We start from the raw sequence: 115,343 nt of genomic DNA, 5'->3' as shown, positions 1-115,343 counted from the left end.
CATTTCCATAATATTTTTTGATTTTATTTTCAAAAAACCAGGTAGTTTGAGCTTGATTTACATTTTCAGTTGAAGTTATTATTTTTGATTCAATTTCAAAACTTTCGAACTGTTTTGCAAGCGCTTTTACATCTTTTGGAAAGCATGAACCGCCATATCCAATTCCGGCATTTAAAAATTTTGCGCCGATTCTTTCATCCATTCCCATAGCTTCACTAATTGTTTTGATATCTGCACCCACTTTATCAGATAATTTTGAAATTTCATTAATAAATGATATTTTGGCAGCTAAAAATGCGTTTGAAGCGTATTTTATTAATTCTGAAGTTTCCCATGAAGAAATTACAAACGGTACATTGTTTTTTTCAAAATGGCCATAAACTTTTTTTAATAAATTAATAGACCTGTTATTTTCAGGATTTTCAAAACCTAAAACAATTCTTTCGGGTTCAAAAAAATCCTTGAAGGCAATGCCCTCTCTTAAGAATTCTGGGTTGGAAACAACTTCAACAGGATAATCTTTTAAAATCTCTTGTATTTTTCTACAGGTTCCAACGGGAACTGTTGATTTAATCACCACAGTTTTTGGTTTATTATCGATATATTTTTTTATCGACTCAACTGCAGAATATAAAAATTTTAGATCCGCATTTCCAAAATCATCTTGGGGGGTCCCAACACATAAAAAAATAACGTCTGAATTAGAAATGGGCTCGTAAGAAGAAGTAAATTTTAAATTTTCATTAATGAATTTTTTTAGTTCTTCTTCTAGATTATCCTCGTAGAGTGTACTAATACCACTATTTAATTTTTTTACTTTTCTTTCATCGATATCAATTCCGGTAACTTCAAAACCCAATTTCGAAAGTCCAACTGACTGAATTAAACCAACGTAGCCTGTGCCTATAACTGATATTTTCATTGTATCTCCTGATTTTCATTTAAAAACGAATATATTGAATATAATACTGCCCCTAGTCCAGTTAAAACCAATATTTTGTAAACAAGATTTTGATTTACTATATCCGTATATTTTATAGCAATTAACAAAGAAATAATTATCGGAATTAATATTATTACTATTTTTTTATTCAAATAATTATTAAATCTTTTAATTAACAACAATGCAATTCCAAATATATATATTTCATAATAAAAAAGTCCCGAAATTAAACAAATTATTACAAAAATATCTAATTTACCGGATTTATATTTTGTTTCAATTAGTAAATCAAATAAAACGAGCAAATGCGGAATTATTATCAAGAATATGATTAAAAATATTGAAAAATCCAATGGATTGAAAAAATATCCAAATATAAACAAGTATGCCGAGAAAAAATATAAAAAACTGTTTTTAAATCTATTATCTAATAAATAAAATGTTATTAATAAAGCTGGAAAAAAGGTTTCAAAATATATTCCTCCAACAATTGCTGCAATCAGTGACGTTATTGTAGTTTTTTTCATTTAAATTCACCAATTATCTGATCTGCTAGGTCGTTTGGACTAACATCTACGGTAGGACATATTTTATTTAATTTTAATATATTTTTTTCCCTCTGTACGTACTTTTGATAAATCTTAGGAATTTCTTCTTCAGTTATTTTATCAAGCCCAAATAAAAATGGATTTGGAGAAACTACGTATAATTTTGAATTTTTTTTATTAAGTTTATTATTTAGAATTATAAGTTCCTTATATCTTGAAATATCCGTTATGATAATTGCAGTACTCTTTGAATTTATAAGATTTACGAGCGACAAACATTTTTCCGGAGAATTTTTTAAAAAAGGTTTTAATAATTCAAAAAACGCAGATTTTTCAAAAAATCTCCCATTTAAATTGGATGTAGGGGGGGTTCCTTTTTTAGGGATTAATTTATCTTTAATACATTTTTTCAATGATTCTTTAGTTTTAATGTTATTTTTAATATCAACAAGCCCCGAATCATCAAAAAACAAAATGTTTACTGAGTTATGATTTTTTATGATGTAAAAGATAATTTGAAATGTTAAAATACTGACATAATCAGTCTTTAATGCACCCCCACTAAAATCCTTTAAAAAATTGCTACTGACATCGACTAGAACATTAATTTCTCCTTCAATTTCTTTTAAAAATTCTTTTGAAATTAAGCGCCCTGATTTTAATGAAGATTTCCAATCGATATGTTTAAATTGGTCGCCTATATTATAATCTCGCAGATGATCAAATTCAGATGTTCTCTGCCCGGTTTTACTTGCTGAAAGTGCTTCTTTACCGAGTTTTGTATTTCTATTTGTTCTGATTCCTTTAACAATACTTTCATTTGATGGATAAACGTTGATATTTAGTGAATTTCCAACATCAAAAGTTTTTTCGAAAATTTCAAATACGTCAGAAACTATTAGTGATATATTTTCGATTAAAAAGCTTCCTTTTGAGTTAGCTTTTAAAAATATGGAAATTTTTCCAGTATCATTGGGTGAAATGATATTGCTATTAAATTTCCACGAAAAATTATCATTATTTGGTTTAATTTTAAAAGTTAATGGATATCTGGAATTATTTTTAATTTTTAATATTATTTCAAAAGTTTCGTTTTCGACAAATTCTAAACTGGAGGTTTGCATCTCAATTTCAAAATCTGGATTAAAAGAAAGCTTTAAAATCAAAAGATATGATAAAATGGCAACCCCAAACAATGTCGGAAGTATGTTTACAAATAAATATCCTTCCAAAAAAAGTAAAATTGAAACATATGCTAAAAAATCCTGTTTTTCCATTAAATATCCCCATTTATTTAAGAACAACTGCTTTATCGAGTATTTCTTTAACAACGTCTTTATTTAATATTCCTTCAATTTCATAGTCGATTTTTAATTTAATTTTGTGCACAAGAACATATTTTGAAACTTCTTTAACATCATCAGGTATTACGTATTTTCTGTCATTTAAATAAGCAAGAGCTCTGGATGCATATAATATCTGTTCAGACGCCCTTGGGGAAACCCCGTATAACAATCTATCATCAGTACGGGTTAATTTTACAATTTCATAAATATATTCCAGTATTTCATCGCTAACTTTAATTTCAAAAATCTTTTTAAAAGCTTCATTTAAATCTTCTGGAGAAATAACTGAATTAACTGTTTCAAAAGATCCTTCATACTTCTTTTTTAACATTGTAATTTCTTCATCTTTTTTAGGATATTCTAAATTAATTTTAAACATAAACCTGTCCATCTGGGCTTCTGGAAGGGAATAAACTCCTTCGGCTTCCAGTGGGTTCATGGTTGCCATCAATATAAATGGTTCCGGAAGTTTTATGGATGTTCCTTCAATAGTTGCTTGCCCTTCCTGCATTGATTCAAGCACTGCAGACTGTGTTTTTGGGGGCGTCCGGTTTATTTCATCGGCAAGTAAGATGTTTGTAAAAATTGGCCCTTTTTTAATTGCAAAGTCTTTTGTTTTTTCGCTGTAATAATAAACACCAATAATGTCACTGGGCATGGTATCTGGAGTCAACTGTATTCTTGAAAAAGAAAGGCCAAACGTTTTTGCAAAATTTTTAATAATTGTGGTTTTTGCTAATCCAGGAATTCCTTCTAATAATACATGGCCCTTTGAAAGCATTGAAATTAAAAGAAGTTTAATCACTTCTTCTTTTCCAACTACACATTTTTCCATTTCTTTTTCAATTTTACTTAGTAATTCTTTTCCTTCCATTGTTACCATCTTTTATATTTTTAATTACTCTTTTTAAATCATTTAAATCAATGCCGTGATTTTCTGAAATATCTTCCAATATTCCTTCTTCATTTTCCTTTCTTTTTTTCGCAAATTTTGAAATTAGTTTTTTGGTTTTACCATTAAATAACTTTTTATTACTAATATGAAATAAACTAATCAATATTAACATTAAAACTAGAGTAAATTCTTTTGGAACTGATTTTTGAATGTATAAAACATTTATTTCATATCCAAAGTCTTTATGGTGTATTTCATCAATATAAATATGGTTTGAATTTAATTTAGCAATGAAATTTTCGAGGAAATTCTGGTTGTATTCATATAATCCATTTGTAAATATATCTGGATCCGCTATCAATATTATTTTTCCATTTCCATAATTTATTTCGGAAATTAGCGATAAGGAGCCTATTTTTGAACCTGATTTTGAAAAATTACTTGTAGTAACAACGCCTTCTTTAGCAGTATATGTCGGAATATTCGTAACTACAACTCCTCCACCATAATATTCTGAAACGTTGTATTCTATTAAATTTTCATTTGAAATGTAAAAAATGTCATTTAGCTTATTTTTAGTAAATTTATTTGGTAAATCTAATTTTTCAAGAATCAGGTTTGAAGTTCCAAAATCATCTGCAATTATAATGGTATTTCCATCTTTAACAAAATTTCCAATCTTTTCAATTTCAAAATCTGAAAAACCAATTTCGGGGCCAATTATAAACAAAATACCATTTTTATCAAATTTATAATCTTCATAGGGAGAATATATTGGAGTTATTCTAATTTCTGAATCATAAATGTGTTTGGTAAATTTCGAGCAACCATCCCAATCTGTATTAAAACTACTGTATTCGCTATATGATTTTATCATTGGAATTCCAGCTGGAAGGGACAAAAATACTGTGCCAATAACTGCAAGTAATAAATATTTAATGTATTTTTCCATTATAGCTTCTCCATAACATTTTCTATGAGATTATAGAAATTTTTGATGGCATTTTCGTCTAAAACTTCTTTACCATAAATTGTTTTTTCGTGGATATTTGTAATCTTTTTTAAATCATAATATATACTTAAATTCTGCTGCCTAATAAATTTCAAAAGCTCATTTGGTGTCAATTCATGCGTTATATTATATTTTTTTATGAGTTTGGAATATAATTTTGAATATTCAGAAATAACGGTTTTTTCTAAAACCATCTGTTTTTCAAGATTTTCTGGGATCTCAGTATTTTTGGCGATTTCCATAGTATTTTCAGTAGATTCAACGGCTTTTTTAATAGTTTTATTTTTAATATTGTTTATTAAATTTGGAATTTTACTGGCAAAAACTATCAAAACAGCTGCTAATAACAGTATTTTCCAATTAAATTTAATTTTTTTGAAAGCACCGCCTATTGGATGTGAATCCGTTTCATCAACTACATTTACAGTTAATATATTCGATTTTGAAAATCTGTAAAATTCATTTCCTTCATAAGTAACGTAAATTTCATAAATGCCAGATTTTTCAAAAAATAGTTCTTTTTTAAAAGTGTTTTTTGAATCAAAAGTCTCAACTATTTCGCCGTTTACCCATAGATTCAAATTTAAATTATTTTCACTTTCATCAAAAGTTCCTGTTACAATACAGGGATCGTTTAAATTAATTTTTCCCATTTCAGTGCTGATTTTGATATCTAAAATGCGTTTTGAAAAATTTAATGAAATATTTTTTTCAGAGGGTAGATATTCTTCAGTTCCATAAAATTTCAGCGAATAATTTTCTATTCTTTCGCTGTTTGAATAAATTATCTTTTCAAAAATGCCGTTTTTTATGTTTAAAGTTTCATTTCCAAAATCAATAGTTTCAGAATTTACAAAATTTCCATAGATATCAACTACTTTTCCAGAAAGTTTATTCTCTTTTAAAATTGGAAATTGGAAATTATCCCCCATAACTATTTCAGTAGGAATTTTTGAAACATTTATTTCAATAGTTTCCGATTCTTTACCGTACTGGGTTAATTTTAAATTGTAAGTTCCGGCTTTTTCAAAAGAATAGCTTTTAAAATAATAATTATTCGTTACAACAATATTCTCGGTTTTATTTTGAGGGCCACTAATTATAATTTTTCCTTTTCCATTTAAACCCGTTCCATAAATTGAAACATTTTCATAGATTATAGGATTTTCTGGTGAAACAAATATTGTTAAATTTGAAGAAAGAGTTATATTTCCAATTTTTTCAACATTATTTGTTATTTTAAGTTCTAAATATTTTAAACTTTTTTCTACGGCATCTGTATCAAATTCTAGTATTTCATCGTCTTTTTTAAGTTCTGAAATATTTGAAATATCGTCTAAATTATCATACATAACGTCTATTTTATCTAAAATTTTTAAACCGGTTATTTTTGCAAAATATTTGCTATTTGTAGTATTTAATTCAAGATTTTTATTCATTTCAAGACATAATTTACTCAATTCGTTTAAATTTTCTGAAAAGCTGTAGAATGGAGCTATTGCAGATTTTGCAGAAGTATTAATTCCATATTCTTCATGAAGTTGAATTTCCAAATCAAGTTTGGCGATTTGTTTAAATTTGGATTCAGAATCTTTTGCATATGTAATATTATTTTGAATCATTTTATTGATTGTATTTTCGTAACTATCTAAAAATTCATCGAAGTAATTGTAAACATAAGTATCGTCAGAGTTTAAATTTTCCAGATTTATGTTTTCAGCAACCGCTGTTGAAAAAGATAAAAAAGATATTATAAATATGATGAACAGTATTTTTGATTTAAAAGGATTCATAGTTTCATCTTTGTAAATTTGGGTGAAAATATCATAATTTCGAAAAACACAATTTTAGGATTATTTACGCTTTTATTGAGCATGGGCATTTTGTATCATGGTATCTCTAACTCAATTATAGCTTTTATAAATTTGGGTATTGCAGGATTGTTTATTTTTATTATTTTAAACACGCTAATTCCTCCAAAAGTAATGGATTACTCAATTCACGAGGCATTAACATTTTCAAATACTGAATTTTTGAAGAAAATTTTTGAAAATCTGAAGTTAAATGGAAATCCAGTATATGTTCCCCCATACGAAAATTTGGAAAATGGCGGGATTTTTATTCCTTCAAATGAAAAATTTAGCTTAAATTTATCTGCGTTCGATGAAAATCTAATTTTTATAACAAATCAGAATGCATCAAAGGAAATGGGTGTATTAATCAGCCCTCCAATCGGGTCGGGCATTTTAAAAAAATTTGAAGAAAATTTTGGTAGCAGTATTTCGAACTTGGATTTAAACAGTATTTTTTCACTTATTCAATCTACGCTAAGTTCCATGGATTTAATCGAGGAACTTGATTTTGACGAAAAAAATGGAAAAATATCCGTAAAAATTTATAAAAATGAAGAGACTTCAAATTTTGGAAAATTATATTATTTATCACCCGTTATCTCTTCAATATTTTTAGCAATATCGAAATCAAAAGACGTTCCAATTTTTATCAAAGAATTTATTGAATTTGAAGATTATTTGGAATTTGTGCTGGTTGAACTTAAAAGTGAATAAGTCGGGAAAATTATGAAAAAAATCAATTTAATGGTTATTGCAATATCCCTTTGGACAATTATAGCGGCTATTCTTTCTCCGTCATTTGATCTTTATATAACGTTGTTACTGATCGGAACTTTGATATTTCTTGAAATCGGGGATTTTTTCATTTCAAAGAAAAACAAGGGTAGTTTAAAAATCATAATTTACATCCTTGCAGGGATTTTTGCAACAGTTGTATTGAATAAAGTATATACTATAATTAAATAGGTTGATTTTATGGATAAAGAACTTCTAAATAAGGTTTTAACCGGTTTTTTACTTATTGTATTAATCGTATCTATAATGGGCGTTGTATATATCATAAAAAATCCAAAACAGTCAGAATATTTTTCTGAATTCTACATTCTTGGAAAAAGTGGCATGGCATACGACTACCCAACTGAACTTTATTCTGGAGAAACTGGTTATTTAACAATTGGAATTGTAAACCACGAAGGAAGAAATGTTACGTATTATGGCGAAACGTGGATTATAAAGTCTGATTCTAGCAATATTTCAGAGATTGATATTAAAAATGCAGTAATTTTGGATAGTTATATTGCTACACTTGAACCAAAACCCTTGATTGTTGAAGGTGACTGGGAAGCCCAATTTGAAAAAAATTACAGCTTTTCAATAGATGAATCTGGAAACTATCAGATGTGGTTTTTCCTGTTTAAAGACAATGTTTCAAATGATAACATTTCAAAAAAACTACAAAATGCAAAGAACAATACGATACTCAGTTTAAAATTAAACATTGATGTTTCAAACTGGACTTAAATATAAATAATATAAGCGTATAAAATGATTATATCTATACACTGTATTCATGATTAGTAAGATAACAATAAAGGAGGGATTATATTGAAAATTATTAATTTTTTCATCCCCGTTTTGCTTTTACTTTCAGCAATTCCAATGGGTTTTGCTGCAAGTGGTGAAACAGTTGTTATTGCATCAACCCCCGCAGATGCAATTTTAGCTGCACAATATGCAAAAGAAATGGGATACAAATTTGTATACACGCCTTCAGGTAGTTTATCTGATGAAGCAATAGCAGCTATTGGATCTGCTAGTAATGCAATAATGATTGGTGGACCTGATGCGATAAGCGCAGATGTGGAAAGCCAGTTAAAAGCAAAAGTTTCAAATGTTGAACGAGTATTTGGTGAGACTAGAGTCGAAACCTCATTAGCATTATTGGAAAGAATGGTTCAGGAAAACCCTGAAGCTTTGAATAATATTGTTCTTGCAGAAGGTTTTAATGAAGGTATAACTCCTGCAGCACTAAACTTCGGTGCGCCAATATTATACTTTTCACCTGATAACTATGAAAAAGTTTCAGCATTTATGAATAGCCATAAAGTTACAAATGCTGTAGTAATGGGAAGTTCAGTTCCAGATACCCTTAGAACTGCGGTATCTAATGCTGCAGACACAACTAACGTGGTAACAGGTGCTGCTGAAACTATCATTAAAACTGCACTGTCCGTAGCTTCAAACTTAAATCCGAGCATTGGAGACGCAGCAGCTGCAATTGTTTCTTCAACATTATCAAATGATCCATTAATGAGTGCAATATCTGCTTTTGCAAGTGGAGATGTTGGATCAGTAGTTTCTTTAACAAGTAGCGATTCAGATTCAATTACTGAGATCGTTGAAGCAGTGGCTTCAATTACTAAAGAAGTTTCAGTTTTAAGTGACAATGATGCTGTTTCAGACATTATTTCTGAATCTGCCCCTGATGGAACAAGTGTAACTAAAACTACAACTTCATCAGATATCATCCCAAGTACTGGTGGAGGATCATCAAGTTCATCTACAACTACAACATCAGCTCAAAAATATACAATAGTTTCAATTGACGGAACAGAAAAAGTTAAATTTGCAGATTTCTCTGTTTCAGGAACTGATGGAAATAATGTAAAAATAACTGGTGAAGAAAATATAGTTCTTCCAGACGTTACAATAAATACAAATTTGGCTGCAAAATCATACACCGGTTCATCAGGAAGTGTAGCTATTACCTATGAAGGAACTGGAAGTGGTTTAGCTGTGGCTTATCCTATAGAAACCGGCGCCATTACATACGGTTCCGATGTAACTGCAACATTCTACGGTGCAACTACTCTGGCAAGCCAGCAAGTTACTGCACACGTAATTTCTGATAGACAGGCATTCAGGGATTCTATAAATGACCTTTTAGAAGGTAATGCAGATGCATTCATTACAATGCTTAACAATGCAGATACAACAACCGCTACAACAGATGCTAGTGGTGACGCAACCTTTACCTTATCTCCTGCAGGTTACGGAGAAAATATTGTACTTGTAACACTTGGTGATGGTACAATTACAACAACTGCAACCGTTTTAGGATTCAGCGGATTTGAATATTTGAAATATGAATTAAACATGACTCAAGAATGGTTTTATTCAGATGGCAATGATACTGAAATATGGATGGAATTAAATGACACTCCAGTCAGTGACATTAGATATGGTGTAATTGGAATTACAAAAGACGGTTACTCATTTACCTTAAATATCGTAGGCACATCAACAGCTGACAAAAACTTTGATGTTTCACTGGTTGGAAATGGTGGAACCTCAAAAATAATTGACGATTCAGAATTAGTTTCAATAACTGCATCATCAGTACAAGGCATATTAAATGCTGCATTTACTGATACTACTGCAGGAATGGCATATTCTAATGCGGTTAATGAGTCAGCACTCCCTCTTGTGATAATGGGATTCAATGCACCTGCTGAAGATTGTTATTACATAGGTATTGTATATGACGTTGCTGACAAAAATATAGTCGCAATGGCTCAGATTGAAGAAGACAATACAGTTACAGTGCTTTAATTCATACATTTTCTTTTTTTACTTTTTGGTGATATGAATGTTTAAAAAAATAGTTATCTTTTTTACGCTGATTTTAATGACAATTTCTTCAATAAATGCAGTTTCTAATGTTGAAATATCTCCTGAAAGTCCCGAAGTGGGTGACATAATAATTTTGACAGGACAGGCAAATCCAAACGAGGAAATATCCTGCAGTGCATGGTTTGAATTAAATCCTACAATCAGTGACTCATATTATAGTTCTAAGTTATACGGAGTAGAAATTCCAGAGCCTCCAAATAATTTTAAAATAACTGCAAAAAATGTGGAAACATTAAATGTGGGTATTAAAATGGGCTTTTGGGTTACTCTTTCTACTATGGGGGATTCATCTGGAAATGGGGCAGTATCGAAATCAAATGTTCCAGAAGGAACTTATGATATAAAGATATTGGGAAAAATAAAGGATACTGCAGAACCTGTTACCTTAAAAGTTTATGCATCGACAAAAATTACCGCTGACGAAAATGGAAATTTTGAATACCATTACAGTACCGATGCAATAGAAGAAGGAACAACGATTTATTTAACCATTGGCGGAGTTTCAAAAGAGGTAACTCTTCAAGGGTCGACCCCTGCACCAGTAGTTACTCCAGTTACAAATACTACGACAACTGAAGACACAACACCCCCTACAATAAAAGTTTTGGCACCTTCAAAATCAGAATATGGTATAAATTCAGTTGATTTTAATGTTGCAGTTACGGACGATTCAGATTATGATTTTAAAATATACTTAAATGACAACGAGCAGACGTATAATCAGGATGGAAACTACTTTACTGGATCATTGTATTTAATTGAAGGTAAAAATGAATTAAAAATCGTTGCTGAAGATGAATACGATAATAAAAATACAAAAATTGTTTATTTAACTTATTCAAAAGAATTGGAAGACGTAACTGAAAATTCAGATAATTTAGAAGATATCGAAGAAACTTCCGAAACTGAAAAGTCAGACGAGAATCTTTCAAACGATAACAATATTGTAGCAGGTACGATGATCTTTAACGTCGGAAGTGCAATGCTTACCGTAAATGATGGAACAGTAGTTAGTACTGCAGGAGATATCAAAATTGAGGAGATGGAAATACCTGAAACTTCAATGGCATATGTAATATATCCGGAAGATTCTGAATTCAGTATTCCCTTAACTTTAGAAATTGATGTTTCTGAATTATCGGGTAATTTGAAATTAATTTATTACGATTCCAAAAAAGGATGGATAAATACAAAATATGTATTGAATGATGATACAATAACATTAAACGTTACAAAATCGGGTTATTATGCAATAAAGGAAACTGAAGTTGTTGAAGAAAACGAATCAATAATCGATACAATAAAAGGATTTTTCAACGCATTTAAAATAATCATAACTGCAATATTCGATAGAATTTAATTTTTTCTTTTTTAAATTTATTTAAAAATCGTCAACAATATAAATGATTATGAGACATGTTTTTTGAAAGTTTATAAAAAAGGTTTTTCAATGGCTATAAAGACTAAATTTAAAAAGTTGGATAAAAATTTAATTTTTTACATGGTATCAAATATCGGGTCTAAATTTTTAATAGGACTAACTGGAATATTACTTGCAAGATATTTGACAAAATACGATTTTGGAAATTATACAACAGTAACTACTTTTTTAGGACTGGTTTTCATATTCCTATCTCCCGGTTTTATAGAATATGGATTATTTGAATTTTCTAAAAACAATAATAAAATTGAGAAACTTACGGGTGAATTGATATATTTATTTTTAGCTTTGTGTATAATTGGGTTTGTAGTTACGATTATAATTTATCCATACCTTTACCCCTACATCACTTATTCTTTAGTAATATTGATTTTTTTAAAGCTGTTTTTAGACTGGTTTATGAATCTGATTACTACAATATTACAATCTAAAAATCTATTTAACAATGTTTCATTACTACAGATATTAAGGTCTTTAACATTAGTTTTACCTTTAATACTCCTTTATCATTACGGTTATGGATTAAATGTGTTTTTAATCAATGTTATTGTGTTGGCATTGATTATGGTTGTTTTAATAACCTTAAAAGAAGTTATTGGTAAAAATATAAATTTAAAAAATGTTAAAAAGGGATTTTCATTTAATAGGTCTGTTATCCCAAGTTCAAAATATTTTTTTATTTCAGCATTAATGTCTTATATATACATGCAAAGCGATATATTAATGCTTTCAGTAATGACTACTCCTTTAGAAGTGGGTAGGTATGCAGTTGTTACAACAATAATAACAGGTGCATATTTAATTCCTGCTTCATTATACAATTATTATTTACCAAAAATGACACAAAATTTTTGTGAAAGAGACTTTAAAAAACTATTAAAAATAAAATTCCAATTTAGAAATATGATTTTAATATTAATGACCAGTATTTCCTTATTATTATTTGGATTTCCAAAAACTGTTCTAAAAATGATATATGGTTTAAAATATATTGATAGTTACATCATATTAATGATTTTGTCGGGGGTGTTGTTTTTACATTCGATATGTTATTTGACTGGAGCAATTCTTACGGCATCAGGAAGTCAAAAATTAAGAAGTAATATACAAATATTTGTTGCAGTTTTGAATATACTACTAAATATATTTGCAATTCCAAAATACGGTGCAGAGGGGGCGGCAATAACAACATTTATTACAGAAATTCTTCTTTATGGATTGTATTATTATTTTTCTAAAAAGAGAATATAAGTAAAAACAGTTCCGCGATTCCACCTAATTTTTACGAATTCAAAGTATTTTTCAAGAAATTCAATGATTTTTCTTTTTCAACATTCAACTTTTCATCAATTTTTCCCCAGTCGATACCTTTCTCAAAATTTACAATGTTTAATTTGGAAGGGTCGTCTAAGATACGATTTTTTAAACCAAGGGTATCAAGGAGATCAGTTAATCTGCTGTTAAATGCATTTCCACCTTTATATCCTGTATCGGGCGTTACTGCATAGAATTCTTTTTCAAAAAGCAATGAAAAAACAGTTCCGTGAAATGAAGAAGTTACAACATACTCTGAATTTTTAAGATACCACAAAAATTCACTAGGCCCATATTCATAAAATGAATCAGAGACGTGAGTATATTTAATTTTTTTGTAAATATTATTTGGAGTATAATTTATAATTTTTAAACCCCGTTTCTTGGCAAATTTGCATAATCCGGATAATATTTCATTGGATCTATATAAATCATATACAAAGATATATTTATAAGTGGGAATGTTTTTAGGTTCTTTTGATATCCTGTTCCACTCATTTTTTGAAAGAAGTAGTGTCGGGTCAAGCACAATTTCTATATTTTTATCCGTCAACTGTTTAATCTGTTCTTTACCGTCCATTTCTCTAACGGATATATAATCAAAATCTTTGAGCAAATCTGAATATGTTTTTTTGTAATTTTCAGGAATTTTTTTTGAAACGCTCGCTGCATAAGATATTTTTTTAGAGTTAGTTACAAATGAAAACAAATAAACTTTAATTTTTTCAATGCCTGCAATAGGATTCCACACTTGGTCTGATCCCACGATGTAATAGTCTGAAGTTTCATAATTATTAATTAATTCTTCTTCATTATTGTAAGTTTTTTTAGATAAATATAATTGTTCCGACCTAAATGTTTCAAATTTCTTGTTTCTTAAAATTTCTTGTTTTTTATGTAGTTTGGAAGATATATTTTTGGAAGATATTCTCAAAACCATATTTAAAAAATTACCTTCATTAATCCTTTGACATATCTTTTTCAAAATCTCATTTTTTGAAGCTTTTGGATTAAAATCTATAATTTCTGTGTTATAATTTAATTTTTTTATAGTTTCCTGCAATGCATAAGCTTGTAGTACTGCACCATAATTATTATTAAAGTTTCTCCCAACCAAGGTTAATATTGATACTTTTTTCATAGATATGCCTCTTTGAGTATATGTTTTGATAATAATTATTGTTAATTGGTAAAATTGAAAGTTTTTAATTTTGGACAATAATCTTAAACTATTTCAAATTTATTTGTAGGGACTTTTAAAAACAAATTTTTCAAGAAATAAAAATTTGACTGCCCGAGTTGTCATATATTTTAATATCATTATCCAACGGCTCAGATACTTCAGAAATTTTAAATGGAAGAATTTTATGTAATTCATTGTAGCTAAGCCACCCTAAATCATATACTACATTTGCATATGTTAATTGGATATAAACATCATCAAAAGATAATATAACATTTCTTACATACTTAGTTACATTTTTAGGGATATTTGGAACAATGGCAGGTTCATCTAATATTTTATTATCAATATTTCCATAGAGTATCAAGCTAGGGGATCCTTGTACGACATCCAGTCTACTTATATTTTTAGATGGATCTCTATTTTTAGATAACCACTTTCCGCTAAGTATGTTTTGGGTGAAAATCATGCTCCGAACACAGGACACCTTATCTTCAATAGTTCCATATTCCATTGCCGTTTGATAATTAATATATTTAAAAAAAGTAGGTTCTTTTATAACCTCACTTACAAATCCTGTATTTAGCAACATCATCATTACCAAAAATGAGGTTATAAATTTAACCGAGTTTTCAATGATATATTTAATTTGAAATACTTTTCCAATATTTTTGAATAAGGTATTGCTACCGGTAATCGCAAAAGGGGCTAAAAATACTAAGGATAGACAAAATAATCGGGTAGGCCCCATTACTGCAAAAGAAGGTATTGCAAAAGAAGCTCCTAGTATCACAAACCAGTATGACGAAAAAGCCAAGTAAACAACGTCGTATTTTGAGTTATTTCTAATTTTTAGGACTATTTCTCTTAAATAACCAATAGTTATTAGTCCAATGGTACCCAAATACGAATATTTTATTAATGTCCCTACCAATGGCAAAGATTTAGTTAATAATTCTGCCCCTCTAGTATTTGGATTTAAAAAATTATAAATTAGATTCCTGCAAACATTACCTCCAATACGAACAAAGGAGTTAAATACTTCAGAATTTGCGATATAGATATACCATCCAATTAATATTAATACGTAAAATGATACCAATGCCCAATTTATATGTTGCTTAATCAACTCTTTACAATATATTTTTTTGAGAAGTTTGGATATAAAAACTCCAAAAATTAGCATAACCATTACTAAATATGCGGTCCCATAATGGGATACGATTAATGAGATCATATATATGCTAACCAATATTACTTTTTTATTTTCACTTACTTTCGAGGCAGATATATTGAGTAATAAACTCAAAAATAACAATGAAATACTTTGTTTAGGAATTAAAATTGTTTGCATAAAAAAGGGTTGAACACTTAAAAAAAGATATGCTGCTAAGAAAGAATATCTCTTGCAACTATATTTGGAGTATATTGAATATATTGTTAAGGGAATAATACTTTCTACCAATGGGATTATTATTTTATAGGCGTTCATTAAGTCTATTCCACAAATGATACTCAAAAATGGCGTAAATAATGAAACACTTAGAACTGAACCATAATTTGCAACACCTCTATTATTAATGTCCCATATCGAAGAATTTAATGTAGTATTTGCTACAATGTATTCATTAACAATGTCATTAACTGGGAGGTAATCAGTAAATAATATTACATGAAGTATCAATGAAATAGAGGTTATCCATAGTATAAATGGGTAATATTTATTATGAAAAAAAGTACTAACTCCAGTATTTAAAATAACAATTGAAAGTAACATTATCATAACCATTAGTAAAATATTATTGGAATAATTATTAACTAAATAAGTTCCGAATATTGCCATAAATGGGATTAAACTTAAACCCAAAACTTGAGGATTCAAGATATCTTTTAGATCAATGTATTCATCATCATTACTTTTCGAATTTACAAAATAAGATAAAATTAATAATAAAAGTGATGATACTGAAGTTGATAAAATAACGGGAATTTCGGAAATTGGCCTATTTGTTATTCCCATAATTGGAAATAGGGCATTTATTAAAAAGCCTACAACCATTACAAAAAATACACTTAATCCAACAGAATATAGAAAACTTTCTAAACTATTTATTTTATTTAATTTTAGAATTCTTAAAATTAAATATCCTGGAACAACAAAGATGTATATACATCCAACAAATGCTCTTAAGATTTGGGTTTCAATTCCTAATTTTTCAATACCGAAAAGACCAAGTAATGAAAGTTGAATCCCCAGAATTACAATTAAAAATTTTTTGTAGTCCCAATTTTGCAATTTAAATGGATTTAGTATTTTCATTAAATTCACACTAGTTTTATAAGTTTAGTACTTCATAGAATTTTTTGGTATTATTATGTTAGTTTATTTAAACAATCGAAGAAACTACAATTGCAAGAGTTTAATCTCAGAGTAAATATTTGTAGTATACTAATAATACAAAATATGTTCATTCATAAATCATAAGGCATTGTAATATTGACATTTCTAAATAGTTTATAAACACAATACAACAATGGCTATTAAACTTTTAAGATTTATTTTTTCAAAACTTTTATATACGGTTCCGTTACTGTTCAAAATCATAATAATTTCAATTACAACTTAAATTTTCTTTAATGTGCCCACCTGCCGGCGTAATTATCTGTTTATAATGATATATCCACTTCCAACAGTGTCTGTCGATATCTCTATATTATACTTTATCGATATTTTAGGATATATAACGATATTTTTACCTGGAGTGCAACTAAAACATTATTTTTAGTTATATATATTTATAGTGTTATAGTGGTAAATGGCTTTAAAAGTCCATGTATATATAATTCGGCCATACAATTATATATGTATCTATTTTAGGTCGTTGAATAATTTTATTATATGTTTATAACAAAGGCTTAACTTTACGTTATACTTTTAATTTTTATATTGCCGATAAAAGAAGGGATATGATGGATGAAAATACCACTATTAGTATAATAATTCCTGCATACAATGTTGAAAATTATATATGTAACACATTACAGTCCCTCGAAAATCAAACTCATAAAAATTTTGAAGTGATACTAATAAATGACGGTTCAGAGGATAATACATTAAACGTTATTGAAAACTTTATAAAATCTTCAAAACTGGATATTAAATTGATAAATCAGGAGAATGCAGGCGTAAGTGTTGCTAGAAATCGGGGTATTAAAGAAGCAAATGGAACATATATTTATTTTTTAGATGCAGACGATTATGTTGAACACAATATTATCGAAGAATCTTCAAAAATTATTTTAGAAAAAAATCCTGATTTAATTTATTTTAAATTTGATAGGGTAACGTCCAATGGGGCTATTTACCAAACTTATGATGAATATTACAAAATTGGAAATTATGTGGACGGTTTAGATTGCTTAGAGGATATTGTAACGTACAATACATTTGTTGGGATTTGTTCTTCAATTTATAAAAAAGAAGTAATTGATAAATTTAATGTTTATTTTGATTCAAAACATATATGTGGTGAGGATCAAGAGTTTGTAATGAAATATTTGGTTTTTTCAGAGGATGTCACGTCAATAAATCGAGTATTACACCATTATGTGATCAGAAAAAGTTCAGTAACAAATTCTTGTAACTACCGACGACTCGAGCTGTTTAATGTGTTAAATAATATTATTGAATATTTATATACCCATAAACCTGATAATGAGAAAGCTATGAAAATAATAGAGGAAATTCAGAAATATTATTTACCGGATAGGATTATGGATGTTATTATAATTCTTTGTTACAATGCTGGAAAACGTAATGAATATATCCAAATCGAAGAAATAAAAAAATATGTTAAAAATATAAGGGGTTATGCATGTAATTCATTAATTGTTTCATTAAAAAATGGAAAAATATCCAAATGTTTGGCAATTTTAGCTTATTTAATATCTCCGAAATGCATATGCTTTTTTTGGGATCTTTATGACCGTATACGAGGTAAGACTAAAGGCATATAATCGTAGATTTAATGGGATATAGGCGGTTAGCGTTTCTGTATTATATATTATACACATTTAGTTGACATTTTATGTTCTTGATAATAAACCTTTTTGGACTTCTTTATTAATTATATACATGTTTCGACTTAGGTATTCTGTTTAGCCTATCTGAAAGTATCCCTATTTTCATTATATCACTTACTTAAAATTGAATCATGTAGTATTTTTTTGTATTTTTTTGAAACAATTTTCCAATCGAAATTTTCTACAATGTAATTCCTGGCGTTTTTTTGATTTTTTTGTATTTTTTCAGAATTTTTAAATATGTCTAAAACTTTCCTACTTATTTCTTCGGATTTTTTTTGTTTAATTATAAATCCCGTCTTATTTTCAAGTACTATGTCACCAATACCTCCAACGTCTGTAGCAATTGTAATAATTCCACTACTTATCGCTTCTGCGAAAACTAATCCAAAACCTTCCACTTTTCCATCTGAATCTATAATGCTCGGACCAATAAATACATCCGCAGTGCCATAATACTTTGGAAGGTCACAATGAGGTATCGATCCCACAAATATAATATTTTTATCCAATAGTCCTAAATCAGAAGCTTGTTTTTTTAAATTTTTTTCTTCAATGCCCTGACCAACGATTACTAATTTTGTATCTGAAAATTCCTTTAAAATTTGAGGCATTGCATCTATTAAGTATGTAATTCCTTTTTCTTCACTCAATCTACCTACAAAAAGTAAAAATTTTCCAGTTATTCCATACTTTTGGGTTATTACTTTATCGCACGTATCTAGATTGAATAAATCGGTATCTACCCCCATGGGAATTACGTGAATAGGGGGGCAAGTTTCATTAGCTATGTTTTTTATTTTGTATTTTAAATCATTACTTACTGCAGTAATTATTTTACAATTTTTGATTATCCATTTTTTCAAAAAATTAAATTTTTTAAGGCCATTAACGTCACTGCCATGAGAAGTGGAGATCACTACAATATTTTTATTAAGTAATTTTTTATACAAAACCGCTAAAAATCCTGAAGGGATAATCCAGTGGGCGTGAATTATATCTATTTTATATTTTTTTATTACCTCTGCCATCGAAAAAAATTCAAAAATTAAAAAAAAAGGCACCTGTACCCAAAAAAATTTACTTGACTTTAAGTTAGATAATATTGCACCATCTGCTAAATTTTTTTCATTTTCAAACCAGTATTTAAATCTATGGATATTCATTCCATCCAAAGTTTCTTCTATTTTGGAATTTTTAGAATGGGGGGCCAATACATGAACATTGACCGAATCTGTAAGTCTTTTAGATATTTCATATACGAACGGTGGTGTAGCGTCGTCATTTTTCCATCTAGGAAATGTGGATGCCAATACTAAAACATTATTTTTTACTTTCAATCTGCCTTTATCCATAAAATAACCTTTATAAATACCTAATTCCTAATCCACGCCTTTAACATTACTGGAAATGCCGTAAATGGATATTTCATAACTTTTAACCTAGAAACACCATGCATTCTTTTTTCAAAGATTATTGGAACTTCACAGTATTTTAAACCTTTTTTTCCGGCTCTTATGATTAATTCCTGGTGAATTCCCCATCTTTTAGCTTTTAAATCTAATTTTGATGCTGCAATTTTGCTCATAGCGACAAGTCCACTCTGTGAATCTGTTGTAGGAAGTCTTGACATTATTCTTGTAACTGTTGTAGAAATATTGTTACACATTATTCTTGTTTTGTAATTTACATTTGCATTATCTTGATATTTTCCAATAAAACGGGAACCAACAACTAAATCTGCTGAATTTTCTAAAATGGGGTTACAGGTTGGAATAATATCTTCTTTCCTATACTGTCCATCCGCATCAAAAATAATAGAAATATCATAATCTGAATTAACAAAATATTCGTAACCTTTACGCATCGCGTTTCCTTTTCCCTGATTTTCGGTAAAAGTTATAACTTCTGCACCTGCTTCTTTAGCATATTGTGTAGTATTATCGCTACTTCCATCATCAATTACTAAAATGCCTGAAACTGTATCTTTAATATTATCAATAACATGTTTTATTGATTTTTCTTCGTTATATGCCGGAATTATTGCCAAAATTTTATTCATAGTAGATCCCTCATGTAAATTTCTAAAAAATACTGGTCTAAATTGTGTGCCCGAAAACGATCAATATCTTTGTCAAAACGTATGCATTAAAAATATATAATGGTTGTGTTCTGAGAGTACTTACTTATATAAAATACGTGGAAAAAACATGATTACAGAAAACATATTTTTTATAATGAATATAATCGGACTTTTAGCGTTTGCAGTAGTTGGCGCATTAAAAGGAATTAAAAAAGGTTTAGATTTACTTGGAATAATTGTTCTTGGAATAATGACTGCACTTGGCGGGGGAATTACAAGGGATTTACTTGTAAATACAATTCCTTATGCATTAAGGTCCCCTTATGATATGGGTGTTGCATTGATTGGAGTTTGGAGTGCAATAATAATTTTTAAAATTTTCAAGGATGATGTAAGCAACAAATATGTTATACAGATTCCTGATGCAATAGGACTTTCTGCATTTACAACAACAGGCGCAATGATTGCTTATAACTTTGAAGTATCATTTTTTGGAATAATTATACTTGCAACATTAACTGGTGTTGGTGGTGGAATAATAAGCGATATATTGCTACAAAAAACCCCTTCTGTATTAACCGAAGACTTTTACGCAAGCTGTTCGATAATTGGTGCAATTGCATTTTATCTGGCAATTTTATCAAATTTAAGTCTCGAAGCAAGTGCAGTTATTTGCAGTATCGTTGTTTTAATGATTAGAATTGTTGCAATGCTCTGTAAATGGAGTCTTCCAAAATTTTATAACGAAAAATAGCTATTCTTTCCAAAATTAAATTTTTTTAAAAAAATCAAAAAAAGAGAAATGGTTTGGTAAATATTAGTTAATTTGATGCGATTATTCTGGTTTTGCCATTAATTTACATTTGTTTAAGATTTTTCCTTCGCCTGCGTGAGGTTTTCTTGAAACAGCATCAGTTGCTTTTTCTAATTCTCTAGCTTCGTCAACTAATTTTGCAGCGTATCTTATTGCTTCGTGTGCAGATGCAACGATTGGGATGTATTTTTCCATTTCTTTGGTCATGAAGCATCCTTTAACATCGATGTCAGCTACTTTTTCAGCCATTACAAATGCAGCCATAGCTTTTGCTTTTGCGTATGGGTTTGCAAAGTCCATTGCGTCAACTGCTTTTTGTTCGGTGATTACGATTTTTGGTAATGGTATTTCTTTTCCTTCTTCAACTGCAAATACCATGTCATCAATAGCGTTTTGAACAACTCTTAAAGCACCTGTTCCTGCTAAAACTCTGATTACATCAGCGTTGAACATTGCCATTTCAACAGGGTCTAAGAACTGTCTTCTAGCACCGATCATAGGGTCGCATTTGATTAAAACGTATCCGAGTCCTTCTTCTGCCATAGCGTCTTTGTCTTTAATACCTGGTGCATCACCAATGATAACTGTTGGGATTCCGCCTGCGCTTAAGATTTCCCTAGCTTTTTTTGGACCTGGTGCAGCAGGGTTTGGACCAATGTATACAATGAAGTCTGGTTTTACTTCTTCAACCATTTTTTTAGCAACTTCTTCTACTTGTTCAGGGCCCATTTTAGCTCCGCTACCTAAAACTCTAACGTCAATGTCGTTTCTGTCTGCTCTTTCGTCTAAACAAAGATCAACTACAGGGGACATTCCTATGTTTCCACATTTTAAAATACCTATTTTTACAACCATTATATCACCGAAAGATATTATTTCCTTTCCGTATTACCTTTGAAACCAAGGGCATATATTAATTGTTATTTGAAATCTTTATTACCTATATTAATAATTATAATTACATAGTTATGGTGGTAAAAAATAAAGGTATAAATAATGTCAAATACAGATATAAAACCGTGAAAAAGATTTAATTTATTCAAAAAGAGGGGAATTTTATGGACGACTTTGAAAGAATAATCAATTCGTTAAGTGACAAAGAAATAATACTTCGTGTGGACTTGAAACAGAATATAAAAATTATTAACTTTAAAATTGGTTCAATGGACGTAAATGGAGAACTTGGAATCAGTTTCAGAAGCATAAACCCGGAAATAAAAGCAGAAGAAATTCCTGAAAACATTATTGAAGTTTCTGAAGAAGTAAGTGAAGCTGCAGAAAAAGTTGAAGAAAAATTGAAAATTTAAGGTTTATTTTAAATTAAAAACGTAAAAATAATTAAAATAATTTTTCTGGCTTTTTCTTTTTATCATAAAATTTTTTACCTTTTTTAAGTCTATTTTTTACCATTTTTCGATAAAGCGGGCTTCCGCATACTTCGCATTCATCATCAAGGTAATTTATAGGATACATCTTTTTACAGCCTTTACATATTTTTTTCCAGACGAAATCGTCTTTTGAACCTGCTGAAACGATATTTTCGTATTTTATTTTTAATTTTTTTGAAACATTCTGAAGCCCGTAATCGTCAGTATACAAAATTCCGTTGAGGTCGATTGCAAGTGCAAGTATTTCGATATCGTTGTTTGAAATGGTGTCTCCAGTTTCTATTGAAGTTTTGACTACTTTTTCAATAGTTTCGGATTTTGGGTCAAGTATTTTTAATTTTCCGTATTCTATTGCCAGTTTTACAATATCTTCTTTTGAAACGACTTCTGAAACGATTCCGTTTGTGGTGTAATGTTCTCCTTCTTCAATTGATGGGTTGTATCCGTGAATGAATGCTGAAGCGTCGAGTATTTTTATCATAAAATCACTTTTTAACTAATCAAATATAGTTATATTATATGGATACTTACTATTTTTACATATTTAAAAATCTCCGGTGTAAATGTGACGAGAAATGCAAATAAAAATAATTTAGAATACGAAAAATGTTGGATTTTTGATTTAAATCAATTTAAAATGATTACCGATTCAATATTGGATGAAAATACGCTAGTCCTTGAAATAAACAAAAATTACGAAGTAAGCGTTTTGATGGATTACGAGGTATCACTTGAAAACGGAATTTTAATATTCAAGGATTTTGTAAACAACAATTCTGAATCTGCACGGGTGCTTACAGGTTCATTAAAAACAGGAATATTGAATAAAATGTCACAGAGCATTTCAGAAGGACTTCTTAATAAAACTACAAACCGGAGAACTTACTATATCACAGAACCAACGCCTTTAATTGGGCATACTGCATTTGGACTGATTGATAGGGGAACAAATGTAATTCAGGTAAGGGGACTTAGTGGATGCAATATTAACTGTCCATTCTGTTCTGTTGATGAAGGAATTCACTCAAAATCAAGAAAAAACGATTACTATGTGGATATGGATTATTTAGTTTCAGGATACGAAAAAATCGCAGATTTTAAGGGATATACGAAGCTTGAAGCACACCTCGATGGACAGGGGGAGCCTTCACTATACTACCCACTTCCAGATTTAGTTCAAAATTTAGACGAGATAAATTCGAAAAACAAAGGAATAGTTTCAATCCAGACAAACGGGGTTCATTTAACCGAAAAATTAATCGATGATTTGGAAGAGGCAGGACTTCACAGGATTAATCTTTCAATCAATGCAATCGATGAAAAGTTCTCAAAAGGGCTTTCAGGAAGCAAAAATTACGATATTGAAAAAATTTTAGAAATTGCAAAGTACATAAAAAATTCAAAAATTCACTTGTTGATTGCACCACTTTTACTTCCAAATTACAATGACGAGGAATTTAAAAAGGTACTCGACTTTGCAGTGGAGTTAGAACAAAAAAACCCACAAACTACGATAAATCCTATAACAAACAAGAAAAATCCAATTGTGGGCCCCCAATTGTGTTTAACATATCAGTTTGGAAGAAAAATTCCAAAAATGAGAGTTTGGGATTTTCCAAAGTTCTACAATCTTTTGGACTTTTACGAAAAAGAATATTCCAAAGACGGAATAACCGTGAATTTAGAGGTTCCATTACATGGATTTTTCGGAAGCCACAGCAGAAAAAGATTGCCATGCCCATTTAAATTAAATGAAACGATTTCTGTAACTGTTTTAATGGATGGACGGGTCAATGGGGAAGTTATTGGTGCATCAAAAAACAGGGTAATTCAGATAATTGACTGTAAAACCGATGTCAATAAATTGATTGGAAAACGGATAAAAGTAAAAGTTCTGCGTGTAAAAGACAACGTGATTGTTGGTTCAATGGTAAAATAATCTATTATAATATCTATTTTTTAAATTTTTAAAGGAATGCAAAAATAAAGCAACTCTCAGTAACCCTGTATTCATCATTTCTTAAATTTGCAACTAATACCACAAATTAAAATCAGCAGGGATGACAATCATCATCGAGTGTTTTTAACATTTCAATATTCATTTTATTCAATTATATTAAAATGTATTTATTCAAAAGCAATGTTTTAAAATTTTAAAAAAGAGATTATATTTCTTATTTCAATACCTTTTCTGTGAAAAAAATTCCCAAAACCAAAAAAGCCATCGCTATCCCGAAATAAACCTCGATTTGTGGAACCAGTTCACTCCAGTATGGAATTATGCTATACATGGATATATAAGATATTCTAAAAAGAAAAGATAGTGCAAAAAAAGCCAAAAAAGCAATGAATAGTACGTAAGAAATATCTCTTCTGAAATATTTCTTAAGTTCAAGTTTTATATCCATAATACTCCCCCAGAATTATTTTTAAATGAATTTAATAATTATTTTAAGATACATTCTGTATATATGGCCCCCAAAAACAACACTGACATGAGCATTCCAAGCCATGTTTCGATGTTAGGAATCGTATTGATAAAAAATGGGCTCAGGTCGCAAAATGATGAATAATTAATCCTGAGAATTGATGCAATTAAAAACAGGGCTATAACGCCTGAAAATAAAATGCAAGATACATCTTTTTTGAAGTATGCCTTTAAATATTTTTTAAATTTCATAGTCTCCCCCAAGATACTATTGAAATCATTAAAATACTGTAAAAATTTAATTAAAGTTATATTAATGGGTAATTATCTGGAATTTAAAAAATAATATTCGTTGAGTAATCTATAAGATAGATAATCTCTTAAAGTATAATAATTTAATGCCCGACATAACAGGGATTCAAAATTTATCATTTATAGTTAAATGTTTTGTAAAAAATCTCGATTTTTTAAATTTCATAAAAACAGTCTTTAAATTTTTCCAATTCGATTTTAAAAAAGCCAGTCTTTTTATCGGGGGGCATATACCTTTTAGGTTCCCCAACCACAATTAAAGATATGCCCCACACGACCACAATTATTCACATGGAGTGTCCCTAAGGACATGTTTCAATATCGTATCTATGTATTTAACCTTTTCTAATGCTCAAAAAATGAAATTAAATGAGTTAGATTACCATAAATTGCCCTCAAGATGGCTTTTAATCTTATCTGACGTTGAATTGTAGATTCTACAAATTTTGGATTTAAATACATCTTTTTTAATATATTCTTTGCTTTCAATTGCAAAATTTATGTGCATCGTTTTAAGGTAGTTTATAAATTCTTCAAAATCTTTCTCCGAATCAAAACAAAGCTCGAAACATTCTTTTGCAAGGCCCTCTTTTGAAATTTCTGTTATGGTTTCAACCATCGGGATCAAAATAGATTCTCCAAGATCATGTGCACGTTTTTTCATTTCTTCTTCGCTTTCACATTTTTCAAAGGATTGATAGCCTTCTCTTACAAGTCTGCTAAACATAAAATCAATTCCAAGGTCGTAAACATAGCTGAATGCAACTGAAAGGTCTCCGCACTGTGTGTTGTGGGTGGTATATTTTATCGGGTTTTTTAACATTTCAGGATCTTTTAAAACAACCCCTTCTCTATGATTTTCATTTAAACTGTTTAAAATATTCCATAATTCTTCAAAATCTGAACTATCGATGATTTTTATCGGTTTTACATAAGAAATATTATATTCATCCAGGATTCTTTCCTTTTCATAAATTGAAAGGGCAGTATTGGTTTCCTTATCCCTTATATCGAAAATATAAAATCCGAGGTTTTCATGATTTTTATCGGCTTCAGGATAGTAATGGCTAACATAAGGGTTATTTAATCCAACCATTTCACCACAGAGCATTAATTCAGGAAAATCGTCTAAAAATTTTGTATTTATGTATTTTTTCACTTTTTTGGTTGTGAAAGGGCAGATTTTTCCGCCACGGGTAATTGCAATAGTTTCACCGTAAAATTTTACGATTCTAATATTATATCCGTCTAATTTTTCTTCTACTGCAATTTTACCATCAAAATATTTTTCAACAGATGATTCAAGAACCATGGCACGCCTTATTTTTGGATAACCCTGGATAAAATCTAAATTATTATTTAAAAAAAGAATAGTTCCCCGTTCTATATGTTTCAACTTCTTTTTAAAACACAGATATTTTTTTTCGTTATATTCATATTTGGTAATTAATTTTCTACTGAATCCATTTTTTAAGGTATCTTCGTCAATATTTAATCTTTTGGACGCATTTACTATAAATTCTTCAAAATTTAAAATATCATCTGAAAGATACATTTTGTCCATGGCAATCAGATCAGCTTTTTAATTCTTTTTGAAAGTTTACTGCATACAAGCATATTGCTTGGGTGGGATCTTTTACAGTAAAATCCGTTTTTATCGGCTTTTTCAAGAACTTTTAAAAATTCTTTTGGATTATCAAAATCAAAATCTTCAACATTCAAATATGCATTACCTACTTCCCAGGGGAAATGCGCATCGCTTCCAACGCCCATCAAGATGTTGTTGGTTTCTGCAAAAGAGTAAGCTTCTTCGTTTGGTCTTTCTTCGACACATCTGCTGTTATACACTTCGACGATATCGACGTTTTTCATAAATTCTGAACTTTCAAGAACTCCGTATTTACAAAGGGATCTCTTCCTTCTCCAGTCAAATGGATGCGGCAAATAAACAAGTCCGCCCTGTTCTTTTACCTTGTCAACAGCTTCAAAAATGTTTTTTTCATTTATTTCTTCGGTTAAAAAAATTCCGCAAAATTCTCCTTTTTCTGTTGCAATTTCTTCTCCAGGTATTCCCCATTCAACTTTCGTCATAGCATCGTGGTCGGTAATTATCGGCACAATACTTTTTCTAGCGCACGTTTTCCTTAGCATTTCCATAAAATTCATGGAGCATCTGGAAGTGTTGGTATGTACGTGCATATCAATTTTTATCATTAGGTCACCAGAGAGTTTAAATTGATAAATCTATTCGAATTTTTCTGTTATTTTTTGTACGTTTTTGTAGATATTACTTATGAATGTTTCGGATAATTTATATATTTTGTTCTCAAGTAATATATTTCCATCGACAATTACAGTATCAACATCATTTCCAAATGCAGAATACACAATATTTGATTTTATGTTATTAAATGGCCGCAAATGTGCCGAATCAAGGTCAATCAATATAATATCATTATTTTTTATCCCGATACTTTCACTATTAATTCCCATTTTTAAAACTGTATCAATATCGGCAACCGTTGGATCCCACCGATGTGCTTTATGTAATAACGATGTCATTTTCATTTCTTTGATTACATCTAAGTTATTATTGCTCGCAGGACCATCTGTTCCAATTGAAACATCTGCACCGTATTCTAAAAGTTCAAAAAGAGGCATTACTCCTCCACTCGCAAGTTTCATGTTGCTTGTTGGGCAGTGAAGTACTTTAACGTTATTTTTTGCAAGTTTTTTTGCTTCATCCTTTGTAATCCATACGCAGTGTGCAGCATGCAATTTTTCATTTAAAACCCCGATTTTTTCAAGGTATTCTACTGGACGCATTCCAATTTTATTTTCAAGTTCAACTACTTCGTAACGTGTTTCAGAAACGTGTGTGTGCATATTTACATTATAATCGTTTGAAATTTCGCTGCATTTTTGATAAGTTTCTTCCGAACAGGTGTATGGCGCGTGAGGTGCGATTCCAACTTTTATATTTTTTTCACCAACATTATTTTTAACAAAAGATTCCGCAGAATTCAAAAGTTTGTCGATACTTTTTTCATCAGGAGTTCCAAAATCGATAATCGGGTATGAAACTTGCGCATTTAATCCAATTTCTTTTGTAGCTTTCAATATTTCTTCAGAAAAGAAATACATTTCATTAAATGACGTAACTCCAAAGCGAAGCATTTCAAGGCATCCTAAAAGTGAACCATAATAAACATCGTTTTTGTTTAATTTCGCTTCATTTGGCCATATCTTTTGATTTAGCCAGTCTTGAAGTATCATATCGTCTGCAATTCCTCTTAAAAGAGTCATTGGAATGTGGGTGTGTGCATTGTAAAGTCCAGGCATTGCACATTTTTTTTCTCCAGAAATAATTTTTAAGTCATTTGAGTTTAAATTTAATTTTTCAATGAGATTTTTTCCGGCAGTTATTTTTGTTTCAGAATTTTCGACTTTTTCAATTAAAATATCGCAATTTTCATGAACATTTAAATTATTATCAATGTAATACGACGCATTTTTTATCAATATCATAATTTTCACTCCAATCTCACGTAAACGTATGATTCGTAACCCTTTCCATTTAAATCATAGCAAATAGTTTTATTTTTTGAGTAATATGTTCCATCATCTTCATATTCGTCAAAAATTTTCAGTTCTTTTAAAGTAATATTAAATAGAATTATTCCATTAACAAGGGAATTTTCTTTGATTCTAACTCCGTAGTAACCAATTCTTTCATCGAAAAATTTTTCAAAATTAATTATTTTTCCAGAATTTCTTTCAGGGACGCGATTTATTAATTCGAGCAATCTTTCATCTTTCATTAGTTCCCCATATGAAAAAATATTAACGTATTCCATAAAATCACTTTAAAAAATGGTGGAGCGTGTACTGCTTTTTTGAATCTTTTAATTCGTCTTTTGTAATTCCTAAAGCTTCCATTAGCCTTATGACCGGCGGTAAAATCTGGTTTTCAATGTAATAATTTGTGTCATAATCTTTTGCAGTTTCTATCGGTTCAGCCCGTTCACTAATTGATTTATTTCCACTTGTTATAATATAACTTATAACTTCACCAATATTTACCCGGTTTCCAGACTTTATTATTTTTTTTGCAACTTCGACGTGGGGGGAAGTGGTTTTATAGTCTTCAATTCGTTTTGTAAGCTGTGTGTGGATTAATAAATCTTCTTTTTTTACGTTTCCATTTTTTAATTCTTTTATGGTATCTTGAATCACTTTTTTTGCATTTTCAACGCTACCTTCTTTCAATAATGCATTTAATACGCTTTTTTGAGTATTTTTTGAAACGTTTGACCAGTCTCTCCTTACGACTTCAAGTCCTTTTACTGTAATTTTTTCATTTTCATCAATAAGCGCATATTTCTTTTTGGTTACAAAAATTCCCCTTTTAAAGTAACCTTCAAATTCAAGTTCCATTTCTCCAGGCAGTTTATCATTAATATTTTTCAAAAATGTTTTTGTTTTTTCTAAAAGCTCATCTCTGGTGAGTTTTTTCCCGTCCGCCCATTTTGAATAAAATCCATCGGTATCTGCATAAATTACTTTAAATCCAAAGTTTTCCGCTTCTTCTATCGTTTTTTGAATGTACTGTCTTCCAAGATGAGTTGTAATTTCTGCACAATCTCTTGAATACCATCGCGCCATTGGAAATGCGAGGTATCCGTAGTGGGAATTTGCAAGAACTTTGATGGATCTTTGTTCGTAGTCTAAAATCTGGTATTCTTCGTCAAATTCTTTATTTTCAGCTTTTTCTTTTAAAATTTTTTTAACGCTTTTTCTTCTATCTATTAAATCCATTAGGGTTTTTGGAATTATTCCAATAGTTTTTTTGCAGAATTTGTGGCCCAAAATTTCTTCATTTTCTTCATTATCGCAACAAGTACAGTCTATAGTTTCAGGGCTTAAGTTATGGCTCATTATAATTGATGGATAAAGGCTTAAAAAGTCCATTGAAACGATATCTTCATGAATTCCTTTTAATGGTTCTTTCACGTAGCCCCCTTCATATGAACTTCTAATTCTTTTTTGATATTCTTTTCCTGAGGGCCGGTTTGGTGCGATAACCCCTTTATTGTAAGAATTTTTTAAAAGCAGATATTCTACCATCTGGCTGCTACTCATACGGTTGATATCGTAGAGGGACTGATTTACTACTCTTGAAAACATTATTTCAAGCGGTAAAAACTGTTCTCCGATCTTTTGAGTATAATATGCATCTTGGTATGAATATTCTACAAGTGTTTCATCCAGATTATCCCACATTTTTGGAATATTTTCGTGGCCAACATCGACCTTTTTCACGTCAAAAAGAGCTTCAGTTACATTTTCAAGACGGTATTTTGTTAAATTTAACAGCCGCCTTGCAATTGGGTACAAATCGATGTGGACTCTTCCCGGAATGTAACTTTTAGAATTTATCCCGCCTTTAGTGATTTTTATTTTTTCATCGTTTTTCCCAAGCTTTAATTCAAGTCCGAAAACTTCAGCTCTTTTTTTAAGGTATGGAAAATCAAAATTATCCCCATTATATGTGTAAATTATATCGTAATCTTTCAAAATTTCTATAATTCGTTTTATGAGTTCTTTTTCGTCTTTTACATATTCTAGTTTATCATGATCGAATTTTTTGGTGGAAACTACAACATTATGGTCTTTGGAACTGAAACTTGCCATTATGATTGGATCTTTTTTTGGGTCGGGCTCTTTATTGCAGTAAACTTCAATATCAAAAGAAACCGTTTTAAATTCCGGAATTTTATTATCAATTAAACTATTGTTTTCAAAATCCCAGTTTGATGTTGGAATAACGCTATTATCTATTAAATAACGTTTTATAAATGGAATATCGTATTCATAGAGTTTTTCAAATTCCATTAATATTTCACGAACTGTTTTGATGTTATTTGGGTATTTCACTGTAATTTTTGAGAGTTCTTTTTCTTGATAATTTTCATCAAAAACTATTTTTTTAACAGTTTCGATTTTTTCAATCATTTTGGTGATTTCGCTGTCCAAGTTATGCTTTTTTTCGTAATCTTTTAAAAATTCGAGGATCCGTTCTTTATCCGTTGAATTTATGTAAAAATATGGTTTGAAATCCTTTTCTTTTATGATTTCATTTAATAAGTAGAGGTAAATGCATAAATCTTCAGAATTGTAGTCCAAATCAATCAGGCTTTCCATCAAAACACCGCAGAAATATAGGTTTATTTTTTACGATCAATCATCTTTAAAATATTAGTTAAATTTATATGTTTATTAAAGTAATATTTGAGAGTTACAGTTTTTAGCATATTTTAAAATTTAAATTCGGAAAAATTCGGTTTTATTTTAGTTATTGATGGTGACATGATGAAAATAACTGGTAAGGTGCACTTATTCGGGGATGACGTCGACACAGATGCGATAATTCCTGGAGCTTATTTAAAAACAACTGATGAATATGAGCTTGCATCACACTGTATGGCAGGAATCGATGAAGATTTTCCAGAAATGGTCGAAGAAGGCGACTTTTTGGTAGCAGGTGAAAATTTCGGGTGCGGAAGTTCAAGAGAACAGGCTCCAATTGCAATAAAATACTGCGGAATTAAAGCAATAATTGTTGAGAGTTTTGCAAGGATATTTTATAGAAATTGCATAAATCTTGGAGTATTTCCAATTGAATGCAAAGGGATCTCAAAACACGTGAAAGATGGGGATTCAATAGAATTAGATCTTGAAAACAAAAAAGTAATTTTAAAAGATACGGTTTTAAACTGTCATCTTCCAACAGGAACTGCAAAAGAAATAATGGATGAAGGCGGGCTTATAAATTACGCAAAGAAACACAAAAATTAATAGCTAAAATTATAATAAAATGGATATTTGGTGATTTTATGTCACGACTGGCGATTTTAGATTATGATAGATGTCAACCAAGAAGATGTTCGATGGAATGCATGAAATACTGTCCTGGAGTCAGGATGGAAGAAGAAACAATCGTAATGGATGAAAATTTAGGAAAACCAATAATTTCAGAGGAACTTTGTAGCGGATGTGGTATATGTACCAAAAGATGCCCATTTCAGGCGATAAAAATTATCGGGCTTCCTGAAGAATTGACTGATGACAGAATTGTTCATTCATACGGCCAAAATAGATTTAGATTGTATGGATTAATTACTCCAAGAGACGGAGTAACTGGACTTTTAGGGCCAAACGGTGTTGGTAAATCAACGATAATTAAGGCACTTAGTGGAGAGATGGTTTTAAATTTAAATAATTTAACGGAAACTCCGGATATGGATAAAGTTTTGGATTACTTTTCAGGAACTGAACTTCAAAATTATTTTGAGAAGTTGAAAAACAGCGGAATAAAACCAATCCACAAACCCCAGTATGTCGATGTTTTACCAAAAGTTGTGAAAGGAAAAGTTGGGGAACTCCTCAAAAAAGTAGATGAAAAAGGAGAATTTGAAAAAATTGTAAATGCTCTTGAAATTTCAAATATTTTAGACCGGACTTTTGATCAGCTTTCAGGTGGGGAACTTCAAAGAGTTGCAATTGCAGCGGCATGCCTTAGGGATGGGGATATCTATTATTTCGATGAACCTACATCATGGCTTGACGTAAAACAGAGATTCAGTGCTGCAAAAGTAATAAGGGAAGTTGCGGAAGGAAAAAAAGTTGTTGCAGTAGAGCACGATTTGATTGTTTTAGACTACCTTTCAGATTATATTCATATAATGTATGGTATTCCTTCAGCTTACGGGGTTGTAACTCACCCGAGAGGAACAAGAGTTGGTATAAACACGTATCTTGATGGATTCTTAAAAGAAGAGAATATAAGATTTAGAAAAAGCCCGATAGTATTTGAAAAAAGACCCCCTCAAGACAGCACAAATAGACCTTTACTTTTAGATTATACTGATATTTCAAAGAAACTTGGGGATTTCAGTTTAGATGTTAAAGGCGGTCAAATCTACCAGGGTGAAGTTGTAGGAATTTTGGGGCCAAACGGTATTGGAAAGACCACCTTTGTAAAAGCTCTTGCAGGAGTAATTTCGCCCGATTCCGGAGAAGTTACTGGAGATGTTAAAGTTTCATATAAACCTCAATACATTTCATCAGATTTTGAAGGAACGGTCGAAGACTTATTAATGTCAATTACTGCAATTCACACTTCATATTATAAATCAGAGATAATAAAGCCATTGTCTCTTGAAAATATACTTGATTCATCTGTAAAAGACCTTTCAGGCGGGGAACTTCAAAGAGTTTCAATTGCTGCATGTTTAAGTCAGGACGCTGATTTATATTTAATAGATGAACCTTCCGCATTTTTGGATGTTGAACAGCGATTGAGTACATCAAGAGTAATTCGAAGAATGGCGGATGAAAAAGAAGCAGCAATGTTTGTAGTTGACCACGATATCTTGTTCCAGGACTACATTTCTGATAGATTTATTGTATTTTCAGGTAATGCGGGGTCAAACGGAACTGGTTCAGAACCATTACAAAAAAGAGCCGGTGCAAACAAATTTTTAAAAGAAATGGGGATTACATTTAGAAGAGATCCAGACACCGGAAGACCGAGAGTTAACAAGGAAGGAAGTCAAAGAGACACCTACCAAAAAGAAATCGGGGAATATTATTACCTTGATGAGTAAATATTGAACTTAAACAATACTTTTATTTTTTTATTTTTTTATACTATACAAAGTGGAATTATTACAATATTTTAACATAAAGTGAAGTAGATTATGTCAATAGTACTATACATTCGTAGATATTTGGATGTATGAATATTTTTTAAAACAGGTCTAAAAAACGTTTAATAAATTTAATTTTGTTATATTTTAAAATGCTAAATTATGCGAATTTTTAAAATTTTTTATTATTAAAAAGTTCTTTAAAAAAGTTGCAAATATTTGCAACAGTTTATTTTTTAAAATAATTACGTTTTTAGATTTATTTTTTTGATTTAACGTGTAAATGCAAGTTTATTTCCCTGAAACTATTATTGCAACCGTTTCAAATGGTAAGGTATATATAGTCATGACGACAAGGCTATTCTTGTTAAAAAAAGTAACACACAAAAGGTGAATTACTATGGCTATGAGCATGAAAAAAATTGGTGCTATTGCTGTAGGCGGTGCAATGGTTGCATCCGCTTTAGCAACAGGCGCTTTCGCTGCTGAAAAAGTTGGAGATGTAGACGCTTTCGCTGCTGATGTAGTAGCAGATGGTGAAGCAAACGTAGATATTGTAGTAGGTTCAAACGCTGCTGCTTTAGACGTTGTTTCAGCTGCTAACATCGCTGCAAAAATTGGATCATTAATGTTCAAAGAAGGAACAGTTGAAGATGGAACTGCAACAGTTACTGTAAGTGCTGAAGCAGAATCCGACGAAGTTAAAGATGTATACACTGATGCTGCTGTATCAGTTGTTAAAAAAGCACTCGTAATAACCGCTGCAGACGACGATTACACCGGCGTTACAACAGGTATTTTAGGATTAGCAGATGGTACTGCTGCTACAAAAGAATTATTTGGAATTACAACTGCAGGTGCTGCAGCTGATTTAGAAGACTTACAAACCTTAGCATTTGTATCAGATGCTGACCCTTCAGGATGGGATTTCAATAAGGCAAGTGCAGATTTCGAAGCTACAGAAGTACTCGTAGCTACAATTAACTCAGATTTAGCTACACTCGGTACTGCTGGTGCAGATATAGAAATTTTAGAAGATGAAGTAATCTACGCATCATTAGCATTCGAAGAAGACAAATACGGTATATTGGGAACTGACTACGCTGCATTATTCCCAGGTATGAGAATTCCATTACTCGGTGAAGAAAAAGTAATTGTTAAACTCGACACAGACGATGACTTAGTTATCGTAGGTGACGAAGTATACGATGGAGTTATTAAACAAGGTGAATCATACGACCTTGGAAATGGATACACCGTAGAAGTAAACAACGTTTTAATGTCAGGTACAAACTACAAAGTAGATGTTTCAATCTTAAAAGATGGAAAAACTGTTGCTTCAAAATTCGACACAGTAAAAAAACAGACAACCCAGCTTAAATTGGTTTACAAAGATGTTGGTATAGTTGTAAACGATGCATGGACCGATGTTGGTGAAAACTACGGTTTCGCAGAACTTGTAATCGTAGATAATGTACAATCATTAGAACTTGGAGAAGAATTCATCCCTGACTACGAAGCATACACAGTTGACTACGTAGCAGGTACTGGTCTTACATTATCAGACAAAGCTACTGCAACAGGAACAATTGTTGGTGTTGCTTTAAAATACGTTGGAGACGACGTTGACAAAATTTCAAAAGACAAAACATTCACAATTGCAGACTACGCAAAATTAGACCTCGATGAAGACAGCGGTAAAATGGCTGCTAAATTCCTCATGGACGAATCAAAAGACGTAACTGTAAGCATTGGCGAAAAAATTGCAGTATTAAACGCCGAAATCAAATTAGATGACATTGAAGCTGAAGCTAAAGAAGCTGTTGTAATGACTGCACCAATCGCAGTATTAGACACAGAAGCTTCATTAGATGATGCTGACAAAGCATTAATCTTAGTTGGTGGACCAGTTGTAAACGCATTAACCGCTGAACTTGCTGACGCTGGATTAATCGCAATCGACAACGAATCACCTGCAACCTTAGCAGTAGCTGCTGGCGCTGCAAACGGTAACGATGTATTAGTTGTAGCTGGTGGCGACAGAGCTGCTACAGAAGCTGCTGCTGATGCATTAATCGCTATGTTATAATTAAACTTCAAAAAAGTTTAGTCAAGCATACTTAAGGTGGGTCTTTGACCCACTTTTTCTTTTTTAGATAATAATATTATTATATTTAAATTTATAGATTATTTTGAAGATTTAAAAAAATAAGTTTTAATGAGTTAGTTTAAATTTCTAAAATACTAACATTAATTTTAATTGAATTTGAAAAAATGGTAGCGAGGAGAACGTTTCAAACCAACCTTTTATACAAAAGGTTGATCAAAACTTTTTTGATGAATTAATAAAAAAATAGCGAGGAGAAGATTTGAACTTCTGATCTCCGGGTTATGAGCCCGGCGGGATAGGCCTGGCTACCCTACCTCGCTTCAATTACAAATGTTTTCCGAATTAATAACAATTCAGAATTTAGTAAACAATTTTAAAAACGCGAATTTTTATTTTCACAATCGAATTAAAAAATGGTAGCGAGGAGAAGATTTGAACTTCTGATCTCCGGGTTATGAGCCCGGCGGGATAGGCCTGGCTACCCTACCTCGCTTCAATTACACATTAGCTTTTGACTAACACTTTGCTAACACATAAACATATTGACCGTAGTATTTAAACTTATGGGTTAAATATTTAAAAAATTTTTAAAGAATGCCTTTTTATTAGAAAAATGTGGTGTATGCGTAAACTGCTAAGATAACGAGCATCGCAACAAAGAATATTTGCTGACTTCTCATCATTTTTTTTCTTTTTTGAACAAATTCTTCTTTACATTTTTGTGAACAGAATGATTCTTCTGGAGGGATTGATAATCCACAATTTACACAGTGTTTGTGTTTTTCCATTTTATATCACCAATTTAAAATTCTGATTTTTTGAAAGTTTTAAATAAATACTTAAAAATCTTTCTTTTCCCATCATAGGCAGAAAGCAAAGCTTTCTGATATTTTGCAAAAAGGCTTTTTTCTATTTTCAGAATGTTTTTTAAAATATTAGTTATTTCTTCTTTTTTCCCATCATAGACAGAAAGCAGAGCTTTCTGATATTTTGCAAAATTTAATTTTGCAAAAAAGGCTTTTTTCTTTTCAAGAAAAAAGGGTTTAGGGCGTAATGGTAGTTCCGTTATGATTTCCAGAAATTGATGCTAAAATTTCTTCAGGGATTCCTTTTATAACAATTGTTTTTAATTTTGCCCTATCAATAATTTTTGATGCTAATGGATCAACTACTCCTGATGATCCTGCACTCATTGAATTTGAACCAGTAATTTCTAAAAGTTCTTTTGTATTTATTTTATCAAGTTTTACTGCATCTTCATTGCATCTTGGATCCTTTGTATATACTCCATCAACATTTGTTGCAATAACGAGTAAATCCGCATCGATAAATTCTGCGAGAGTTGCTGAAACTGCATCTGTTGTGTGTGCAGGATGAGTTCCGCCCATTACAAGTATTTTATCCATATTTAATATAAGTTCAGCATCTTTGAAATTTTCAGGAACCTGTTTTACTGCATCTTTTCCAAGTGCTGAAATTAATAACATGCTGTTCATTCGTGTTGCAAGGATTCCGATTTCATCACAAAAAGATTCATTTGTAAATTCTCGCGCAACTGATATGTATTGCCTTGCAGTATTTCCACCACCAACAACAACAGAAACCCTATGGCCCATTTCTTTTAATTTTTTGAATGCTTGTGCATAATTTTGAATGTTTTCAGTTGACGCCCCTTCTTTGGGCATCAATACTGACCCTCCAAGTGCAAAAACTACGTCCATGAAGTAACCTCAGTTATATTTTGTAAGTTTTCAAAAAATAATAACTCTAAATTATCCTAAATAGTATAATCCTTTATTATATAAAATTTTAGTTAAAACTTAATTCAAAAAAAAGAAATAAAAAAGTAACAATAAAGATAATTGATAACTGTAAGATTGAATCACAAAATCAAAGATTTTGATTGATATCGAGTAATTACATTATCAGTAGCATTTTAAACTTGCAATTTTCCCTTAAAGGGTAATTACATTTTTAAAGCCATTTTAATGTCTTCAACTTTAACAGTTTTTCTTCCAGCATGTTTGGATAAATCTGCTGCTTCTTTAGCGATGTCCATTGCGATTTCTTCTAATGCCTCAACAAACATTTTTGCTGCATCTTCACTTACTCTTTCAGCACCTGCTTTTTTTAATATTCTTACTACTGGTGCAACTGGTAGTTCTGCCATAAAATCACCTCAATCTTTTACAGTTTTAATTTTGGAAAACTAAATATATAAATCTTTCGGAAAAAACCACAGATGACAAGCCTATACCAATATGAAATCATGACTCAACCCAAAACCACAATGTAATTTATATTAGCTTACGTATAATATTATTAAGAATTTAAAAATCTTAAAATGAAATTACAGTTTGGGTGGTACCATCAATAATAAAAATATTCTTGAATGGACGGTATTTTTATTCGTCTTTCTTATTGTGTGGACACATGTCAATGTTGTGGTCTCAGACAGCATGGTTCCAGTGATGACGAGGGGCGATTTTGTAGTTGTGGAAAACGCATTATTCGAGTTTGAACCCGAAAATGTATCTGTTGGCGATATAATTGTTTACAGCGCCCACTGGACAAATGCGGGTGAAAATAAAATACTAAATCAAGACTTATCAATAAATGGACGAACACTAGATTACTATGAAGTAAATTCTAGGGAAAGTATGATCTATAATTTCCCGATACTTTCAGGATTCTCACCAACAACTCCTGTAATTCACAGGGTAATTGATACGTGGACGGATTCTGATGGAAACAAGTATTATATTACAAAAGGGGACAATAACCCGACTTACGATCCAGAACTGATTCGTGCAGAACAAGTTAAGCAGCGAGTAATTAATTTAGATAGGGAACCATTTATAATTCCGTACCTTGGAAACATTTCAATACTCCTAAAAGAACATCTGATTATTTTTGTAATATTATTTGTAATCTGGATGTATTATGACTACAGAAATGAGAAAAACGCGAAAAATCAACTAAAACAAAAAAGATATTAATTTAAAGTAATTCTTTAAAATACCTTAGTAATGATGGAGCTTTTGCAACTATTTTTACCGCAAGCTTTCCAACATCAACTTCTTCTAAATTTTCAGGGATTGAATCAGCAATCGCATTCAATTCATCATCACTTAATTTTTGAAGTATATTTTTGTATTTTAAATCCTTCATCAATGGTTTGTAGTATTTTTCTTTCCATCTTTTTTCGTAAAGACTCAAGAACTCTTCTGAATAGTTTTCTGCTTTGATACTTTGTGCAGCAACTTCTCCTGCCATCAAACCACAATCCATTGAAAGGCCTATTCCACCACCTGTAAGTGGGCTAACGTGTCCTGCAGCGTCCCCTACAACTATGATGTTATCATCAACTGTTTTTTCAATTGGGCCACCTACGGGGTCACCGCCAACTTTAAATTCAACAGGAACTGCATTATCGAGCCTTCCTTCAACTAAGGGGTTGCTTAAAAATTCATCTAAATAATCAATTGCTCTTTTTTTACTATCGATAACCCCGATACCCACGTTTACAGTATCTCCTTTTGGGAATAACCAGATGTATCCTTTAGGACATATATCTCCAAAGTAGAATTCCATCATTTCATTGTCTAATAATTGTACATTGGTCATTTCGTATTCTGCACATGAACAGATTTCTTTAGGATTTTTCTTTGATTTTAATCCTGCATATTCTGCAATGTTGCTTTCAACACCATCTGCAGCAATTACAATTTTTGATTTAACGACGTATTCATCTCCAAGGTAGTTTACAAATACGTTGTATCCATCATCTGTTTTTTCAATTCCTGTAACTCTACTTTTAACTGCAATCTGTGTTCCAGCCTGTCCACTTCTTATTGCAAGGTATTTGTCAAATACTTTTCTTTCAACAACGTAGCCGTCCGTTTTTCCGCCTTTTACGACTACTTTTTTACCGTTTGGAGCTATTAAGTATCCTCCTTTAATATATGATTTAATAAATGAGGGATCAGGATTAATTCCAAATTCTTCAATTCTAGGAACTGCTTCAGCGCACCTTACTGGCGTTCCGATTTCCTGAGATTTTTCAATTAATAGTGTTTTTGCCCCATTTTTCGATGCGTTATAAGAAGCCATACTTCCCGCAGGCCCTGCACCAACTACAACTACATCATAGCTATCGTTTAAAGCCCTCATAATTATTCCTCCAACGCATTTAAGGGACATACAATCATACACAATGTACATTTATTGCATTTTTTATCATCAATGTATAATTTGTTTTCAATTAATTCTATTGCCATACTTTTACATACTCCAACGCATGCACCACAGTAGCCACATTTACTGTAATTCACTTTCATCGTATCACTTTTACCATTAGAATTATTATACAAATTAAAATCATCCTATAAAAATTATCCTCATTAGATTGTAGCAGTAATCCTATTTAAAACCTTATTTCTGAATTTCTTCTATACTTTGGAATCATAGCCATTACAACTGAATTTATACACAACTCTTCTCTTAAAATGTTATCATCCGTGAGAACCCCGATAAGCCCATTCTTTTTTCCAATATCTTTTATTCCATAAGTCGCTTCTGCAACTTTACCGCATTCAAAACCTTCATTTAGTTTTTCAGAAATTTCTTTTGGAATTTGAAAAGCTTGAGAAGTTCCAACACTGTAATCAATCCCATTATAAACAACACAAATATGTATATCTAGTTTTTTTTCTCCGATTTCAACCATTCCTGCTTCAATTCCAATTCCATAAACTGAATTTACTTTTTCAAAAGCACTTTTTGCCCGATTGTATGCGCCCTCAAAAGTTTCTTCAAATCCGATTGGTTGATTTGATACTCCACTTTCAGTATCCACTGGAGTTACAAGCATATTTCCAACCGTTTTTTCAAGAGCTTTTTCTACCGCAGAAACTTTGACTGGATTTATGCTTCCAATAGAAACAACTCTTAATTTATGCCCTGCAGGTCCTCCACGAAGTTTTTGTGCCCTTCCTAAGCATTCTGGATTATCGCAGAGTAAACTTCCAAATCGATATGTTTTTGCAGGTTTACCGCAAATATCGCAAAATTTCGATTCAAACATTAACTCACCAAAAATAAATTACTTTGATATTTAAAAAATGAAAATAATGGTTAAAAAAGATTATGATTTAGTTTGAAAGGACTTTTTTTGCAGCAGCAACTCCGCCTTCTGCATTGTAGCCCAATTCTTTAAATGCAAGTTCGATAGCAGCTAATGTTCCTAAAACCTGGTATTCTTTAGCTGAACCCATATGTCCAACTCTGAATATTTTTCCAGTTAGGTGTGACTGTCCGCCAGCAACTCTGATGTTGTATTTCTCTGCAAGGAGCCCTCTGAATTTTTTGTCATCAATTCCTTCAGGGTAGTATGCTGAAGTAACAGTTACTGACTGAGCTCTTTCTTTTGCGAATAATTTAAGTCCCATAGCTTCTAAACCAGCTCTTGTAGCTCTAGCAAGTAATTCATGTCTTTTAACTCTGTTTTCAAGTCCTTCTTCAAGTACCATTTCAAGAGCTTCGTTCATTGCGTAAGTTAATGAAACAGATGGTGTGTACGGTGTTTCTTTTTTACCGTCCCATGATTTTTTGTATGCGTTTAAATCAAGGTAGAATGATTTGGTTTCCGTTTTTGAGACAACATCCCATGCTTTTTCACCTACTGTAATGGCAGCAAGTCCTGGCGGTGCAGCAATACATTTTTGTGAACCTGTAACACAGATATCGATGTTGAACTTATCTACATCTACGTAATCTCCACCAAGTGATGATATTGTATCTACAATGTAAATTGCGTCAAAGTCTTTTACAACGTTTCCAAGATCTTCTATTGGGTTTTTAGCACCAGTCGAAGTTTCGTTGTGAACTACAGTTACTGCTTTTACATCTTCGTTTTCTTCGAGTAATTCTTTTAATTTTTTAGGGTCCGCTAAATCTCCCCATTCAGGTTCGTATTTTATAGCATCTGCTTTATAAACTGATGCAATTTTGTAGAATCTTTCTCCAAAGTTTCCGTTTGTAATGTTTATTACTTTGTCGCCTTTATCAAGGGTATTTGAAATAGCCATGTCCATTACAGCAGTACCTGAACCGGTAATGATGTATGTATCGTTTTTAGTTTGGAAGACTTCTTTCATTTTGTCGACTGTATCTTCAGTCAAATCTCCAAAGTCTTTTGTCCTGTGGCCGATAATTGGCAATGCCATGGTGTTCAAAACCCGGCTTGGAACCATTGTAGGGCCCGGAATCATTAACAGTTTTTCAGTATCCATCTGTTTCATTAAATCCCTCTATTTAACTTGTTTTTACTAAATTCAATAATATTGATGAAATCTGATATATATTTCTATTATTTATATATTATCATGATTTTTAATATTATTTAGCAAGCTTTTTTACTCTTTCTATCCTTTTTTTGATTAAATCAAGAGTTCCAATGTCGCTTCTGTAGTATACTTCGCCTTTAAAGTTTTCAATTGCTTTTTGAGCGATTTTTTCAGCTTCTTCGATATTTTCTGAAATTCCAACAACGGCAGCACTCCTTGAGCCCGTAATGTATAATTTTCCGTTTTCTTCGTTAATTGAAGCATAGAACAATATTGCGCCAGCATCTTCAATTGCTTTTTCAGCAACTGCCAATTCTTTGTTTTTTACTGGGTCTATTGGGTAACCATTTGGAACAACGTATTTACAAACTGTTGCTTTGTTTTCAAATTCAATATTCATTTTGTCAAGTTTTCCTTCTGCAATTGCAAAACAAACATCTAAAAAGTCTGTTTTTAATATTGGTAGCAAGTTCATTGCTTCTGGATCTCCAAATCTTGCGTTATATTCAATAATTTTTGGGCCGTCTGCAGTTAACATGAATTGGCCGTATAAAAATCCTTTGTATGGGCCAACTTCTAAATTAATTGAATTGACAGTTTTTTCCATTATTTTTTCTGCTCTATCGAGCATGTCTTCAGATATAAATGGTAATCCGTGGTTTGGACAGGAGTATGAACCCATTCCTCCCGTGATCGGCCCTTCATCATTATTGTATGCATGAGGGTGATCCTGAACTGCAGGCATAAATGTAATATTTTCGCCATCTACAAAGCCGTGAAGTGTAAATTCAACACCAACAAGTTTTTCTTCGATAATTATTTTTCCGCCACCAATACTTTTATCGAATACTTCTTTAGCGTAGATTTTTGCTTCATCATTATCTTTTAACTGTTCGCCAACGACTTTTACTCCTTTACCGCCAGTAAGTCCCGCTGGTTTTACAACAACATCTTTTCCTAACGAAGTCATTTCATCGATAAATGATTCAATTTCATTTCCATATTCGTTAAATGCAGCGTATTTCAAAGAACCATCGATTTCATATTTTTTAAATAAGTTTCTCATGAATTCTTTGCTTGTTTCAATCTGTGCAGGAAGTTTTTTTGGGCCCACTGTTGGAATACCCATTTCTTCAAGTAAATCAGCAGCTCCAACTCCAAGCGGTGATTCTGGACCAATTACTGCAATTTCAGGTTTAATTTTTTCCGCAAACTCTTTTATTGCAGGAACATCGGTTTCACTGTTAAATGACACTTCTTCAGAGAGTGCATATATCCCGGGATTTTTATTTTTCATCAAAGTATAGAGTTCCACGAGTTCGTTTTTTTTAAGGGCCATTGCAATTGCGTGCTCTCTAGCCCCTCCACCAATAAGTAAAACTTTCATACAAACCACCATTTCGATTATATTAGTTAAAAAAACATTTTAAAGATATATATTGCTGTTAGTATTTTTAATTTTTGAAAATGGAAATGATTTATTCAGTTTTTTCTTTGCACTATTACAATAAATAAATTATCCATGATTAAAATGAAAAATGGGAAAAATAAATATTAAAAATGTATTTAAAAATAGTTTAAATCTCAGAAACTTCGTCTAAATCGATTTCCTGATATTCTTTGTCTTTTGTATTCAATATTGCAACTGTCGGTTTTCCTGTTAGGTATCCACAGCATTCTCCAGGGTTGATAACCAAAACACCATCGATTTCTTCAAACTGTCTTTCGTGAGTGTGCCCATGAATTACTACATCGTACTCTTTTGACTTTATCACTGATTCGAGAATTGGCGCATGCGTTCCATGAAGAACGAAAAATTTATGCCCGTCAGTTTCAAAACTTACATACTGTTCAAGTTCATTATCTGAATCGATTTCCTTCAACCATTCTTTTAACAGGGTTTTTTCACCGTCGTTGTTTCCTAAAACTCCAACGATTTTCGAGTTTAAGTTTTCAAACTCTTTTACTACAAACAATGATACGAAATCACCACAGTGAATAACCATATCGACTTTTTCGTCGTTAAAAACAGCGATAGCCTTTCTAATGTTTGCTAAATGGTCGTGTGTATCAGACATTATTCCAATTTTCATATAACTCACCAGTATCAACAAGATAGTTAAACAATAAAACAAAATATAAAATAGAAAATCAGATATTTAAAGCTTTAATTATGGAAAGCATTCCCTCAACAGTATAATTTTTTTCAGGCATCAAAGAATCAAATCCAAACGAATCAACGTTTTTCTTGGTTATCGGGCCAATTGATATTATATACTGTTCTTTTAAAACTTCTAAAAATTCTGGAGTGCAGTGCTTAAAGAAGTTTTTTGCAGTAAGTCCACTTGTAAATGTCAAAATTACTTTTTTATTATTTTTATTTTCAGAAACAACCTGTTTTTCAAGTTCTTCTAATTTTTCAGATATATTTTCTGGTTCTTCAGAGCTGTAAACAAAGATTAAGTCTGCATTTAACCCTTCTTTTAAGACATCTCTAGTTGAGGGTGTTGTTGGAACAAGTACTTTTTCACCAGTTTTAACTTCTTTTTTAAGTGCTTCAAGCAAATGTTCTGCAGTATATAATTCTGGAATAACATCAACAGGTTTTTCAAAGATTTTTTCAAATTCTTTTGCAGTTTCAATTCCTATTGCACCTATTTTTTTAGTTAAAACTTTTTCAATATCTTTTGAAATTAAATTCTTAAAAAAACCTTCAATTCCCCTCGGACTTGTAAAAACTATCCAGGAATACTTTTCAAGGTTTATTTCAGCTTTTTTAAAAACCAGTTCAAGTGTGGGAATAACTACAGTTTCAAAACCTGCATCTTCAAGCATTCTGGAAAAATCTTTACCCTTTTCAAGTGGTCTTGTAATTACAACTTTCATACGACACCAAAATCGATTAAATCTTTTTCATATTCAAATCTCTTAAGTATGCCCTTAATTTTTCAATATTTTCTTCAAAATATTCCATGTCTTCTAAATCCCTTAAAATTTCTTCACCCATGTAGATACCTGCAGAAACTTTATCCGCAAGTAGTTTGCTATTTTTCACTTCATATTTTTCATACAATAGTTTCAAATCTCTTTCCATATCCTCAAGTTCTTCTTTAAAGACTCTTTCCATGGAATTTACGATAGTTTTGTCGTCAACGGTAATTAGATTGCCAGTTCCTTTCATAATATCATCTTTTTACTTTTAAGAATCATTCTAATTTTATTTTTTTAATTATAAATAACTTTTTTTATTGATTTTTCGAATGGGGAATGCTAGCGGATTTTTTAAACTTAATCTTGGCTTTTTACAATAGGATTACTCATGGGAAAACTATATATTTCTTAAAACAATATCATTATTGTAGTTTTTAACGGCATTTATCTTTTTTAAACTTTAATAATGTGGAAATTTACCAGAGGTGAGATTTTGCTAAGAAACATGGACGATTCGTTTGATATATACGAAATAAAAGCAAGACAGGTACTCGATTCAAGGGGAAACCCTACTGTAGAAGCTGAAGTTTTAACTGCGGGTGGCGGATACGGACATACAATAGTTCCAAGCGGTGCTTCAACAGGAACTTTTGAAGCAGTTGAATTAAGGGACGCGACTGAAAAATACGGTGGAAAAAGCGTATTAAATGCAGTTTCAAATGTAAATGACATTATTGCACAGGAATTAATTGGTGAAGATGCAAGAAACCAGAGATTAATTGACCAAATAATGTTAAATTTGGATGGAACTGAAAATAAAGGAAATTTGGGTGCAAATGCAATTTTAGCAGTTTCACTTGCAGTTGCAAAAGCAGCTGCTGACACTGCATCACTTCCTCTTTACAAATACATTGGCGGTTGCAACGCATATGTAATGCCTGCTCCAATGATGAACGTATTAAATGGTGGCCAGCATGCGGGAAACGCGCTAGACTTCCAAGAATTCATGATAATGCCTGTTGGCGCAGATTCCTTTGCAGAAGCTGTAAGAATGTGTGCTGAAACATACCAATCTTTGAAAAAAGTGGTTGCTGAAAAATATGGAAAAGATGCTGTAAACATCGGTGATGAAGGTGGATTTGCACCTCCTGTAAAAACAATCGATGAAGCTCTCGCATTACTTTTAGAAGGAGTTAAACGAGCAGGATATGAGGATGAAATTGTATTCACACTCGACTCTGCAGCAAGTGAGTTTTACGATGAAAAATCCGGTTCATATATCGTTGCAGGAGAAAAAGTTTCAACGGATAAATTAATCGATATTTACAAAGAAATGGTTGCACAGTACCCAATCGTTTCAATAGAAGATCCATTGTTTGAAGAAGATTTCGAAGGATTTAAGATAGCTACTCAAGAGTTGAAAGGAATTCAGATTGTTGGTGACGATTTGTTTGTTACAAACACGAAAAGACTCAAAAAAGGAATTGAAATGGGTGCTGCAAATTCACTTCTTTTGAAAGTAAATCAGATTGGAACACTTTCAGAATCAATTGACGCTGCAAACATGGCATTTAGAAATGGTTACAGTCTGGTTGTTTCACACAGAAGTGGGGAATCAGAAGACTCAACAATTGCAGATCTCGCAGTTGCACTAAACGCAGGCCAAATTAAAACTGGCGCTCCTGCAAGAGGAGAAAGAACTGCAAAATACAACCAGTTAATCAGAATCGAAGAAGAACTCCAGATTTCAAAATATGCTGGAAAAGACTTCAAAGTTCCATTTTAATTCTATTTTTTAATATTTTCATTTTAAATTCGTAATTTTTCTCAATAGATTTATCAAATTTTAATTTAATTTTATATTTTTATATATCTTAATTTATGAATATCACTGGGCAAAGAATAAAAACAAAAAATACATATTATTTTAAAATCATTATCAATAATGTCAATTATTGCCGGATTGGTGGTTTGTAATGGAGATTAATCACGATTATAGAGTAAAACTTTTTGATGAATTAGGTTTTGAAAGAAAGCAGTGTACAGAATGTAACCAGTGGTTCTGGACACTCGATAAAGATAGAACTACCTGTGGGGACAGTCCTTGTGACGAATATTCCTTCATAGGAAGTCCAATAACCCGTAAAAAATATACTTACAACGAAATGGTAAGGGAATTTACAAACTTTTTTGCTGAAAAGGGACACAGCCCTGTAAAAAGATCTCCTGTAGTTGCAAAAAGATGGAGAGATGATATTCTTTTAACTATTGCATCAATTGCAGTATTTCAGCCATGGGTTACAAATGGGCTCGTAAAACCTGTAAAAAATCCGTTAGTAATTGCACAGCCATGCATCAGGCTTAACGATATTGATAATGTTGGACGGACAGGAAGACACTTAACATGCTTTACAATGGGTGCACACCACGCATTCAACTCAAAAGACGATTACAAGTACTGGACGGATAAAACTGTTGAATACTGTTTTGAATTAATGAATAGACTCGGAATCGACGGAAAAACAATTACATTCATCGAGAGCTGGTGGGAAGGCGGTGGAAACGCAGGACCTTGCTACGAAGTTATAACACACGGTGTTGAACTCGCAACACTTGTTTTCATGCAGTACAAGAAAGTTGGAAGCGAATACGAAGAAATCCCCCTAAAAATCGTTGATACAGGATACGGAATCGAAAGATTTGCTTGGGCTTCTCAGGGGACTCCAACAGTTTACGAATCTTTATTTTCAGAAGTAATTGAAAAGTTAAAAGAAGATGCCGGAATTCCTGGAGTAGATGAAAAAATAATGGCTGAGAGTGCAACTCTCGCTGGACTTATGGATATTGAAAATGTCGGTGATTTAAGAGTTCTAAGGCAAAAAGTTGCTGAAAAAATCGGAATGGATGTAGATGAACTTGATAAATTAATAAGCCCGCTTGAATACATCTATGCTATTGCAGACCACACTAGATGTCTTTCATTCATGTTTGGGGATGGAATTGTACCTTCAAACGTAAAAGAAGGATATCTTGCAAGATTGGTACTTAGAAAGACATTGAGATACATGGAAAAAATCGGAATCTCGATGTCTATAAAAGATATAATATCAATGCAGCTTGAAAACATGAAGGAAATTTATCCTGAATTAAGCGAAATGAAAGAATATATCATGGATGTTTTGGATTCCGAAGAGAAAAAGTACATACAAACCGTAAACCGTGGTAGGGGGATTGTTGAGAGAATGGCTGCTTCAAAGTCAGAAATCACGCTTGACGATTTAATCGAATTATATGATAGTAACGGGCTTCCTCCAGAAATTGTAAAAGATGTAGTTGATGAATTAAATAAAAAAGGAAAGAAAACTATCGCAATTACAGTTCCAGACAATTTCTACACGATTGTTGCAGAAAGACACGAGGAAGAAAAACCTGAAGAAGTAGTTTCAACGAAAAAAGAACTTCCCGAAGTTGAAGTTTCAGAAACCGAACTTTTATTCTTCAAACATCCAACTCAAGTAGAATTTGAAGCTAAAGTCTTGAAAACAGTTGAAAAATACGTTGTACTTGATAAAACTCTATTCTACGCTGAAGGCGGGGGTCAAAAGTACGATATTGGTCAAATAAATGGAATCGAAGTTATCGACGTTCAGAAAAAGAACGGAATAGTATTCCACAAAGTTTCCGACATTTCGAAATTCAAAGAAGGCGACATTGTAAAAGGTACTGTAAACTGGGAAAACAGGCTTAAATTAATGAGAAACCACACTGCAACGCACGTAATAAATGCTGCAGCAACAAGAGTTCTTGGAAAACACATATGGCAGACTGGTTCAAACGTTGATACTGAAAAAGGAAGATTGGATATAACTCACTACGAGAGAATTTCAAGAGAACAGGTAAAAGAAATCGAAAGAATTGCAAACGAAATTGTTCTTTCAAAAATGCCTGTAAACTCCACTTTTATGGATAGAAACGATGCAGAACAAAAATACGGCTTCACGATCTACCAGGGCGGTGTAGTTCCGGGAGATACTTTAAGAATTATCGAAATTGAAGGAACTGACGTTGAAGCATGTGGTGGAACTCACTGCAGCAACACTTCAGAAATTGGTTACATCAAAGTTTTGAAAACCGAAAGAATACAGGATGGTGTCGAAAGACTCGAATATTCGACAGGAATGGGTTCAGTTTCAGAAATTGCAGTTCTGGAAGATACTTTAATAGATTCTGCTGAAATTTTGGGAATTCCTAATGACCAGCTTCCAAAAACTGTTAAAAGATTCTTTGAAGAATGGAAAGAACAGAAAAAAACAATTGAAGAACTCCAGAAAAAAGTTGGTGAACTTGTTAAATACGAGCTTGCCGATAAATTCGAAAAATACGGAAATTACGAAGTTTTAGTTGAACAGGTCAGCGGAACTCCAAACGAATTGATGTCAATTGCAGACAACCTTGCAGTTGGAAATAAACTCATAGTTTTAATGAATGAAAACGACTACCTCTTATGTAAAAGGGGAGAAAACGTTGAATTAAGCATGAAAGAATTAATTAGAAATATTGGAAAAGGCGGGGGTAAAGATAACCTCGCTCAAGGAAAATATTCTGAAAACAAGGAACAAATCACGGAAAAAATAATCCAGATTTTAAATAAATAATTTTATTTCTTTTCTGTTTTTGATAAATATTAGGTGCTAAAATGTTCATACCCTCTCATATTACAGGTTTTTTCAAAATAACTAGACACGAAAATTTACTAAAGACCGGATCAACTGGCGCAGGAATTACTCTAAACCGGGGCGTATCCACAAAACTGGTTGAAGGTTCTGGAAAAGTTTATTTTAACGACGAAAAAATAGATTTATGCCCATCAAACGATGTCATAAAATATTTGGGACTAAAAAACGAATTAAATCACGATATAATTTATACTTCCGATTTTCCGCTTGGATGCGGTATGGGGACGTCAGGATGCTGTGCGCTTGGTGCGGCATACGAACTGAGTTCAACATACAACTTTAAGAACCTGCAAAACGATATTGATAGAAGTAATTTAAATAATAATTATGAATTGGATGTGCCCGAAATCGTAGAAATTGCTCACAAAGCAGAAGTTCGTTGTAATACTGGCCTTGGTGATGTTATTGCACAGCACACAAAAGGTTTTGTTATTCGAAAGAGCCCAGGATTTCCAATCGGTGTCGAAAGTGTTGATATTAAAAATATGGACGAATACAATATTTTGGTAGATATATTTGGCAAAAAGGAAACCGATACAGTAATTAATGATCCATCATGGATTGAAAAAATAAACAATACTTCAGATGAATTACTTGGAAAATTGTTGGAAAAACCAACTCTTGAAAATTTCATGGAATTGTCCTACTACTTTGCAAAAAACACAGGCCTTGCATCTGATGAAATAATCGAAATATGTGACGATTTAAGATTTACTGCGGGAGCTTCTCAAGCAATGCTTGGAAATGCGATATTTTGCATATGTAAAGAAGAAGAATTAAACGATGCAGTTTCAATTTTATCCAATCCAATAGTTTGTAAAATTTACAAATAAAGGTGTAAACATGATGTCTACAGTAAAAGTTCTTTTATTGATGGCACTTTTAACAGGAATGATTTACGGAATTTGCTTTATGCTTGGATTCCCCCCAATATTTGCGATACTTTTAGCACTAATTCCAAATTTAATAAGCTATTTTTATAGCGACAAAATAGTTTTGGCAAGTTACGGTGCAAAAATGGTGGAAGAAAGCGAAGCACCAAATTTACACAGAATTGTTGAATCAATAGCAAACAGGGCAAATATTCAAAAACCAAAAGTTGCAATAATTAATACTGATACTCCAAATGCGTTTGCAACAGGAAGAAGTCCTAAAAATGGTGTAGTTGCAGTTACTACTGGAATACTACAACTTTTAAATGAGCAGGAACTCGAAGGAGTTTTAGCACATGAAATTGGACACATAAAGCACAGAGATATTTTGATTGGAACGATAGTTGCAACAATGGCTGGAGCAATAATGTATATTGCAAATTTCTTGCAATGGGGAATGTTATTTGGATACGGAAGGGATGACGATGGAAATCCAATGCAGATTGTTGCATCATTGCTTTTCGTAATTTTGGCGCCAATTGCAGCAATGGTTATTCAATTTGCAGTTTCAAGGCAGAATGAATTTACTGCTGATGAGAGTGGTGCAAAGTATTCAAACCCGATTTACCTTGCAAATGCACTCACAAAACTTGAAAAAGGGGTTAAATACCATCCTTTAAAAAATGGAAGCCCTGCAACCGCGCACATGTTTATTATAAATCCTTTTAAAGCAGGAAACGTTGCAAGGTTATTTTCAACACACCCTTCAACAGAAGAACGTGTAAAAAGACTGATGGAAATGGCAAGCAATCCTAAATATTTAAGATAAGGCGATTCAATGCAGCTTGGACTTACTGTAATTGCGGAAGACCGTGTAGGTATACTTTACAGGTTAACAGGAATAATTTCGGAATTAAATGCAAACATAGTGTACACTCAGCAGTTTATTATTGGAGATAATACTGGTTTAATATACATGGAACTTGATGGAGTCGAAGACGAGGAAAATCTGGTCGAAAAACTTGAAAAATTAGAATTTGTAAAAAAGGTTGAAATTCACAAAACCATGAAAAAGATATTTGGTAAGAGAGTTTTGATATTTGGTGGCGGAGCACAAGTATCGCAAGTTGCGTTAGGTGCAATAAGCGAAGCTGACAGGCACAATATTCGTGGGGAGCGAATAAGTGTTGATACAATGGCAGTTGTTGGGGAAGAAAATCTTGCAGATGCTATTTTAGCAATAAAAACACTTCCAAGAGCCGGAGTTTTGGTTTTGGCAGGTTCTTTAATGGGTGGAGAAATTACAAAAGCTGTTGAAGAAGTAAAAAAAGATACAAACATCCCGGTAATCTGTTTGAACATGTTTGGGAGCCTTCCAACGATTGCAGATTTGATTGTAACCGATCCATTACAGGCAGGAGTTATTGCAGTAATGACTGTTGCAGATACTGCTAAGTTTGACATAAATAAGGTTCGCGGAAGAATACTTTAATTTTATATTATTTTTTTATTCTTTTTAGGTGATTTTATGATAAAAACTGTTGTTGGTAGTTATCCCGTAGTTAAGGGGCAGCCTGATTCTATATCTGATAAACTTAAGAAATTTTTTGGAAAGTATGACGAATACGAAAATTCAATAAAACGGGCTTTAGACGATCAATTAAATGCAGGAATTGACATTTTAAGTGACGGCCAGGTCAGGGGCGATATGGTTGAAATATTTGTGTCAAACATGTATGGTTTTGAAGGCAGACGAGTTGTAAATCGGGTTGAATTTGTAAAACCAATCACTTTAAACGACATAAGATATTCTCTAAAATATATTTCAAAGAAAGACTCTGAAAAAGGAGTAAAAGGAATAATAACAGGAGCATGTACGTTAGCTTCATCTATTCGTGTTGAAAATTATTATGCTGACAACAAGGATGAAAATTTAATTTACGATTTAGCAAAGGCTTTAAACAAGGAAGCACTCTCGATTCAAAATCATGTAAAAATGATTCAGTTTGACGAGCCAATTCTTTCAACTGGATTATACGATCTTGAAGTTGCAAAAAAAGCAATGGATATCCTTACTTTTGGAATAAATGTTCCTGTTGCAATGCATGTTTGTGGGGACGTTTCAAAAATATTTTACAAATTAAATGAATTTAATGTTGATATTTTGGACCACGAATTTGCATCGTGCAAAAAAAATCTTGAAATATTAAATGAAATCACGAAAAAAGTTGGTTTTGGGTGCATAAACACCAAACTTAAATCTATAGATTCTGTCGACGAAGTAAAAGCATTAATAAGTGAAGGAATAGAAATATTAAAGAATAATTCTAAATTTGGGAATTCACTAAATGATTCTGTCATAATTGACCCAGACTGCGGTATGAGGTTACTTCCACTAGATGTTGCATACTCAAAATTAAATAATATGGTAATTGCAGCAAATGAGATTGAAAGAGATTTAATTTAAGCTTTTAGGGTAAGATACGATGTCAAAGCCGATTTCAACTAATTACAGAATATATCTAATAATTGCATTAATTTTTTGTTCGATAAGTACGGTTGATTCATACAGGTTTGATGAGTATTCCGTCCAATACACGATAGATCAAAACGATAATTTTTACGAAATAATAGATTTGAAAATTTACAACAATAATTCAGACGATTTATACGATATCAGCTACAGTATTCCCCAAGAAACTTCAGATTTAACGTTTAATTCTTCAAAAGGAATTGATTCTTATTCGATAACTACAAATGATGCAGGTGTGACTGAAGTTAATGTAAAATTGGATGAACCAATAGGTGCTTGGCAGAGCGGTGATTTATCGATCAGTTTTAACGGCCAGGTTTCCGATCTTAGTGGAAAAAAACAGGTATATATCATAGTTCCAGCGTATGATTCAAATTTCAAAGTTTCAGTGCAGCTTCCCGAGGGAGCGGCAATAGTTTCTCCAGTAAAAGATGTTTTGAGTATAAATCCAAGGGATTACACGGTTGGAACGAACGGTAAGAGTATATTTGTAGAATGGGAAAAGGAATTAACTTCCGATGAGAAATATTTTGAAGTTACTATAAATTATGTAATGACTGCAATAACTCCAGTAATTACAGAAGATAATAACGAAAATTTATATCGTGCGATAAGCATTGTTTTGGGTGTGCTCGTAGTTGCATTAATATTTTTTATATACCGAAATTATAACAAGGTAAAAATGATAAATGAACTACAAAACGAGATAATTGGATTAAATAAAGGGCTTGAAATATCACAACTCAATTTACAGAATAAAAATAAAGAAATTCGAAGATTGGAAGAATTAAACGACCACGTTTTAAAAGAATTGGATTTATCAAAGAACACGTTAACTGAATATGAATCAAAAATATCTGAATTAAAAGAGAAAATCATGGAGTTCAAAGCTCAACTTGAAAATTTTGCAAAATTAAAGGAAGAAGTAATTTCAAAAGATTCAGAAATTAAAAATCTAAGTTCTTACAAAAAATTATCTGAAGAACTCAAAATAAAAATTACGGAATTGAATGAAATTTTGGAAGAAAAAGAAGATTATATTTTGGAATTGATGGGTAGAATCGGGGATTACGAGTCCCATAAAAGTGAAACATTGATGAATATTCTAACCGACGATGAAAAAGGATTAATTGAATTAATTAGAGAACATGGATCCATTTCTCAAAAAGAAATTGTTGACATAACGGGACTTACTAAACCTAAAGTTTCAAGGATGATTTCAGATCTTGAACAGAGAGGAATGGTTAGAAAAGTAAAAATAGGAAGAATCAACAAAATTGCTATTTCAGAAGATTTAGATGGATCAATTTAATGATTCCTCTTGTATATCGTTTTTAACATGGAAAACTATATGTGGCATAGAACACTATTTTAAATTATAAATTTTAATGTTTGGATGAAGGATTTCTTAATATACTATAATTGTTAAATTGAAATCGAACAATCAAGGAATGAATATTGGAGTTTAAATTAGTAAAATACCAAAAAATCCAATTTTTCAATTTTTATCATTTTTAAGAAATTAAGACGTTAAATTAGGCTATTTAGGGACATAATGATACGATAATAACTATTTGGACGTATTTAGGTGAAATATTATGAAAATACTTATTTCCATATGTGGTGAGGGATTTGGGCACACCACTCGTTGCATTGCTATTGGAAATGAATTATCAAAGAAACATGAAGTTAAATATGCAGCATACGGCAAAAGCAAGGACTTTGTAGAAATGTCTGGTGGAAATGTCTTTGAAACTTATCCTGAAATTAGACTTTCCGGAAAAGACGGTAAGTTTGATGTTAAAAAGAGCATATTTAACAACGATTACCACCCTGCAAGAGCAATAAAAAAAGAAGTCGAAATAATAAAGGATTATGATCCGGATCTAGTTATTTCGGACTGCAAATACAGTTCAGTTGTAGCATCAAAGGTTTTTAAAAAGCCATATTATATTATAACCAATCAAAACTGTACTAAAACGGATAAAAAGGAAAAATATATTGTTTATCCGGTAATGGAAATATTAAATGTAATCAACAAATCTGCAGAAAAGGTCATAATTCCCGATTTTCCACTTCCCTACACGGTATGCGAATATAACTTAAAACTCTTAGAAAACCTTTCATTTATCGGCCCTCTTATTAGATATGATGTAGTTCCTGAAGAAATTCATGATGAAGGGTATATTTTATGTATCATAGGTGGCTTTGAATATCGATACAAAATATTGGAGCTTTTAAACAAGATTTCCGCTAAAAAAGGATTAAAAGTAAAGATGGTTTGCGGAAGCTATGATGTTGCAGAAAAACTCGAAAAAATAAAATCTAAAAATGTTGAAGTAATTCCAATAACAACGAATATGGATGAATTGATAAAAAAATGTTCTTTTGTTGTATGCCACGGGGGACATTCAACTTTGATGGAAGCGACATGTTTTGGAAAACCAATAATAACAATTCCTGATCTCGATCATCCAGAACAGGAAAATAACGCGAAAAAAATAGCTGACATGGGTTGTGGAATTGCACTTTCTTACAGGGATGTTGACAATAATTTAGAAGAAGCAATTGAAAAAATGGCCTCAAATACAAAATACCTTGAAAATTCTAAAAAATTAATGAATATTTACCTTAAAAATAGTGGAACCGACAAGGTTATGGATATTGTAGAAAATGGACTTTAATTCAAGTGAAAATATGAAGATAACGATTCTTTCCGGTGGAACTGGCACACCAAAACTGATACAGGGTTTTAAAGAAATTCTTCCAAATGAGGATATATCTGTTATTGTAAATACTGGCGAAGATACGTATATTGGAGACATTTACTTGTCCCCAGACATAGATACTGTTTTATACACATTTTCTGATTTGATAAATGACGAAACATGGTATGGTTTAAAAGGGGATACTTTTTTCTGTCACGAACAGCTTAAAAATTTTGGATTTGACGAAGTTTTGAAGATAGGGGATAAAGATAGGGCATTAAAGATGCACAAAGCTTCTTCTTTAAAAAACGGAGTTAAAATGTCTGAAATTGTGGATATTGAGCGAAAATCACTTTTGATAAACTCAAAAATTTATCCAATGTCAAACGAGAAAGTCGAATCCAAAGTTTTAATCGAAGAAAACAATGAAAAAATTCTTTTGAAGTTTCACGATTTTTGGATTTTTAGAAAAGGCAATGCAAAGGTTCTGGATATATTTTATGAAAATTCAAATTATGCAAAAGCTGCGAACGGCGTTTTAAAAGCAATTCATGAAAGTGATTTTGTTTTAATCGGCCCATCAAACCCGATAACCTCAATTGGCCCAATTTTGAGTATTTCTGAAATAAAAAATGCGTTGAAAGAAAAACTGGTTTTTGCAGTTTCGCCAATCGTTGGTGAAAATCCAGTAAGCGGGCCTGCAGGAACACTTATGAATGCAAAAGGATATCCTGTAAGTGCAGTTGGAGTTTATGAATATTATAAAGATATTGTAGACGTTCTAGTTCTAGACAATAGTGATATCAATAAAAAGAAAGATATAAATTGTGAAGTTTTATATGCTAATACGATAATGAAGACTATTGATGATAAAATAAATCTCGCGAGAAATATTCTTGACTATTACAAATCCCGATAATGGTATTAATAATATTATTGAGTAATATTTTTATTAAGCGTCAGATTAAAGTCAAGTTATTGCTTCGTAAACTGAAAAGTTAGCGGATTAATAAAGGAGATAATAATGATTCAAATAACCGTTGTACAAATTGATAATTACGGCCCATGGACAGTTACCCCCAATCCAAGAAGAGAAAGTGACCTACAGGCACTTCAATCGAGACTTTACTGCGACATGAATTTGCAGTTTGGAGCACACAGAGGTCTTGCGTTTTACACAAGATTTGATAATATAATAGCAATTACAAACGGAATTGATTTAGAAACCCACAAAAGAATTCAAAATAGCGTAAAAAACAGATACCCATTTACAGTTAGCATGGCAGTAGCTTCTGCAGAAACAGCATATGAAGCTCAAAAACTTGCAACAGAAACGATTCAAGAATACGGTAGTGCACAAGACGATGTTAGAAAAGAAGTTTTGGACGTAGCTAATGAATTTGTATCAAATGGTTATGTGCAGCTTGCACACGTTGACATAAACGACATAACTGGAAAATTAACTGATTTAGAAACCGCATACGATACATATCTTTCAGTACAAATGACAAAGCTTAAATTAATGGAAGAACTTAAAAAATACGATTCAATGGGCTTTTTCATTGGTGGGGACAACTTCATGTGCCCATGCAACGGAATGAGCGAAAAAGATTTCCTCTGCATGTTCGAAGATATACGAGATTCCTGTGGAATCGACTTGAAAGCAGGTATTGGTATTGGAAAAACTGCTGAAGATGCATCAAACCTTGCAGATATCGGTTTAGAAGTTATTCGAGAAGGAAAAACTGATTTCCAAGTTTACACTTTGAAACAGAGCATCGAAGAGAGAAAAGATATAACTTACAACTACATGTGCCCAATTTAAACTAATTCTTTTTTTATTTGGGATTTTATGAAAAAATTAGATAAACTTTACAACTTATCCAAAAAAATAGTCCTTGCTCCAATGGCGGGGATTACTGATGGCGATTTTTGTTTAAATTATAAGGATACTTTCGGAATTGTATGTCTTGGTGCATTTAATTTAGATTCTGAAACTGATATTGTGAGCAAAAAAATTGAAAATCGCGGAAGAAAAGAATTTATTTATGATTTAAATGAACTCGACGAAAAAATAAATTCTGAAATTGAAAAAGCGAAAAAAAGTAACTCTTTAGTTTCTGTAAATATCAGATTTAACGATTTTTCCAAAGCAAAATCCCCTATCCTCGAAATTTCAAAAAATGCAGATATTTTGGAATTAAACTGCCACTGTAGACAACCCGAAATAACTGATCTTGAACTTGGACAGAATTTACTTAAAAATGAATCCAAATTAATAGATTTTTTAAAAAATATTCGAAAATTAAACTTAGAAATTCCTATTTTTTTAAAATTACGGGCTAATTTTTTAACAGCCGAAGAATTAATAGAATTACTTGATAAAGTTCGAGAATATTTTGATGGAATACACATCGACTGTTTTAATCCTGGAAAAAATTACGCAGATCTAGAATATTTGAAAAAAATTAGGGAGAGTTTCCCTGAAAAAATAATAATTGGTAACAATTCAGTTAATTCGATTGAAACCGCAAAAGAAATGCTCGAATATGCAGATTTTGCATCCGTAGCACGATGTGTGTTATCAAACAAGATAGACTGGATTAAAAAGTTATAATTTTTAAAAATAGAAATTAGCAGAGTTTTGAGATAGCTCTAAGAATATCTCCATCTGAAAGTATCCCAACCAATTTATTTTCGCTGTTAACTACAGGTAACTGGTTTATAATTTCTCTTCCATCTCCGTGAAGATCCATTTTTTTCAAAGCGTCAACCGCAGATTCGTCCTGTCCAATTGTTACAACGTTTTTGGTCATAACATCTGCTATTGTGGTTTCTAAAGTGTATTTATCGACTATTAAATTGTATCCTATGTCTGTAGTCGTTACAATACCTATTGTTTCGTTGTTTTGGTTTACAACAGGCAGACAGCTTATTTTATTTTTTAAAAGGGCTTCAAATGATTCAATTACTCCGGATTCAGGTGCAACTGAAACTACGTCACTGCTCATAATGTCTTTAATTACTATTTCTTTGATTTTTTTCATTTTATTCTCCTGTTGTCTTTAATAATCCCAAAAGGTATTTAAATTAAATACTCAATTGTATATTAGATTTTAAATTTATTAAATAAACTATCGATTTCAAATCGAAAGCTTTAAATACTAATATTTTTTTAGACAAAAAATCAGCGGTTGAATAATCTATGAAACGGGTAAATCTATCTCATCAGGATAAGGTGGCCAACGGCATCCGGCTTTTTGGAAATATCTTGATAGATACCTTAAATTACGATACATTCATATGGACTAAAGAAATACTTGGCCCAGATGATATAGAAGTTTGGAAAAAGACGATCGAAGAAGAAATTAGGAAAGGAAAAAATATCTACAACATGGCAAGGCTTTGTAGGGTCGGAAAAATTGATTATTTAAAAGAATTAGCTTCAAAATATAACATTGAATACTATGATTCATCAAATCCTAAAAAATACGATGAATTACAAGCTTATGCAAAAAGTGGACTTGAGGGTATTAATACAAAAGTAATGACCATCATGGGAACCAGCAGGCAGTCTGGAAAATTCACAACTTGTATGATTTTAAAAAAGGAACTCGAAAAAAGAATTAAACTTGGAATTGTTGGAACAGAACCGCAATCTTTAATCTGCGGTATCGATGAGATGGTAATTCCACAAACTATAGAAACATGCCACTGCGCATCCACCGTATTTGGGGCAGTAAAAAAACTTGATACAAAAGATAGGGATTTAATTATCGTATCAAGCCAAACAGGAATATTTGCAGATACATTAGAAGTTGGAACTGGTAGGGGTGGCGGTATAATTAGTATCGCAGTTTTATTTGGTTCAAAACCGGATTTTACAATTTTAGCATCTGATACTTTAGATTTAGACGTTATAAAAAAGAATATTTCTACAATAGAACTTTTGAGTGGAAAGCCTGTAATTGCAGTTACGTTAAACTCAAAGTGTATGGATGAAGAAAAATTGGAAGAATCAATCGAAAAACTATCAAAAGAGCTGGATTTACCTGTAGTCGACGTTTTAAAAGGAATAAATCTTGATACATTGGTAGATGAAATTCTTTTGAAATTAAAAAATTAAATAAAATTAAAATTTAAGACTATTTTTTTAAGTTTTCGACAAATTTCTTTGAAATTGCCATAATTCCTAAAATTGGTGGAGCACCCGGTGCTTTTGGAATTACTGATGCATCACACACATATAATCCTTCAATTTCGGTTTCTAAGTTTTCATCAACAACTTTTCCAACTGCACACGTTCCTCCAGAGTGCGATCCTCTTGGAACTGTTGAATATATATTTTCAATACCTAGATTATAGAGATATTTTGAAGCTTTAGAAACGCCTTCACACAAAGTCCTCGTATCTTTCATTGACATTTCTTTTTTTACACTATATTCAAGTACTTCTCCGGTATTTTCGTCTTTAATTTTTACCATGAGGCTGAATATATCGTTTTTATTTACCTCTTCAACTTCTGAAATTCTTTTGTGTAGTAAGTCTGAATAATGGGTTGCAACTAAAAACTCGTCGTATTTTTTATTAACTGCCATTGAAACTTCTGATTTTAGTTTTGAATCTTTTAAAATTCCTCCGACAGTCACAAAAGTATCAAGATATAAATTTTTACCAATTTCTTCATTATTTACTATGGTTTTTAAAATTCTGGGTGAATTTATGGCTCCAGCAGATACAATCACTTGTTTTGATTTGTAAATTTTAAGTTCACCGCTTTTTTTATCAAGTGCAAGAATAGAAAAAGCTCCGTCCTGCTTTGCAAGTTTCATTACAACCGTATCGGTTACTATATCGTCTTTATATTCCCTTAAAAAATCACACGGTATCCATTTGGCATCACAGGGTTCGTGTGCACAGAGCCCGCAGCTTTTACATAATTCAAAGTTAATAAATTTCGGAGTTTTTGAAAATCCCATTTCTAGAAGTTTTTTTGAATTTTCTCCTAAGTAATCATTAGGAACGTCTGAAACCGATAACTCTTTTTCAATATCTTCATATATTGAATCATTTTTTGAAATTCCAAGTTCTTTCACATCAATTCGAACTGCATTTGCAACAGAATAAACGCCTGTCCCACCAAATGAACTCGCATAGATTATTTCAATATTTTCTCCTTCAGAAACATAAGATGGATTACTTCCGCTTTCAAGCAGTCGTATTTTTTGATCGGGAAACGCCCCCTTTAACTCCTTAAATACTGTACTTCCCCCAACTCCTGAACCAATTACAATGATGTCTTCCATACTCTTACCTCAAACTCACCGATAATTATAAATTATAATATAAAATACTCTTTTGTTAGATTTTTTAAGATTCATAAAACACATTAACTTTTCGGTAATAATTTTTTTATAAGAAAAATATGGTGACACTATGATTATTATTCCTGGCCCAACTTCGCAAAATCTGGCCAAAGAAGTTGCAAAACTCACAAATTCGGAACTTGCGAGGGTAGAATCAAAGCAGTTTCCAGATGGCGAAATATATGTTAGGGTCCATAGTGAACTTAAAGGAAAAGATGCAGTCATAATTCAGACCCAAAACACGCAAAACAACGCAATTGTTGAAGCAATTTTAATGTGCGAAGCTTTAAGGGAAGAGGGTGTAAAAAGCATAACTTTAGTTGCACCTTACCTTGCATATGCAAGACAGGATAAAAAATTCAATGCAGGAGAGCCTATCAGCATAAAAGCACTTGCAAAGGTATATTCAAGCATTTGTGACAGAATTATCACAATAAATCCTCACGAAACACATATCGAAGAGTTTTTCGATATACCATTTATTTACGGGGATGCAATACCAAAATTGGCAGAACATGCGGGAGTAAAACTTGTAAAACCGCTTGTACTTTCACCTGACAAAGGAGCAGTTGCACTTGCAAAAAGAGCGGCTGAATTTTTAAACTGTGAATGCGACTATTTAGAAAAAACAAGAATTTCTCCAACAGAAATTAAAATTGCTCCAAAAAATTTGGATGTATCTGGAAAAGATGTTTTGATTGTTGATGATATTATCTCAACTGGCGGAACGATGGCAACAGCAATTTCAATGTTGATTGAACAGGGTGCAAGAACAGTTATTGCTGCATGTGTTCACCCAGTTTTAATTGGTGATGCAATAAACAAACTCCACATTGGGGGGGCTTCTGAAATTGTTGGAACAAACACGTACCCTTCAGAGGTTTCAAAGGTATGCATATCAACAATAATTGCAGACATTTTAAACGGAGAATAATTAAAATAAAATAATTTTAACTATTTTTTAATTAAAATTAGAAAAAAAGAAAATATAATAAATTTCTCGATTATTCATGTTCCCAATAAAGTGCATCGAGAAGTATTGCTACAGGGTATTCCATGTTTATTGAAAGTTCTGACGCATCCTTTATTAATTTATAAGCTTCATCCGGTGTTTTTGGGCTGAAATATGGAATTTCAACTGTTTCAAGCAATTTTTTGGTCCACTGGCCCATTGGAATTTGTGCAGAAATTTTTTCCTTTAAATCGCCCCTGTGACTTATTATAATTAAAATCGGGATTTTATAAACTTTAACTAGGGATCCTATCGCATTTATCGAGTTTCCAAGGCCAGAATTCTGCATCAAAAGTGCAGTTTTTTTGCCTCCAAGATAAGCTCCCGCACAAACACCAATTCCTTCCTCTTCACGAGTTACAGGAATATGCTGAATATCTTTGTCATCGTTTAGATAATTTAAAACAGTTTTTAAATTTGCACAAGGAACACTTGTTACAAAATCAACCCCTGAATCTAGTATTGCTTTATAAACAGCTTCACTTGCATTCATAACTCCACCATCTGGTTTTATTTTGGTGATAAATTGAAAATTTACATTGAAGGATATGGCTGCACTTTAAACACTGCAGACACAGAAATAATAAAAAATTCAGTTAACGAATTTGAAGAATTTGAATTGGCAGATAATGTGGACGATTCCGACATAATTGTCATAAATACCTGTATTGTAAGGCAGGAAACCGAACACAGAATGATTTCACGAATAGAATATTTCAAATCATTGGATAAAAAAGTTGTTGTAGCAGGATGCATGGCAAAAGCACTACCTAAAAAAATCAAAAATCTTGCAGATGTTTTGATAATGCCAAGAGAAGCGCAGTATTCTGGAATTATTTTGAAAGATAATCTTTTAAAGGAATGTTCTGAAAAATATAATGAATATAATCAAAATTTAAATTTTGAAGACAATTTAAACGAAAAAATCAAAAAAGTAAGTTCACAAGGGTTAATTACTGCACTTCCAATATGTGAGGGATGTCTTGGGAGTTGCACCTATTGTATTGTAAAACGTGCAAGGGGAAATTTAGTTTCATACGATCGAGATTTAATTGTTAAAAAGGCAGAAGAACTTGTAAAAACAGGTACAAAGTGTTTACTCGTAACAGCGCAGGATACCGCATGTTACGGCCTCGATAATAAAGATAATCTTTCAAATTTAATCGATGACATTTCAGAAATTCCTGAAAAATTTGCAATGAGAATTGGAATGATGCACGCGAAATTTGCAGAACCGATTCTTGACGAATTGATTGAATCTTTTAAGTCCGAAAAGGTCGTAAAATTCCTTCACCTTCCAATCCAAAGCGGTGACGATCAGGTTTTAAAAGATATGAACAGAAACTACACGGTCGATGAATATATTTCCGTATTGGATGAATTCAAATCAAAAATCAAGAATTTAAACTTTACAACCGATGTAATCGTTGGATTCCCCACTGAAACTGAAGAAGCATTTGAAAACACCCTTGAAATTGTAAAAAAGATAAAGCCTGACTTTACACATGCTGCAAAATATTCTCAGAGAAAATACACAAAAGCAGCCGTTTTAAAACAGGTTGATACAAAAATAAGGAAAGAAAGGTCTGAAATTTTAAATGAACTCCGGCGAGAGTTAAGCTATGAAAATAATAAAAGACATATTGGTGAAACTTTCGAGATACTCGTAACCAAAAATAATTTAGGGGTTACCAACAACTGCAAAAACGTGATTTTTGAAGAACCTGCTCAAATCGGCGAATTTAAACGAGCTAAAATAACTGGTGCAAAGACTTTCGGACTTTCGGGTAAACTACTAAATTAACCTCTCTTTTTATCATTATTCTTTAAATCTACACAAAAACTATAAATATCTTTAAATTTTTATACGGAATGTTAATTCCTTATTATTTTAAAAAACAGGAATTATTTATCCATATTTTATTTAAATATTCGGATATTTAAAGTTATTAGTGTAGAGGGCAAATATGAGATCAGTAAATAATATAAGAACTAAATTAATGTTAACATCCATAATTGGGCTTGCACTCCCGATATTAATACTCACGATCGTTTCAAATTTAACGACCGAAAATTACTCTAACTATGAATCTTTAGAAAAGCTTGATCTTTCGAAAAAGTCTATATCGTATAATTTAGACCAAAAAAATGAAGAAATGGCTAGTTTTTTAAAATACTTATCAGAAAACGAAAATATAAAAAGTTATATCATTGAAAATAATTTTAATTCCCTAAATATCGAATCCGAAAATATCAAATCTAGTTTGGGGGTTGATGAAGTAATTTTTTTAGATGATTATGAAAATGCAATAACTGAAAATGAGTTAAACAATAATTTTGATTTTAAAAACCTAAATTCGGGCTATTTACTTATAAAAAATGGTAATTTGAATCAATTTTCAGTAATACAAGTTCAAAATATCTATAAAAATCAAGAATTAGTTGGATCAGTTGTTATTATTGATTATTTAGATGAAAATGAATTTGTAAATAATTTAAAAGATTTTTCAAATTTTGATGTTTCACTATATATGAATGGAATGTTTGTATCAACAACGCTAGCTGACAAGGCTAAACTATCCCATATTTCTAGCTTTTTTGAAAATTCAGCGTCAGAATCTGAATATGAAAGTTTTTTAGAATCTGGTAACGATTATTTAAAGATAGAAGATGTGCGAGGCAATCTTTTAGGATATTTAGTAATATCTACTCCAAAAAGCACGGCTTTGAGTTATTTAACTGCTGCAAGAAGTCATAATTTAATTGTAGCATTTTTTGGATTTGTAGTTTCTATTGTCGTATCATTAATTTCTTCGAGAAACCTTACAAAACCAATAACCAAACTTAAAAATGGGGCAGAACAGTTTTCAAAAGGAGTTTATGATCATAATATCGATGTAAATACGGGCGATGAATTAGAAGATCTTGCAGATTCATTTAATAAGATGGCAAATAGTATAATGACACTTAATGATCTTATAGATACGGATAGAAAGACAATGGCAAAAACATTACATGAATTATCTGATTTTATGTATGAAATGTCTCGTGGAAACCTTTCAGTTAGATTGGATGAAAATCAGGATAAAAACAGGCTCCAAAAGAATGTGAATCAAGCCATAAATAATTTTTCACAACTTTTGAAATCGGTTCAGTCTGAAGTTTCTGTTCTTGATCAGCAGACAATAAATCTCAATAAAGAACTTACAACAACAATGACAATATCTGAGGGAGTTAAAGATGCAGCAGACCATGTAGCGTCTTCAACTGGCGAACAATGTACGAAACTACAGGAAATTTCTGAAGATATTAAATCAACTGCGAAAGCTGTTGAAAATGTAAATTCTGCAGTTTTGAATACAACGGTCGCTTCAAAAGAAATTAATCAAAATTCAGAAATGGGTGTCAAAAAAGTTGAAAATGCAATCGACACTATGCAAAAAATCACAAACGTAATTGATGAACTTGGAAGATCAATCCAGGAACTCGGGGAAGAATCCAAAAAAATCAACGAAGTTACAGTTTTGATTAAAGACGTTGCAGAACAGACTGGATTACTTGCTTTGAACGCTTCAATTGAAGCAGCTCGCGCTGGAGAAGCTGGAAAAGGATTTGCTGTTGTTGCAAGTGAAATCAAGTCACTCGCAGAAGAAATTAAAAAATCCGTTGAAGATATTAATAAAACAGTACGGGGAGTTCAGGTAAGAATATCAAATACTATAAAACTTGAACAAAACGGTAAAAACGCAGTAAATGATGGATATTATGCGATAAATGATGTAAATGATGCATTTTTAAATATTCGGGGCAGTATTAAAAATACTTCTGATAAAATAGAAGAAATAAAAGGTTACGTTCAAGAAGTTTCTGAAAATACATCAAATGTTTTGAAAAATGTCCAGGAAGTTTCAAAAATCTCCGAAGAGCTTGCATATACCGCAGAAAAATTAAATGCTTCAACAGAAGATCAAAATTCTGCAATTGGGGGCATAGATAAAGTTTCAGAGGCGATTTCAAGAGCTTCCAAATCCATATCTACTAGATTATTGCAGTTTAAAATTTAATCTCTTTTTTGTTTTTATTTATTATATCCTATAATTCACGATTTTTTTATGATTTTAGGGTAGGTCGGTGAACCTACACAAAAACCCACATAAAAACGATATATAGTTTGCAATTGACAGAATAATTGGGAGAGAGTATAACAGGTGTCATTAATGAAATTTGGTACAAAAAAAATTGGGACTAAATTATTATTATTTTCAATAATTAGTGTTATAATTCCAATTGCAGTACTCGGATTTGTTTCAACCAGCACAATAACCTCAAATATGGAAGAACAATCTGCAAGCAAATTGGATTCAGACCTTAACACCGCAGAAATAATAATGAATACAAGATTTGCTGAACTTAAGGCTTTATCAACCTACGCATCAAGTACAGAGGGCGTAAAAACTAGTATTAAAAATACAGATATTGCTGACCTTAAACTACGTACTGAAACTCTCAAAAGTGCTTCGTATGCAGATTTAGTTTTATTTACCGACCCCAATGGTAAAACTATCGCATCATCCTGTGAAAACAGCATTTCACTAGGTTCAGTAGTATTAAAGGTTTCAAACTCGGAATCTAATTCTGGATTTGAAGTTATTTCAAATGATATTTCTTCAAAATTTAGCGATTCTACTATTAAAAACGTCGACAACGCGCTTGCATTAGTCGTAGCCTACCCCATCTACGACAACGGTAATAGCATAATTGGAAATGTAGCGTTTGTAGATGTATTAAATAAAGATTATTACCTTATCGATGAAGTAAAAGCCACAACTGGCGACGAATCAACAATATTTTTAGATAAATACAGAATATCCACGAGTGTAGTCTCTGAAAATGGCAGAGCTATTGGAACAACTGCATCAGATGCAGTATATAACACAGTAGTACTCGAAGGAAAAGATTACAGTGGAACTGCAAATGTAGTTGGTGAGGACTTCCTTACAAAATATGTTCCATTGAAAGACTCTAGCGGAAATACAATCGGAATGTTATTTGTTGGAACTCCTGAAGCCCCATTTGTTGCAATGGTTAATGGTGCAAGAAATAATACTTTACTTATTGCATTAGTTGGGCTCATTATTGCCGTAGGTATTTCTTTAGTTTCTTCAAGAAGTATTACAAAACCTATCAAAGAATTGGAAGATGGAGTACATAGTTTTGGTAGCGGAAACTACGATAAGCTTATAAATGTAAAAACTGGCGATGAATTAGAAGATCTTGCAAATTCATTCAACAAAATGGCCGCAGATATTAAAGAATTACATGCAACATTAGATACTGACAAAGTGGTTCTTGCAAATACTTTAAAAGAAATATTTGATGTTATGGGCTACCTTGCAAAAGGGGACTTTTCAATAAGGGCGGATGAAAACAGGGAAAGAAATAAACTCCAAAAAACAATAAACCACGCTATTGAGAACGTTTCAAAAATGATGGAAGGATTGAAATCAGAAATTGTTGTATTAAATGGTGAACTCGAAGAAGTTACTGATGGCTTAAAAAGAGCTAAAGAAACTTCAGAACAGGTTACCGATGCTGCAAATCAGGTTGCGACTGCCGCAGCGGATCAGTCTGCAAAATTACAGGATACTTCAGACGAACTTGAAAGAACTGCAAACGTTGCAGAAATGATGTATATGGATGCAGAAAAGAGCGTTGATTCAGCAATTGATGTGAAAGATAATTCAGAAATGGGTGTTAAAAAGGTTGAAAATGCAATCGACACTATGCAAAAAATCACAAACGTAATTGATGAACTTGGAAGATCAATCCAGGAACTCGGGGAAGAATCCAAAAAAATCAACGAAGTTACAGTTTTGATTAAAGACGTTGCAGAACAGACTGGATTACTTGCTTTGAACGCTTCAATTGAAGCAGCTCGCGCTGGAGAAGCTGGAAAAGGATTTGCTGTTGTTGCAAGTGAAATCAAGTCACTCGCAGAAGAAATTAAAAAATCCGTTGAAGATATTAACAGGACAATTAGTGGAATTAACAAAAAAGTTGGAGCAACAATTGATTTAGGTCTTGCAGGAAGAGATGAAGTCGATAGGGGAGTTGTTGCAATCGATGAAGTTAACAATGCATTCATGAAAATAAAAGAAAGTGTTGAAACATCTGCAAAAATGATTGCAAAAATCAAAGAAAATGCAAACGACGCATCTAAAAATACGCAGGAAGCACTTAAAAATGTGCAGGATATTGCATCAATCTCTGAAGAGTTTGCAGCAACTGCAGAAGAATTAACTGCATCCTCAGAAGAACAGAATAGGGTTGTTGAGGAAATAGATGCTTCAGCAGAGAAAATGATAGAAATATCAAGAAAATTAGCAAAAGATGCAGAAAGTTTCAAAACTAAATAAAATACTATTTTTTTAATTTATTTCAAAAAAAAGATTTTAAAAAAATTTAATTAAGTTAATTATCTAAAGATTGGCTGTACTGAGCACTTCATTGGGAGTGGAAGTGGTCTTTTTGGAGCATCTTTAACATCGGAAGTTATTTTTTCAATCAATTCTTCAACAGTCAATGCTTCTTTTTTAGCTTTTTTGAGTTCTGATTCTTCTCTAATGGTTACGGTTAATTTACCGGTTTCCATTTCGTTGTCACCAATTACAACAACATAGTTTACCCAGTCAGTTCCAGCGTTTCTAACTTTTTTACCCATGCTGTCTTCTCTATCATCAAAGTCAGCTCTTATTCCCGAAGCTCTTAATTTATTTGCAACTTCAAGGGCAAATTCTTCATGTTTATCTCCAACCGGGATAACTCTTGCTTGAATCGGGGTTAACCATGTTGGGAGTGCAGGAGGTTTGTTTTCTAATGTATTTAAGTAAGCGTTTTCTAAAAGACCACATAAAACTCTTTCAACACTTCCTGTTGGGGAGCAGTGAAGGATGATTGGGTGAACTTTTTTATCGCCATCATGAACAACGATTCCAAATCTTTCAGCGCTTTCAACGTCAATTTGAACAGTTGGGTTTTCAATTGGCCTTCCAAAGCTGTCAACAACTGCCATATCGACTTTTCCAACCCAGTAATGTTTTCTTCCAGGTAAGATTTCGAGAATTGCATCTTTTCCGTATTTTTGTTTGTATTCTTTTGCCATTCCAAAGAACCAGTCTTTGTTTTCTTCAAAGAAGTCTTCTGTGAATCTGAAAATTATTGCGTAAGGAGTTTTAAAGTCATCTCCTGTTTTCAAACCCATCCAAAGCTGGTCTTCAAATGCTTCCATTGCCTGTTTCATGTCAATACAGACTGTATGCATATCTGGCATTGTAAACGCCCTTAATCTTTTCAAACCAACTAATTCTCCTCTCTGTTCGTATCTGAAGCTGTATGTTGAGAGTTCGTATAATTTAAGAGGCATGTGTTTTGGTAAGAGGTACATGTCTTTTTTCATCATGAACTGGCCAAAGCAAGCTGCGAACCGAAGCATTAAATCCTTGTTTCCTTGTTTGAATCTGTACTGTCTTTCTCCAAATTTATCAGCGTGTTCTCTTATCGCATTGTTTTGAAGGTCGTACATTACCGGAGTTTCAACAGGCATTCCGCCCCTTTCTACAACAAGGTTGTACACATAGTCTGAGAGTAAATCTCTTATTAATTTTCCTTTTGGATACCATCTGAAGTGTCCTGCATCTGAACTAGGTTCATAATCGCAGATTTCTTTTTCTTTAATGTATTTAACGTGAGGAGGTTCTCCTTTTTCGGTTCCTTCTTCTTTGATATCGAGTTCGTGTTTTAAAAGAGCTAAAAGTCCTTTATCTTCCATTTTTGAGATAATTTCGTCGTTAACTTCGGTAAGTTCGAGGTTTTCTCCGTTTATTATGTAGAATTTTGAAACAATTTTTTCTTTTTTAACTTCTTCTTTTCTTTCAGTTGTTATTTTTCTTGAAAGTTCACTCAAAGGATGCCCCTTACAGCTGATTTTAAATGCTTTGTACCATCCAAATGGTGCTCTGAGTACTTCATAGTTTCCTGAGAGTTCTTTTTCAATTTCTGCTAAAATTTCTTTTGCAGTAGCAGGGGATCCTAAATCGCTTGATAGGTGTGCGTAAGGGTATACTACAACGTTTTTCACTTTTAAATTGTCAGCAGTTTTTACTATTTCTTCAACCGCGTTTTTAACAACTGCATCTGGATCAGATTCGTCATCTTTTTCAACAGCAATAAAAACGGTTAAACATTCATCCATTTTTCCGCTTAAAACATCAGCATCTTCTGCAATCTTTGTTTTTTCCTTGGCTTCGAATTCCAAATAATCGGAATGTATCAACAGTGTTTTCATTTTTTCCCTCTATATGGTGAGAATAAAATTATACGTTGTAATTTACATAAAATTTATATGTTTAATTAGGATACACAATATAAAAAATTAATTACTTGTTTATTTGTAAGCATCTTTTTTTAATAATTGGTTATTTTATGCTTTATTAATTTGGTGGCTGTTATGGATACTTCTAAAGACTTAATATGTATTGGATTTGAAGGAACTGCGGAAAAAACTGGTGTTGGAATCATTACTTCTAAAGGAGAAGTTTTATTTAACAAAACAATAATTTACACTCCGCCAGTACAGGGAATTCATCCAAGGGAAGCTGCAGATCACCACGCAGAAACTTTTGTAAAACTTTTAAAAGAAGCATTAACAGTAGTTCCTATCGAAAAGATTGATCTAGTTTCGTTTTCATTAGGTCCGGGATTGGGCCCAAGTTTAAGGGTTACTGCAACAACTGCAAGGGCACTTTCTCTTTCAATAAATAAACCGATAATCGGGGTAAACCACTGTATAAGCCACGTTGAAATTGGTAAATTAAAAACAGATGCAGTAGATCCATTAACTTTGTATGTAAGTGGGGGAAACACGCAAGTTTTAGCATACACTGGAAAAAAATACCGCGTAATTGGAGAAACACTCGACATTGCAATAGGAAACTGTTTAGATCAGTTTGCAAGGCACTGCAATATGCCACATCCTGGTGGAGTTTACGTCGAGAAATATGCAAAAGACGGAAACAAATTCATGAAACTTCCGTATACTGTTAAGGGCATGGATATTTCTCTTTCAGGATTGTTAACAGCTGCAATGAAAAAATATGATTCAAAAGAAAGAATTGAGGATGTATGTTACTCATTACAGGAAACTTCATTTTCAATGCTTACAGAAATTACCGAAAGGGCGCTTGCACATACAAATAAAGCAGAAGTAATGCTTGTTGGCGGAGTTGCTGCAAATAACCGTTTGAAAGAAATGTTGGATGTAATGTGCAGTGAACAGAATGTTGATTTTTACGTTCCAGAACGGGAATTTTGTGGAGATAACGGTGCAATGATTGCATGGCTTGGAATTTTGCAGTATTTAAATGGAAAAAGAATGGATTTGGCAGATACAAAACCAATTTCTAACTACCGAAGCGACATGGTTGAAGTTAACTGGATTCACGAAGAAAATAACAATTCTGAAAATGGTAACATCAAATCTAGAATAATTCCAGAACATTTAATTGGAAAAGGAGCCGAAGCAGACATTTCTAAAGGAAGGTACTTAGAATTTGAATCGATTACAAAAGAACGAGTTAAAAAGGGTTACCGTACATCTGAACTGGATGAATTAATAAGAATGAGAAGAACGGTAAAAGAAGCCAGATTTTTAGCAGCGATTAAGGAACTTGGAATTTATGCACCGAGTATTTTTGACATCGATAAAGAAAACAAAAAAATCGCAATGAGCTATATTCACGGAAAAATTGCAAAAGAAAAAATTGAAGAAGGAAGTATTGATTTTTGTGAAGATTTGGGAAAAATTATTGGAAAAATGCATGTCGGTGGAATCGTACACAATGATTTGACGACTTCAAACTTTATAGTTTCAGATAATACTTTTGTTATCGATTTTGGGCTTGGAAAATACAGTGATTTAGTTGAAGATAAAGCAATTGATCTGATTGTTTTAAAAAAATCTATAATGAGTATTCACTACGATAAATTCGATAGAGTATGGAATAAAATAGTTGAAGGCTATAAAACTTATAATCTGGCCGAATCTGTTTTGGAATGCATGAAAGAAGTTGAAAAACGAGCAAGATATCTTTAACTCTTTTATTTTAATATTTACTGGATTTTCCTGCCATTTTAAATTTGTAAAAATAACCTCCATTTTTAAATTTTTCTGTTTTTCTATATTGGGATATTCATATATAGCTTGAAATTTAATGTAAAATAGATTTCAGGCTAAGTTGATTTCCTATTTTTACGACGTATTTACACGAAAGGTGGATATTGTGCTAGTTATTCCTGCAGTGGATATGAAAAATAAAAAATGTGTACAGCTTATTCAGGGAAACCCTGATAAAAAACACGTTGAATTAGATAATCCTCCAGAAATTGCAAAAAAATGGGTAAGCGAGGGTGCAGAAATGCTTCACCTCGTGGATCTCGATGGTGCACTTGACGGAAAACGGGTAAACGATGAATTTATCGAAGATATAATTAAAACATCTGGAGTTCCGGTTCAAATCGGCGGTGGAATTCGATCTATCGAGGATGCAGTATATTTGATTGAAAAAGGGGCAGAAAAAGTAATAATCGGGACTGTTGCTGTAGAAAACCCTGAAATAATCAGGGAACTCTCGAAAAAAATTGGCAGTGAAAAAATAATGGTTTCACTCGATGCAAAAGATGGTAAAGTTGTAATAAAAGGCTGGAAAGAAAAAACGAAGTATACTCCGGTAGAAATTGGAAAAATACTCGAAGAAATGGGTGCAGGAAGTATTCTATTTACAAATGTTGACAGCGAAGGTTTGTTAAATGGAATAAATATTGAACCAACAAAAGAACTCGTTGATAACCTTAAAATACCTATTGTGGCATCAGGCGGAGTTACTACAATAGACGACCTTTTAAAATTTAAGAAAATCGGAGTATACGGTGTAGTTGTCGGTTCTGCAATTTACAAAAACTTGATAAATTTAAAAGATGCGATTGAAGCAGTAAAATAATGGATTAATAATAATTTGGTGGTTTAATGGATAAAATTGGTAAGATAACGGCGGTAGGACATATTGCACTCGATTATATATTTAACGTGGATAAATTTCCGGAATTAAACACTTCAATGCAGATTCCAACTGCTAAAAAATACTATGGCGGTGCTGCATGTAACGTTGCAGCAGAAATTGCAAATTTGGGCGTGAAATCAGAAATACTTTCGTGTGTTGGAACAGACTTTAAAGATTCAGGATACGGAGAATATCTGGAAAAATTGGGAGTTTCAACTGAAAATGTATTTATTTCAACTGAAGAAGAGACTCCAAAGGCATGGATATTTACGGATCCTGAAAACAACCAGATTACGTACTTTTTATGGGGTGCTGCAAAACATTACCTTGATATCGAAGTTCCAGAATTTGATTCGAAAATCGTTCACCTTGCAACAGGGGATCCAAATTACAATTTAAAATGTGCCAAAAAAGCAAATTCAATGGGTATACTTGTATCATTCGATCCAGGGCAGGATTTAACTCTTTATTCAAAAGAAAACATGGAAAACATCATAAAAAATGTTGATTTTTTATTCATGAACAACCACGAATTCCAAAGAACTCTTGATTTATTAAGCATCTCTGAAAAAGAGTTAATGGATAGAGTTAAGGTTTTAATTGTAACTTACGGAAAACAGGGAAGTATTATCTATTCAGAAGGCGAAACAATAAAAGTTCCAGCAATTTTAACTGAAGCAAAAGATCCGACTGGTGCTGGAGACAGCTACAGGGCAGGATTTTTAACTGCATACTTAAAAGGAAACGATTTAAAGAAATGCGGGCTTGTTGGTTCCTGTGTAGCTTCTTTTGTCGTGGAACGGGTGGGATGCCAGACCAATCTTCCTTCATGGGATAGAGTTATTGAAAGACTCAAAGAAAATAATCTTGAATAATCCTTTTTTAATTCTTCAATTGTTTTAATTCCATAAATCTACTTTTTTAATGGCTATTTGTTCGAATCTAAATAACAATTTATATATAAGTCGATTTTGAAAAATTAGTGTTTGTATTAAAAAAAATGGTGGTGATTGTATGGCAAGAGAACAATGGGCCTCTAAGATGGGTTTCATTTTAGCTGCAGTTGGTTCTGCAGTTGGTCTCGGAAATATTTGGCGTTTCCCGTACATGGCATATGAAAATGGTGGTGGGGCTTTTTTAATCCCTTATTTTGTTGCTTTATTGTTTGTAGGTATAATGGTAATGGTGTTGGAGCTTGCATTGGGGCATTCTACAAAAGGTTCAGCACCTTTGGCTTTAAGAAGGCTTGGAAAAAACTTTGAATGGATAGGCTGGTTTGCAGTAGCTACCGCGTTCATTATCACGACATACTATACCGCAATTATTGCATGGGCTTTAGTTTACCTTGCTAAGTTGTTCATGGTAGGATTCCCAACAGACTTTGGTGGATTCTTCTTTGGTGATATTCTGGCACTTTCCTCAGGTCACGGGGACCTTGGAGGATTTAATTTACCAGTACTTGCAGGATTAGTTTTAATTTGGGGCGTAAATTATTTGGTTGTAAATTCGGGTGTTAGAAAAGGTCTTGAAAAAGCAAATGAGATTTTAATGCCTGTATTATTCTTCTTGATACTCGCACTTGTTGCAAGAAGCGTTACATTACCTGGCGGACTTGCAGGTATCGAATACTACTTAACTCCAAACTTTGCATTGTTATTAACTCCTAAAGTTTGGATTGATGCATTTTCACAGATATTCTTTACACTAAGTCTTGGATTTGGTATCATGATAGCATATTCAAGCTATTTACCTAAAAAATCAGATTTAACTGCTAGCGCATTTACAATTTCTTTAATGAATTGTGGATTTTCATTCTTAGCAGGATTTGCAGTATTTGGAACACTCGGATACATGGCAATGACTCAAGGTGTACCTATTTCAGAAGTTGTAACTCAAAGTATTGGTTTAGCATTCGTTGCATTCCCTCAAGCACTTTCATTAATGCCTGGTGGACTTGTACTTGCTGCAATCTTCTTTATCGCGCTATTTGTTGCAGGAATTTCTTCATCAGTTTCGCTTGTCGAGTCAACTGCATCAGCAGTAATTGATAAATTCAATCTTCCAAGACACAAAGCAGCTACTGCAGTTATTGCAACAAGCTTCTTTGCAAGCTTGATATATGCAACAAACGCAGGTCTTTACTGGTTAGATTCAGTAGACCACTACATCAACTGGTTTACAATTCCGCTTGTTGCAGTACTTGAAATGATTGTTGCAATACATATCTTTAAAGGAAGCAAACTCGAAAAATACATCGACAATCTTTCAGAATACAATTTAGGATCATTCTGGAAATTCTTTGCAGGTATTTTCTCGCCTTTGTTTTTGATATACATGCTATTAAACGGTGCATGGACAGAATTGACGATGGGATACGAAGGCTACGCATCAATATTCTTATTATTGAGCTTGGGTCTTCCAGTATTTGGTCTTGTAGTTTCATTAATAATGCCGATGATCCCTTGGATTGGTGGCGGAAAAGAAATTGAAGAATGGGACGAATTTGTTAAAAAAGATGAAGAATAAGGAGGTAATAAAATGAATACCGGTGCCATAATAATGTTCTTATTCGGGGCAATTGTTTTATGGGGGGGTTCAGCATTTTTCCTCCACAAAGCAATAAAAAATAATGACTAAAAACGATCAATACGGAATAATGGTAAATTAAATTTTTTATTTTTTTATTTTTTAAATCAAGTTAACCAAATTAATTAAAAACCAAATTCAAAATTATGGGTTATTGCGTTTAAAAAAGATAATCTCCAGAATGGATTTTCAATAGTGCTTGTTTTTTATATGTTTTATAATATATGAGTTAATAATTTTGATCAATCTTATCTTGTTATTCGTTACGGTGGTTTAATGTTATTTAGGAAGCTTTCAACGATAGAAAGGGTATATAATATTGGAATGGAGCACGATTCAATAAATTATGTATTTAAGTACATAACTAACTTTATAAAGGAATCCGAAAGTGATCTTGTAAGGCTTTACGATTTAAAAGTGCTTGACAAGATTGTTGTAAACGACATAATGACAAAAGACCTCGTTACTCTCAATGAGGATGAATCAATCGATGAACTTGGGACACTCATAAAAAAATACAGGCACATGGGATATCCCGTATTAAATTCAAAAAAAGAACTTGTTGGAATTGCCACATTTGAAGATTTAAGAACTAAAAAGTCAGGAATGTCAAAATTAAAAAAATTAAAAATAAAAGACATAATGACCAAAAAGGACGATCTTATCTCAACTTCACCTTATCTTTCAGCTTCAGAAGCTCAAAAAATAATGGTAAAGAATGATATTGGAAGAATCCTTGTTATCGAAGATGGAAAGCTCAAAGGAATCGTTACTAAAGGGGATATTGTAAGAACTTCTGAAATATACAGCCCTGAGCCAAAAATAAACAAATGCAGTCACATAACAAACATCTACTTTTACGGTGACGATCCTAAAAAAGTTGAAGAACTTGCAGACGAGATAATTGTATTGATGGGTGCGAGAGGCTACATTATAAGTGAAAAAGAAGATTTCATCGAAATTTCGGATAGAGAATGGGAACCAATTGCAAAAATAATGAAAAGAAATGGTAAAGTTGACCACATTTCAATAACCACGAAACTTATAAACATTCTCGAATTAAATATTTTAAAAGAAGTACTGAGATTGATTGAAAAACCTAAATTTGAAGAAGTAATCATAACTGACCATATTACGCTCGTAGATGAGAAATCATCGATTCAAAGGATAATTACCGATGTAACCCTGTTTGAAAAGAGCATGAAGACTTTTGGAACTATTACTGTTAGGATTGATTTCTAATCCTTACAAGGTGGAAAAGATGTATGAGATAATCAGATATGAAGGGGGAGTCTACAAAAACAATATTTTGAAGGAATGGATTGAGGACATTGGTGGATTTATAATTCAGGAGCACGTAATGCAGCTCGATGTTTACATGACAATTGCAATTCCGCATAATGAAATCGAAAACTTCAAGGAAGAGGCAAAACAATACAAGGGAAAAATAGTAGAAACTCCTCTTGCAGGAATTGAAATTGCGATTGTTTCTCCAAGTCTTTCAAGACACCACTTACCCCACATTGCATGCGATGTTTCTGAATATGTTAGGAAATTTGGTGCAAAACCAAACATGATCGGGCTTGCACACGGTGCGGGAAAAAGCATCAGCCAGATTCATGAAAAAGAAAAGAGATTGATTCAAGAGCACGACATCGCAATTTACGTAATGGGAAACTTTGAATCCTGCATTCTAGATAAAACCCACCTCTTTAAAATCGACCTTCCACTCGTTGTAACAGGTGGACCTGAAACTCTCGATATCCCGTACACCTATGTTGGAGACCTTGGAAGGCGAGCGCAAAGGCTTAGAAAAGGAGAAGAAATAAGGGCACTGCGACGAATGATTGACGAAGTTACCAAAAAAATAAACGATAAAAGATTGGAACTTTCATACGACCCTCCGATTATTCCGCCAGTAGTTTTAAAAGATGAAATTGAAAAGAAAATCGATGAGGTTCGTGGACTTCTTGCTCCGATGCCAATAGTAACCCAGCTCGATGGTTTGAGGATCAAAATGGACTACGATAGAAACCACGAAGAGATCGAAAATGTTAAAATTGGTAAGTACCTTTTAAAAGACATCGCATACATCACAAGGTCTGAGATGAAAAACTATATACTTATCAAGTTAAAATCGACGTCAGAAGTTAAATCAAACGAACAAAAAGCTTAATTTAGCGATTATCAAGAAAATAGGGGAAAATATGGAAATCGACAGAACAATTGAAAATGAAAACGAAAATGAAAACTCAGAACAGGTAATCGAAGTACCGCTACCTCCAGGACTTCCACAATCCGTTATCGGAAGGCTTGCATGTGTCTGCAACATCGGATACGAAATAAAAAAAGATGAAATGATGGATAGGGAATATCCTGTAATTACTGGAACACAAGAGCAGTTGGATTACGTAAAAGATTACATATTTTTATTTACTGAGTTAAAACTCACATTAAGGGAAATTTCAAGGCTTGCAAGACGATTCAAAACAGATGTTAAACTCTACACCGATGACGACGAATTGCAGTACGTACTCGGATTTGCAGTTCAGGACGTATCTGGAAGGGACAGGTTTGAAATTATTATGGAACGGCCTGAAGGAGAAGGCGAAAAAATAGTAGTTCTCGAAAGGGAATTTTTCGTATACCTCTAAACTGTTTTAAAATTTTTTTAAAGATATAAAATAAACTTTTTCAAGCGGTTTTTTCTTTTAAAAATTGTTCATTTCATCCACCTTAAATTAAAAACAGATTAGATTTTTTGACAAAATTTATTATTTTTAAATAATTTACGATTAAAACCCTTATTTTTTATAAATATGTTATAAAACAATTTATTTTATGGGTAATAACATTATAAACGAATAATTATATTATTAAACTGTTATAATGGTTTTTTAATTAATTTTAAATAGTTTAACAATAATATATCAAAATGTAAACACGGGGGTGAGTTAAAAATGACTAAGATTGGTTATAAACCACTGATAGCATTGGCTCTCGCATTATGTGTGGGAATATCTATTGCAAGTGCTGCAAAAGAAGGGGTTCCTGGAACAAATACGGTGTACATTAATGAAATTCCATATACTATAACCGACTCCGGAAAATATCTGTTAAATATATCAAAATCAGATATTTCTGGAACTGCAATAATAATAAATGCAGATAATGTCATACTTGATGGAAACGGGAATTATCTTGAAGGGGATTCGACAGGTAGCACCAGTTTTGTCGTTGATATGGGGGTATATGTATATCCAAAATCAAGGGTTACAATCCGAGATATGAACATATCAAAATTCGGTAGTGGAATATACCTTGCAAATTCATCAGAATGCACGATATTCAAAAACGATCTTTCGAAAAACGATGTAGGTATCAGGATGTGCAGGACAAACAATAGCAACATAGAAGATAACGAAATATATGAATGTACAGGGCCTAATGCTATAGGATTGTATTCAAGTTATTATGCAAATGGAAATAATATAGTAAACAACCTCGTAAATAATAACGATATCGGACTAAAATTTGCCGGAGTTGCAATGGATAACAGAATTATTTCAAATGAAATAATAGATAACGAGAATTATGGTATGGTTCTTGGATCCTCTTGTAATAATAACACGGTAAATGCAAATATTGCACTGGGAAATACCCCGGATATATACATGGATTTTGAAACTAATTTAGTAAACGGAAACAAATACGATACAATCGAGTAACTTTAAATCAAATACCTTTTCTTTTTTAAATTTCGAAATTACTCTTTTAAATATGATTTAAAATAACTCCTTTTTTCTTTTCTAAATTTTAAATAGTATATCGACCTATAATTTTTAACAAACTAAATATCGGTGTCAAAAATGGGAATCGAAGGAATATTTATTATCGCTGTAACAATAATTGTTTTACTCGGACTTTTGAAATTTATAACGGGCAAATAATGTCTTTTAAATTCCAATTTTTATAAACATAGATTATTTACATGACTTTTTTTAAAGATTTAATCAAGAACAATTTTTAGGGGAAAAAATGCAAGAAGTTCACAAGTGGCATAGCGACCTTACTGGCAAAAAACTCGTAGAAAATTTAAAGAAAAATCTCTTCGACGCATATTACTTTGAAGATGAAAGCGAAGTTTCTAATTATATTATGAACTACGTTGGAAACGGAACCAAAATTGGTTTTGGCGGTTCAGTTACGGTCCAATCTTTAAATATCGCGGAGCAGGCAAGGGAAAAAGGTGCGGTGATTTTGGACCACAATAATCCAAGCCTTACAATGGAAGAAAAAATGGAGGTAATGAGACAGCAATTGACGTCGGATATATTTATTTCAAGCACGAATGCGATTACAACGGCAGGAGAACTTGTAAATATCGACGGGGTTGGAAACCGGGTTTCTGCAATGGCATTTGGCCCGAAAAAAGTGATAATTGTTGTCGGATTAAATAAACTAGTTAAAGACATCGAAACGGCATTTGAAAGAATTAAAATGGAAGCTGCGCCAAAAAACATGAAGAGATTGGGATTTTTAAACCCTTGCATAAAAACAGGGTACTGTGTAAACTGCGATGCAGAAACCCGGGCTTGCAGGATTTATTCAGTAATTAAAAGAAGACCGATGCTTACAGACGTTACAGTCCTCGTTTTACCAAAAAGCCTCGGATTTTAAAGGGATATTATGAATCAAGTTTTAGAAACAATAAAAAATAGAAGAAGTGTTAGAAAATTTAGAAACGAGCAGATAAAAGACAGCGAAATCGAAGCGATAATTGAAGCTGCAATTTATGCGCCAACTGCGTTAAATGAACAGCCATGGCACTTTACAGTAATTCAGAACACGGAACTGCTCGATGAAATAAATACTGTATCAAAAAAGACTCTCGCAGAAAATCCTACCTCAATGAAAAACATACCTGAAAGTTTGATAAATGCAATGAGCAACCCAAAATACAACATTCTTTACGAAGCTCCAACTTTAATTGTCGTTTCTGGAAATAAAAATGCGCATTCGGCGATTGTTGACTGTTCTGCGGCAATTCAAAACATGCTTTTGGCAGCAGAAAGCATGAATATTGGTTCAGTGTGGCTTGGACTTGTAAGGCCATACTTTTTGACCGAAAATGTTAAAAAATTAAACATCCCGGAAAACTTCGAACCATACTATGGAGTTGCTTTTGGTTATAAATTAATCGAAACTCCAAAAACTGCGCCTGAAAGAAAAAAAAACGTTGTAAATTACGTAAAATAAATTTTCTTTTTTATTTCATCTAAAAAAATTTAAAAAAAAGTTTATTATTCTAAAATTCCCATTTTTGCAAGGAGTGCACTTAACTGTATTCTTTCGTTTGAACCTTCAACGATTCTAAAGTCGCATTCTCCAATTGCTTCGACTAAATGCACTTTTTCTTTTTCAGAAATGTCTAAATTTGGAACTTCCCTAAATATCTGGATGAGTATATCTTCTCCACTCATTCCCCAGTCAATCATCAAGTTGTAGAGCTGTTCTCTTGATTCAACGAACTTTCCATTCAATGCAAGCTGGGTCATTTTTTTGATTTCATCAGGTCTTGCCTTTGAAGCAACTTTGTAAACTATTTCTTCAGTTACGGTATCAGAAACTGCTGCAGCGGTCTGTAAAACATTGATTGCTTTTCTCATGTCTCCTTCTGAAACATAGATTATTGCATCAATTCCCCCCTTTTCAAGGGTTAAATTCTCTTTTTCAGAAATTTCTTTTAGATTTTCAACTAAATCTTCAGTTTTTAACGGTGAAAATCTAAATATCGCACATCTTGACTGAATCGGAGGAATAATTTTACTTGGATAGTTACAGCTTAATACAAATCTACAGATATCAGAATATTTTTCCATGGTTCTTCTAAGTGCGTTTTGAGCATCTGAAGTTAAAGCATCACTCTCATCTAAAAATATTACTTTAAATGGCGCATCTCCAATAGGTTTCGTTCTTGCAAAATCTTTTACTTTGGTTCTGATTACATCGATTCCCCTTTCATCAGAACTGTTTAATTCGAGGAAATTTTCTCTCCAAGTTTCCCCATATAAATCTTTTGCAAGAGCGAGTGCTGCAGTTGTTTTTCCAACCCCTGGGGATCCACTAAATAATAAATGCGGCATTGACTTTTTTTCAACGTAATTTGTAAGTCTTTTGATGATTTCATGATGTCCAACAACTTCAGAAAGTGTTTGTGGCCTGTATTTTTCAACCCATGGTTTCTGCATTATTTTCCCTCGTAAAAATGGTAACAATAAATTCAATTAAAATATTTCCATGATTTTATTAATATTTGACTATTTAAAAAAGAAAATTTTAGAATGTCATGAAACTCAAAATTTCTCCAAATCTGGATTTCACGATATTTTTCTTTCCAAGAACCTTTGCATGAGCATCAAGTTCGATTATTCCATAATTGTAAACTTCTTTTATCGGGTGATATAGCCTTGGGCCATCACTAATTCCAACTGTTATTACATCTGGATTAATTTCTTTTAAATTTTCAATTAATAATGCATGAGGGACTCCTGAAACTACAACAATATCTGGATTAATTTCTTTTAAGTACGATAATGCCTTTTCACCAGTTATTGGATATTCATCAAGTCCTCCAGTAATATAATCAATTTTAAATCCGTTTTCATTAAATTCCTTTAAAATATTTTTAGCATCATTTCTTACTTTATCAAAACCGATATTTTCATCGAGATTTGCAATATTGATGCATTTGAAGTGTCTGTTTATTTCCAAAAGCGGGTCAGAAAATAAATATGCGGTTTCTTTTTTTGCATTTAAAACGCAGGCAATTTTTACTTCATTTCCCTGTTTTATTTTTTCATCAGTTTCTTTTAAAACAGTTATGAAGTTTTCAAGGTCGTCTTCGTATGTCGGTTTTAAATACCTGTTTTTTGCCATTCCTCGTTTCTTTTCAACGTCGGTTGCAGCAACAAGCATTTTTTTCTGCCGTTCATATTCAGAATAATCAATTAATCCAGCATTTAAAGCACCATCCATCGCCCTTATCGCACCAACCGTGTTATCGACAAGGCCGCTGTGAATGTCTACTGGAATTATTATGTCGTCAAAATCATCAATGAGACTTTCGAGATCTTCTCCAATAATCATGCTTGCACAGGTTCCAACAATTCCGATTCTGTATTTTTCGTCCTTTGGAGTTTCCTTTTTTAGATATTCCAAAACTTCGTTTATTACATCTCTTAATTTATCCATTGCACCAAAAATAAAATCGTTTTCACCCATTGCACTAGTAAAAACTCTTATTCCGTCAATTTCGAGAAGTCTGGCAGTTCTAAAACAGCATCCACTTGGCCCATGGAGAATAATCGCATCAACCCCAATATCTCTTAATTGGTACATTGCCGCGGCAATTGGGGAAGGTCGAGGGTGTAAAATCATAATATCACTTAAAATCCTGGTTTTTATTGGGTTAATTTTTTATTTTATTTTTTTGAAAATATTTTGAAATATTCGATGATTTATTGATAAAAAGATATTAATTCGTAATATAAATTTGCAATGCAAATAATATATAGAATATGGGGATACAACTATAAATATAAATAATAGCTCTTTTAAATTAAAAAGAAATAATCAATGGAAATATCTTAAAAATAGCAGTTGTCTTTAGAGGAGGATACTTTTGACCAAGTTACGGAGAATGGTTTTAGATGTTTTAAAAACACACGAACCAAAATTAACCGATTTAGCAGTTAAATTATGTTCTGTAGAAGGTATCGACGGTGTAAATGTAACCGTTTATGAAATAGACAAATCTACCGAAAATATTAAAATTACAATCGAAGGATTCAATCTCGACTATGACGCAATAAAAGCAATTATCGAATCTATGAATGGAGTAATCCACAGTATTGATGAGGTTGCAGCAGGTAAAAAGCTCATCGACGAAGTAAAAACTCCGCAAGATAGATACTAAGTTCTTTTTTAATTTTTTTATTTTATTAACATCCAATTTAAATTCAGGGGATTTAATGCTTGAAGGAATTTTTGATATAAATCATATTTTTGATGAAGACGGGATAAAGACGTTAAAACGATTTGGATGGGACGGTAGCGTTGCAGTTCAAAATCATAACGAATATTCCGAAGAAATAATCAACAGTGCAGTTGAATATGGGGAAAAACACGATTTTAAAGTATTTTCGGGAGTAAAAATTTCAACAAAAAATCAAAATGAAATGGAAAAAGCAGTTAAAAAATACAGAAATAAAGCTGATATTTTACTTGTTGAAGGTGGAGATATTAAAATAAACAGGAGAGTCCTTGAAATGAATGATGTTGATATTTTATCTACTCCTGAATTAAATAGGATGGATAATGGACTTGACCACATCCTTGCAAGACTCGGCAGTACAAATCGTGTTGCAATTGAATTGAATTTTGGAAATCTTTTAAAAAGCAGAAATTACGATAGATCAAAAATTTTATGGGCATTTCAAAGAAATTTAAAACTTGCCAAAAAATACGACACTCCGGTTGTAATTTCAAGCGGTGCAAGCGATATTTATGGAATAAAGGCTCCAGGAGATCTCAGAGGATTTTTAAACACAGTAACTGATCCCTTATATTCAAAAAAAATAATGGAAACGACATCAAAAATAATTGATTACAGACTTTATTTGAAAAAAGATACCGTTTTAACTCTTGGAATTGAAATTGTTGAAGAATAACTTTTTTCTTTATGTTTTAAAAAATTTAAAAAAGCTGTAATTTATTTTAAAACTTCAGTTAAGTTTATTCTATTTCCAACTTTTGGAGCGAATACTTTATTTTCATTAAATCCTTCCGAAACAGCCCAGTCTTTGAATACGTTTACAACCTCTTCCTCACCGTGCTGGATTACGAGGGTTTCAGGATTTGCTTTTTTTACAATATGTCTTAATTCATCCATTTCGCCATGTGCTGAAAACTGATATGATGCAATTTCGAATTTCGGTTCCACATCGAATTCCCCTATCTCAAGTTTTCCAGTTTCAAGCAAGTGCCTTCCAGCGGTTTCTTCAACTTGATATCCGGTAAATATCAGCGAATTTTTAGGTTCTTTCATAAATTCGGTAATGTATGGGATTATTGGGCCCCCTTCAAGCATTCCCGCAGTACTTACAATTATTCCACCGTTCTGCCTGATTTCTTTTATTATTTTTGGCCTATCTTTTGATTCAACTTCTGTAACGTTCAAAAATGCTGCCTTTAAATCGTCAGGATGGTTTAAAAATGCAGGATACTGCAACATTATCCTTGTAATTTTTCTTCCAAGGCCGTCAAAGTATACTGGAACTCCAAAATCGTGCTTGTTTAATATCATCAAGATTTCTTGACTTCTATCAACTGCAAATACCGGAACAAGGGGAATTCCTCCTCGATCAAGTGTTTCTTTTATTTTGTTTATGAAATTTTTTTCAGCTTCTTCTCTATTTTCCTGATTGCTATCCCCGTATGTTGATTCAACAATTAGGCAATCGATATGTTCTTTTGTATATGACAGATCTGCACCTTTTACAAGATCCGTATCGCTTACTTTAGTGTCTCCCGTGTAAACGACTCGTTTTCCACTGTAATTTAGTGATATTGTGGAACTTCCAGGGATGTGGCCTGCATTAAAAAATTCAAACTCGAAATCTTTGAAATTTTTGGGGTGATTGTAGCGAGCTTTTCTAAAGAGATTTAATGATTTATTCACATCCGCTTTATCGTAAGGAATATCCTGTCCTTCTGCACCTGCAATTTTTATAGAATCTCTTAAAAGCTCTTTAGATATTGCTTTTGTAACTTCTGTAGCATAAATTGCAGGAACCATTCCTTTTCTGATGAGTACTGGAATTCCGCCCGTGTGATCGAGGTGTGCATGTGATGCAAAGACACAATCTGCATTTAAATTATCTAGGATTGGATATTCTGATTCTTCAGACGATAATTTTACACCGCAGTCAAATAAAACTGTACTTTTTTCGGTTTTGACCTCTACACAACTTCTTCCAACTTCAGAAGCACCGCCTCTAAAATAAAGTTCCATTTTACCGCCTCTCAAAATGAATACTGTTATTTATGTTTTATAATGTATATAAATGGGTAAAAACAAAGTTAAAATAGAAATGTATTAAAATTATGAATAAATCTATCTGTGCTTTGAAATATATGCTACATTTTAAGTTCAAAACAAATTCAAAATAATAAATATCGATATGGTGGTTTAATGATTGATTCCCACATACATTCTGATACAAGACCTTACGAAGATTTTGAATTGATGGCAACCGTTTTCGACTGTGTTATAACCCATGCACACGATCCTTTAAAAATGAGATCTTTTGACACAGCTCTTGACTATTTCGACAAGATTTTGAAAAGTGAAATAGCAAAAGCACGAAAAAATGGTTTGAATATGAAAGCATGTATTGGAATTCATCCAAGAGCGATTCCGCCAAAAATAGATTATGAAATTTTAAGAGAATATCTAAACAAAGAAAATGTTGTTGGTGTTGGAGAAATCGGGCTTGAAAAATGTAGCAAGGAAGAAATTGAAGTTTTTGAAAACCAGATATCTATTGCAAAAGAAATGAATCTTCCAGCCGTAGTCCACACTCCAAGAACGAATAAAGAAGCTGTAACGAAAAATATTATTGAAGTCCTCGATACAATGGATTTATCGATCGATTTTAAGAAAAAAATAGTAATAGAGCACGTTACAAAAGAAACAGTGCCAATTATATGGGAAAACGACTATAAACTTGGAATAACAGTTCAGCCTCAAAAGTTAACTCCAAATGACGCCGTAGAAATACTTGGGGAATATTGCGAAAAGAGATTTTTACTAAATAGCGACAGTTCTTCAGCTCCGTCCGATATACTTGGGGTTCCAAAAACTGTTTTAAAGCTAAAAATGGCAGGATTTGAAGAAAATGTAATAAAAGCTGTTTCACATAACAATGCAGCAGGATTATTTAACATTAATTAAATAAACGAGGGGATTGAAATGGATGGAAAAAAACTTGTGATATATTACTCACTTTTTGAAAATACTGAATATGTAGCTAAACTTATTTCAGAAAACACAGGTGCAGAATTATTAAAAATTGAAACTGTAACTGAAATTCCAAAAAAAGGATTTACAATGTTTTTAGAACTTGGCAGGTTTTTATTGTTTAGAAAAATGCCTGAAATAAAAGAAATATCTCTAAATTTAGATGATTATGACATTATATATATTGGAACTCCAGTATGGGCTGGAAATATGGCAGCTCCATTAAAGACATTTTTTTCAAAATACAAATTTGCAGGAAAAAAAGTTGCGGTATTCTGCACTGCTGGAAAAACTATTGGAAATACACTTGAAAATATGAAAAAAGAACTAGTTGACAACGAAATTATTGGCGGAACCATATTTTTAGATGTATTAAACCACAAAGAAGAAACTGAAAAATACGTAAAAGAATGGTTAAGTACTATGTACCGATCAAAAGAAGATTAAATCTTAAAAATTAAAAATAAATTATTTTAATATTTTTTTTAAGTTTTTGAAGCATAGTAAATCATGTATATTGCAGATAGTCCGACAAGAATATATAAAATTCTTGCAACTGTTGGGAAACTTCCAAATACCACTTGAATAAGGTCTATATTAAAAGCCCCAACTAATCCCCAGTTAAGTCCCCCGATTATTACCAAAACAATAGATACCCAATCTAGCGCATCTTTTCGTGAGTGGGTCTGTGAGACGATACTGGGCCTTTTTTCAATGTGTTGTTCACCTTCCATAATATCCCCCCAATTTATGTAAGGCTTTTTTGGCCTCAATATATTTTATTTTCAAAAGGGTTAATATATGTTTACATGATTTTACCGTGTTTAAACCGTTAATTCTAAAAAAAACTGTTTTAAATCGATTTTTTTGATTACATAAATTTATATATCGTGATGTTGTAGGAATCATGATACTTCGATTATATTGTGGGGGAGTGTCGGGCCTTTAAAACAGCAATGAAGGTGAGTTTATTCCAAAAAAAGGGTTTTTTTTGAATAAAATGTCTCATACTACAATAAAAGACGGAATAGACTGTTTAATAAGCAAAGATTATTTTTACAAAACTGAAAGTTACTACGAACTGATATTAAAAGAGATATCTGGAAAAAATAAGGTTTTTCCAAGTAGTAATGATGTATTGGATGCATATATTGTTCCAGTAACACTTAAAAGGGCAGAGCTTTCAGGAATACCTATTATGGAATGGGAAATTTCTTCGGGAGATGTTCCAAATCCTGCGATTGTTTACTCAGTAAATTATTTTTCAGATCCTTCAACATATTATATCGTTAAAAATCGGGAAGAATCTAAGCGAATATCAAAACACGTAACAAACTGCGGAAAATATCCGCTATGTTATCAAAAAGTTCCTGAAAATTTTGAAATGGGGAATTTTTCAATATTATTTGGACAGGCATGCACAGAAAATGAACATATAAAACAGCTGGCGAATAAAATCTATCAAACATTTAAAATTCCGCTAATTAATGCTTTATTTGTATTTATCGACGATAAAATATTTCTTTCGTCCTTATCACCTGTAAACGTATCAAAACTTTCAAAAGAAGAAAAAATAATGATCGAAAAGACTTTGTTGGTGGATTAAATGGGAAAATTTGGAGTATTTGTTGATAGACAAACCCTTAGTAGTTCAAATCAACTCCAATCTTTAATCAGATTCCGGGATATTGCAGAATCAATGGGCCACGAGTTTTATTTTCTGTTCCCAAATGAGATACATAAAATAAAAACATTAGACGGTCTTTTTATTCGTTCTAAAACCGATCCAATGAATATAAGCTACGTAGCATCAAGAATTGCAGAATTAAATGGTGTAAGGGTAATTGACGATTCAAAGTCAATTCAAATCTGTGCTGATAAGATAAACATGTATTTGCACATGATGAAAAATGACGTACCGATTCCAAAAACCAAATTTTTAAAGAAATCTGAAAACAACATTGAAAACTTAAAAAGCATTACTGAAGAAATTGGGCTTCCTTTAATCGTAAAAGAGCCATCAACCTCCTTTTCAATGCGAGTTGAAAAAGTAACGTCTTTGGAAGAATTTTCAAAAGTAGCTTCCAGATTTTTGAGACTTTCGGATATTTTAGTTGCACAGGAATTTATAGAAAGTAGATTTGACTGGAGAGTTGGAATTTTAAACGGTGAAGTAATTTATGCTTGCAAATACTTAATTCCAAAAGAAACTTTCAAGATACAGGACTGCGTGGATGGGCACAGGGTATACTGCATGGTTGAAAGCGTGATGTATGATGAAGTTCCAAAAAAAGTTATAAACACAGCGTTAAAAGCTGCAAATGCTGTTGGAACGGGTCTTTATGGTGTTGATTTAAAAGAAAATTCAGGAAAAGTTTATGTAATTGAGGTAAATGATAATCCGTCACTTGAAACAACGGAGGACGAATTTTACCCTGAAGCGTATTCTAAAATTGTATCGTATATTATGGATGATTCAAGACGGAAATTTCCAAGTGCAAGGGCAAATTTTTCAGAAGCAATTGACCTAGATGGTGTAGCAAATGATAGGAACTGAACACGAATATTCCATCAACAATTCGGATCTAAAAGCAATGCCAATTTCAGACTTAATAATCGAAGAAATTTCTGGAAAAATACAAAATGAATTTTCTTTCGAGACAGTTGGTATTTCAAAAGAATTACAAAAACACGTAATTGAATTTAAACCAAATCACCCTTCAGAAAGTATTTCAAATCTCGAAACTCAGATTGTGACTGGTTTAAAAAGTTTTTACGAAAAGACCAATAATCAGTACAAATTATTGGGTCTTGGAATGCACCCCACTTTAAATTTATCGGAAACTTCATTTTGGAACCACGATGAAAGAGAAGTTTTCGATACATATGACAGAGTATTTAACTTAAGACAGCACGGTTGGATGAATATTCAGGCTTTGCAGGTAAATATTGAATATTCAAGTGAAGAAGATCTCGTTAGAAAGCACAACAAACTTAGAACACTCCTCCCGTACCTTGTAGCAATAACTGCATCTTCTCCAATAATTGAAGGGCAGGTAACTGGGTATATGGATAACCGTCTATTATATTACAAAAAAAATCAGAAAGAAATTCCCGAAATCTGCGGAAATTTAATACCTGAAAAACTTAACAAATCGTCTGATTATGAAAAACTCCTTGAAAAAATGTACGTAGAACTTAGAAAAAAAGATGCAGAAGTTTTATGCGAAGAATGGGTAAATTCAAGGGCTTTAATTATACGACGTGAAAGAAAATGTGTTGAAATAAAAATAATGGATGAACAGGAATCGGTTCATGCAGATATGGCTGTTTCAGCATTTATAAACTGTCTTTTAAGAGTTAATGATTTAAAAGTAGCAGAAGACGACGAAACAATTATTGAATTAACAGATATGGCAATAAAATCTGGAACAAAGAAGTTAAAAGCAGAATTGGAATCGCTTTATAAAAAAGCATTTGCTGTTGCAACAGATGAAGAAAAATCTTATTTAATTCACATCCAAAACAGGATCCAAAATGGAAATCTTTCCGAAGTTATTCTTAAAAAATATAATTCTGAAAAAGATATTTTAAAAATATTGGCAGAAGCAGAATCCTGTTTAAGAGAAAATAAAACGATGTTTTAGATCTTTTTATTCTTTATTTTTATCTTTTAATTTATCGTTTAAGTTTTTTGATGGATTTGTAAAAGAACACGGAACTGCACATAAACATTTTCCACAAACATCTGCAACCCCATATTTTTCATAAACTTTTTCATTTGTTAAACATACTTTATAACATTCCTTTCGGTTAAATTCATTTATTTTTAAAGCTTGTTTTTCACATTTTTCAATGCAAAGTTTACAAGAACCATTATACTTATACAAACAGTATTCATAATTTGGTTTTTCACTAGGTTTTAATTTTGCAGATGTAATTAAACTTCCGAATCGACCGTTACATCCTTTTTCTGTAATTAACATGTTGTTTAGTCCAAAAGTACCAAGCCCTGCAATTTTTGCAACGTGCCTGTGTGACCAGTTGCTTATCAGCTTTTCTTTATCGAAATTGTGTGTCGGGGGAATTTTTGAGCAGATATAATTCATTTCACCCAGTTTTTCAGAGAGATAGTCGTTTAGTTTTTCTATCATTTTGTTTGTTTCTACATAAGAAATTGCCCAAGTCTCAGATGCGAGGCCAGGTTTTACATTTCCAAGGTTAATTTCTTTTGAAAAAGGTAAAAAGTAGCATATTACACTTTTTGATTCACTCAATACTTCTTTAGGAGTTAGGTGTTTTTCCGAAATTATTTCTTTTAATTCTAAAAATTCTGGGTCGTTAGAATCTGCAAATCCAACAATTGGGGTCAACCATTTTGTTTTTGTATTCTGTTCTTTTGCATAATTTTTCACAAACTCAATAATAAGATTTTCAATTAAATTTTCCATAATATCTACCGCGATAACATGATTATCTCATTCTTTAGTTTTTTATATGTCTTCTTATAAAATATATTCAAAAATATCGGGAGATTTCAGATGCTAAAAACTAAACTTTGGGATATTGAATTTAAAAATCCAGTATTTCTTGCGGCAGGCGTCATGGGAGAAACTGGAAGTGCATTAAAAAGGATGGCGAAAAACGGTGCAGGGGCAGTATGTACCAAATCAGTTGGAATTGAAAAGAAACCTGGACACAACAATCCAACAATGGTTGAAGTTGAAGGTGGCTTTTTAAATGCAATGGGACTTCCAAATCCTGGTGCAGAGGAATATGTCGAAGAAATTGGGCGAATAAAAGAAGAAATGAAAAGAATGGACGTTAAAATCATCGGTTCAATTTACGGTAAAAACGATGTTGAATTTCAAAAAGCTGCTGAAATAATTGTACCACATGTAGATGTTTTGGAACTAAACATTTCATGTCCCCATGCAGGCGGGGGATACGGCTCATCAATTGGTCAGGATCCCTGCCTTTGTAAAAACGTGGTATCTGCCGTAAAAGATGTTTCAGACATTCCAGTAATTGCAAAATTAACTCCAAATGTAACTGATATAAAAGAAATTGCAAATGCAGTTGTAAATGCCGGGGCTGATGGAATTGTTGCAATAAACACGCTTGGTCCAGGAATGGTAATCGATATCGAATCAGGCGTTCCAATACTTGGAAATAAAGTTGGTGGAATGAGCGGAAAAGCGATAAAACCTATCGCAGTTAAAAATGTTTATGATATTTTTTCAGCAGTAGATGTTCCCGTAATTGGGGTTGGTGGAGTTACGACCGGAGCTGATGCAATAGAATTCATGATGGCAGGAGCTTCTGCAGTTCAGGTTGGAACTGGAGTTTACTACCGAGGATATGATATATTCCAAAAAATAAATGAAGAAATTGAAGAATATCTCCTGAAAAAAGATTTAAAAATGTCAGATATCATCGGAATTGCCCAGAAATAATTTTTATATTTAATTAATTTTTAAGAACTATAAAAATCGTACGTAGAATTTATATATCAAAAACGAGAATATATATAGTGAAACTGTTTTATTATTTTAAAATATTTCGTTATCTCAACTGTTTTAAAAGTTTAATTTGCTACTGAGGTGGTTATTTGTATAAAATTTTAAAAATTTCTGATACCGTAAGAATTCCCCCTAAAATGTTTGGAAACCCTTTAAGCGAAAACGTAAAAAGAGTTTTAATGGAAAAATACGAAGGAATTCTTGATAAGGACGTCGGATTTATCCTTTCGATTGTTGATGTGGATAACGTAAGCGAAGGAAGCATAATTTACGGAGACGGTGCAGCATACCACGAAACAGAATTTAATGTGCTCACATACGTTCCAGAACTTCAAGAAGTAGTTGATGGGGAAATCGTCGATGTTGTTGAGTTCGGTGCTTTTGTAAGACTTGGCCCTCTTGATGGTTTAATCCACATCTCACAAATTATGGATGACTTTGTAAGCTTTGACCCAAAAAGAGAAGCAATTATTGGAAAAGAAACAGGCAAAGTTTTAGAAAAAGGCGATAAAGTAAGAGCTAGAATTGTTGCAGTAAGTTTGAGGGAAGAGAAGAAAAGGGGCAGCAAAATAGCTTTAACAATGAGACAGAACGGTCTTGGAAGACTCGAGTGGCTCGAAGAGGAAAATGAAACAGTAAGTGAAGAAAATTAATTTTTTCGCTTTTTAATTTTATTTGAGGTGAATTTAAATGAATGCATGTTTAAGATGCAAATACATCACAAGAGAAGATACTTGCCCAATTTGTGGATTTGATACTTCGGATAACGTTAGAGGTTTATTGATTGTACTCGATCCTCACAACTCAGAAGTTGCAAAAAAAGCAGGAATTGACATAAAAGGAAAATATGCATTGAGCGTTAAATAACTTAATTTTAATTTTTGTTATAGTGACCTTTATGTATTTATTAACCGACGAAGTAGCGCGCGAATTGAAAAAACCTTTCGGAAAAGTATATAAGGAACTTCCCAGTATAGATGGAAAGGTCGTTTCTATTGGTGATGTTACTACAAAACACCTTTTATCGAATGGTATAATACCAAACTTATCAATTTTGGACTTTAAAACTAAAAGAAATATTCCTGTTAACATTCCTCACAAATTTAAAACAATTTTTGAGGTTGAAAATCCTCAGGGGTGCATTTCTGATGAAGCCATAGAAAGGATTAAATACCTTTCCACCATACATGATAGAGATATGGCTTTAATCATTAAGGGTGAAGAAGACTTACTTACAATACCTGTAATAAAGTACTTCCCCGAGGATACCTCAGTCATTTACGGACAGCCTGACGAAGGCATGGTACTGTTAAAAATCACAGACGAACTGAAACAGAAAATTGAAAAACTTCTAAAAGACATGGAAGAAAGGTGAATGGATATGGATATAAGCATTATCTCAGACAAAAATAACCCATTATTATACAGAAGGGAAATAAAATTCACAGTATCCTTTGATGCAGCTACCCCTTCAATCAAAGACGTAAAAATGAAACTTGTTGCAGTTTTAAACGCAGACAAAAAAGTTCTCGTAGTTGACACATTAGATCAGATTTTTGGTAAATTGGAAGCAGAAGGTTACGCAAAAATCTACAACGATGAAAAAGCAATGGCAACAATCGAAACAAAATCCGTTTTAGAAAAAAACAAAATTGAAGAAGAAGCAGAAGCTGAAGTAGCGGAGGAATAATATGGCAGCTAAAAAAGGTGCAAAAACCACAACAAAAAAATCAGATTACTACAAAGTTGAAGGAAACGCTGTAGAAAGATTGAAAAAAGCATGCCCAAAATGTGGTGCAGGCGTATTCATGGCTGAACACTTAAACAGATTTGCATGTGGAAAATGCGGATACATGGAATACAAAAAGAATGAAAAAACAGAAAGTGAAGAATAATTCTTTTTGACTTAACTTAAACTCTTTTAACGTCATTTAATTCTCTTTTTTAACATTAATTTTAACACTGATGATGTTTTCAAAATATTTTCAGTTTAATCTAAAAGCCCGAAAATATCGATGTTTTGATTTGTATTTTTCAATGGGACGTAAACTTTTGATTCAGGGTATTTTTGAAATTTTCCAAGAATACATAAAAAGTCCATTGAAAATTCCAGATCTTCTTCAGGATAGGTATTGTTGAAATGTTCCAAAATCCAATTTGGTGGTTTTTTAAGGTCAATGGTATCTTCATACATTGCCCAATGGCATATAACGTTAATTAGGTCCATCGTTTCCCCCCTTCTACGTAACGGCACTAATTAGCATTTATTATTTTGGTAGAATATGTATTCATTATTTTTAGACAGTGTAGCCTGGGCTACATGAATAATATTTTTAAAAAGCTATAAATATATTTTACCATCCATCAAAACAACATATTTTGATTAAAAATAAATTAATCGTAAAAGATTTACATTTTTTTATTTGAAAATTAAAAAAGGAGAATTAATTTAAAATTAGTTTAATTTTGCTAAATTTCCATTCAAAAATTCTTTCAATACTGCTTCAACATCTTCCAGAGAGGTTTGGTATAGTTCAACAACGCTGGCTAAAGCATTTACGCTTCTTTGACCCATATTTACGAAAACCACTGCATTAACTCCTTCAGAAAGTAATGTTTGAACTGTAGTTCCCGGACCTTGTCCTCCGTGACCTTCTTCGTGAGCAGCCCCGTGACATGGGGAGTTTCCAACTTTTTTTGAACCGATTATTTCTTTATTTTCGTTTATTTCAAAAATCATAAAAAATGGAGTTTTTCCAAAATGTGAAGAAACTGTTTTTTCATCAAGTGCTGGGATTGCTATTTTCAAATTATCGCCTTATTGTTTAATTAGTTATGTTTAAAATCTCCCTCTGCCCATTCCTCTTCCCATTCTACCGCCTCTGCCCGCACCGTAAAAGGTTCTTCTTCCACGAGCATCGATAACTTCTTCTTCAGAGATTTCTTTTGATAATCTATTTACTTCTTCATCAGATATATCTTTACCTGTTTCTCTTTTAATGACATTTTTAATTTCTTCGTTAGTTAATCCCATTCTAAAGAACCTTCTGATTCCAAGCCCGAGGTATTCAGTTGTGTTAAATAATTTTCTGCATATGCAGTTTCTGTGTAGTCTGTAATCCATATAACTCACCTTATTTTATAATACTTATTTTCGCACATATGTGCATATTTCATTATATTGAAAAACAAGTATATAATACTACCTTTTTTTGAAATTACAGGTTTTTTTAGATTAATATCGGTTAGTTAATAGCTGTAAAAAAAGTAATTATTTGATTTTTTCGTAAAAATCATTCCATATTTTTTTAATTTCGGCCCCTGCAATGCTATCTTCATAATTTACAATTGGAATTCCGTTTTGAATGGATTTATTTACTGTACTATCAAATGGAACTTTTCCCAAGATATCAAAGCCTGCCTTTTTACAGTAATCAATTATTTCGGAAGTTTTTTCTTCATTAATGTCATATTTATTAATTATAACATAGCTTTCGATATCAAAAAATTTGGTAAGTTCTAAAACACGGCTTAAATCATCTAATCCTGATTGTGTTGGTTCAGTTACAACCACTGCATAATCACAGCCTGCAAGTGACGCAATCACAACACAGCCTATTCCAGGGGATCCATCAATCAGTAAATTTTCAAAACCTTGATTTTCAAGGGAATTTTTTCTAACTTCCGTTACAACTTTTCCAGCGCCTTCTGCTCCGATATTCAGTTTTGCGTAAGATAAATACCCATCTTTGATTTTGGAAGAATAAATGTGGCCAGTAATGTTGTCTACCATAGTTACAGCATCAACAGGGCAGACATATTTGCATAAACCACAACCTTCGCATTTTAAGGGGTTTACTTTTATTTCAGAAGTTATTGCACCAAATCGACATTCTAAACATTTTTCACATTTGATACATTTATCGGAGTCAATGATCGCAGTTTGGGATCCGATGTATTCTTTAGTTTTAATAATTTCATTTTCAAACATTAAATGCAAGTTAGGGGCTTCAACATCGCAGTCAGCAATATTTTTTTTATCCAGTAGTTCTGAAAATGAAGAAGATATCGTGGTTTTTCCAGTTCCGCCTTTTCCACTTATTATGACAATCTGTTTCATAATATCAACCTCTTTTCAAGTTCAGAGGCAATATTTTGCAAATTTTCTGTAAATTCAGCATCCGCATGGATTAAAATGTCTCCTTTTGAATATTTATTTGCAATATTTCTTGAAAATGGAATTTTTCCTAAAATATCGATTTTTTCAGCTTTACAGTAGTTTTCGATAATACTATCAAATTCATCAGATTTATTGATCAAAACACCGAATGGTATTTTTAAGTACCTTAAAACTTCTACCGCAATTTTTAAGTCATGAAGGCCAAATTTAGTTGGTTCAGTAACTAATATCGAATAATCGCTATCTTCAACAGTGTGTAATACACTACAAGAGCTTCCCGGTGGCGCATCAAGTATATTTAGTGATTTGTCATCCAAGCATTTTTTTAATTCCGAAATGACTGGAACTCCTGAAGGTTCACCAATCTTTAAAACGCCTCTAGAAACACTTAGATTTGGATTTGTTTCTGATTTTCCAGAATCTATCTTTCCAATTTCTCTTGAAATTTCTGAAATCGCCTGTACTGGACATGCAATGTAGCAAAGTCCGCAGTCATGGCATAATTTTTCAAAAACTGTTGTATTGTTTGGTGTTATTGATAGGGCATTAAATTTACATAATCTGCTGCATTCACCGCAGTTATTGCACAGGTTTTCGTCAATTTTCGGAACTTTTTTAAAAACTTTTTTTTCAGATCCGATCGTTGGTTTTAAAAAAATAAATCCGTTTGGTTCTTCTACATCGAAATCTAAGTATTGAACTTTTTCGTGAGTTTCAGACAGAAGAACGCTTAGATTTGTAGATATGGTGGTTTTTCCAGTTCCACCTTTTCCACTCAATATTGAAATGTTCATAATTTTTCCTTACATGCCTTGGTGTGCTTGTCCAGGCTTTGTTATTTCAGATAATTCATTTTTTTCAAATAACTCGATATTTTCAAGAACCGTGCTTCCTGTTCCTTTGTAAGTTTTAATATTTTCGCCATCTAAAACCTGTTTTGCATTTGGGCCCATATTGCCACTGATTACTGCAGATACATTTTGTGAGATTATTAATTGTGCAGATCCAATACCTGCACCGTGAGCAGATTCACCGTTTTTATTTTCAATTGCATTGAATTCTTTTGATTCAGTATCGTAAATTACGAAGTAAGGACTTCTTCCAAATCTTTGTTCGAATGTACTTTCTAAAGTAGTTCCGGTACTAGTAATACAGATTTTCATTTTTATCTCCTCGTTTTATATTATTGGTAAAATGTGGGGCAGGTTTCTATATATAGTTATCCCCATATGTGCAATATGGTTAAATTCTATTTTTTAATATATTATCAAATGAATATGTATTAAAATTATATAATAAACGAAATATAGGGTAAAAAACGTTAAAAAAGGTAAATTTAGTATTTAAGCAAGATATAAAAGTAAAATGAATAAGATGGCAACTCCGATTATTAAAAGAGTTATTCCAATTAGAAAGTATTTTTTAAAGTCATCATTTTCATGGATTTGTTTATGTAACCCTGCAATTATCAATAAAAATCCCGATGTCGGGAGTACAAGTAACATAGAATCCCAATTTTTTGTTACTTCAAGATATGCAGTTATTGCGATAAACAGCACTCCAAATGAAATGGTTATTTTTTGTAGTTCCCTAAACATCTGTTCATCAGATTTCATAAAAAAATCACCTTCCCCCTCTAAGGTAAATTTTAAATCTGTTATCGGTTATTTTTTAGCCCGAGAATACTTAAAGTTCTTACTATATCTGTTTTAGAGATTATTCCAAGTATATTTCCATTATCTATAACATAAACACGGTCCGTGTTTGTCATACCACGAATTAATTCATTTAGTGCAGCATTCGGCGGAACCATTACTGGTGGAAACATCAAATCTTTTACTTTTGTCGTTTTTGCTGCTGAAGACGATATTTCATTCATTGTAATTGTTCCAACGATTTTTCCATCCTCTAGCACAGGATATCCCAAAAACCGATTTTCAAGCATTAAATTTAAAACATCATCGACAGTGTCTTCCGAATTTACATAAACTATATTTTTAGACATTATTTCTTTTGCAGGCACGTTTTCAAACAATGTATCTGCAACAAGTGCCCTGTATTCTTGAGATGCTCCAAAGTATATGAATATTGCAATTAATACTAAAATTACATTGAAATTTATTAACCCAAATATCAATAAGAGTAATGCAAAATACTGGCCGACTGTTGATGCGAGTTTTGTTGCTTTTAAATAGCTCATTTTAGTTAATTTTGAAAGCAATGATCGAAATACCCTTCCACCATCCATTGGAAATGCGGGAAGTAGATTAAAAATTCCAAGAAGTATATTTAATCCTCCAACGGTTTGAAAAAGAGGATATTCTGCCATAGTGTAATCAGTTACTGTCGAAATGCCAAGTAATACACTCCCAATCACTAAACTTACAAGTGGCCCTGCAATTGCAATTTTAAATTCCCCTTCTCTTGAAATTTCGCTCATCATTGCCATTCCACCAATTGGTAGAAGCAGTATTTTTTCTATTTTTACCCCATATTTTTTTGCAACATATGAATGCCCTAGTTCGTGTAAAACTACGGATGTAAACAAAAACATGTATAAAATTAGCCCTTCAAGGCCCCAAAAATAGAAAACAACTACTAACAATAAAATAAACGTAATATGCAGTTCAATTGGTATCCCCATTACGCGCGCTATTTTAAACGATTGCAAAAATTTCCCCTCCGTGCTGGCTGTAATATATTATGGTTATTTACTTATTAATACTGTTTTGATAAGAAATTTAAAAACCAAAGCTAATTTTAAAAAAGTATTTTAAAAAATTAATCTTTCTTTTTGGAATATTCTATGATTTTTAGAAGTATTTTTTCAGCTTCTTTTAAATCGTCATTTGATATATTCATGTCAAGTTCATAGAAAAGGGTTTCAATATAATCAGAATACTTTCCTTTTTCAATTAAAAGCTCTTTATAGTCATAAATCATTTTTCTAAATTTTTCCTGCTTTATTTTTGCCATATCATCTTTTATATTGTCCCACAGGGTTGATTTTTTTAGATCATATTCTTCGGCAACTTTTCGAATGCTTTTACCGTTTATAATCTCTTCAATTATTTTTTTCTTTAGGTCAGCTTCAACTTTTTTTGGCCTTCCAACCTGATCCGTAATTGATATATCTACTCCAAAAATTAAAAGACGGTTTAATGCGCCTTTATTTTTTTCTTCCATGTATTCATAAACAGATTTTGGCATGGTAACTTCATCAATGCCCTGTTTTATTAGATCATCTACTTCTTTTTTCGATAGATATTTTGAAGTGTGGTAAGTTTTGTATTTTTCAGACATTTTTATCATCTTTAAATTTAGTTTAAATTTGGATTTTAACGTTAAAAAAGTGTTTTGAAATCCTGTTAAGCAATTAATTGGTTTTCATTATAAAAGATATTTAACGAGAGTGTAAATTATTAATTTGGTCAGTTTTATTTTATATTTAGAATACATAATTGAAAAATTGTCCGAAATTGTATCCCGATGTTAATTATAAGTCGTACCAATCTCCAATTTTGACAAGTTCCTTTTTAATATCGTCAACAGTAATTTTCAGATAGTGCATTGTGGTGTTTATGGATTTATGTCTTAGATATTTGCTCACCTTTTCAAGCGGAACCCCGTCATTTAACAGATGTAATGCTCTACTTCTTCTAAATGTATGCGTTGAAAATTCTTTATGGATTTTAGCGTCTTTTGTATACCTTTTGACAAGTTCCCATGCATATGTCCGGTTTTTGAACTTAAATAGTCGGTCATTATCATTTAACTTATTATCTACAATATGTCCGAATACATCTTCGTTTAACCACTCCGGAATAACGCAAATTTGGAATGTTTCGGTTTTAGTGTCTAGTAATTTACAAACGCCTTCGTTTAAATTTATATTTTTTACTTCAATTGTTAAGAGTTCTGAAACCCTGAGAGCCATCCCATAGAGCATTTTAAAGAACAGTTTATGTTCTTTAGAGTCTACTGAATCGATAAATAATTTTAACTCGTCTTTTGTAAGCCAGTCTTTGCAATAGTGCCTTGTCATATTACCAACATAAATTTAAGTTCTTAAATTTTCTTAATTGTTAATTTAATATTTTATTCATTCTTTATATATTTATTTAGCCATTTTTAACCGTTTTTGTTTATGTATATTAGTTTATATGTTCAAATATTTTTATATATAATTTTATTTAGTTATTTATCTAAATATTACAATATTTATTTATATAGTTCAATAGATTCTATAATTCGGTGATTTTGTCCGGATATTTTAAACTAACAATTTAAGTAAATTGTTGGGTTTGAAAAACAGCATATTCAAAATCGAAAAATAGCTTTTTTGGGCCATAATTGCGATAGTAATGGGTAAATTTAACGAAAAAAAGATATATTATAATTTTAAATTCCAAAAAGTAGTTATTAATTTTTTAAAATTTTAAAAAAAGGAATTTTAAGTTGTATTTTTGGTTAAAACAGTTAAAATCGGTTTTATTAATACTAAACTTATCAAAATAATTCAGTATTAATTTATTGATATATTTGTAAGAACTAATTATTATAAATTAGTTCTATTTTTCATAATTGGGCGGAGTTGCGGGCTACAATGCACAATGTATATATTACCCTATGGAGAGATTATATTTTGCAATAGTTATCTGATTAAACGATATATAATAATAGTAAAAACTGACAAATTTGAAACTATTTTTAATTGGGGTTAATATCAAAGGGAATATGATAAACACGGTGTTATAAGTGTATTTCGGGGGAAACTACATTTCAAAACATATAATTTAAGTTAGCCACATTTCGGGGGGCGTGTGGCTGATCAATATTTTTATTTTTGAAATAGCTTTTTTAGGCTTAGCATATTTTTGTTCTTTTAAACTTTATTTTTTAATTTTTTTAGGTACATTAACAGATAACTTGATATAGGAGTATACGCTAGTAGTACTAGTTGGCGATGGATTGAATGTAAATCCTTTTGATCGGAAAGACTAATAGTCAAAGCCCAAATTTCTCCATGTCGTTATGATTTATGAGGGTTTGACTACAACCTCGTGAATTATAAATTTGGGAGTTAATTTACTCTTTTTAAATTTATGATTTTTTCAAAAGATTATTCAGAATTTATATTCGTATTCATTTTTGACGTATAATCAAAAAAGAGGATATACTATGGAAAGTTTTAAAAATTTAGGTTTATCTGACGAGATAATAAAAGCGTTAGAAAAGAAAGGTTTCACAAACCCAACCCCTATTCAAGAACAAGCAATCCCTATTTTAATTGAAGGAAAAAGAGACGTTGTCGGCCAAGCTCAAACAGGTACTGGAAAAACCGCAGCATTTGGTATTCCTATTTTAGAAACAATTGACGAAAGCTCAAGAAACACACAAGCACTTATTTTAGCACCTACAAGAGAACTTGCAATACAGGTTGCAGAAGAAATCGATTCAATCAAAGGTTCAAAAAGATTGAACGTTTTCCCAGTATATGGTGGACAGTCAATTGATAGGCAGATAAGAGAATTAAAAAGAGGAGTTCAGATTGTTGTTGGAACCCCAGGAAGGATTCTCGACCACATTTCAAGAAGAACAATAAAACTCGAAAACGTTTCATACGTAGTTTTAGACGAAGCTGATGAAATGTTAAACATGGGATTCATTGACGATGTAGAAGAAATCTTAAAATCAGTAAGCACTGAAAAAAGAATGCTTTTATTCTCAGCTACATTACCTGACAGCATCATGAAACTTGCTAAAAACTACATGAGAGAATACGACATCATTAAAGTTAAAAGACAACAGCTTACAACAACTTTAACAGACCAGTCCTACTACGAAATCCACTCAAGAGATAAATTTGAATTACTTTCAAGAATTATCGATGTAGAAAAAGAGTTCTACGGTTTAATCTTCTGTAAAACAAAAGCAGACGTTGACGAAATCTCAAGCAGATTAACTGAAAAAGGATACGCTGCAGAAGGTCTTCACGGAGATATGACCCAAGCACAAAGAGAAAAAACACTTGATAAATTTAAAGCAAGAAAAATCAACGTTCTCGTAGCAACCGATGTTGCAGCAAGAGGAATTGATATCAACGACTTAACACACGTTGTAAACTATGATATCCCACAAAACCCTGAATCATACGTTCACAGAATTGGAAGAACAGGAAGAGCTGGAAAACAAGGTTACGCAGTTACATTTGTAGAACCTTCAGAATTCAGAAAATTCAAATACATCCAGAAAATTGCAAACACGGAAATTAGAAAAGAAGAAGTTCCAGACGTTAAAGACATAATCGGAGCTAAGAAAAGAAAAATTGTTTCAGGAATAAAAGAACTTTTAGAATCTGGAAAATACAACGACTGCGAAAAAATGGCTGCTGAATTATTAGAAGATGCAGATCCACAAGAAGTTCTTTCAGCAGTTTTAAAATACGCATTGAAAGATGAATTAAGCGAATCAAACTACAAAAGAATCGGAAAACCTGCAAACAGGGAAGGAAGAGACCGGGGCGAAGGAAGAAGTGAAGGCAGACGAGACCGGGGCGAAGGAAGAAGATCCTTTGTATCTGGCGGAAACGTTAGGTTATTCGTAGCTCTTGGTAAACTCGACAAAATGAACCCTAAAAAGTTAGTTGACCACATCTCAAAAAAATCCGATGTTAAAGGAAGAGACATCGATGATGTAAAAGTATTTGAGAAGTTCTCATTTGTAACCGTATCTTCAGACAATGCGGAAATAATCCTCGATTCATTTAAACATGAAAAAAGAGGAAGAAGATCAATAATTGAAGTTGCAAGCGGCAACTAATTATTCTCTTTTTTACTTTAAAATTATTTTAAATTCTTTTTTTCAATTTTTAAAACAGAAAATCTTTTTCGGAAATTTTATATTTAAATCGGTTAATTTAGAAATTTAATCTAGATTTTAAGTATCAAATAACCATCAAAACGAATGAATTGATAAAAATAAAAAAAAGAGTATTCGGGGTTAAATTTTAATATGTAAACTCTGGGGCCATAGAGTTTAACTTCGGAGGCAGTACATTTAATAAAAGTACCACATATTTAAAACTTTTTTGAGAGTGTAGTTAAGTATCGTAATGGTATATAGTTATTTTTTAAATAAGGTAAGTACAAACTTTACTCTATATCCAATATATCTTTATTATAATTTTCTATTTAGATTTTTTATCGGAACATTAATGATTTTATTTATATATTAAACACTTCTTTTTTATTTTCAACCGATTTAAAAAGAGCAATTTAAAGAGCAATGGTTATTTTTTACATAGCTCAAATTCTTTCAATTTGAATTTATCACATAGTAATACTATAATATAGAACACTATTGCAAATGAAATCAATTTATCTAAGAAATTTGAGAAAAATCCTGTTATATATACGGCAGTAAACAGGTTGAAACCAAGATCTAACAGATGTTTTGTTAAAATATCAACTGATTCACCAGTAATTCCCGAAAATACAATGTAACTTATGGTATTCCCCATCAATGAAGCCACTAATGAAATAACAACTGATGCGGCAAGCACGGTTTTTAAATTAAATGGATATTTATCAAATATATACCCGGTAATCAATCCAATTAATCCATTTACAATTGCAAAATGGAAATAAACCGGACCCAAAATTACCCCTAAACCAAAATGTGTTGCAAGACCCACAACTGCACCAATTATTGGTCCCATCAAAATTGCAGCAAGTATTGTTCCCACACTATCTAAATAAGCGGGTAAGTTTAAAAGAAGAACTAAATGTGCTCCGACAATGTTGATTCCAATCGAAAGGAGTATTAAATACCTGTAAAGCACTTTTTTGTAGTCTTCTCGTTCGATTTTGAGATCACTTAATTTATCTGTCAAAATATCCCTCTTTTAAACTAAATTTCTAACATGGCATGTCAGGTAATACTTTAAATCCCATTTGAGTTCATTAATTAAGTTTCTATTGGTATCAATCTGCAAAAAGAATATAAATAATTTAATTGCTTATTGCAAAAAATATATGTTTTAATTATTTTAAATTATCGCCCTGCTAGGGATAATTTATAAGTTTGATCATAACCTATTTTATTGTAATATACGTTTAATCATATATATTCGATAAATTGGAAAAATAATTTGAAAAAAAAGTTAAGGATACGGAACAATTCATAAATCCCCCGAAAAATTGAACTGTTCCATGGTATGAAACCGTTTTAACGACCTAAGAAACTCCCCGTTTCCCAAGATCTTTCCCACCTCGGGCAATATAAATTTTGAAAATAGCATTACTTAAACCTATGGAATAATCAAAACCAATATATTGGGTTAAAAAAGGAAAAAAGAAATTAAGAACAGTTGATTGATCAAATATTCGAAAATGGAGTAAAGATATATTTATTTTTCGAGAAAAAAATTAAATTTCTAAATCAATAAACTTCCAGAAGGGAATTGATTTAACTAAAATACCATCTTCAGTTATTTCCTGCTCTTGGTCAAACGTTATCAAGTATAATTCATTACATTTTATTTTTTTAGCGATTTTAACGAGTTTTTTAATTTCCCTATCGTAATTTTCAAAATTTAAGTTGTAACAGACGTTTATTAATTTTGAAACATGCTCATTTTGTTTAACTAAGAAGTCAACTTCACCGATATCATCTTCATAGTAAAAGAGTTCCTGATTTTCAAATAACCCTCTTCTTCTCAACTCAATAAAAACTGCATTTTCAAGGTATTTTCCAATATCGCTTGAATTTTTAAAGTCGTACATTTTTATAAATCCATTATCGATCACATATGATTTCATCAAACTTAAACTGCTCTCTTTTAAACTGTAAGCGTATTTTTTTAACGGGAATATTACGTAAGAGTCGTTTAGGTGGCTTAAATATTCATACAATGTATTTTTGCTTACACTAAAGCCCATTGATTTGAAGTTATTTGCAAGTTTATTGATTGAAACTTTTTTTGTGTTTGAATTGATTAAAAATTTTAAAAATAACCTCAATGAATCTGTATTTTTAACATTGTACCTTTCGATAATGTCTTTATAAACTACCATATCAAAATAGTTTTTCAAAATATCTTCACGATTTTCTTCTTCGAGTACAATTTCTGGAAATCCACCATAATTTAGATAATTTTCCAAGTTATTCAATATATTGGCGTGTTCCTGTTCAGTTAATATATCAGTTAACGTTATTTTCTTAAAATCGAGGTATTCCTTGAAAGATAAAGGAAATACTTCAACACTTAAACTTCTTCCTCGAAGTTGTGTTGCAATTTCTTTTGAAAGTAGTTTTGAAGAGGATCCGGTCAAATAAACTTTATAATCTTCTTTTTCAACCAATCTCTTTATAACAAGTTCAAAGTTTTCAATTTCCTGAATTTCGTCAAAAAAGAACGTTATTTTTTCATTAGGGTAAATTTCTTTTGAAACTTTTACTATTTCTTGTAATGTATCGAGAGTTACTGGAAATACTCTATCATCATCAAGCGGAAAGAATATTGCATTTTCAGTTTCTTTAAATAATTTCATCAATATGGATGTTTTTCCAGATCTCCTTATTCCTACTACGGAAATAGCTTTGTTTGTTTCTGGTAGTTTTAAATTTCTTTCATTTAATGATACGCCCCTTTGTTCGTATTCTTTAATTATTGATTTTATGGCATCCCGAAGTTCCATATCTTTCACCCAATTATTTACCCATATGTAGGTAAATAATATACAATTATTTACTTATCTATAAGTAAAGGTATTTAAATGTTTTAAAAACTGGCATATTTAAACTATCAATACACTAAAAAACAAAGTTTTTTGTGTTAATAAATCTTTGATTTATATAATCTATCAAAATGTAATGAATTGATAGAAAATGATATATGTGATAATATCAATATCTATCAAAATGTAATGAATTGATAGAAAATGATAGTTGATAGTTTATGAAACTTCCAAAAATTCCAAAATATTCAAAAGAAAACATTGAAATTGCACTTAAATATGTACCAAATCGGGAAATAATTGATATTGTCCAAAAATACAATGAAAAGTATCTTCATTTTAATGAATTAAAACATAAAACACTTCCGATAGATCCAGTTATAATCTGGACAATAATGAAAATGTTTAGAATGAATAATTTAAAATCAATACATTTTGGAAAATGGACATTTAATTATTCTTTAATCGATGAATTCATTGAAAAGCTGCATACCCTCGATAAATCGGCATCTGGAAACCTTTCAACTGCACTCGAATCTATTCCAAGTGAAAAAGAACGATATATTATAGACTCATTAATGGAAGAAGCAATTGCTTCAAGCCAGATTGAAGGGGCAGTAACTACGAGAAAAGTAGCGAAGGAAATGCTAAAAAAAGGCCAAAAACCAAAAAATAAAGATCAAAAAATGATCCTTAATAATTACAATACGATGAAATACATCCTTGAAATAAAAAATAAAGAATTTTCTATTTCTGAAATATTAAAAATTCATAAAATTATCACTGATGGAACGCTTGAAGATCCCGAATTTGTTGGAAAATTTAGAAAAAATAATGAAATTGCAGTTTATTCTACTGATGGAACACTGCTTCACGAACCTCCAAAATACGAGCTGGTTGAATCATTAATGAATAATTTATGTGAATTTTCAAATTCAAAAGACAAATTCATCCATCCAATAATAAAAGGAATTATAATCCACTTTTTAATTGGATATATTCACCCATTCAACGATGGAAATGGTAGAACTGCAAGATCCCTATTTTACTGGTACCTTTTAAAGAATGATTACTGGTTATTTGAATATATGGCAATTTCAAGAGTAATTAATGGATCAAAAGGACAGTATCGGGACGCTTATTTAAAAACGGAATCAGATACTTTTTATAAAGATGATAAAGGGGATTTAACGTATTTTATAAAATACAACCTGGAATGCATCTGCAGATCCCTTGATGAAATATTGGAATATTTAAGTAAAAAACAGGTTGAACAAAAAGAAGTTCTAAATCTTATAAATAAATCAGAAGATCTTAATCTGCGCCAAGCAGAGATTTTAAAAGAGATTTTAAAGACTCCTGAAAACATAATTACGATTAAAGAAATCGTTACAACATATAACGTAGCTTATGCAACCGGAAGGGCGGATTTAAACCATCTGGTGGATTTAGGATATTTGGAAAAGAAAAAAGCTGGAAAAGAATTTGTGTATGTTTTGAATAAAAAGTGAATTTTACTAGTTGATATTAAATTTTGAAAAGGTTTGGGATTAGATATTTACCTGCCAGCAGGCAAATTAAATGGTTCTATCAGGGAATATTTTAAAAATTACGAAAGTAATAATTTATTTATATACAATTTATCTTAATTTTTCAGATTTTTCAAAAAATTCACCAATGATAATTCATGTCTAACAAATGTTTTGGTAACTTAAGCGAAACTCAAAAAAACGCATTCATGCTCATAATTCTTTTTGGAGTAATAAGTCTTTTAGGGGACATAATCTATGAAGGAGCTAGAAGTGTAAATGGGCCCTATTTAGAGACACTTGGTGCGAGTGCCCTGATTGTTGGTCTTGTTGTGGGTTTTGGTGAATTTTTAGGATATGCTATTCGGTTATTTTCAGGTTACTTTTCGGATAAAACAAAAGCACATTGGTTTTTTACAATTTTTGGATACGGCCTTCTCATTTCTGTTCCTCTTCTCGCACTTTCAGATTACTGGCAGTTTGCTGCGATATTTATCGTGCTTGAAAGGATGGGTAAAGGATTAAGAAGTCCTGCAAGAGATACAATCCTATCATATGCAACAAAACAAGTTGGAACAGGACTAGGATTTGGAATTGCAGAGTTTTTGGACCAAATTGTGCAGTAATTGGCCCACTCGTATTTACTTTCATTTTTATTGGCGCAGGACCCATAAAAACGGTAGCTGACTATCAACAGGGATACTCTTACTTTTGGATGCCGTTTGTAATGCTAATGATAGTACTCTTCTTTGCGTACTTTAAAGTAAGGTCTCCTGAAAAGTTTGAAAGTTTGGATTTGAAAAAAGAGGGGACTAAAAAAATTCCAAAAGTATTCTGGACTTATTCCTTATTTACATTCATTACAACAGTTGGTTTCGTGAGCTTTGCAATTATCGGGTTTCATTTGAAAGTAAATGGTATTATTTCAGATGCAGAAATTCCCTTTTTTTATGCGGTTGCAATGATGGTGGATGCGATATTTGGACTTTTAGTCGGTAAAATGTATGATTCTTTTAAATCAAAACACGATAACGAAAAAGCAGGTCTATTAATCTTAGGAATAGTTCCCCTACTAACCGCAGTGCTTATTCCGCTCGTATTTTCGTATAATTTTGCACTAATATTTGTTGGAATGCTCCTCTGGGGAATTGTTATGGGTTCACACGAAACGGTAATGAAAGCATCCATTGCAGATATTACCTGCATAAATAAAAGGGGAACTGCATACGGTATTTTTAGTGTAATTTACGGATTAACTCTTTTTATTGGGGCCATTTTTGCAGGATATCTCTACGACATTTCCATTTTTTGGATGATTTTAGTATTAGTTGGTATTGAGCTATTGGGGATACCAGTGTATTTCATGATGAAAAAACAGATAATGTAATGTAAAAAGCATTTTCTGATTATTTTAAATTTTGTTTCGGGATCTTTTGAAATCAGATTAAATAGTTTAGATTAATTTATTTAAAAATTAAAAATTAAAGACTTTTGATTAATCGAATATTCGAAAATTGATTAAAAATAGTTGGATTTTTTCTAAATTCGACTGGGTGCCGTGTGTTTTAAATATTGTTTTTTTTAGGTTAAAAATTAAAAAAAGAAATAATTATTTTTTTAAACTGTCTGATTTAATTTACAATTTATCTAAGCCAGTTCATAACGCCCTGCCAGAATTTTCCAAGTACCCCTTGTGGTTCAGTGTCTTGGCTGGTGCCTTGGTATTGGTTACCTTGCCCAGATTGAGTCGATAAACCTCCCTGTGCACCATATCCAGTACCCGTTTCCATATCGCCAGATATAATTTCGAGATACTCTGATTCACTAATGTACTGAGGTTCGTAGGTTCCACCGTTTGTTTCAATTACTTTTGTAAATGATCTCAAATGGTTTCTTGAACCTTTTTCTAAATTATCATATACTGCAGTAATATCCTGATTATCAGATATTTCATTCAATCTTTGCAAATCATAAATATCTAAATCTTCAACGGTTGCACCGACCATTAATGCATCCAATAATGAAGTCGACCCAGTTTCAACTAGACTTGTATATAATTCTGTTAAATCCTGATTTGTAAATACTCCTCTTGTGTCATCAGTAACAGGATCAGTTAAATTATATTTATCCAATAGTAATTTCACTGCATTTGTGTGTGTACTTTCACTATTTGCAATATTTAAGAAAATTTGCTGTCCCCATATATCATATAGCTCCAAGTAAACGTCTCTAGCTAATTTTTCTTCTTCCCTCATCAAGATTAATCCATCAATTTCTTCCTGACTTAATTCTTCAACAGAATACATGCTAATTTCTTGCTGGTGATTTACCTGTGTATCATCATACAATTGATACAATTGTCCACCTTGATTTTGACCATAGCCCCTACCCGGATTACCATATGCAAATGCAGAACTTATGATGACCAAAAACAAGAGTAAACTTGTAGTAATTTTAATCGTTTCCATCCCCTCTACCCCTTAGTTTTTTAATATAAATATATATTTTAAAAAAGAACTTTAAAATATTTTTGAAATAGGCCTGACTCGAAGTATTGACAAAACCGATTAATTATTAATAAAAACGTATGTTTTTCTAAATTATTTAGAAAATTTTAAAGAAAAAGGAAAATATTGTTTTTCAAAATATTGATTATAATATTTACCAGTCAATACAAAATTATCAAACAAAATGTCGGAATTTTGTAAGAAAGGATATTCTGACTCGAGTTCTGTATTTTTTATTACCATTTTGTGTGAAAACCTCCAAATTCGGGTGATTTAATGGTACAGTCTTCAATAGTGATGTCTTCACATTCTCTTAATGCTTTGATACCTCCCAAATAACTTTTTACAATTGTCATGTGTTTGGTATACCATATTGCGGCACGGCAGGTTTCGGTCGTACGACTATTTTCAATTTTGGCGTTTTTTACATGCCAAAAAGGATATTGAAGTCTGAAATCACAATCTGAAACGTATATATCTTCACTTTCTTTTAAAGCAGATTCTCCATCAAGAGGACCATCAAATACACAATTGCTGACTGTTGCGTCATATATGCCATACAAGGCACGCTCTTCATCCAGGGTTAAGTTATTGTATTCTGTTGGTTTCTCTTTTTGATCAAAACTTTCAGAATATATAGCGTTAGTAAAGGGAATTATCCCTTTGCTTTGAATATTTAAATTATCGTTGGTGTTTTGTCCCATATCAAATACTTGTTTTTATTTCAGATTTTCTTTGAAAAATCCTTCTAACTTGTCAAATGGAATGTAATTATTGTCTCCGCCATCGTACAAGTCGATGTGTCTTGCACCTGGCACAATGTAAAGTTCTTTTGGTTCAGCAGCTCTTTCGTATGCTTCTTCACTGTAGTAGTTGGAATGGCCGTTTTCCCCTATGATGAATAAAAGTGGTCGTGGGGAGATACTTTCAATGTAATTCATTAACGGGAAATTCATGAAAGATATTCCACTTGTCGCAGTAAATGAAGCTCCTGCATTTATATGGAATCCTCTTTTCATTGCATAATATTCAAAGAATTCACTTGTAACTGGATCCAATCCTTCTGGAATTGAATCTGCCGGTGTTCTCGGAAATCCTTCAGGCACCAATGGGCTTTCATTTTCAAAGTCAGTCCATCTTTGTTCAGCCATTTGAGATAACATTGCATCACGTTGTTCGTCAGTCAATGTTTTTCCAAATCCATCTCTGAACATGCTACTAATATCATACATACTTGCGGTTGCTACTGCTTTGATTCTCGGATCAACCTGTGCTGCAGTAACTGAAAATCCTCCGCTTCCACAAATTCCAATAGCCCCAATTCTTTCCCGATCTACAAAGTCTCTGGTGCCGATAAAATCAACTGCTGCACTAAAATCTTCAACAAATAAGTCAGGAGATGAAATGTGTCTTGGTTCCCCTTTGCTTTCACCATTGTATGATTCGTCAAATGCAAGGGCAACAAAACCTCTTTGTGCCATATTCTGCCCATATATTCCGGCACCTTGCTCTTTTACGCCACCATAAGGTGTTCCTATAACAATTGCAGGATATTTTTTAGATGTGTCAATATCTTTTGACATGTAAAGGTGTCCTGCAACTTCCACTCCAAATTTATTTTTAAACATTACTTTTTGAACAGTCACATTTTCACTTAATTTGAATGTAAGAGTTTTAGGATCTACAGTTGTTGTTTTTACTGATTCCATATTTTCATCCTCAGATTTTGGTTTTAGATTATATGCTTATTTTAATTTGTTATATTCATCCGCAGATACTGGTTCTAACCATTCTGCAGGGCCTGCTTTTGAATTAGTCTCAACAGAAAGGTGTACAAACCAGCTGTCAGGAGCTGCCCCGTGCCAGTGTTTTACATTTGCTGGAATTTCAACTACATCTCCAGCTTTAAGTTCTTGTGCAGGCTTTCCTTCTTCTTGATAGTAACCACGGCCACCAGTAACGAGCAGAATCTGTCCTCCTGGATGTTTATGCCAGTTATTTATACATCTTGGTTCGAATGTCACATTGCCAATTGGGCAGTTAAATTCGTTATCCCTTCCAACTAACATGTTAACCCATACTTTGCCGGAAAAATACTTGCTCAAAAATTCTGGAAGTTCTTCCCCTTTTGGAAAGATTGTACTATTGCTTAACTCATCGGATAATGTCATGTTGTAACCTCTCTTGGTAAATTTTATAGATTGAGTAATCAGTCATATTCTAACCAAAAAAATTTAGTTTCTGGTAAGCCCATTCCAGATTATCTCAAACCCGTCATCTATAAGTTTATTTTCGTCTTTGGATGAATCATAGCCAGAAATTACCTCCACAACGATCCTGCTGTTTTGATAAAACATTGCCATGACCAGTTCTGAAGGTAATTCTTTAATGTGTCCTTCTTTTAAACCTTCTTCAACAAGCGTATGTAAGAATACGTACTCTTTCATAACTTCTTCACGAGTAAAATTTGATATGTACGGAGAATTGCAAAATTGCCCAACAAAAAGAAACTCATCATGGTTATCTAAGCCCCACCTAACTAGATTATCCCATATTTTCTTCAAACGGTCTTTAAAGCTAACTTGTGATTCGAGGTCTTTTACCATAGCTCGGCTCAAACCACCCTTTACTTCGAAATAAAGATTGTTTATCAGGTCTTCTTTCGTTGGAAAGTAATGGAAGAGCGTACCCGTAGCTACTCCTGCTTCTTTTGAAATTTGGGCTGTAGATGTACCTTGAAATCCACGTTCAGTAAAAAGTTTCAAAGCAGCATCCATAACGGCTTTTCTTTTGTCTTCGATATTTGCTTTCATATCTATCTCATCCACTGACTGATTAGTCAATTAATTATACGATTGTTTTGATATATAAATATTGGGGCGAGTATTTATAAGTCTTTGATCGTGAAACTTGGAAAATCATTATCAAATAGGATTTAAAGAATCAAAAATGATACATAAAAAAGATAATTGTCCAAATTTTAACAGCGAATCTAAACTTAATCGGTATTATTAAATATTCTTTTTTTAATAATTAGGCTATTAATTTTTAGTTATTGAACTAATTTTTCTAGTATTTATTGTGGAAGGGTTAAAATGGGAAAACTATTGTATTATAACAAGAATAACGGTGAATTAAATGGAAAATATAGGAAAAGTTCATAACCATACAACCGAAGATAACCTAAAAATGCCACATTTATGGAGGCAGGCGATAAGCGGTATTGAAATTACGGTTGCAGAAGACGAAATTTTTACCGATAAATACTCACATTATATGGTAATACATGACCCCCTGAAAACAAAGTTTAATAAAAATAGAGAAGAATTAAACAGAAGGTTTTGTAATAATATTGGAGTTTCTGTTGTAAGCTACATTCGAAAAGAAGGAGATATGCATTATGTAAGGGGATTAATGGCTGAAAATGGTGCTAATATCTATGGTATTTTACCATATACCTCTTTTGATCAAATTAACGAAGCAAAGTTTCCACAAACTTCTATGGAACCAAGGAAAATGGAAGCCTTCAGTAGTATCCTTCCATCACTAAACGGAAAGAATATACTTGATGTAGGCTGTGGCATTGGAAGTCTTGCAATAAATATGGCCAAAGTAAAACCGGAATCCACAATATATGGGATAGACATTATTGATGGTTCAATAGAACAGTGCAAATTAAATGCAAGAATTGAAGGCGTAACCAATACAAATTTTGCTGTAGCCAGCGCCTATGAATTACCTTTTGAAGATGAATACTTCGATACAGTGACCTGTTTTTTTATGTTGCATCATCTTAATGACGTAGCAAAAGCATTGCAAGATATTAAACGGGTTTTAAAACCATCCGGTGAAGTATTTGCAGTGGAACCAATTGATCATTTTCATGGTGTGCAAAGAGGTCCTGAAGACTGGAAAGCACTTTTTTTGGAAGCAGGTTATAGTGTAAAATCTTGGGAGAAAAACGCTGTCTCATACATCCACGCAGTTTTGAAATAATAAAAAAGATAAGTATGTTCCACAAAATCGCCAGAATTTATGTTTTACTTTTTTAAATTTTAATTTATTTTAAGTTCAGTATTGAATCTGTTTTGGCGGGTTTACGCTAATTTAAAATATATAACACAGATTCAAACGTCAAAATACTGTTCGAGTAAAACATTTCGTGAGTATGGCCATATTATTTAAATATATTTTTATAGGTATTAAATAATACTTTATATTAAATATGTATGATTTATATAGTTGTTTATACTAAGCATTAACCAGCATTATTTGTAAATTTGGAGGTTAATATCATGCCTAAAATGGTTATTTGCGGCCGTGGTGGTTGCGGAAAAAGTACTTTGATTACATTAATGGCTCAAAAGATTGAAGAACAGGGAAAAAAGGTTTTAATTGTAGATTCTGATGAATCCAACTT

At 32.0% G+C, this 115,343-nt stretch carries 115 protein-coding genes, 2 tRNA genes and 1 pseudogene (1 of these 118 running past the window's edge); 60 read left to right on the top strand and 58 right to left on the bottom strand.

What is annotated here, in order from left to right; translation table 11 throughout:
• The 6 genes in view from HNP90_RS05875 to HNP90_RS05850 are tightly spaced (at most 13 nt apart) and all read right to left on the bottom strand, a layout consistent with a single transcriptional unit that may run on beyond the window.
• Nucleotides 1–922 carry the 5' portion of a UDP-glucose dehydrogenase family protein gene (locus HNP90_RS05875; RefSeq protein ID WP_012067880.1) on the bottom strand. 404 nt of this gene lie to the left of the window's left edge, so 922 of the gene's 1,326 nt are visible here — the first part of the coding sequence; the start codon lies at nt 920–922; its stop codon lies beyond the left edge, outside the window.
• Nucleotides 919–1,470: a hypothetical protein gene (locus tag HNP90_RS05870; protein ID WP_012067881.1), complete on the bottom strand. Its 552-nt coding sequence runs from the start codon at nt 1,468–1,470 to the stop codon at nt 919–921. The genes HNP90_RS05875 and HNP90_RS05870 overlap by 4 nt, the downstream gene beginning before the upstream one ends.
• Nucleotides 1,467–2,768, bottom strand: coding sequence for a DUF58 domain-containing protein (locus HNP90_RS05865; RefSeq protein ID WP_012067882.1), 1,302 nt, complete (start codon nt 2,766–2,768; stop codon nt 1,467–1,469). Before HNP90_RS05865 ends, HNP90_RS05870 begins: the two co-directional genes overlap by 4 nt.
• Before the next feature lie 13 nt (nt 2,769–2,781).
• Nucleotides 2,782–3,711, bottom strand: coding sequence for an AAA family ATPase (locus tag HNP90_RS05860; RefSeq protein WP_012067883.1), 930 nt, complete (start codon nt 3,709–3,711; stop codon nt 2,782–2,784).
• The gene (locus tag HNP90_RS05855; protein ID WP_012067884.1) at nt 3,686–4,684 is read right to left on the bottom strand and encodes a DUF4350 domain-containing protein; all 999 of its coding nucleotides are present in this window, start codon (nt 4,682–4,684) and stop codon (nt 3,686–3,688) included. The genes HNP90_RS05860 and HNP90_RS05855 overlap by 26 nt, the downstream gene beginning before the upstream one ends.
• The gene (locus tag HNP90_RS05850; RefSeq protein ID WP_012067885.1) at nt 4,684–6,537 is read right to left on the bottom strand and encodes a hypothetical protein; all 1,854 of its coding nucleotides are present in this window, start codon (nt 6,535–6,537) and stop codon (nt 4,684–4,686) included. Before HNP90_RS05850 ends, HNP90_RS05855 begins: the two co-directional genes overlap by 1 nt.
• Before the next feature lie 147 nt (nt 6,538–6,684).
• Here HNP90_RS05850 and HNP90_RS05845 point away from each other — a divergent pair, with 147 nt between their 5' ends.
• From HNP90_RS05845 to HNP90_RS05820, 6 genes are all read left to right on the top strand, one after another.
• Nucleotides 6,685–7,311, top strand: coding sequence for a hypothetical protein (locus HNP90_RS05845; RefSeq protein ID WP_258558943.1), 627 nt, complete (start codon nt 6,685–6,687; stop codon nt 7,309–7,311).
• A gap of 12 nt (nt 7,312–7,323) precedes the next feature.
• Complete coding sequence (locus HNP90_RS05840; RefSeq protein ID WP_012067887.1) at nt 7,324–7,563, top strand: hypothetical protein; 240 nt, start codon at nt 7,324–7,326, stop codon at nt 7,561–7,563.
• 9 nt (nt 7,564–7,572) lie between these two features.
• Complete coding sequence (locus HNP90_RS05835; protein ID WP_012067888.1) at nt 7,573–8,118, top strand: DUF1616 domain-containing protein; 546 nt, start codon at nt 7,573–7,575, stop codon at nt 8,116–8,118.
• Between the two features lie 84 nt (nt 8,119–8,202).
• On the top strand, nt 8,203–10,209 hold the full coding sequence (locus HNP90_RS05830; protein ID WP_012067889.1) for a TIGR04279 domain-containing protein: 2,007 nt from the start codon (nt 8,203–8,205) through the stop codon (nt 10,207–10,209).
• A gap of 37 nt (nt 10,210–10,246) precedes the next feature.
• Nucleotides 10,247–11,650 (top strand): hypothetical protein, encoded by a 1,404-nt coding sequence (locus tag HNP90_RS05825; RefSeq protein WP_012067890.1) that lies wholly within the window; start codon nt 10,247–10,249, stop codon nt 11,648–11,650.
• Between the two features lie 90 nt (nt 11,651–11,740).
• Nucleotides 11,741–12,982, top strand: coding sequence for a flippase (locus HNP90_RS05820; RefSeq protein ID WP_012067891.1), 1,242 nt, complete (start codon nt 11,741–11,743; stop codon nt 12,980–12,982).
• Nucleotides 12,983–13,013: 31 nt separating this feature from the next.
• Here the strand turns inward: HNP90_RS05820 and HNP90_RS05815 are convergent, their stop codons facing one another.
• Complete coding sequence (locus tag HNP90_RS05815) at nt 13,014–14,186, bottom strand: polysaccharide pyruvyl transferase family protein (protein ID WP_012067892.1); 1,173 nt, start codon at nt 14,184–14,186, stop codon at nt 13,014–13,016.
• A gap of 130 nt (nt 14,187–14,316) precedes the next feature.
• Nucleotides 14,317–16,548: a DUF2206 domain-containing protein gene (locus HNP90_RS05810; protein WP_012067893.1), complete on the bottom strand. Its 2,232-nt coding sequence runs from the start codon at nt 16,546–16,548 to the stop codon at nt 14,317–14,319.
• Between the two features lie 650 nt (nt 16,549–17,198).
• Between HNP90_RS05810 and HNP90_RS05805 the strand changes: the two genes are divergently transcribed.
• Nucleotides 17,199–18,245: a glycosyltransferase family A protein gene (locus HNP90_RS05805; RefSeq protein WP_012067894.1), complete on the top strand. Its 1,047-nt coding sequence runs from the start codon at nt 17,199–17,201 to the stop codon at nt 18,243–18,245.
• A gap of 176 nt (nt 18,246–18,421) precedes the next feature.
• Here HNP90_RS05805 and HNP90_RS05800 read toward each other — a convergent pair whose 3' ends face one another.
• Both HNP90_RS05800 and HNP90_RS05795 read right to left on the bottom strand, forming a co-directional pair.
• On the bottom strand, nt 18,422–19,666 hold the full coding sequence (locus tag HNP90_RS05800; RefSeq protein WP_012067895.1) for a glycosyltransferase: 1,245 nt from the start codon (nt 19,664–19,666) through the stop codon (nt 18,422–18,424).
• A 20-nt stretch (nt 19,667–19,686) separates the two neighbouring features.
• Nucleotides 19,687–20,373, bottom strand: a complete 687-nt coding sequence (locus tag HNP90_RS05795) for a glycosyltransferase family 2 protein (RefSeq protein WP_012067896.1) — start codon at nt 20,371–20,373, stop codon at nt 19,687–19,689.
• 148 nt (nt 20,374–20,521) lie between these two features.
• Here HNP90_RS05795 and HNP90_RS05790 point away from each other — a divergent pair, with 148 nt between their 5' ends.
• Nucleotides 20,522–21,148 carry a trimeric intracellular cation channel family protein gene (locus HNP90_RS05790; protein WP_048060455.1) on the top strand — a complete coding sequence of 209 codons (627 nt, stop codon included), beginning with the start codon at nt 20,522–20,524 and terminating at the stop codon, nt 21,146–21,148.
• Between the two features lie 81 nt (nt 21,149–21,229).
• Here HNP90_RS05790 and HNP90_RS05785 read toward each other — a convergent pair whose 3' ends face one another.
• Complete coding sequence (locus HNP90_RS05785; protein WP_012067898.1) at nt 21,230–22,063, bottom strand: F420-dependent methylenetetrahydromethanopterin dehydrogenase; 834 nt, start codon at nt 22,061–22,063, stop codon at nt 21,230–21,232.
• 203 nt (nt 22,064–22,266) lie between these two features.
• Between HNP90_RS05785 and HNP90_RS05780 the strand changes: the two genes are divergently transcribed.
• A complete protein-coding gene (locus HNP90_RS05780; RefSeq protein ID WP_012067899.1) occupies nt 22,267–22,515 on the top strand; it encodes a hypothetical protein in 249 nt (82 codons plus the stop codon).
• Nucleotides 22,516–22,546: 31 nt separating this feature from the next.
• Here the strand turns inward: HNP90_RS05780 and HNP90_RS05775 are convergent, their stop codons facing one another.
• Entirely contained in the window at nt 22,547–23,077 is a 531-nt protein-coding gene (locus tag HNP90_RS05775) for a type II toxin-antitoxin system VapC family toxin (protein ID WP_012067900.1), read from the bottom strand.
• 84 nt (nt 23,078–23,161) lie between these two features.
• Between HNP90_RS05775 and HNP90_RS05770 the strand changes: the two genes are divergently transcribed.
• Nucleotides 23,162–24,535 (top strand): radical SAM protein, encoded by a 1,374-nt coding sequence (locus tag HNP90_RS05770; RefSeq protein WP_012067901.1) that lies wholly within the window; start codon nt 23,162–23,164, stop codon nt 24,533–24,535.
• Between the two features lie 235 nt (nt 24,536–24,770).
• Here the strand turns inward: HNP90_RS05770 and HNP90_RS05765 are convergent, their stop codons facing one another.
• From HNP90_RS05765 to HNP90_RS05735, 7 genes are all read right to left on the bottom strand, one after another.
• Nucleotides 24,771–25,004 (bottom strand): hypothetical protein, encoded by a 234-nt coding sequence (locus HNP90_RS05765; RefSeq protein ID WP_012067902.1) that lies wholly within the window; start codon nt 25,002–25,004, stop codon nt 24,771–24,773.
• A 38-nt stretch (nt 25,005–25,042) separates the two neighbouring features.
• Nucleotides 25,043–25,276 carry a hypothetical protein gene (locus HNP90_RS05760; RefSeq protein ID WP_048060456.1) on the bottom strand — a complete coding sequence of 78 codons (234 nt, stop codon included), beginning with the start codon at nt 25,274–25,276 and terminating at the stop codon, nt 25,043–25,045.
• Between the two features lie 439 nt (nt 25,277–25,715).
• The gene (locus HNP90_RS05755; protein WP_012067904.1) at nt 25,716–26,900 is read right to left on the bottom strand and encodes an RNA ligase; all 1,185 of its coding nucleotides are present in this window, start codon (nt 26,898–26,900) and stop codon (nt 25,716–25,718) included.
• A gap of 5 nt (nt 26,901–26,905) precedes the next feature.
• Nucleotides 26,906–27,550 (bottom strand): PHP domain-containing protein, encoded by a 645-nt coding sequence (locus tag HNP90_RS05750; RefSeq protein WP_012067905.1) that lies wholly within the window; start codon nt 27,548–27,550, stop codon nt 26,906–26,908.
• Between the two features lie 30 nt (nt 27,551–27,580).
• Complete coding sequence (locus HNP90_RS05745) at nt 27,581–28,864, bottom strand: amidohydrolase (protein ID WP_012067906.1); 1,284 nt, start codon at nt 28,862–28,864, stop codon at nt 27,581–27,583.
• A gap of 5 nt (nt 28,865–28,869) precedes the next feature.
• A complete protein-coding gene (locus tag HNP90_RS05740) occupies nt 28,870–29,193 on the bottom strand; it encodes a gamma-glutamylcyclotransferase family protein (protein ID WP_012067907.1) in 324 nt (107 codons plus the stop codon).
• 4 nt (nt 29,194–29,197) lie between these two features.
• Complete coding sequence (locus HNP90_RS05735; RefSeq protein ID WP_012067908.1) at nt 29,198–31,540, bottom strand: DNA-directed DNA polymerase; 2,343 nt, start codon at nt 31,538–31,540, stop codon at nt 29,198–29,200.
• A 168-nt stretch (nt 31,541–31,708) separates the two neighbouring features.
• On the opposite strand from HNP90_RS05735, the gene hacB reads away from it, so the two are divergent.
• From hacB to HNP90_RS05720, 3 genes are all read left to right on the top strand, one after another.
• On the top strand, nt 31,709–32,194 hold the full coding sequence (gene hacB / locus HNP90_RS05730; RefSeq protein ID WP_012067909.1) for a homoaconitase small subunit: 486 nt from the start codon (nt 31,709–31,711) through the stop codon (nt 32,192–32,194).
• Between the two features lie 38 nt (nt 32,195–32,232).
• Nucleotides 32,233–34,005, top strand: coding sequence for a ribosome biogenesis/translation initiation ATPase RLI (locus tag HNP90_RS05725; RefSeq protein WP_012067910.1), 1,773 nt, complete (start codon nt 32,233–32,235; stop codon nt 34,003–34,005).
• Nucleotides 34,006–34,447: 442 nt separating this feature from the next.
• Nucleotides 34,448–36,136, top strand: a complete 1,689-nt coding sequence (locus HNP90_RS05720) for an S-layer protein (protein WP_012067911.1) — start codon at nt 34,448–34,450, stop codon at nt 36,134–36,136.
• A gap of 265 nt (nt 36,137–36,401) precedes the next feature.
• Here the strand turns inward: HNP90_RS05720 and HNP90_RS05715 are convergent.
• The 5 genes from HNP90_RS05715 to HNP90_RS05695 all read right to left on the bottom strand — a co-directional run bounded on the left by HNP90_RS05715 (nt 36,402) and on the right by HNP90_RS05695 (nt 38,327).
• Nucleotides 36,402–36,477: transfer RNA gene (locus HNP90_RS05715), tRNA-Met, on the bottom strand.
• 94 nt (nt 36,478–36,571) lie between these two features.
• Nucleotides 36,572–36,650, bottom strand: a tRNA-Met gene (locus HNP90_RS05710).
• Nucleotides 36,651–36,762: 112 nt separating this feature from the next.
• A complete protein-coding gene (locus tag HNP90_RS05705) occupies nt 36,763–36,945 on the bottom strand; it encodes a DUF2116 family Zn-ribbon domain-containing protein (RefSeq protein WP_012067912.1) in 183 nt (60 codons plus the stop codon).
• A gap of 255 nt (nt 36,946–37,200) precedes the next feature.
• Nucleotides 37,201–37,878, bottom strand: a complete 678-nt coding sequence (gene pyrH, locus HNP90_RS05700; protein WP_012067913.1) for a UMP kinase — start codon at nt 37,876–37,878, stop codon at nt 37,201–37,203.
• 245 nt (nt 37,879–38,123) lie between these two features.
• The gene (locus tag HNP90_RS05695; protein ID WP_011170330.1) at nt 38,124–38,327 is read right to left on the bottom strand and encodes a histone family protein; all 204 of its coding nucleotides are present in this window, start codon (nt 38,325–38,327) and stop codon (nt 38,124–38,126) included.
• A 187-nt stretch (nt 38,328–38,514) separates the two neighbouring features.
• Here HNP90_RS05695 and HNP90_RS05690 point away from each other — a divergent pair, with 187 nt between their 5' ends.
• Entirely contained in the window at nt 38,515–39,156 is a 642-nt protein-coding gene (locus HNP90_RS05690; protein ID WP_012067914.1) for a S24/S26 family peptidase, read from the top strand.
• Between the two features lies 1 nt (nt 39,157).
• Here HNP90_RS05690 and HNP90_RS05685 read toward each other — a convergent pair whose 3' ends face one another.
• The 8 genes from HNP90_RS05685 to HNP90_RS05650 form a co-directional block, all read right to left on the bottom strand.
• Nucleotides 39,158–40,330, bottom strand: a complete 1,173-nt coding sequence (locus HNP90_RS05685) for an NAD(P)/FAD-dependent oxidoreductase (RefSeq protein WP_012067915.1) — start codon at nt 40,328–40,330, stop codon at nt 39,158–39,160.
• A 2-nt stretch (nt 40,331–40,332) separates the two neighbouring features.
• Complete coding sequence (locus tag HNP90_RS05680) at nt 40,333–40,497, bottom strand: 4Fe-4S binding protein (RefSeq protein ID WP_012067916.1); 165 nt, start codon at nt 40,495–40,497, stop codon at nt 40,333–40,335.
• Between the two features lie 86 nt (nt 40,498–40,583).
• On the bottom strand, nt 40,584–41,243 hold the full coding sequence (yjjX, locus tag HNP90_RS05675) for an inosine/xanthosine triphosphatase (protein WP_012067917.1): 660 nt from the start codon (nt 41,241–41,243) through the stop codon (nt 40,584–40,586).
• Nucleotides 41,244–41,310: 67 nt separating this feature from the next.
• The gene (locus HNP90_RS05670; RefSeq protein ID WP_012067918.1) at nt 41,311–42,459 is read right to left on the bottom strand and encodes a pyridoxal-phosphate-dependent aminotransferase family protein; all 1,149 of its coding nucleotides are present in this window, start codon (nt 42,457–42,459) and stop codon (nt 41,311–41,313) included.
• A 97-nt stretch (nt 42,460–42,556) separates the two neighbouring features.
• Entirely contained in the window at nt 42,557–43,891 is a 1,335-nt protein-coding gene (gene purD / locus HNP90_RS05665) for a phosphoribosylamine--glycine ligase (protein ID WP_012067919.1), read from the bottom strand.
• Nucleotides 43,892–44,081: 190 nt separating this feature from the next.
• Nucleotides 44,082–44,597: a metallophosphoesterase gene (locus HNP90_RS05660; RefSeq protein ID WP_012067920.1), complete on the bottom strand. Its 516-nt coding sequence runs from the start codon at nt 44,595–44,597 to the stop codon at nt 44,082–44,084.
• A gap of 58 nt (nt 44,598–44,655) precedes the next feature.
• On the bottom strand, nt 44,656–45,390 hold the full coding sequence (locus HNP90_RS05655; protein ID WP_012067921.1) for a uroporphyrinogen-III synthase: 735 nt from the start codon (nt 45,388–45,390) through the stop codon (nt 44,656–44,658).
• Between the two features lie 16 nt (nt 45,391–45,406).
• Nucleotides 45,407–45,685 carry a hypothetical protein gene (locus HNP90_RS05650; protein WP_012067922.1) on the bottom strand — a complete coding sequence of 93 codons (279 nt, stop codon included), beginning with the start codon at nt 45,683–45,685 and terminating at the stop codon, nt 45,407–45,409.
• A 243-nt stretch (nt 45,686–45,928) separates the two neighbouring features.
• Here HNP90_RS05650 and eno point away from each other — a divergent pair, with 243 nt between their 5' ends.
• The 11 genes from eno to HNP90_RS05595 all read left to right on the top strand — a co-directional run bounded on the left by eno (nt 45,929) and on the right by HNP90_RS05595 (nt 58,901).
• The gene (eno, locus tag HNP90_RS05645; protein ID WP_012067923.1) at nt 45,929–47,221 is read left to right on the top strand and encodes a phosphopyruvate hydratase; all 1,293 of its coding nucleotides are present in this window, start codon (nt 45,929–45,931) and stop codon (nt 47,219–47,221) included.
• 190 nt (nt 47,222–47,411) lie between these two features.
• Entirely contained in the window at nt 47,412–50,090 is a 2,679-nt protein-coding gene (gene alaS / locus HNP90_RS05640) for an alanine--tRNA ligase (protein ID WP_012067924.1), read from the top strand.
• 41 nt (nt 50,091–50,131) lie between these two features.
• Entirely contained in the window at nt 50,132–51,004 is an 873-nt protein-coding gene (locus tag HNP90_RS05635) for a pantoate kinase (protein ID WP_012067925.1), read from the top strand.
• A gap of 10 nt (nt 51,005–51,014) precedes the next feature.
• Nucleotides 51,015–51,872 (top strand): zinc metalloprotease HtpX, encoded by an 858-nt coding sequence (locus HNP90_RS05630; protein WP_012067926.1) that lies wholly within the window; start codon nt 51,015–51,017, stop codon nt 51,870–51,872.
• A gap of 9 nt (nt 51,873–51,881) precedes the next feature.
• On the top strand, nt 51,882–52,535 hold the full coding sequence (locus HNP90_RS05625; RefSeq protein WP_012067927.1) for a DUF5612 domain-containing protein: 654 nt from the start codon (nt 51,882–51,884) through the stop codon (nt 52,533–52,535).
• Between the two features lie 36 nt (nt 52,536–52,571).
• Nucleotides 52,572–53,510 (top strand): methionine synthase, encoded by a 939-nt coding sequence (locus HNP90_RS05620; protein ID WP_012067928.1) that lies wholly within the window; start codon nt 52,572–52,574, stop codon nt 53,508–53,510.
• A 19-nt stretch (nt 53,511–53,529) separates the two neighbouring features.
• Nucleotides 53,530–54,888 (top strand): DUF7343 domain-containing protein, encoded by a 1,359-nt coding sequence (locus tag HNP90_RS05615; RefSeq protein WP_012067929.1) that lies wholly within the window; start codon nt 53,530–53,532, stop codon nt 54,886–54,888.
• Between the two features lie 286 nt (nt 54,889–55,174).
• Nucleotides 55,175–56,260, top strand: coding sequence for an MJ1255/VC2487 family glycosyltransferase (locus tag HNP90_RS05610; protein WP_012067930.1), 1,086 nt, complete (start codon nt 55,175–55,177; stop codon nt 56,258–56,260).
• A 13-nt stretch (nt 56,261–56,273) separates the two neighbouring features.
• Nucleotides 56,274–57,203, top strand: coding sequence for a 2-phospho-L-lactate transferase (gene cofD / locus HNP90_RS05605; protein WP_012067931.1), 930 nt, complete (start codon nt 56,274–56,276; stop codon nt 57,201–57,203).
• A gap of 105 nt (nt 57,204–57,308) precedes the next feature.
• Complete coding sequence (locus HNP90_RS05600; protein ID WP_012067932.1) at nt 57,309–58,109, top strand: GTP cyclohydrolase III; 801 nt, start codon at nt 57,309–57,311, stop codon at nt 58,107–58,109.
• Nucleotides 58,110–58,136: 27 nt separating this feature from the next.
• The gene (locus HNP90_RS05595; RefSeq protein ID WP_012067933.1) at nt 58,137–58,901 is read left to right on the top strand and encodes an MJ0144 family RNA dihydrouridine synthase-like protein; all 765 of its coding nucleotides are present in this window, start codon (nt 58,137–58,139) and stop codon (nt 58,899–58,901) included.
• Nucleotides 58,902–58,917: 16 nt separating this feature from the next.
• Here the strand turns inward: HNP90_RS05595 and HNP90_RS05590 are convergent, their stop codons facing one another.
• Nucleotides 58,918–59,331 (bottom strand): CBS domain-containing protein, encoded by a 414-nt coding sequence (locus tag HNP90_RS05590; RefSeq protein ID WP_012067934.1) that lies wholly within the window; start codon nt 59,329–59,331, stop codon nt 58,918–58,920.
• 158 nt (nt 59,332–59,489) lie between these two features.
• Between HNP90_RS05590 and HNP90_RS05585 the strand changes: the two genes are divergently transcribed.
• Nucleotides 59,490–60,410: a DUF1611 domain-containing protein gene (locus tag HNP90_RS05585; protein WP_012067935.1), complete on the top strand. Its 921-nt coding sequence runs from the start codon at nt 59,490–59,492 to the stop codon at nt 60,408–60,410.
• Nucleotides 60,411–60,429: 19 nt separating this feature from the next.
• Here the strand turns inward: HNP90_RS05585 and HNP90_RS05580 are convergent, their stop codons facing one another.
• Nucleotides 60,430–61,590 (bottom strand): GMC oxidoreductase, encoded by a 1,161-nt coding sequence (locus HNP90_RS05580; protein WP_012067936.1) that lies wholly within the window; start codon nt 61,588–61,590, stop codon nt 60,430–60,432.
• Nucleotides 61,591–61,720: 130 nt separating this feature from the next.
• On the opposite strand from HNP90_RS05580, the gene HNP90_RS05575 reads away from it, so the two are divergent.
• Nucleotides 61,721–62,584, top strand: coding sequence for a ribose-phosphate diphosphokinase (locus tag HNP90_RS05575; RefSeq protein WP_012067937.1), 864 nt, complete (start codon nt 61,721–61,723; stop codon nt 62,582–62,584).
• A 70-nt stretch (nt 62,585–62,654) separates the two neighbouring features.
• Here the strand turns inward: HNP90_RS05575 and comD are convergent, their stop codons facing one another.
• A complete protein-coding gene (gene comD, locus HNP90_RS05570) occupies nt 62,655–63,155 on the bottom strand; it encodes a sulfopyruvate decarboxylase subunit alpha (protein WP_012067938.1) in 501 nt (166 codons plus the stop codon).
• Between the two features lie 33 nt (nt 63,156–63,188).
• On the opposite strand from comD, the gene HNP90_RS05565 reads away from it, so the two are divergent.
• The 3 genes from HNP90_RS05565 (at nt 63,189) to HNP90_RS05555 (ending at nt 69,078) form a co-directional block, all read left to right on the top strand.
• Nucleotides 63,189–64,466 (top strand): tRNA (N(6)-L-threonylcarbamoyladenosine(37)-C(2))-methylthiotransferase, encoded by a 1,278-nt coding sequence (locus HNP90_RS05565; protein WP_012067939.1) that lies wholly within the window; start codon nt 63,189–63,191, stop codon nt 64,464–64,466.
• A 163-nt stretch (nt 64,467–64,629) separates the two neighbouring features.
• Complete coding sequence (locus HNP90_RS05560; RefSeq protein ID WP_012067940.1) at nt 64,630–66,726, top strand: methyl-accepting chemotaxis protein; 2,097 nt, start codon at nt 64,630–64,632, stop codon at nt 66,724–66,726.
• Between the two features lie 153 nt (nt 66,727–66,879).
• Nucleotides 66,880–69,078, top strand: a complete 2,199-nt coding sequence (locus HNP90_RS05555; RefSeq protein WP_012067941.1) for a methyl-accepting chemotaxis protein — start codon at nt 66,880–66,882, stop codon at nt 69,076–69,078.
• Nucleotides 69,079–69,137: 59 nt separating this feature from the next.
• On the opposite strand, the gene HNP90_RS05550 is transcribed toward HNP90_RS05555, so the two are convergent.
• Entirely contained in the window at nt 69,138–71,006 is a 1,869-nt protein-coding gene (locus HNP90_RS05550) for a threonine--tRNA ligase (protein WP_012067942.1), read from the bottom strand.
• Between the two features lie 162 nt (nt 71,007–71,168).
• Here HNP90_RS05550 and HNP90_RS05545 point away from each other — a divergent pair, with 162 nt between their 5' ends.
• The 11 genes from HNP90_RS05545 to HNP90_RS05495 all read left to right on the top strand — a co-directional run bounded on the left by HNP90_RS05545 (nt 71,169) and on the right by HNP90_RS05495 (nt 81,621).
• Nucleotides 71,169–72,812: a bifunctional N(6)-L-threonylcarbamoyladenine synthase/serine/threonine protein kinase gene (locus HNP90_RS05545; protein ID WP_012067943.1), complete on the top strand. Its 1,644-nt coding sequence runs from the start codon at nt 71,169–71,171 to the stop codon at nt 72,810–72,812.
• 187 nt (nt 72,813–72,999) lie between these two features.
• The gene (gene hisA / locus HNP90_RS05540) at nt 73,000–73,716 is read left to right on the top strand and encodes a 1-(5-phosphoribosyl)-5-[(5-phosphoribosylamino)methylideneamino]imidazole-4-carboxamide isomerase (RefSeq protein WP_012067944.1); all 717 of its coding nucleotides are present in this window, start codon (nt 73,000–73,002) and stop codon (nt 73,714–73,716) included.
• A 26-nt stretch (nt 73,717–73,742) separates the two neighbouring features.
• Nucleotides 73,743–74,651 (top strand): carbohydrate kinase family protein, encoded by a 909-nt coding sequence (locus tag HNP90_RS05535; protein WP_012067945.1) that lies wholly within the window; start codon nt 73,743–73,745, stop codon nt 74,649–74,651.
• A gap of 139 nt (nt 74,652–74,790) precedes the next feature.
• Nucleotides 74,791–76,302 (top strand): sodium-dependent transporter, encoded by a 1,512-nt coding sequence (locus HNP90_RS05530; RefSeq protein ID WP_012067946.1) that lies wholly within the window; start codon nt 74,791–74,793, stop codon nt 76,300–76,302.
• A gap of 12 nt (nt 76,303–76,314) precedes the next feature.
• Nucleotides 76,315–76,413, top strand: a complete 99-nt coding sequence (locus HNP90_RS05525) for a MetS family NSS transporter small subunit (RefSeq protein WP_155810748.1) — start codon at nt 76,315–76,317, stop codon at nt 76,411–76,413.
• A 225-nt stretch (nt 76,414–76,638) separates the two neighbouring features.
• Complete coding sequence (locus HNP90_RS05520; protein WP_012067947.1) at nt 76,639–77,604, top strand: CBS domain-containing protein; 966 nt, start codon at nt 76,639–76,641, stop codon at nt 77,602–77,604.
• Between the two features lie 19 nt (nt 77,605–77,623).
• The gene (locus HNP90_RS05515; RefSeq protein ID WP_012067948.1) at nt 77,624–78,538 is read left to right on the top strand and encodes a methanogenesis marker 7 protein; all 915 of its coding nucleotides are present in this window, start codon (nt 77,624–77,626) and stop codon (nt 78,536–78,538) included.
• A 31-nt stretch (nt 78,539–78,569) separates the two neighbouring features.
• Complete coding sequence (locus HNP90_RS05510) at nt 78,570–79,016, top strand: hypothetical protein (RefSeq protein ID WP_012067949.1); 447 nt, start codon at nt 78,570–78,572, stop codon at nt 79,014–79,016.
• 306 nt (nt 79,017–79,322) lie between these two features.
• The gene (locus HNP90_RS05505) at nt 79,323–80,090 is read left to right on the top strand and encodes a right-handed parallel beta-helix repeat-containing protein (RefSeq protein WP_012067950.1); all 768 of its coding nucleotides are present in this window, start codon (nt 79,323–79,325) and stop codon (nt 80,088–80,090) included.
• Between the two features lie 310 nt (nt 80,091–80,400).
• Nucleotides 80,401–81,042, top strand: a complete 642-nt coding sequence (locus tag HNP90_RS05500; protein WP_012067951.1) for a lactate utilization protein — start codon at nt 80,401–80,403, stop codon at nt 81,040–81,042.
• Between the two features lie 9 nt (nt 81,043–81,051).
• A complete protein-coding gene (locus HNP90_RS05495; protein WP_012067952.1) occupies nt 81,052–81,621 on the top strand; it encodes a nitroreductase family protein in 570 nt (189 codons plus the stop codon).
• A 44-nt stretch (nt 81,622–81,665) separates the two neighbouring features.
• On the opposite strand, the gene HNP90_RS05490 is transcribed toward HNP90_RS05495, so the two are convergent.
• Nucleotides 81,666–82,613: a replication factor C small subunit gene (locus HNP90_RS05490; protein WP_012067953.1), complete on the bottom strand. Its 948-nt coding sequence runs from the start codon at nt 82,611–82,613 to the stop codon at nt 81,666–81,668.
• 88 nt (nt 82,614–82,701) lie between these two features.
• A complete protein-coding gene (cfbD, locus tag HNP90_RS05485) occupies nt 82,702–83,802 on the bottom strand; it encodes a Ni-sirohydrochlorin a,c-diamide reductive cyclase catalytic subunit (protein ID WP_012067954.1) in 1,101 nt (366 codons plus the stop codon).
• Between the two features lie 244 nt (nt 83,803–84,046).
• Between cfbD and HNP90_RS05480 the strand changes: the two genes are divergently transcribed.
• Together HNP90_RS05480 and rnp3 are read left to right on the top strand one after the other, a co-directional pair.
• Nucleotides 84,047–84,340: a DUF211 domain-containing protein gene (locus HNP90_RS05480; protein ID WP_012067955.1), complete on the top strand. Its 294-nt coding sequence runs from the start codon at nt 84,047–84,049 to the stop codon at nt 84,338–84,340.
• A 55-nt stretch (nt 84,341–84,395) separates the two neighbouring features.
• Nucleotides 84,396–85,094, top strand: a complete 699-nt coding sequence (gene rnp3 / locus HNP90_RS05475; protein WP_012067956.1) for a ribonuclease P protein component 3 — start codon at nt 84,396–84,398, stop codon at nt 85,092–85,094.
• A 41-nt stretch (nt 85,095–85,135) separates the two neighbouring features.
• On the opposite strand, the gene HNP90_RS05470 is transcribed toward rnp3, so the two are convergent.
• Nucleotides 85,136–86,437 carry an MBL fold metallo-hydrolase gene (locus tag HNP90_RS05470; RefSeq protein ID WP_012067957.1) on the bottom strand — a complete coding sequence of 434 codons (1,302 nt, stop codon included), beginning with the start codon at nt 86,435–86,437 and terminating at the stop codon, nt 85,136–85,138.
• 180 nt (nt 86,438–86,617) lie between these two features.
• Between HNP90_RS05470 and HNP90_RS05465 the strand changes: the two genes are divergently transcribed.
• Together HNP90_RS05465 and HNP90_RS05460 are read left to right on the top strand one after the other, a co-directional pair.
• On the top strand, nt 86,618–87,379 hold the full coding sequence (locus HNP90_RS05465; RefSeq protein ID WP_012067958.1) for a TatD family hydrolase: 762 nt from the start codon (nt 86,618–86,620) through the stop codon (nt 87,377–87,379).
• Nucleotides 87,380–87,397: 18 nt separating this feature from the next.
• Complete coding sequence (locus HNP90_RS05460; RefSeq protein ID WP_012067959.1) at nt 87,398–87,892, top strand: flavodoxin family protein; 495 nt, start codon at nt 87,398–87,400, stop codon at nt 87,890–87,892.
• Between the two features lie 38 nt (nt 87,893–87,930).
• Here the strand turns inward: HNP90_RS05460 and HNP90_RS05455 are convergent, their stop codons facing one another.
• Nucleotides 87,931–88,179 carry a DUF378 domain-containing protein gene (locus HNP90_RS05455; protein ID WP_012067960.1) on the bottom strand — a complete coding sequence of 83 codons (249 nt, stop codon included), beginning with the start codon at nt 88,177–88,179 and terminating at the stop codon, nt 87,931–87,933.
• Nucleotides 88,180–88,445: 266 nt separating this feature from the next.
• On the opposite strand from HNP90_RS05455, the gene HNP90_RS05450 reads away from it, so the two are divergent.
• Genes HNP90_RS05450 through HNP90_RS05440 form a run of 3 tightly spaced genes read left to right on the top strand, consistent with a single transcriptional unit; the run spans nt 88,446 to nt 91,092 of the window.
• Entirely contained in the window at nt 88,446–89,051 is a 606-nt protein-coding gene (locus HNP90_RS05450; protein ID WP_048060458.1) for a RimK-like ATPgrasp N-terminal domain-containing protein, read from the top strand.
• Nucleotides 89,052–90,002: an ATP-grasp domain-containing protein gene (locus HNP90_RS05445; protein ID WP_012067962.1), complete on the top strand. Its 951-nt coding sequence runs from the start codon at nt 89,052–89,054 to the stop codon at nt 90,000–90,002.
• Nucleotides 89,989–91,092 (top strand): glutamate-cysteine ligase family protein, encoded by a 1,104-nt coding sequence (locus tag HNP90_RS05440; RefSeq protein WP_012067963.1) that lies wholly within the window; start codon nt 89,989–89,991, stop codon nt 91,090–91,092. Before HNP90_RS05445 ends, HNP90_RS05440 begins: the two co-directional genes overlap by 14 nt.
• Nucleotides 91,093–91,098: 6 nt before the next feature.
• Here HNP90_RS05440 and HNP90_RS05435 read toward each other — a convergent pair whose 3' ends face one another.
• Entirely contained in the window at nt 91,099–91,896 is a 798-nt protein-coding gene (locus HNP90_RS05435; RefSeq protein WP_012067964.1) for an epoxyqueuosine reductase, read from the bottom strand.
• A gap of 90 nt (nt 91,897–91,986) precedes the next feature.
• Between HNP90_RS05435 and HNP90_RS05430 the strand changes: the two genes are divergently transcribed.
• From HNP90_RS05430 to HNP90_RS05405, 6 genes are all read left to right on the top strand, one after another.
• Nucleotides 91,987–92,901 carry a dihydroorotate dehydrogenase gene (locus HNP90_RS05430; protein WP_012067965.1) on the top strand — a complete coding sequence of 305 codons (915 nt, stop codon included), beginning with the start codon at nt 91,987–91,989 and terminating at the stop codon, nt 92,899–92,901.
• A gap of 155 nt (nt 92,902–93,056) precedes the next feature.
• Nucleotides 93,057–93,620 carry a DNA-directed RNA polymerase gene (locus HNP90_RS05425; RefSeq protein ID WP_012067966.1) on the top strand — a complete coding sequence of 188 codons (564 nt, stop codon included), beginning with the start codon at nt 93,057–93,059 and terminating at the stop codon, nt 93,618–93,620.
• A gap of 37 nt (nt 93,621–93,657) precedes the next feature.
• Nucleotides 93,658–93,834 carry a transcription elongation factor subunit Spt4 gene (gene spt4 / locus HNP90_RS05420; protein ID WP_011868947.1) on the top strand — a complete coding sequence of 59 codons (177 nt, stop codon included), beginning with the start codon at nt 93,658–93,660 and terminating at the stop codon, nt 93,832–93,834.
• A 31-nt stretch (nt 93,835–93,865) separates the two neighbouring features.
• A complete protein-coding gene (locus HNP90_RS05415; protein WP_012067967.1) occupies nt 93,866–94,342 on the top strand; it encodes a GTP-dependent dephospho-CoA kinase family protein in 477 nt (158 codons plus the stop codon).
• A gap of 6 nt (nt 94,343–94,348) precedes the next feature.
• Nucleotides 94,349–94,657: a 30S ribosomal protein S24e gene (locus HNP90_RS05410; protein ID WP_012067968.1), complete on the top strand. Its 309-nt coding sequence runs from the start codon at nt 94,349–94,351 to the stop codon at nt 94,655–94,657.
• Nucleotide 94,658: 1 nt separating this feature from the next.
• Nucleotides 94,659–94,862, top strand: a complete 204-nt coding sequence (locus tag HNP90_RS05405) for a 30S ribosomal protein S27ae (protein WP_012067969.1) — start codon at nt 94,659–94,661, stop codon at nt 94,860–94,862.
• 95 nt (nt 94,863–94,957) lie between these two features.
• Here the strand turns inward: HNP90_RS05405 and HNP90_RS05400 are convergent, their stop codons facing one another.
• From HNP90_RS05400 to HNP90_RS05355, 10 genes are all read right to left on the bottom strand, one after another.
• Nucleotides 94,958–95,194 carry a hypothetical protein gene (locus HNP90_RS05400; protein WP_012067970.1) on the bottom strand — a complete coding sequence of 79 codons (237 nt, stop codon included), beginning with the start codon at nt 95,192–95,194 and terminating at the stop codon, nt 94,958–94,960.
• Between the two features lie 228 nt (nt 95,195–95,422).
• Nucleotides 95,423–95,776: a NifB/NifX family molybdenum-iron cluster-binding protein gene (locus HNP90_RS05395; RefSeq protein WP_012067971.1), complete on the bottom strand. Its 354-nt coding sequence runs from the start codon at nt 95,774–95,776 to the stop codon at nt 95,423–95,425.
• A 30-nt stretch (nt 95,777–95,806) separates the two neighbouring features.
• A complete protein-coding gene (locus HNP90_RS05390) occupies nt 95,807–96,091 on the bottom strand; it encodes a hypothetical protein (protein ID WP_012067972.1) in 285 nt (94 codons plus the stop codon).
• Between the two features lie 147 nt (nt 96,092–96,238).
• Nucleotides 96,239–97,087 (bottom strand): ATP-binding protein, encoded by an 849-nt coding sequence (locus HNP90_RS05385; RefSeq protein WP_012067973.1) that lies wholly within the window; start codon nt 97,085–97,087, stop codon nt 96,239–96,241.
• A complete protein-coding gene (locus tag HNP90_RS05380) occupies nt 97,084–97,941 on the bottom strand; it encodes an ATP-binding protein (protein WP_012067974.1) in 858 nt (285 codons plus the stop codon). The genes HNP90_RS05385 and HNP90_RS05380 overlap by 4 nt, the downstream gene beginning before the upstream one ends.
• 9 nt (nt 97,942–97,950) lie before the next feature.
• Nucleotides 97,951–98,310 carry a NifB/NifX family molybdenum-iron cluster-binding protein gene (locus tag HNP90_RS05375; RefSeq protein WP_012067975.1) on the bottom strand — a complete coding sequence of 120 codons (360 nt, stop codon included), beginning with the start codon at nt 98,308–98,310 and terminating at the stop codon, nt 97,951–97,953.
• A gap of 180 nt (nt 98,311–98,490) precedes the next feature.
• Nucleotides 98,491–98,763, bottom strand: a complete 273-nt coding sequence (locus tag HNP90_RS05370) for a hypothetical protein (RefSeq protein ID WP_012067976.1) — start codon at nt 98,761–98,763, stop codon at nt 98,491–98,493.
• Nucleotides 98,764–98,804: 41 nt separating this feature from the next.
• The gene (locus HNP90_RS05365) at nt 98,805–99,818 is read right to left on the bottom strand and encodes a site-2 protease family protein (RefSeq protein ID WP_012067977.1); all 1,014 of its coding nucleotides are present in this window, start codon (nt 99,816–99,818) and stop codon (nt 98,805–98,807) included.
• 110 nt (nt 99,819–99,928) lie between these two features.
• The gene (locus tag HNP90_RS05360) at nt 99,929–100,450 is read right to left on the bottom strand and encodes a hypothetical protein (RefSeq protein WP_048060459.1); all 522 of its coding nucleotides are present in this window, start codon (nt 100,448–100,450) and stop codon (nt 99,929–99,931) included.
• A gap of 193 nt (nt 100,451–100,643) precedes the next feature.
• Nucleotides 100,644–101,192, bottom strand: a complete 549-nt coding sequence (locus tag HNP90_RS05355; protein WP_012067979.1) for a tyrosine-type recombinase/integrase — start codon at nt 101,190–101,192, stop codon at nt 100,644–100,646.
• A 1,136-nt stretch (nt 101,193–102,328) separates the two neighbouring features.
• Here HNP90_RS05355 and HNP90_RS05350 point away from each other — a divergent pair.
• Nucleotides 102,329–103,969: a DEAD/DEAH box helicase gene (locus HNP90_RS05350; RefSeq protein ID WP_012067980.1), complete on the top strand. Its 1,641-nt coding sequence runs from the start codon at nt 102,329–102,331 to the stop codon at nt 103,967–103,969.
• A 469-nt stretch (nt 103,970–104,438) separates the two neighbouring features.
• Here HNP90_RS05350 and HNP90_RS05345 read toward each other — a convergent pair whose 3' ends face one another.
• Together HNP90_RS05345 and HNP90_RS05340 are read right to left on the bottom strand one after the other, a co-directional pair.
• Nucleotides 104,439–105,041, bottom strand: coding sequence for an ECF transporter S component (locus HNP90_RS05345; protein WP_012067981.1), 603 nt, complete (start codon nt 105,039–105,041; stop codon nt 104,439–104,441).
• A 535-nt stretch (nt 105,042–105,576) separates the two neighbouring features.
• Entirely contained in the window at nt 105,577–106,848 is a 1,272-nt protein-coding gene (locus HNP90_RS05340; RefSeq protein WP_012067982.1) for an ATP-binding protein, read from the bottom strand.
• A gap of 260 nt (nt 106,849–107,108) precedes the next feature.
• On the opposite strand from HNP90_RS05340, the gene HNP90_RS05335 reads away from it, so the two are divergent.
• The 3 genes from HNP90_RS05335 (at nt 107,109) to HNP90_RS09345 (ending at nt 109,803) form a co-directional block, all read left to right on the top strand.
• Complete coding sequence (locus HNP90_RS05335; RefSeq protein WP_012067983.1) at nt 107,109–108,398, top strand: Fic family protein; 1,290 nt, start codon at nt 107,109–107,111, stop codon at nt 108,396–108,398.
• Nucleotides 108,399–108,574: 176 nt separating this feature from the next.
• Entirely contained in the window at nt 108,575–109,042 is a 468-nt protein-coding gene (locus HNP90_RS09350) for an MFS transporter (RefSeq protein ID WP_081430740.1), read from the top strand.
• A 101-nt stretch (nt 109,043–109,143) separates the two neighbouring features.
• Complete coding sequence (locus HNP90_RS09345; RefSeq protein WP_196792592.1) at nt 109,144–109,803, top strand: MFS transporter; 660 nt, start codon at nt 109,144–109,146, stop codon at nt 109,801–109,803.
• Between the two features lie 256 nt (nt 109,804–110,059).
• On the opposite strand, the gene HNP90_RS05325 is transcribed toward HNP90_RS09345, so the two are convergent.
• The 5 genes and pseudogenes from HNP90_RS05325 to HNP90_RS05305 form a co-directional block, all read right to left on the bottom strand.
• Entirely contained in the window at nt 110,060–110,884 is an 825-nt protein-coding gene (locus tag HNP90_RS05325; protein WP_012067984.1) for a DUF2202 domain-containing protein, read from the bottom strand.
• 132 nt (nt 110,885–111,016) lie between these two features.
• Nucleotides 111,017–111,627, bottom strand: a pseudogene (locus HNP90_RS05320) (DUF3737 family protein).
• Between the two features lie 15 nt (nt 111,628–111,642).
• The gene (locus HNP90_RS05315; RefSeq protein WP_012067986.1) at nt 111,643–112,632 is read right to left on the bottom strand and encodes an alpha/beta hydrolase; all 990 of its coding nucleotides are present in this window, start codon (nt 112,630–112,632) and stop codon (nt 111,643–111,645) included.
• Nucleotides 112,633–112,668: 36 nt separating this feature from the next.
• Entirely contained in the window at nt 112,669–113,094 is a 426-nt protein-coding gene (locus HNP90_RS05310) for a cupin domain-containing protein (RefSeq protein WP_012067987.1), read from the bottom strand.
• 63 nt (nt 113,095–113,157) lie between these two features.
• Entirely contained in the window at nt 113,158–113,736 is a 579-nt protein-coding gene (locus HNP90_RS05305; RefSeq protein WP_048060460.1) for a TetR/AcrR family transcriptional regulator, read from the bottom strand.
• Between the two features lie 376 nt (nt 113,737–114,112).
• On the opposite strand from HNP90_RS05305, the gene HNP90_RS05300 reads away from it, so the two are divergent.
• Both HNP90_RS05300 and HNP90_RS05295 read left to right on the top strand, forming a co-directional pair.
• On the top strand, nt 114,113–114,919 hold the full coding sequence (locus HNP90_RS05300; protein ID WP_258558941.1) for a class I SAM-dependent methyltransferase: 807 nt from the start codon (nt 114,113–114,115) through the stop codon (nt 114,917–114,919).
• 284 nt (nt 114,920–115,203) lie between these two features.
• Nucleotides 115,204–115,343: nucleotide-binding protein (locus HNP90_RS05295; protein ID WP_258558948.1), on the top strand; the 140-nt coding region annotated here is incomplete at its 3' end.

This window comes from Methanococcus maripaludis (assembly GCF_013760955.1).
GTDB lineage: Archaea > AGJL01 > Methanococci > Methanococcales > Methanococcaceae > Methanococcus > Methanococcus maripaludis_A.
This window is presented reverse-complemented; position numbering and strand designations above follow the sequence as displayed.

Excerpts from the sequence above, each read along its gene's own strand:
- HNP90_RS05500 (WP_012067951.1), top strand. The coding sequence starts at position 80,401 with ATGCAAGAAGTTCACAAGTGGCATAGCGACCTTACTGGCAAAAAACTC.
- HNP90_RS05840 (WP_012067887.1), top strand. The coding sequence starts at position 7,324 with ATGAAAAAAATCAATTTAATGGTTATTGCAATATCCCTTTGGACAATT.
- HNP90_RS05760 (WP_048060456.1), bottom strand. The coding sequence starts at position 25,276 with ATGAAATTTAAAAAATATTTAAAGGCATACTTCAAAAAAGATGTATCT.
- HNP90_RS05820 (WP_012067891.1), top strand. The coding sequence starts at position 11,741 with ATGGCTATAAAGACTAAATTTAAAAAGTTGGATAAAAATTTAATTTTT.
- HNP90_RS05405 (WP_012067969.1), top strand. The coding sequence starts at position 94,659 with ATGGCAGCTAAAAAAGGTGCAAAAACCACAACAAAAAAATCAGATTAC.
- HNP90_RS05305 (WP_048060460.1), bottom strand. The coding sequence starts at position 113,736 with ATGAAAGCAAATATCGAAGACAAAAGAAAAGCCGTTATGGATGCTGCT.
- HNP90_RS05775 (WP_012067900.1), bottom strand. The coding sequence starts at position 23,077 with ATGATAAAAATACTCGACGCTTCAGCATTCATTCACGGATACAACCCA.
- HNP90_RS05470 (WP_012067957.1), bottom strand. The coding sequence starts at position 86,437 with ATGGAACTTTATTTTAGAGGCGGTGCTTCTGAAGTTGGAAGAAGTTGT.
- HNP90_RS05785 (WP_012067898.1), bottom strand. The coding sequence starts at position 22,063 with ATGGTTGTAAAAATAGGTATTTTAAAATGTGGAAACATAGGAATGTCC.
- HNP90_RS05735 (WP_012067908.1), bottom strand. The coding sequence starts at position 31,540 with ATGGAAAGCCTGATTGATTTGGACTACAATTCTGAAGATTTATGCATT.
- HNP90_RS05610 (WP_012067930.1), top strand. The coding sequence starts at position 55,175 with ATGAAAATACTTATTTCCATATGTGGTGAGGGATTTGGGCACACCACT.
- HNP90_RS05310 (WP_012067987.1), bottom strand. The coding sequence starts at position 113,094 with ATGACATTATCCGATGAGTTAAGCAATAGTACAATCTTTCCAAAAGGG.
- hacB (WP_012067909.1), top strand. The coding sequence starts at position 31,709 with ATGAAAATAACTGGTAAGGTGCACTTATTCGGGGATGACGTCGACACA.
- HNP90_RS05380 (WP_012067974.1), bottom strand. The coding sequence starts at position 97,941 with ATGAACATTTCAATATTGAGTGGAAAAGGTGGAACTGGAAAAACCACC.
- HNP90_RS05460 (WP_012067959.1), top strand. The coding sequence starts at position 87,398 with ATGGATGGAAAAAAACTTGTGATATATTACTCACTTTTTGAAAATACT.
- HNP90_RS05445 (WP_012067962.1), top strand. The coding sequence starts at position 89,052 with ATGGGAAAATTTGGAGTATTTGTTGATAGACAAACCCTTAGTAGTTCA.
- yjjX (WP_012067917.1), bottom strand. The coding sequence starts at position 41,243 with ATGTTTGAATCGAAATTTTGCGATATTTGCGGTAAACCTGCAAAAACA.
- HNP90_RS05720 (WP_012067911.1), top strand. The coding sequence starts at position 34,448 with ATGGCTATGAGCATGAAAAAAATTGGTGCTATTGCTGTAGGCGGTGCA.
- HNP90_RS09350 (WP_081430740.1), top strand. The coding sequence starts at position 108,575 with ATGTCTAACAAATGTTTTGGTAACTTAAGCGAAACTCAAAAAAACGCA.
- HNP90_RS05825 (WP_012067890.1), top strand. The coding sequence starts at position 10,247 with ATGTTTAAAAAAATAGTTATCTTTTTTACGCTGATTTTAATGACAATT.
- HNP90_RS05350 (WP_012067980.1), top strand. The coding sequence starts at position 102,329 with ATGGAAAGTTTTAAAAATTTAGGTTTATCTGACGAGATAATAAAAGCG.
- HNP90_RS05560 (WP_012067940.1), top strand. The coding sequence starts at position 64,630 with ATGAGATCAGTAAATAATATAAGAACTAAATTAATGTTAACATCCATA.
- HNP90_RS05795 (WP_012067896.1), bottom strand. The coding sequence starts at position 20,373 with ATGAATAAAATTTTGGCAATAATTCCGGCATATAACGAAGAAAAATCA.
- alaS (WP_012067924.1), top strand. The coding sequence starts at position 47,412 with ATGGAGATTAATCACGATTATAGAGTAAAACTTTTTGATGAATTAGGT.
- HNP90_RS05755 (WP_012067904.1), bottom strand. The coding sequence starts at position 26,900 with ATGGACAAAATGTATCTTTCAGATGATATTTTAAATTTTGAAGAATTT.
- HNP90_RS05435 (WP_012067964.1), bottom strand. The coding sequence starts at position 91,896 with ATGGAAAATTTAATTGAAAATCTTATTATTGAGTTTGTGAAAAATTAT.
- HNP90_RS05870 (WP_012067881.1), bottom strand. The coding sequence starts at position 1,470 with ATGAAAAAAACTACAATAACGTCACTGATTGCAGCAATTGTTGGAGGA.
- HNP90_RS05835 (WP_012067888.1), top strand. The coding sequence starts at position 7,573 with ATGGATAAAGAACTTCTAAATAAGGTTTTAACCGGTTTTTTACTTATT.
- HNP90_RS05740 (WP_012067907.1), bottom strand. The coding sequence starts at position 29,193 with ATGGAATACGTTAATATTTTTTCATATGGGGAACTAATGAAAGATGAA.
- HNP90_RS05810 (WP_012067893.1), bottom strand. The coding sequence starts at position 16,548 with ATGAAAATACTAAATCCATTTAAATTGCAAAATTGGGACTACAAAAAA.
- HNP90_RS09345 (WP_196792592.1), top strand. The coding sequence starts at position 109,144 with ATGCTAATGATAGTACTCTTCTTTGCGTACTTTAAAGTAAGGTCTCCT.
- HNP90_RS05340 (WP_012067982.1), bottom strand. The coding sequence starts at position 106,848 with ATGGAACTTCGGGATGCCATAAAATCAATAATTAAAGAATACGAACAA.
- HNP90_RS05615 (WP_012067929.1), top strand. The coding sequence starts at position 53,530 with ATGTCAAAGCCGATTTCAACTAATTACAGAATATATCTAATAATTGCA.
- HNP90_RS05495 (WP_012067952.1), top strand. The coding sequence starts at position 81,052 with ATGAATCAAGTTTTAGAAACAATAAAAAATAGAAGAAGTGTTAGAAAA.
- HNP90_RS05440 (WP_012067963.1), top strand. The coding sequence starts at position 89,989 with ATGATAGGAACTGAACACGAATATTCCATCAACAATTCGGATCTAAAA.
- pyrH (WP_012067913.1), bottom strand. The coding sequence starts at position 37,878 with ATGGACGTAGTTTTTGCACTTGGAGGGTCAGTATTGATGCCCAAAGAA.
- HNP90_RS05670 (WP_012067918.1), bottom strand. The coding sequence starts at position 42,459 with ATGAAACAGATGGATACTGAAAAACTGTTAATGATTCCGGGCCCTACA.
- HNP90_RS05600 (WP_012067932.1), top strand. The coding sequence starts at position 57,309 with ATGATTCAAATAACCGTTGTACAAATTGATAATTACGGCCCATGGACA.
- HNP90_RS05765 (WP_012067902.1), bottom strand. The coding sequence starts at position 25,004 with ATGGATATAAAACTTGAACTTAAGAAATATTTCAGAAGAGATATTTCT.
- HNP90_RS05680 (WP_012067916.1), bottom strand. The coding sequence starts at position 40,497 with ATGAAAGTGAATTACAGTAAATGTGGCTACTGTGGTGCATGCGTTGGA.
- HNP90_RS05705 (WP_012067912.1), bottom strand. The coding sequence starts at position 36,945 with ATGGAAAAACACAAACACTGTGTAAATTGTGGATTATCAATCCCTCCA.
- HNP90_RS05355 (WP_012067979.1), bottom strand. The coding sequence starts at position 101,192 with ATGACAAGGCACTATTGCAAAGACTGGCTTACAAAAGACGAGTTAAAA.
- HNP90_RS05685 (WP_012067915.1), bottom strand. The coding sequence starts at position 40,330 with ATGAGGGCTTTAAACGATAGCTATGATGTAGTTGTAGTTGGTGCAGGG.
- HNP90_RS05865 (WP_012067882.1), bottom strand. The coding sequence starts at position 2,768 with ATGGAAAAACAGGATTTTTTAGCATATGTTTCAATTTTACTTTTTTTG.
- HNP90_RS05650 (WP_012067922.1), bottom strand. The coding sequence starts at position 45,685 with ATGAAAGGAACTGGCAATCTAATTACCGTTGACGACAAAACTATCGTA.
- HNP90_RS05805 (WP_012067894.1), top strand. The coding sequence starts at position 17,199 with ATGGATGAAAATACCACTATTAGTATAATAATTCCTGCATACAATGTT.
- HNP90_RS05585 (WP_012067935.1), top strand. The coding sequence starts at position 59,490 with ATGAAACGGGTAAATCTATCTCATCAGGATAAGGTGGCCAACGGCATC.
- HNP90_RS05390 (WP_012067972.1), bottom strand. The coding sequence starts at position 96,091 with ATGGATTACAGACTACACAGAAACTGCATATGCAGAAAATTATTTAAC.
- HNP90_RS05855 (WP_012067884.1), bottom strand. The coding sequence starts at position 4,684 with ATGGAAAAATACATTAAATATTTATTACTTGCAGTTATTGGCACAGTA.
- HNP90_RS05695 (WP_011170330.1), bottom strand. The coding sequence starts at position 38,327 with ATGGCAGAACTACCAGTTGCACCAGTAGTAAGAATATTAAAAAAAGCA.
- HNP90_RS05490 (WP_012067953.1), bottom strand. The coding sequence starts at position 82,613 with ATGCAGAAACCATGGGTTGAAAAATACAGGCCACAAACACTTTCTGAA.
- HNP90_RS05655 (WP_012067921.1), bottom strand. The coding sequence starts at position 45,390 with ATGAAAGTTGTAATTACAAGACCACTTGAAAAGGGTAAAGATTTTTCC.
- purD (WP_012067919.1), bottom strand. The coding sequence starts at position 43,891 with ATGAAAGTTTTACTTATTGGTGGAGGGGCTAGAGAGCACGCAATTGCA.
- HNP90_RS05455 (WP_012067960.1), bottom strand. The coding sequence starts at position 88,179 with ATGGAAGGTGAACAACACATTGAAAAAAGGCCCAGTATCGTCTCACAG.
- HNP90_RS05335 (WP_012067983.1), top strand. The coding sequence starts at position 107,109 with ATGAAACTTCCAAAAATTCCAAAATATTCAAAAGAAAACATTGAAATT.
- HNP90_RS05725 (WP_012067910.1), top strand. The coding sequence starts at position 32,233 with ATGTCACGACTGGCGATTTTAGATTATGATAGATGTCAACCAAGAAGA.
- HNP90_RS05520 (WP_012067947.1), top strand. The coding sequence starts at position 76,639 with ATGTTATTTAGGAAGCTTTCAACGATAGAAAGGGTATATAATATTGGA.
- cfbD (WP_012067954.1), bottom strand. The coding sequence starts at position 83,802 with ATGATTTTACACCCTCGACCTTCCCCAATTGCCGCGGCAATGTACCAA.
- HNP90_RS05625 (WP_012067927.1), top strand. The coding sequence starts at position 51,882 with ATGCAGCTTGGACTTACTGTAATTGCGGAAGACCGTGTAGGTATACTT.
- HNP90_RS05505 (WP_012067950.1), top strand. The coding sequence starts at position 79,323 with ATGACTAAGATTGGTTATAAACCACTGATAGCATTGGCTCTCGCATTA.
- HNP90_RS05595 (WP_012067933.1), top strand. The coding sequence starts at position 58,137 with ATGAAAAAATTAGATAAACTTTACAACTTATCCAAAAAAATAGTCCTT.
- HNP90_RS05630 (WP_012067926.1), top strand. The coding sequence starts at position 51,015 with ATGATGTCTACAGTAAAAGTTCTTTTATTGATGGCACTTTTAACAGGA.
- HNP90_RS05790 (WP_048060455.1), top strand. The coding sequence starts at position 20,522 with ATGATTACAGAAAACATATTTTTTATAATGAATATAATCGGACTTTTA.
- cofD (WP_012067931.1), top strand. The coding sequence starts at position 56,274 with ATGAAGATAACGATTCTTTCCGGTGGAACTGGCACACCAAAACTGATA.
- HNP90_RS05325 (WP_012067984.1), bottom strand. The coding sequence starts at position 110,884 with ATGGAAACGATTAAAATTACTACAAGTTTACTCTTGTTTTTGGTCATC.
- HNP90_RS05635 (WP_012067925.1), top strand. The coding sequence starts at position 50,132 with ATGTTCATACCCTCTCATATTACAGGTTTTTTCAAAATAACTAGACAC.
- HNP90_RS05860 (WP_012067883.1), bottom strand. The coding sequence starts at position 3,711 with ATGGAAGGAAAAGAATTACTAAGTAAAATTGAAAAAGAAATGGAAAAA.
- HNP90_RS05780 (WP_012067899.1), top strand. The coding sequence starts at position 22,267 with ATGGACGACTTTGAAAGAATAATCAATTCGTTAAGTGACAAAGAAATA.
- HNP90_RS05510 (WP_012067949.1), top strand. The coding sequence starts at position 78,570 with ATGGAAATCGACAGAACAATTGAAAATGAAAACGAAAATGAAAACTCA.
- HNP90_RS05450 (WP_048060458.1), top strand. The coding sequence starts at position 88,446 with ATGTCTCATACTACAATAAAAGACGGAATAGACTGTTTAATAAGCAAA.
- HNP90_RS05745 (WP_012067906.1), bottom strand. The coding sequence starts at position 28,864 with ATGATATTGATAAAAAATGCGTCGTATTACATTGATAATAATTTAAAT.
- HNP90_RS05575 (WP_012067937.1), top strand. The coding sequence starts at position 61,721 with ATGATTATTATTCCTGGCCCAACTTCGCAAAATCTGGCCAAAGAAGTT.
- HNP90_RS05465 (WP_012067958.1), top strand. The coding sequence starts at position 86,618 with ATGATTGATTCCCACATACATTCTGATACAAGACCTTACGAAGATTTT.
- HNP90_RS05850 (WP_012067885.1), bottom strand. The coding sequence starts at position 6,537 with ATGAATCCTTTTAAATCAAAAATACTGTTCATCATATTTATAATATCT.
- HNP90_RS05530 (WP_012067946.1), top strand. The coding sequence starts at position 74,791 with ATGGCAAGAGAACAATGGGCCTCTAAGATGGGTTTCATTTTAGCTGCA.
- HNP90_RS05555 (WP_012067941.1), top strand. The coding sequence starts at position 66,880 with ATGAAATTTGGTACAAAAAAAATTGGGACTAAATTATTATTATTTTCA.
- HNP90_RS05750 (WP_012067905.1), bottom strand. The coding sequence starts at position 27,550 with ATGATAAAAATTGATATGCACGTACATACCAACACTTCCAGATGCTCC.
- HNP90_RS05800 (WP_012067895.1), bottom strand. The coding sequence starts at position 19,666 with ATGGATAAAGGCAGATTGAAAGTAAAAAATAATGTTTTAGTATTGGCA.
- HNP90_RS05535 (WP_012067945.1), top strand. The coding sequence starts at position 73,743 with ATGGATAAAATTGGTAAGATAACGGCGGTAGGACATATTGCACTCGAT.
- HNP90_RS05430 (WP_012067965.1), top strand. The coding sequence starts at position 91,987 with ATGCTAAAAACTAAACTTTGGGATATTGAATTTAAAAATCCAGTATTT.
- spt4 (WP_011868947.1), top strand. The coding sequence starts at position 93,658 with ATGAATGCATGTTTAAGATGCAAATACATCACAAGAGAAGATACTTGC.
- HNP90_RS05315 (WP_012067986.1), bottom strand. The coding sequence starts at position 112,632 with ATGGAATCAGTAAAAACAACAACTGTAGATCCTAAAACTCTTACATTC.
- HNP90_RS05300 (WP_258558941.1), top strand. The coding sequence starts at position 114,113 with ATGCCACATTTATGGAGGCAGGCGATAAGCGGTATTGAAATTACGGTT.
- HNP90_RS05415 (WP_012067967.1), top strand. The coding sequence starts at position 93,866 with ATGTATTTATTAACCGACGAAGTAGCGCGCGAATTGAAAAAACCTTTC.
- HNP90_RS05815 (WP_012067892.1), bottom strand. The coding sequence starts at position 14,186 with ATGAAAAAAGTATCAATATTAACCTTGGTTGGGAGAAACTTTAATAAT.
- HNP90_RS05620 (WP_012067928.1), top strand. The coding sequence starts at position 52,572 with ATGATAAAAACTGTTGTTGGTAGTTATCCCGTAGTTAAGGGGCAGCCT.
- rnp3 (WP_012067956.1), top strand. The coding sequence starts at position 84,396 with ATGCTTGAAGGAATTTTTGATATAAATCATATTTTTGATGAAGACGGG.
- HNP90_RS05400 (WP_012067970.1), bottom strand. The coding sequence starts at position 95,194 with ATGGACCTAATTAACGTTATATGCCATTGGGCAATGTATGAAGATACC.
- HNP90_RS05360 (WP_048060459.1), bottom strand. The coding sequence starts at position 100,450 with ATGTCTGAAAAATACAAAACTTACCACACTTCAAAATATCTATCGAAA.
- HNP90_RS05410 (WP_012067968.1), top strand. The coding sequence starts at position 94,349 with ATGGATATAAGCATTATCTCAGACAAAAATAACCCATTATTATACAGA.
- HNP90_RS05590 (WP_012067934.1), bottom strand. The coding sequence starts at position 59,331 with ATGAAAAAAATCAAAGAAATAGTAATTAAAGACATTATGAGCAGTGAC.
- HNP90_RS05550 (WP_012067942.1), bottom strand. The coding sequence starts at position 71,006 with ATGAAAACACTGTTGATACATTCCGATTATTTGGAATTCGAAGCCAAG.
- HNP90_RS05375 (WP_012067975.1), bottom strand. The coding sequence starts at position 98,310 with ATGAAAATCTGTATTACTAGTACCGGAACTACTTTAGAAAGTACATTC.
- HNP90_RS05370 (WP_012067976.1), bottom strand. The coding sequence starts at position 98,763 with ATGAAATCTGATGAACAGATGTTTAGGGAACTACAAAAAATAACCATT.
- HNP90_RS05385 (WP_012067973.1), bottom strand. The coding sequence starts at position 97,087 with ATGAAACAGATTGTCATAATAAGTGGAAAAGGCGGAACTGGAAAAACC.
- HNP90_RS05525 (WP_155810748.1), top strand. The coding sequence starts at position 76,315 with ATGAATACCGGTGCCATAATAATGTTCTTATTCGGGGCAATTGTTTTA.
- HNP90_RS05660 (WP_012067920.1), bottom strand. The coding sequence starts at position 44,597 with ATGAAAATTGGAATAATGTCTGATACACACGACCATTTAGCAAACATT.
- HNP90_RS05545 (WP_012067943.1), top strand. The coding sequence starts at position 71,169 with ATGGATACTTCTAAAGACTTAATATGTATTGGATTTGAAGGAACTGCG.
- HNP90_RS05580 (WP_012067936.1), bottom strand. The coding sequence starts at position 61,590 with ATGGAAGACATCATTGTAATTGGTTCAGGAGTTGGGGGAAGTACAGTA.
- HNP90_RS05515 (WP_012067948.1), top strand. The coding sequence starts at position 77,624 with ATGTATGAGATAATCAGATATGAAGGGGGAGTCTACAAAAACAATATT.
- comD (WP_012067938.1), bottom strand. The coding sequence starts at position 63,155 with ATGAATGCAAGTGAAGCTGTTTATAAAGCAATACTAGATTCAGGGGTT.